Source organism: Rathayibacter sp. VKM Ac-2927 (assembly GCF_022815525.1).
Classification (GTDB): domain Bacteria; phylum Actinomycetota; class Actinomycetes; order Actinomycetales; family Microbacteriaceae; genus Rathayibacter; species Rathayibacter festucae.
The window spans coordinates 168,460-276,351 of the sequence record NZ_JALGRT010000005.1 but is presented as its reverse complement, the minus strand read 5'-3'; the positions used below and the strand labels follow the sequence as shown (position 1 = coordinate 276,351).

Sequence of the window (107,892 nt, the reverse complement as noted above, 5' to 3'; positions counted from 1 at the left end):
GACCAACGGTCAGGATGCCGAGCGGCGCTGACAGGAGTTGCTCGACTCGCTCCCCTCACGCTCACCGTCTCGGCATTTCGTGTCTAAAGTGGCGGTGCGGTTGAGAAGTGGGGACCTTGACGCCGCGCGCGGCAGACCGACGCGGGGTCGTCGGTGTCGCTCTGCTCTCGGCCGCGTCACACAGCGCGGCCGAGAGCACCATCCGCCGACTACTGCTCAGGGCCGTCAACCCTCCTCCCGCGGGCGCAGGCGGCGCCTACGGTCAAACGTGTACGGAGTGCCGTTCGCTCCGGCCCCAGTGCTCCCAGCTCGGATGCGGCTCGGCCCCCGAGCCGGGAGTAGCGGCCTGGCCCCGCGTCGGGGGATGCGACGTCGGGCCGCTTCCCAGGGGAAGGAGCCGCTCGCAAGGGAAACGGCATCAGGCGTAACGTGCGGTGGTTATGCTCCGCGGATGATCGACTTCAGCTCCGCCAAGACGGCGACGGTCAAGTACGTCGGGGACCAGTGGCGCCTCACGATCCTTGACGGGACCGGCACCACTTTGGCCGAGACTGGACTTCCGCTTTTCGGTCCCGAGAACTTCTTCGTTCGCGCCAGCGCTGACCAGCCGGCGGGCCTGGATTACGGCCGTTCTTGAACAAGCGCGGCTTGTACTACACCCAGTGGACCGGTCGCGGTCGAGACCGGTGGAGCACGCAGCTTCACTACTGACGACTGCACGTTGCGCGGGCAGGCGTCCGGGATGATGAGCACATGTCGCGCAACACGGAGCCGTTGGCCGGTTAGATGATGTGGTTCGTTCGCTGGATCCGCGCTCGTCGCTACATTGGCCGCGGCGAGCACGCATCTCTACAGGTCGCACTAGGATCTGGACATGGTCGATCCCATCAGTACCGCCGCAATTGGAGCCGCCGCCCACGTTGCGAGAAGCGCTTCTGACGAAGGGACCAAGGTTGCGGGCGGGCTCATCACTCGCCTTCTCGGTCCGAGCGCGGACATTCTCGGAGCGAACTGGGCCGAACAGCTTCGCGAGAGAAACATGCAGCGCCTCCTGGCGAAGACCGAAAAACGAGCCAGGAAAAAGGAGGAGTCCGGGAAGAACCCGGGCATCGCGAATCCTCGCGTCGCATCCCAGGTCTTCGAGAGTGCGCAGTACGCCGACGGTGAGGTGGTGGCGGAGTACCTGAGTGGCGTCCTCGCGTCCTCTCGTAGTGCAACTGGAGAGGGTGATGCCGGTGTGGCATGGTCCACTGTCGTATCACGCCTATCGTCAGACCAGCTCGCCATGCACTACGTGATTTACGCCAGCGCTCGTCCATTAGTCATTGACCAGCGCTATTCCAGAGCCAATGATGTACACCAACTCGAAGTTATTTTGCCGCTGTTGGAGATGCTTGCTTCGCTGGGTATGGTCGGACCGAACAGTGAGCCGAAGGTTGAGCGATTCTCGGACGCACTGGATGGCCTTATGCGAGAAGGACTTCTAGAAGTGGGCTACCGCTACGGCGAAGTAGTTCACACCTTTGAAAGCGAGCTAGCGAGCGGCAGAACAATAGTGGCACCTTTGACGCACGCAGTTAGGGTTAACCTAAGCATTCACGGCATGCGCCTGTTCGTTTGGGGCAACGGCGCGGGTGAACTGGGCCCAACTGCCTACCTCGATCAGGCCGTAGAACTTCAGGCAGTTGACCCACAAGAAGCACCCACACTGCTCGATGTTTACACCGTAGAGACCGCTACCGCAGCGCCTTCGCCTGCGATGTGAGATCGCAGACTCCGCTGGGTTGGGACAACTGGCCGAAGCGGGAAGCTCATTCGCCATTCATCTCCTGTTTCGCATCAACGCACGAATCTGTCAAGGTGAGGTACACCCCAACTAGACGTCAGACAGGTCCGTCAAACCACGTCCGACTAGGGTCGCTTCTCACCTTGTCTGACACTCGCCTTTGTGTCTCTTCGACTTCAACTGGACAAGTAGGGGTCGGAGGCGGCATGTCGGGTCAGAGGGTCGGGTACGTACGGGTGAGCACGCTGGATCAGAGCACGCTCCGTCAGCTCGAGGGGGTGACGCTGGATCGGGTGTTCGAGGACAAAGCCTCCGGCAAGGACGCGAACCGTCCACAGCTCGAAGCGATGATCGGGTTCGTCCGCGACGGAGACACGGTGCTCGTGCACTCGATGGATCGGCTCGCGAGAAACCTCGAGGACCTGCGCCGGCTCGTGCGTCGGCTGACGGACAAGAAGGTCCGGGTCGAGTTCGTGAAGGAGCAGCTCACCTTCACCGGTGAGGACAGTGCGATGGCGAACCTGCTGCTGAACATGATGGGAGCGTTCGCAGAGTTCGAACGCGAACTTATACGGGAACGCCAACGCGAGGGCATCGCCCTGGCCAAGCAGCGCGGCGCCTACCGCGGCCGCGCTCGCTCCCTCTCCCCCGCCCAGATCGCCGAGCTGCGTGAGCGTGCCAGTGCCGGTGTGCCGAAGACGGTGCTGGCGAAGGAGTACAGCATCAGCCGGGAGACCGTGTACGCCTACCTCCGCACCACCGTCTCGACCGCCGCGGACCGTTAGGCAGCACCACGCCCTGGAACCGATGTTCCGAGACACGATCTGTCACCGCGCCTCGCTGGGGAGGTTCGGCGTGAGTGTCCATGAGCGAAGGAATTGCAAGGTTTAGAGCGGTTTATGCGATCTGGATAAATCGCTCTAAACCTTGCAATCGGGCGGCGACCATCCCAGCGGTGCGTTCCCGAGGGAAAAGCCGAACGTGGCCGAGCTACGCCGACGACGTGTGGACGTGTGTCCGCTAGCGCGTCCGGTCAGCTCTCGGAGCAACCCACGAACGTGTTCTGGGCGGTGCCGCTGGCCTTCGAACCGGTGCCGGCGTAGCCGTCGGGGAGGCTCGCGACGGCGTTCAGCGTGAACTGGGTGCTCGTCGAGAGATTGGTGCGCAGTGCCAGGGTCGTGCCGGCGGGCAGTGCGCTCGTCAGCGTGGCCTGGCGCGCGGTGCCGCTCAAGACGGAGATGAACGCGATCGCGGGAGTCGCTTTGAAGACACCGATGTCGCGGACGCCGGTGCCGTTGATCAGGATCGTCGTGCCAACCGGAAGATCGCCGCTGCCCGCGACCACGCGGAAGCCGGGGCCGAGGATCCCAGGGGTGCCGCACGATCCGGTCACGGTGAAGGCACCCACGTCGACGCTCGATGCCGCCGAGGCAGGACTGGCGAGGGCCACCGCGACGACGGGGACCGTCCAAGCGGCGACGTTGACGGCTCGACGTGAGACTCCGGGAGGTGTGGTTCCGTTTGGGTCGGTCATGGTGGCCCCTCGATCATGTGGCGGACGCCGGAGGTACCGGCTGCACTCAGAGGATCATCTCTGCTTCCCGAAGCGCCCGACGGTAGTCGCTGCCCCCCAATGAGGGCTATACGTCGTCGCCCCCACGTCCGGTATGCCGCCAGCGGCGCTTCAGCAGCTTTGCACTGGCACCCGCAATCGCAGCACCGACGATCGGCGCCAGGACAACCACTGACACCCGATGACCCAGAGACAGGTACCCGAGCAACAGCGTCACAACACCCCGTGTCTCACAACCGATGCTTCGCGCCGGCCGTGCCGGCTGCGGTTACGCGACGTAGTCGCAAGAACTGAGCGCCTGCACGATGCCGCGCCAGACTGAGCGTGTCGATCACCGAGGATGAGACGTCTCGTAACGCTAACGATACGAGACGCAACAGCGCGCCGTGTGCTCGCGTTAGAGCCGCGACGGAAGGACGTTTGTGAAGGTGTTGCTGCGCAGGTCGCCATAGAAGCTCGCCGGGTTCATCACATCAGGTGCGAGAGCCGAAATGACGGGGACCGCCATCACGAGCCATGACGGCAGAGTCGACACCACCGCCACGGCAACGCCCCGGTATAGGCGCGTAGTGCCGGCGCAGGTCTCCGACATCTCCTCGTCACTCCTGAGCAGATCGGCCGCTTCTCCCCCGACGAGGATCGTGAGCCCGACGTCGGGATTGGTCTCACGGGCACGATCGAGGATCGCGTCGGTGAGGCTCCGCACGCGGTCCACTAAGAGGATCGTTCCGGCGCTCACGAGGCGACGCTCTCGGCCGTGCCCGTCGAGGACGCAACGGACGAACTCACCGGCGCCGAGGACGGCGCAGCGCCAGCGATACCCGCAGACACCGAACGTCTTCCTCGTGAGAGAGCAAGGAGAAGGAAAGCCGCCACGCAAGCGATGGTCCCGATGACACCCGGGACGACGACAAGCGCAGAACCAAGCGGCACGAGCCCGGAAGAGAGCGTCGGAAGCTGCGACACCGCCCACAGGAACAACGCCACCACCAGGAAAGCCGCACCGGCCAACCCGAGAACCAACGCAATCGCCCGCACCCGGAACCCGCCCACCACAACTCTCTTCCTCGACACCGACGTCTGACCGTAGCGACCAGCGCGTGACGCGGCGTCATCCGAACGACGGACAACAAGCTTGTACGGTCAGACCACACCGTCCTGCCGCGTCTCGTTTGACGCCCCCTCACCGGACTGTTCATCGGACGGGTCAAACGGAACACCACGACCCCCATAATGGCGCTGCCAAGCCTCTCCACCGCTGGCGACCGGTCAAGGACCCCCTACCGGACGCCCCCAACCGGTGCACGATCCCCATACGGGATGCGCCCGGAACGGCCTAAGCCGCTCACCTCGTGCCATAACCTCGTGCCATGCGCACCCTTGAGCGGCTACCGCTCGCGGCGCTCATCACTGGTGCCTGCGCTCTTGTGGCGATGATCACCCTCCTAGGGTTGGCCTCCCTCGACTTCCCTCGGGACACGATTCCGCCATACGACCCCACCCCATCGATCCACCCGACCGCTCGTCCGATACCTCAGAAGACCGATGGCTGACCGGTCAACGATCCCCATACGGGACGGCCGGTACGCCGGCTCTCCCCGACAGAATCGTGCGACGATCACCGCGTGAACTCACAAGTCAGGGCCTTCGACAAACGCTGGCGAGCCGAGTGGGGCGATGACGTGGCGCCGATCGGATGGCACATGCGCTCGCTCGGCTCCGGGGCCGACCGGTGGAGCAGATTTCACACCCTGCCGAAGTCGAAGCAGTATCCCGAGAGCCTGGAGGAGATGCAGACGGTTCTCGATCGCTACGTCACCTTGCTGGCCGAGGTCGCGGGCGATTCTGCAGCCCCTCTGCTCGTCATCGCGCAGGAATGGGATCGAGACAACCTCGCCCGGACTCCGTGGATCGAAGCTCTTCTTCCCGATGCCGTCCACTGGAGAAGCTCCGTGCACGACGAGGACCTCTACGATCTCCCAGCTCTGAGGATCAGCTTCGGGCCACACCGACCCGAAGAACTCGAGCCACTGTTCCGCGCCGTCTCGAACGAGGAGGCGCACGTCGCCGCCACCGACGCCACCGCGAGCTGGCTCTTCGCCCCCTACGACGGAGGTGCCGACGTCTTCCTCAAGGACAAGCGACAGCAGGAAGACCTGCAAGCGAGATTTTCGGACTGGCTACCGGCGCCAGGACTTCCCGGTTCACCACCCGACAGCAACTGACAACCGGAACAGGTTCCGAGAATCGCAGCGGAGCGATCGGTGAACCTGCCTCTCACGGGACGATGTGCAACGTCACTGCATGCCAGAGTTGAGCCGTGGAGCGCTGGTTGAACGACGACATGCGATTGAGCGTGCCGTGGACGGTCACGGCGGTCGACGACGATCCCGCGCTCCGACCGCTCGTCGAAAGTGGATTCACTCGTTCAGGTGACTCGGTTGTCCTTCGGGCTCACGCCGTCTCTCGCCACCGGACGGCGCCGCCGTCCGATGCTTGGGGAGTGGAGTGGTGGGTGAACAGCATCCACTTGCGCGCGAACCCTCCGGCTACCGACGCGTCGTGGCGGGAGCAGGTGGTCGCACGAGGACTGTTCCTGATCGACGGCCTGCTCCCCCGAATGGTTCGACTCTCCTCGGGCCGTGCTGTTCAAGCCGTCCTGTCGCTTCAGTCGTCGCCAATCTCTGTCGATCCGGAAGCCGACTTCGCATCAGGGTCTGTCCACTTCACGCTTGTCCGCAGCGCAGTGGAAGACGCGCGAGCAGTTCAAGCGCGGTCGATGCAGCCGGTCATGGTTGTCACTCTCGACTCGATCAACACCTCGACCAGCGACAGCGACGCCTCCTGACGCAAGCCAGGGCGGAGTCCTCCGTCTATCGGGCAGGCCGGCCGTGCCCTGTAGAAACCGAAGCACTGAACGATGGTTATACGGGACGGCATATGCCGGTTGCAGTTGTCCGGCATGCGGCGCTCCCGGCAGAAGAGGATCATCCGTGTCGTGCCAGCATTCACAGGGCGGCCCTGGGTGTTCGATGCCCTCGGGTCAAGCTCCGACCTCGATACCGCGATCGACTCGGCAGAGGACGACGGCGGTCTCGTCCGCCTCGACGCGCGGGCGATGCGGACGGCGGACGAACTCTGGGACGTATACGGCCGTCACTTCTCGTTCCCGACCACAGTGGAGAACTGGCCGGCCTTTCACGAGTACATCCGCGACCTGTCCTGGTTCCAGGCCTTCTCCTACTTGACCGTCATCGAGCATGCCGGGTTCATCCTCGCCGACGAGCCGCTGGAACGAGCGACCTTCCGCCGACTGCTGAGCTACGCCGGGCAAGCGTGGGAGAACAGCCCGGTGACAGAGTTCCGCTTCAACTCAGTGTTCCTGTTCGACGTGAGCCCATCGACAGGGTGACGCGAGGCGGGATCCAGTTGCTTGAGGATCCTCTAACGGAGTAGCCAACGGCGTCGCGTGTACCGCTTGGGACCGCGCGCACATGACCGGGCGTCCGCCGGGCGCGGAGGGCGGTCGACGTCGCTGCGTCACCTCGACTCGCGAACGGCTCGGAACCGGTCGGCATGGAGGACACTTCGAGCATGTGGCTGGAAGGCGTGGCGCTTGAGCGTCGGTTGCGCGAGATGGATGACCCTGCGGCTCTCGAGCAGCCGACCGATTTCGACGGACCACGACTGGCCGCGAAGGTGGACGGGTTTGCAGCGCTCCTCGAGAAGAGCTTTCCCGGCGCGGTGTCGGTAGACGATCCTTGGGGTTGGCAGGACTCCGCAACGTTCACTCAGGTGACAGTGGGCGGTGCAGCCACGCGCACGACGGCGAACCTCGTCATTGCCATCAGCCAGCACGGGGACCTCTGCTTCATCGCCCTCGAGGCACCGGGCGCGTACTCGCGGGAGGAGTTTGATGCGCTGGTCGAATCAGAGGACGTCGCTGCGATAGCCTCCGCTCTCGACGCCCTCGATTTCACGGTCGCGCCCGAAGAATTGCTATGGGCGCGATACGACGGGCCTTCGCCCGCCAACCCGCCGGACTGGCAGGAACGTTACTTCGGCTACCCCTAGTTACCGTGCCCGCCGAACTGGAGCCGCCGGTGTGGCCCTGCGCTCGGCCGCTAGGCAGAGCGCGGCCAGGAGGAGCACGCGCGTCGGCTCGGCCGCCCAGTGAGCGATCGTTCACCGGTGCGCTGTGGCGCCCGTCCCGATCGGTCCGACGCATGTGAGCGAGAAACCCTGCTCAGCTGAGAGGCGATCGCCTATTGTTCGATCATGATGTTCCATCGCGGACGTGCGACGCTCGGCGCCGGGGTGGCGGTAGTTCTTCTGGTCACAGGATGCGCTGGAACAAGCGAAGCACGCGTCGACCCTGTCTCCTCGATGTCGCCGTCGGCGCAGATTCCGGCGGAGACAATCGCTACCGCCGCTGACGCCGACCGCGTCGAGAACCTTCCTGCGCTTCAGCCGTACGACGCGTCCGAGCCGCTCGTCCCCGTGGAGTCGCTTCTTGCTCGGGCAAGCGCCGCGAATGGTCTCGATGGCGACGGAGTGGAAGCTGATGCTCCTGTCTATGCCGCGAGCCTCGCGTATGGCGATGTGACTAAGTACTCGCCACGTCTCGGAGAGGACGCGCGGATTGCCGCTGACCGGCCCATGTGGGTTCTCAGCGTGCACGGACGCATGCAGAACTACGGAAGCCTCCCAGGCGCTTCGCCCGTTGTTTGGGACGTCTACACCGCCGTCTTCGACGGACCGACGGGCGCCTTCATGGCATCCGGCCCAGGCGACATCGAAGAGCTCGGTATCCCGGGCACCTACATCCGCTAGACACTGAGTGGGCACCCGTCACCCCGACGAGCGTCTCCAAATCTCACCCAAACGTCCAGACCCCGACCCGTTAGGACCACCGCTAGCTGCACCGTCCGGTCAACGATCCGCTTACGGAACGGTTCCGCGGCGCCCGCGTCGCGTGTGCAGGGGACCTTGAACATCTCAATGCTCACGGTCGTCTGCACGAGTGGCGCGGTGGCCCGACGATTCGTGCAGGCGACCGCAAGGAACGACACACGCCGAGACGCCGTCTTCGGCGGCCAGACGACGACCCCTCATCGGACGCCCGAAGCATCGACGCACTAGCCCTCCGAGGCTCGCGCCGCGCTACCGTCGAATGCGCCCGACCAAGGCACCCCTAATCCAGTAAGGGGGTGTCCTGCCCGCAGCACGGTGAGGGTGGCAGCCCGTTCGAGCCGGGCCGGGTCAGAGGAGCCTCGCGCTGCGGGCGCTAGGCTCCCGCTACACGCGGAGAGCGATCCCTATCCGGGACGCGAGGCGCGGCTGCGATGATCAGTCCATGCATCGAACAGTAGGCAGAGTGGTCAGCCGGTGACACAACCGCAATCAGACGCGAGAACGGTTCGCGCGAGGATCCGTCTCCGTCCAACCAGCGACGGCGGCCGAAAGGCGCCCATCGTTCTCGACGGAAGGTATCGACCTCATGTCGTCGTCGTCGGCGGCGACGGAACGCATCTCGGCGTGATCGTGCGCAGCAGCGAGGCTACTGAAGTCGATCCCGGCGAGACGAGCGAAGTGACCCTTCAGCTTCTGTACGACATCGACTACAGCTCCCTCAGCGCCGGAGCTGCCTTCACTATCGTTGAAGGCCCCAAAGCCATAGGTGACGGACAAGTCCTCTAAAACAGTCGCCTCGGTAGGCCGCCATGCTCTGAAGACACGATCGAGCGCGTCGCCCGCAGAACTGCGCCGTAACGTCCGCTGCGATGCTCGGCCGCACCGCGTGACGACCCGGTGATCGATGGTCTAGCGGGCGTCCGGTAGGGGATCGGCTAACGGGACTCCACCGAGCTGGCGCAGTGTCCGGCGATCTGAAAGACATTTGCAGATCGTTCCGCAGCGCCCTACGATCTGAAAGACCGTTTCAGATCAAGGGAGTCGCCGTGCAGGAACATCGTCCGAACCTTGCTGACCCCGGGGTCCTCGACGCGTTATCTCACCCGGTGCGTCTCGACGTCCTCGGATACCTCGCCTCTTCGGGGCCAGCGACGGCCTCGCAGTGTGCCCGCGCGGTTGGGGACACTCCGTCGAACTGCAGCTACCACCTCCGCGTGTTGGCTTCCCATGGGTTGGTCGAGCCGGATCCCTCGGGCGATGGCCGGTCTCGACCTTGGCGCACGAACATCACCGGGTTCACCACGGACGACGTCGACCCGGCCGACCTAGCTGGCCTCGACCGGATGCTGGCTGCTTCGGTCGAGCTCGACCACCACTTGCTCCGCGAGTACCTCCGCGGCCGCGACGCGGCACCGCCGGAGTGGCGGGCAGTGGACCTGCACGCCTCCTATGGCCTCGTTCTCTCGCCGGCCGAGCTGGCCCAGGTCGTTCAACAGATTGACGCAGTCGTCCGCCCGTACATCCAGGCGACCCGGAACGACGCACCCGCCGAAGCCGAACACGTGCACCTGTCGCTCAGTGCGTTCCCGCGGTTCGAATTCGGACCGGACCGGTGACGACCACGACCACCCGTCCCGGGTTCAGGGCCTCAGCGATGGCCGTACCCGCCTTCCGGCGGCTCTGGCTCGCCGGGCTTGTGTCGGACACCGGCGACTGGTTGATGTTCATCGCTCTGCCGCTGGTCGTCCTCCAACTCACCGGTTCCGCCGTCGGGACGTCGATCGCATTCCTCCTCGAGCTCGCCCCACCGGTGCTACTCGCCCCGGTCGTTGCACGGATCACGGACCGGCTGTCGCACCGTCTCGTGATGGTCGTGGCGATGGTCGGACAGGCGCTGACGCTGCTGCCGTTGCTCCTCGTGCACACCGCGTCGGACCTGCCGGTCATCTACGGGGTCATCGTGGCGCAGGCATCGTTCGGCGCCTTCTTCCTGCCGGCGAAGAACGCGCTCCTGCCGACGCTCGTCGGACTCGAGCGCGCGAACTCGGCGAACGCGCTCGTCGGGCTGAACAACGACCTCGGGCGGATCGTCGGCGGCCCGCTCGGCGGTGTACTCCTCGCGGTCGGCTCGTTGAGCGCCATCGCTCTCATGGACGTGGCCTCCTACGTCGTCGCGGCTGCCCTCGTCCTCAGCCTGCCCCGCGAACGCCGAACCAATCCTGGGGGGTATCCCAGCAAGCACCCCGGCACGCCGAAGCCCAGTGGCGTCCTCCACGCCCTCGCCGACCAGCCAACGCGGCACCTCATCCTGGTGAACACCGTCGCGTCGGTCGCCCAAGGACTCTTCCTCGTCCTGTTCGTCTTCTTCGTGACCGACGTGATCCGCGGGAACGCAGCCGACGTCGGCCTCCTCCGCGGCGTGCAGGCGATCGGAGCAATCGGCGCCGGGCTCGCACTCGGCGTCCTCGGGGCCAAGATCGACGCCTTACGGCTCGCGCTCATCGGCGCGAGCACGTTCACGGTCATCACCGTGCTCTGCTGGAACGCGTCCTTCGTCACCCACGCCGTACCGCTCTACGCGATGCTCTTCGCCACGATCGGGGTTCCCGCGGTCTTCATGGGCGCGGGACTGACCAGCCTCCTGCAACAGGCCACGCACGGTGCACACCGGGGAAGCGCCTTCGCCGCACTCGGCCTCGGCCAGGCGATCGGTCAGGCGATCGGGATCACGGCCGCGGGGCTCCTGCAGGAACCGCTCGGCACACTGCCCCTGCTCGAAATCCAAGCCGGCACCTACGCGCTCACCGCACTGCTGGCCTTCATCCTGCTCCCACACCACGCGACACGTCCGGCCAACCCCCGCCATCACAACCTGCTCCGAGCTCGTCCGGTTGACCATCCTCAAACGGGATGGTTCACCGCTCACCATCGCCCCTCGCTCGATAGCGTCGAGGTCATGAGCGCCCTTTCCGACTACATCGACGCCTGGAAGCAGAACGACCCTGCCGCGATCGTCGCGACGGTCACCCCCGACGTCGTCGTCATCGAGAGCTACGGCCCTGTGTACCGAGGCGCTCCGACGGTCCTCCGCTGGGCCGAGTCCTGGCTGGCGGCCGGCGGACGCGTACTCGGGTGGACCATCACCAACGAATTCACAGCCGGCGACCGCATCGCGGTCGAGTGGCTATTCGAGTGCCACTGGGACGGAGCGGACCACGCCTTCGACGGATCGACGCTCGCGACCGTCCGCGACGGAAAGATCGCAAGGCTCCGCGAATACGCGACCAGCGCTCCCCTCTACGACTGGGAATAACGATGGACCTAGGGGCCGAAGCGCGCTGGAGGCTCTGTCGGATGCCCGGATCGCAGTAGGTGGTTCTACCACCCGGAGGACGATCCCCAAACAGAACACTCCTGAGCGGCGGCCGAGCTAGGACCGGTGGCCGTCACTGCGCCCCTGGCCACACCCGTCGCCGGATGGATGTCAGGACGATTGGGCGATCTTCAGCAGTAGCCGGTTCAACTCGGCGCTCTCGGCGCCTGTGAGCGCGGCGTCGCTGAGGTCATTGGCGGCCAGAGCGATCTCCCACGCCTCCTCGAGGACGTGTTGGCCCTCGGTGGTCATCCTGACGGGGTTGCGATGACCCCGGGCGCGCGTCCCACTCCGGCTGATCAGGCCACGCTCCTCGAGACCGTCGAGGAGCGGAGCGACGCTCTGCGGTCGGAGCAGCACGGCGCGCGCGATCTCGGCCGACGTCATCTCGTCCTCCTGCTCCAGGAAGGCGAGCACGCCGAACTGGATGGGATTGAGGCGGTGTCCGGACAGCCTGTCCGCGAGGCGGTTGCCCACGAACCGGGCCACGCGCACCACGTTCCAGGTCAGGACATCGTCGAGGTCGTTCCCACCCTCGGATACCGCTCGAGGTCCCATCCACTCATCCTTCCATCCGGGCTACCACCGCTGTACCGTTGAGATACAGATTTCTGTTACTCGATGAGGAGACCATCATGACCGACACCGCATCCGCCGACCAGCACCACATCGCCGACCTGGTGAAGCACGCGAAGGTGGCCATGCTCACCACCATGACCGAGGACGGCCGCCACGTCAGCCGTCCCATGGCGCTGCAGGAGACCGAGTTCGACGGCGACCTGTGGTTCTTCGCCTACGACGACTCCGCCAAGGCCGAGCAGATCGCCGCCCACCCGGAGGTGAACGTGTCCTTCTCCGACACCGGCGCCCACTCCTGGACCTCCCTCGCGGGTCGCGCCGAGATCGTCCACGACCGGCAGAAGGCCGAGCAGCTGTGGGCGAAGCCGCTTCAGGCGTGGTTCCCCGACGGCCTGGAGACCACCGGACTCGCGCTCATCAAAGTCTCAGCGGACACCGCCGAGTACTGGGAGGGCCCCTCCAGCACCGTCGCGTACATCGCTCAGACCGTGCGGGCGGCCGTGACCCGCGACCCGGACCGCGACCCGATCGACAACGACACCGTGCAGCTGTGACCGAGGACGCGGCGCCCTCACCGTCCCCTGCGCTCGAGCGCCTACTGGTCCTCGGAGCGAACGGACCGACGGGCCGTCAGGTCGTGCGTCAGGCGCTCGCACGAGGGCACCGCGTCTCCGCACTCACCCGGCACCCGGAGGCCTTCCCGATCCAGCATGCCCGCCTCGAGGTAATCGCCGGAGACGCCACCGACGCGACCGTCATCCAGCACGCCGTCGCCGGAGCCGATGCCGTCATCAGCGTCATCGGCGCCTCCTTCACCAGGAAGCCGGTCGAGGTCTACTCCGCGAGCGCAGCTCTGGTAGTCGCCGCGATGACCGGGCGCAGGAGAGGACGGCTGATCGTCGTGACCTCGGCCGGAGTGCACCCGTCGCACCAGCAGCAGGGGCCGGCCCGGAAGGCAGCGCTCACGCTGATGCGACGCACCCTCGGCCGCACCGTCTACGACGACATGGTCCGCATGGAGGCGATCGTGTCCGCGACCGACCTGGACTGGACGATCGTGCGACCACCCGGACTGACCGACGAACCCGGCCGCGGCTACCAGGTGGCCCGAGACGAGATCCAGGGCCGCCTCTGCGCCCGCGAGGACCTCGCCCGCATGCTCCTCGACCAGCTCACCGACACCCGGTACCACCAGAGCATCGCCGCCGTCACCACGCCGGGCCTCACGGTCGGCGCACTGCGGATGATCCGGCGCGAGGTGCTCAAGCGCTAGAGCCACCCGCACCTCACGAGCACACGACAGGAAGCACATGCGCGCGAGGGAAGCGCCCGGCCAACCATCCCCATACGGGACGCCTGCCGACGGGCGAAGATCAGCACCTTGCGGATCCCAGATGCCGTGCGGCTCAGGGTGCGCTGTCGACGACGAGGGTCGTGACGGCGGTGTACTGCTGCTCGGTCCCCGCCGGGATCGCGCCCTGATCGGAAGAGGTTAGAGTCCGCTCCCCGATGAAGAGTCCTGTCGCGGGGTCGATGACGATCTCGGGGACGTCCATGTCGGTATCAAGGCTGAAGGCAATGCCGGTCCGTCCGTCGAGGACGGCGCTCCCGTCCGCGATACGGATCCCCGGGATCATCGCCAGAGCGCGGTAGAGGGTAGAGCGCTCGGCACCGGTCAGCGTGCCTGACCGGAGTAGCTCCGCCGCGCCCGACATCGCACCCGCGTCGGTCCCATCGCCCCACGGGAGGCGGCGCAGCGCGGCCAGCGCCTCCCCGGGATCGGTCGGCAGCGACTCCTCGGTGACCTCGCCTCCGAGCTCAGCGGCGTGCACAAAGTCTCCCTCGGGATCCTTCGTGATCTGCACGACTCCGCTCTGCACGGTCAAGGCCCAATCGCGCTCGGCGGCCGCGCGCGACACCTCGCCGTAGAACGCCGTGGCCGGCTTGGCGGTGACCCGCTGCACCCAGTCGGTGTCGTCGTCGGCGGGAATGAACACCTCGGTAGTACTCGGTGAGAGGTAGGCGGTGTAGTCACCGTCGGCGTCGACCTCGTAGGCGAGGTAGGCCGCCTCTGTCGTGATCTTGAGGTACTGGCCGGGGCCGACGGCCGGGTCCTCGATGGTGATGGTCGTGTCAGCTGCGGTCCGCAGCACCTCGGCCGCTTCCGCGCTGTCGGCGCCCGGCCCGAGAACGACGACACCGATCACGAGGGCTGCGGCGAGGGGGACGGCGACGAGTCCGGTGAGGAGCGCTCCTCGCGCTCGGGCCGGCCGCGGTGCGGTGCTCTGCTCGACCGTCTCGACGAGGAGGCGGCGAAGAGCTGTGGTCTGGTCGTGTCGGGGAGATGTCATCGTCGTCCACTCGTTTCTGTCGTGCCGGTCAGGAGGGAGGGTGCCAGGAGGCGGGAAGCGAGAGCCTTTTTGGCGCGGTGCAGGCGCGACTTGACCGTCCCCAGGGGCACGCCGAGCGCCTCCCCCGCCTCGGCCTCGCTCAAACCCTCGATCACGCACAGGGTGATCACGTCGCGATGGTGCGGTGCAAGGTCTCGGAGCGCAGCGACGGCGGGGCCCTCGTCGAGCAGCTCCTCCGGGCCGGCGAGTGATTCCGAACGGGGAACCCGCTCGAGGAGGGCGCGGTAGCGGCGGGCCGACCGGGAGACGTTCCGTGAGGAGTGCGTCGCGGTCACCAGCAGCCACGGCAGCAGTGACCCACTCACGAAGCGCACGCTCGCGCGCTTCCGCCACGCCTCGAGGAACGTGATCCCCACCACGTCCTGCGCGTCATCGATACTCGGCACCAGCGCGAGGCTGTGGCGGAAGACGCGGGACTGGTGCCGGTCGAAGACGCGCGCAAAGGCCTCGCCATCTCCAGATCGGGCCGCGCGCCACTCATCGGCGTCGCTTGCGGGGATGCTCATACCTGAAGTGTCCGGGACCGCCACGAAGGTTCCCCTCCATCGAAAGTGACCCACTTAGCGATCCCCATACGGGACGGCACCCGAATCCCTTCGCTTGCCTCCTCACGCTCACATCTGAGTCGAATCTCAGAGACCGCAGCAATCGGATCGTGGGAGTCTTCTCGAGGGGCACGTGGGGAAGGCGCTGATTGGCGTAGGTCCGGACCGCTAGCGCCCTCAGGATGGGGACGGCATGAAGCGAACCGAGCTGGCACTCGGAGCGACGACTCTCCTCGCGAGCGTCATCGCCGCAGGGGCTCTCATGTCCACCGCTCAAGCTCAGCCACGGGCTGCGGCTGAAGTGACCAGCGCATCAACGGCACCAACTGCGTCGACCGAACAGCGCAGCTCCATCGGCGATCCAATGCCGAACGGTGAGTTCGAGGCAATCTGGGGCGGCGAAGCCGCCGCTGACATCCCGGAGCCAGAGACCAGTGCAACCGCCGCCGTTGAAGGGACCGCCGTCGAGTCGGCCGATGCTGCGATCGCCATCGCCCTCAGCGACCAGACCTCCATCAAGGTCGACACGAGCACCCGCGCCATCAAGACCACGTCGGAAGAGGCGTACGGCCCCGAGGGACTGCTAGCCGAAAGCAGCCTCCCTCCAACGCCGAATGGCGTCTCCACAGATGAGCTCTGGCTGGTCGGCGTCACAGGTGACATCACCAACAGCTACGGCCGCGTGGCGCTCTCGCTCGACTGGATGATCTTCGTCATCGACGCCAGGACTGGGTTGGTGGCGAACACCTGGGGCAACACCGGCACGCTGCCAGACATCTTCGGCTGACGCAGGCATACCCAGAACGCGGGTTGCCTGACTCATCGACTGCATCGCATCTTCACGAGGACGTCAGAACGACCGGAGCAGGATCCCCATACGGAACGCGCGCCAGGCCCTCGGGTTCGCGAGACTAGACCGGTGTCGAAGCAGAAGAAGATCCGTGAAGTGCTGCTCTCAGCTTGGGCGGAGAACGAGGCCGTCCGGATCTGGCGCGGCTCGAAGAGGGACGAGACGATTGAAGGGTTCGTCGTCGGAGTCGGTCGCAAATGGACGCTTGTCACACCGATGACGACCGGGGGCTTCTTCGACGGCTATGCCGCGATCCTCCTGACCGACATCAGTCGCGCGCGTCCCTACGACACCTGGGAGCACCGCTTCTCTCGAACACGGCCCGAGTGGCCCCCGCGGCCGCCGACAGGCACGCCGGCGATCGATCTGGACAGCACCTCGGGCATGCTGGCGACCTTCCTCCAACCGGGCGTCCTGCTCTCCATCGAACGCAAGAAGCCGCGGGGCCCGCTCTGGGTGGGCGTCCCGAACGAGCTCACCCGGAAATGGTTCTACCTCTGGGAAGTCGACTCGAACGCCGTCTGGCACCCCGAGCCGCTGGGCTACAAACCTCGAACCATCACACTGGTCAAAACCGGCGACCGCTACCTCCGCGGACTGACCGTCGTTGCGGACCCTCCTCCGTCCGAGGACCTCCCCCACCACTGGACAGCCCGTTCGAAAGCCGGGAAACGTCAGCAGTGACGTGCGGCCCGCTTAGCCAGCCCTGATCGTCAGATGGCGGCGTCGCGCTGGTTGAGGTCCGACCGAGACACACCCTCAGCCAACTTCGACACGGTTACCTAGGAGCCGGCGCAGCCGGGACAGCCGGTTGCGGATCGATCCCACCTGCACGTCGAGCTGCGCGGCCGCGTCGGCGTAGGTCATGTCCTCGACCAAGCAAAGGCGGAAGATCTGCTGGTCGATCTCCGGCAGCCGCGAGACAGCCCGTGTGACGTCCTCGAGGACGGCACGTGCCTCGACCAAGCGCTCCGGGGAAAAGTTGTAGTCGGCGTAGGCGACGGGTTGCTCTCGGGCGACGAGGCGGATGGCGGCGCGCAGCACGTTGTTGCACTCCAGCCGTGTCGCAACGAGTAGCCACGGCAGGGCTGACGTTCCGACGAAGTGCGTGCTCGCGCGCTTCCTCCAGAGAGCGAAGAAGACGCTTTGCAGCACGTCTTCCGCGTCCTCCTCGCTCCGCAGGCGCGCAACGGCGTAGCGGTAGACGGCCAGCGCGTGCCGGCGGTAGAGCACGCCGAACGCGTCGCGGGAGCCTCCCGCGAGCTCGCTCAGCAGAGCGACGTCGTCCGCGGCGGCGCTCTCGCCGGTCATCGGGACTCGAGAGCGTCGAGGCCCAGACGGGCGCACCACTCGGCGTCCGGCTCGTCGCGTGCCGTCGGGAACACGGCGGCGAGGCCGTCAGAGCGGACGCAGACGGCGCTGACGGCCTCGTCAGTCCAACACAACGCCGTCGCCATCGCGACACGTTCAGCCGTGTCCTCGGGCAGCCCTCCAATAATGCTGGAGACAGCGAGGTCGGGCTCATTGATGTCGGCCGTCGTGTAGCAGGCGGCAGCTTCGCGAACCGTCGTCGGTGTGGCGACTTCGAACGTGTTGATACCGGCCCCAACGCCCGCAGCGACGGCCCCGATCCCCACGAGAACACCCAGAGTGCGCCGCCGCCGCGCGACTTTCGTCGCTCTGGTGATCTGCGCGTCGAGGCGCCCCTCAACGCGCGCGAGCACCTCATCGTCCTGAGTGGATGCCATCATCAGTCCCCCTGTCTGAACACTCTCACTCGGTAACGTCCGCAGCGCCGGTTTCGTCTCAACAAATTCCGTACCGTCTCGCCCGCAACGACTCGCGGCAACGCCGACTAGCCGCACGCAGCAGGTCTGCGCGACTCGTTTCTGATTGATCCCCTGCTCGGTAGGCACGAAGCTGAGAGCGTGATTCTCAAGCAAGACGCTCGTGCTCTGAAGACCAAGGCGCTTTCCTCGATGAAGGCGGCGATGGTGGCCTTCAACAGTCCCCAGGACGATGGTCGCGTGACGGAGATTCTGCTGCGGTTGCAGCACTCGTTCGAGATGCTGCTGAAGGCCGCCCTGACTCAGGGCGGCGTCCGGGTCTTCGACATCGAGCTCGGACGGTCCATCGGGTTCGAGGCAGCGGTCCGGCAGAGCCAGCAGCTGGCGAGCCTGATGGTCACGGAGGATGAGGCGGGCACTCTCCGAACGATCGATGCGCTCCGCGATGACGAGCAGCACTGGTTTACGGAGGTGTCGGAGGGGCTGCTGTTCCTGCACACGAGGGCAGCGGTCACGCTGTTCGATGACCTGCTCCACCGTGCATTCGGGGACAGGCTCGCCGATCATCTGCCGCTTCGGGTGTTGCCTATCTCGGTCGAGCCTCCGCAGGACTTCGTGACCCTGGTCGACCGGGAGTACGAGAAGATCGCGGAGCTCCTGCGTCCAGGCCGGCGAGCTCGTTCCGCTGCGCGAGCGCGACTGCGCGCGCTTCTCGCGATGGAGTCGCACGTCGACCCCGACGCGAAAGTGAGTCAGTCGGATGTGAAGCGGGTCGAGAAGGGAATTCGGGAGGGAAAGACCCGCGAGCAGGTGTTCCCGAAGCTTGGAGCGGTCGGAGCAGAGGTCCGCGGAGCCGGCCTTGAGGTCGAGGTCCGGATGGTCAAGCACGGCGGGATGCCGATGACGTACACCAACGACGAGGACGCTGCGGCGATCCGTGAGGTCAATCTGCAGAAGCGTTACTCGATCTCCCGACAGGAGCTGGCCGACAAGCTCAGGCTCTCGACAGCACGCACTGCCGCACTGCGCGCGCACCTGGGCCTGGACTCAGGTGAGCCCTACCACCACGTCTTCGTCTTCGGGTCGGTGAAGCACCCGCAGTACTCGGGCGAAGCGGTCTCCAAGATGCGAGCGGCGATGACGAGATACGACATGGACGCCATTTGGCGCGCGCACAGCACGTCCCGAGCTGCTGACCAGCGGCCTCCCTGCGACCAACCGGACTGCGCCCTCTCAGCGTAGGAGCGTCACATGGACAACCACGATCCCCGGTGGAATGGTGAGCGCATGGCGAAGCCCCGCACCAAGCTCGCTCGCGCAGCGCTCATCTCGAACGGCACGATCTGGTTCGGCGTGTCGCTGACACTCCTCGCGGTCGCCGGCGAGCAGACGTATGCGGCGTTCACAGGCAAGTGGTTCAACGCGCTCGGATGGGCACTGATCGTGACCGTGGCGGCGGGCTTGGCGGTCGTTGGTGTGCTCGAGAACCGGAACATCCGCGCCGGGAAGAAATACCGGACGCGACTGCGACGCCGATGACCGCACGAGCCCGCGCGGCCCTCGTGATCTGGCTTCTTCTGCTGACCGTTCTGTTCGCGCTCCCTGTCCCCGCCACGCTCTTAGCGGCGCGCGACGGGGAGTACACGTGCCTGGTCGATCGGCAGAAGCCACCATCGAACGGCGTCGACTACGAGTGGGCCGTGCGTGCACGGATCACGCTGTTCCCTCTGGGCTTGGAGTGCACGTTCATCCGGGAGTCCGGCGAGGAGGTCGTCATGGGACCCGGCTGGCTGCTTACTGTGTTCGCCGGCATGGCCGGCACCTTCGGCATCGCTTCGGTCGCTGCGATGGTGTGGACGCCTCCGCAGCCAGCGGGGAAGGCACGACCGGTCGCCGCGGAGAGCGAGCGCGAGTGACCAACGGCCGAAGCGCTCTCGGCGCGGAGCTCATGCCCCTTCGCCCCCTCGCTTACTCATCAACTCCTATGAGTAGATGAGTTGGGGGGCGAGGCGATTTTCTGCCTTGCCGTTGGCGGCGGGCCAGGTGAGGTGCGTACGCCCTTCAAAACCGTGTCGGAGAGACGCCTTCGCGGGTCAGCCTTTCATCGGGCCCGGCGGTGAAGCGCGATTCTTGGCAGCTCCTAATGGCACGCGGTTCCTAGTGCGACCGACTCATCGAGGACTAGCCAGCGCTCGCCTCCGCCTAGATGCTGAACTCAGCAGGAGCCTGCGTGCGATCGGGGGAACGATGCAGCGAAGACGTTACGGCGGAGCCAACAGCACCGCCGGGAAGACCGTACGCAGTATGCACCATGCGAGATAAGCGCATTCTCGTCTCAGTCAGTGCCGGAATCCTCGCACTGGTCGCTTTCAGTGGGATTTATTTGTCCTTGACCCCTCGGACGCCACTACCGCAATATTCTATCCACGGCATCGTTATTGACACTAACGGCGACCCTATAAAAAGATGCAGTGTTTGGGGCGTCACCGGCGAGGAGATGGCGATAAATACCGACGACGACGGTCGCTTCACATGGTTCAGACCAGTGCCTCCCGGCTCTTATACCGCTCAAGCCTTATGCGATGGCGGAGCAAAAGGTGAAATTCGAATAGACGTGCCGAGTCGTGCATTCGCTGAGATCGTGGTTCGTTAGCCGCGTTGTCAACGAGGACACGCCCGAGTGCGTCTTCGTAGAGCGCACGGCCGGCGAGGTCGCCGCGCAAGCTGGTTCCGCAGACTGTGAGCGATCACCTGCTAGAACAGAGTGATCGTTCTTTCCCTCTGCTTGGAGAAACCCTGATGGCGCAGAAGCTGACTCTCATCGATGACCTGGACGGCTCTGCGATCGAGGGTGACGGTGGAACCGTCTCCTTCTCGATCGATGGCGCGAACTACGAGATCGACCTGTCGGCGGAGAACGCCGCCGCGTTGCGTGACGTGTTCGGGAAGTACGTCGCCGCCGGCCGCCGTGTGCGCCGGGACGGCAACGCCGGCTCGGCGTCTCCTGCTCGTGGGAAGAGCGACCCGGAGCGGTTGAAGGCGATTCGGGAGTGGGCTGCTGAGAACGGCCACGAGGTCTCGCCTCGCGGCCGCATCTCGGCGGAGGTGGTCGAGGCGTACGACGCCGCGCACTAGCGCGGCGCTACCGTGGACGCTCCAGTGAGCGTCGAGCGGGAGGGGTGCCGGTGAGTGCCGCACGGCAGATGACGGCCCTGTATCGCGGTCCGTGGGGTCGGCTCGGCGGGCTGATCGCCGCGGCGGAGGATGGCAGCGATCGCGAGCGCGTGCGCTCGGCGGTCGCGCGGTCGGTGTTCTCGCGCGGCGGGAAGATGGTCCGCTATTCCCCCGCCGCGGCCGCTTTCGGGGATGGTGATGAGCGGGTCGACCCGTCGACGGAGCTGCTGACGTTCGTCGCGCACCAGTACTCGGTGCCGGAGGGATTCCTCACCGGCGCCGATGACAACGAGCTGCGCGATGCCGCGCTGCATCGGGCGCTGGACGAACGGCACCTGCGCGGCACGCCGGTCCCGGAGTCGTTCACGGTGACGACCCGATGCCCGACGCTCGCGGGCGAGCTGGGCGAGGCTGGCCATGCCGGTGCGGCGCTTCGCGCAGCGGAGCGCCGATCGCAGCTCTCCGCGATCCCGTACGCGCTGGCGAGCTTGGTTCTCCCGGCCTTGCTGACGGTGGCGAGCTTCGCAGCGGCCGTCGAGGGCTGGCAATGGTTCCTCTCGTTCTTCTTCCTCGCCTGCACCCTGGGTAGCGTGTAGCTGTGGACGGTACGGGTGGTGGCCGCGGTGCGCTTCTTCCGCCTGCCGCCGACGGAGGCGCAGGCGTGTGCGGATCTGCTGATGAAAGAGGCGATCGCGACGTACTTCCACGACCTGTACACGGACGGCTACCTCCCGCGGGCGTGGTTCCACGACATCTTCTGCCGGAACCTGCCGATCACCCGGCTGGCGTGGGACCGGCTGGGTACTGGAACGGTGACGCGGGCGATGCTGACGGAGAGCGCGATGCGCCGGTTCCCGGCGCAGTGGCGGGCAGATGATGGTTACCCGCTCAGTTCAGTACGCTTTGCTACTAACTAGCTAGTGAAGCGATAGAAGTAACCACAAACACAAATCCCATAACTAGGAATACAATTGCAACAAAAACAAGTGTCCCTGGTTTTGACGATTTAGCTACAGGCTCCGCCGCCGTCCCCCACAGGGCGCGAATAGATTTAGCGTTCCAACGAGCGTACGCGTCTCTCTTCCAGATTGCTCCTATCCCAAAGATAATGAAAGCTAGTCCACCGACAAGCTTAATGTACTGATCATTCATTTTCTCAGAACCGCCCTATCCCGTAAATGGTCGCGCATCAACCCACTTCGCCTAGCTCCGAACACGCGTGACAGTTCGGAGAGACCGGGGTATCGAGACCTCGTAGACACGTTCAGGTGTCGGTGCCAGGGTGGCCTCATGGCCAAGCCTCGCACCAAGCTCGCGCGCGCCGCACTGGTTTCCAACGGCATGGTCTGGTTCGGGCTGTCGCTGATGCTCTTCGCCATCGCCGGCGAGCAGACGTACGCGGCGTTCACGGGGCAGTGGTTCAACGTCCTCGGCTGGGTCCTCCTCGTCACTGTCGCGACCGGCCTCGCCGTCGTCGGCGTGATCGAGAACCGCAACATCCGGGCGGGCAAGAAGCGCAAGCCGCGCTCTCGCTCCGGAGCCTGACCCTGCTTCATTGCTTCTTCTACTCATTCACTCATTGACTCAAAGAAGTAGATGAGTCGGGGGGGGTCGAGGCCCCCCCCCCCCCCGTGGGCCGGCCCGTTGCGGGTCGGCCCACGCTCATGATCAGAGCATGTAGAAGTGGTAGCCGATCGCGGCGCCGTCGCTGAGCGGGCCGAAGGTGTCGGCGTAAGCCTGGGGTTCGGGGCGGTTGGTGATGAGGTCGAGCGCGACGCGCTCCTCCTCGGACTCGTCGCTCATCTCGTCGGGTTCGTTCTCCCACTCGCGCAGCACCCGGTGTCCGGCGTCGGTGACGCGGTAGAGCGCCCAGAATCCGGAGAACGTGCCTTCGGCTTCGCGCTTGAAGACGAGGCAGGTGGCGGTGGGCCAGGCGTGGCGGGCGGCCGCGGTGAGCAGCGCCCGGACGGCGGCGTGCCGGTCGCGGATCTCCCCGGATGCGGCGGCAGCGTTGACGGCTTCCTCGGCGGCGCGCAGCGCCGAGGTGTGTCCCCACACGTCGACGTCGACGGGGGCCGGGGTGGTGGGTGTGGTGGTCATGGGTTTTCCCCTCTCGTTTTTCTGCCGAAGCGGCGACGTGTCGCCGATCAGGGCGTGAAGTGGTGCGGCAACCCGCAGGGCGCGGGGGGAGAGAATTTCCGCGCGATGGGAGGGAGCGAAGCTCCCGCGTGCGGAAAATCTCGGAGGGAGCGGTCGGCGCAGCCGACTTGCGCTCCACGTAGCGCCCGTAAGATGCCGCAGGTGCTTCGGCAGAAGAACGAGCGCGCAGCGATCGGAGCGCAGCGGGGAATGGGGGCGTGCTCTGCACGCCGGCACCCGCCGCGCCGCGGCGGAGTACGCGGCCGCGCAGCGTCCGCTCGAGCAATTCTGATCGTGCGAGCTCCCGAGTGCCGGCGGATCCGGTTCGGCCGGCGCCGGCTTACGTGGGGGTCGAGGGCGGAGGCGTCCCCCCTCGTGGACCGGCCCGCACTGGGCCGGTCCACTCGACGGCGGCTAGCTCAGCCCGGCAGCCTCAGCCGGGGCGGTGTCGCCGGTGACGGCCTGCTCGACCGGGGAGAGCGCGTAGCCCCAGGCGGCGAGCTGGCGGAAGTGAGCGGCGGCGCGGGCGTCGCCGCGGCGCCAGGACTCCTTGCTCGTGTTCGCCTCCTGCCCTGCGAGGACGATGGCCAGCGCGACCACTCGCGCCTTCGCGGGGTTCGCCTCGACCAGCGGGGCCAGCGCGTCGGCGTGGTAGCCGGAGGGCTGAGTGACGCCGAGGAGGGTGTGCGCGAGCGCGTTGCCGTTGCTCATCCCGCCCGACACCGAGGAGCGGTGCGCGGTCAGCCCCAGGGCGATGACGCGCTCCGCGTCCTTCGGGAGGGTCTTGCGAGACAGGAGCGTCGCGATCCAGTCGCGGCGCACCGTCTCCGCGGCGATCCAGGCGCGGTTGTTCGCGAGGAGGATGCGGCGCTCAGCGGACTTCTCTGCCTTCTGCTCCTCCGTTTCGGGCTCGGCGGGCGCGTTGTAGGCGTAGCTGAATCCGTGGGCCGCGGGGTCCTGGATCGCGTAGGAGACGTGGGTGTTGCCGTCGTAGATGGTGCTCACGAGGACGCCGCGCGGCTCGATGGTCGCGATGTGCTCGGCGGTGACGCGCTTGCCGTCCTCCGTGCGCAGCGGGTCGATGACGGCCCACGGGCTGCCCTCGCCGTCGACCTGCTCGCGGGTGAGGATTACGAATCCCGCGGCCTCCTGGTTGGCTTCCTCCACGAGGACGGCGACGCGGCGGGCGCGCGCCTTGCGGTAGCGCTCCGCGGTGTGGGCGAACTGGCCGGGGTTGGTGGTGGCGACGGTGATCAGGTCGGCGCGGGCGTCCTCGTCGTCCTCGAATTCGAGGATGACCGCGGCCTGGTCCAGGGTCAGCTCGTGCTCGTGCAGCGCGGTCCGCGCGACCGCGGACTCCTCGATCGCGAGTCCGGCTTTCACGGTCGCGGCCTTGCTGCCGGTGCGCTTGGCGATGGTCGCGGCCGACAGGCCCTCGAACGACAGCTGCGCCCACGCGGCGGTGCGGTCGGCGGTAGTGAGTTCGGCGCGCTGGTCGTTCTCGATGATCTGCTGCACGATCCGCTCGGCGGTCTTGTCGTCGCCCTCCACGACGTAGACGGGGATCGTCGCGAGGCCGATTTCACGGCTCGCGAGGGTCCGGCGCTGCCCCGCGCGGACGATCACGTTGCCGTGCTCGTCGCGGCGTCCGAGGACAGGCGACAGGATCCCGCTCTGACGGATGGAGTCGAGGAACTCCTTCGTCAGCGGGGCGCTGGTGCGGACGTTCTGCTCGATCACGAGGGCGGTCGGGTCGAGGTGCTCGATGGTCCCGGTTGCGGTGGTGTTCACGATGGTTTCTCCTCAATCAATGTGCGATCATTGAGGCGACGGGTCCCGTGGTTCTAGTGAAACTACGGGGCTTTTGTCGTCTTACTGATCGTTTTTCTTTGCCTCTCCGGCGGGATGAAATCAATTGAGCGGAGTCGGCGGAGTGACGGCTCTCTCGGACGAAATAAGCCCGGAGGGCGCGTCCGAGAGAGACGGCACGTAGCCGACGGAGCGAGATAGATTGAAACCGCGGAGAGGTGAAGAAAACGGGTAATCCGGCCGCGTAGCGGCTCCTGCCGGCGGTGCTCCGTCACCGCTGCGCTCGCAGAGCGCTCCGCCCCTCTACCCCGATACGAGGTGGCCGGCGCCACGAAGTCCTGTTGGCGTGCCAGAGCTTCCGTACTGCGCTCGACGGGCGGCTGTGTGGCACTGTGTGCACATGATGATGTGGCGTGAGACGGCGTCAGCCGAAGCGCAAGAGGATCTCGATGGCCTGCTCGATCTGACGATGACCCGTGCAGTCGAAGCTCTCGGAAAGCGCGGTGAGCTAGGGCCATTCTCGGCCTCGATCGACACCGACGGGCGCAGCACTCTGAGCATGGTGGAGCCGGAGTCAGGGCGTGGGAGCAACTCGTCTCAGGCAGACCTCGACGAGCTCCGGCGTGCGAGCAGAGAGAATCGGGAGTCGTTGAGGGCGGTTGCGTACGTCAGCGCGGTCACGATCAGCGGGAGCGGTGACGCGATCCGAGTCGAGTCGGAACATCGGGAAGGCATCGCGTTGGTGGTTCTGGTTCCCTACACCCGGCTTCGTCTCCGCAAGCAGCTGAAGCTCGGCGAGATGCGCCTGCAGGCCGGCGTAACCGACGTGTGGGCATCGAAAGATTGAGATCACGTCGTCACCCGTGTAGGTAGCGCGCGCGCCCGTGGAACGGGACTGACCGCATTGTCAGGGAGTCGTCCCTGACGGTCTGACCTCTAACCCGGTAGCCTCACGCTTCGTGAACGCATACTGGTTCGCCGCTTTCGTCCTCGCGTTGATCCCCTTCGCGTTCGTCATGGCGGTGCTGTTCTTCGTCATCCGCGCGGCCGTCCTCTCTGCCCTCCTTCGCGCAGGCGTGTGGACCCGTCCGAGTCGACCACTGACCAAGCACGATCGCGTCTCGCGGGCGGAACTTGACGCCGAGCGTGAGCCCGAGCGGTAGCCGGGCGGCGATGCCGGGTGTGGCCGCGCCACAGGTTTTCACCCGAAAGCTCCTCAGCCCGCCGCGCCGGCCGACAACGTGGAAGGTGCCTCGTCTTCCGCAATCCGCTCTCACTGAGTTCGCGCTCTCCTGGGGGAGTGTGAGGGGGTCGCCCCTCACGGGCCGGCCCGGAAGGCCGGCCCGCACCGCGCGGCTACCGGTCGGCGGGCTCGGAGCAGTTGGCGCAGTCGCACGGCCCGCCGGGGTTCTCCGCCCGCTCGACGGCCGCGATCTGCGCGGCCTGCTCCGCCGGGGAGAGCGCCTGCCACCCCTCATCCGCGCGCCGGTTCGACTCGATGCGCGCCGCACGCTCGTCCAGCGTCTTCGGGGTCGGGGTGAGGAAAGCGGCCAGGGCCGCGCCGGTGTCCTGCTTCTCGGCGGCGGTGAGGAACGCGATCAGCGCGGCGGCGTAGGCGGTGCCGTCGTCGGTGACGGGGAATCCGCCCGGGGCTCCTTCGCCGGGAAGGGTGAGCGTGTTGCGGATGTGGGCGAGGATCTCGGCGTCCGTGGCGGTCGCGTCGTCGTCGGACTCCGCGCGGCGGGTGTCGAGGATGAGTGCGAGCTGTTCGGCCGTGGCGCGGCCGGTGTCGGTGGCGGTCTGCATGGTGTGGGTGCTCCCTCTGGCTGATCGTTTTTCTTTGCCTCTCCGGCGGGAAGAACCGTTTGAGTGGAGGCGGCGTAGTGACGCCCATTCCGGGCGAAATAAGGGAGCGCAGCGACCGCGTCTGGGATGGGTGGCACGGAGCCGGTGGAGCGAAATAGGTTGAGACCGCGGAGAGGTGAAGAAAACGGGTGGAACGGGCCGCGTAGCGGCTTCCCCTCGGCGGTGCTCCGTCACCGCTGCGCGGGCGGAGCTCGCGCCCCCGGAACGGGGATGCCGGGGAGTGTGAGGGGGTCGCCCCTCACGGGCCGGCCCGAAGGCCGGCCCTCGCCCCCTCAGCTCGCCGCGGCCGTCTCCGCGACTGCCTCGCGGGCCGCGTCGAGTTCCGCGGCCGTGCGGTGGCCCTGCACGTCGGCGTAGGCGACGGAGTAAGCGCGCGTTCCGGCGTTCCAGTCCAGGGCGACGGTCACGGTCTTGGGGTTCACGCGGGTCACGAGGCTCCACCCGAACTTGTGCTTGATCGCGTCGCCCTTGGCGATCGTGTCGCGGCTGTGGATCGTGACCTGTCCGGCGGCGGCCTGCGCCTCGCGGACGTCCGACCAGTAGTCGCGCTGGTCCTCGAGCTGCGCCCGCTGGGTGAGCAGCCGCTCCCGGTATGCGCCGGTCGCGGGGGCGGTCGTCTCGATGTAGCCGCCGCCGAAGTTGTGCGAGCTGCCCTCAATCTTCCGCGTGCATCCGCGAATGTCGGTGTCGAGCCGGTCGATCCGGCGGGCGACCATCGCGGGCGCGTAGCGGGATTCGGTGGTGTGGGCGGCGACGTCGGCGCGGACGCGGGCGCGAGTCGCCTCGCGGTCGGCCTCGACGCTGCGGCCCATCGCGTTGTGAGCCTTCTCGATCGCGTTACGGTGCCGCGTCTCGGAGTGGTGGCCGATCTTGATCGGCTCGCCACCCTCCGGGAGCCGGTCGAATGCGCGCCGCGCGGCCGCGTCGGCGGTGTCGGCGTCCGCGCTGCGGCGGTCGGCCTTCGCGTCGAGCGCGTCGACCCGGGCGGCCTGGCGCTCGATGGTCGCCGCCTCCGCCTCCGCGGTCGTGCGGAACGTCTCTTCGGCCTCGATCGTGACCTCGTGTCCCGCGTCGCTCAGGGCGGTCGCGGCGCGATTGATGGTCCACCACTTCGGCAGGCGGTCCCGGGACTGCGGGACGTACCAGGCACTGATGGAGCGGCCCCAGCGCCAGCCGGACGCCTTCAGGATCTCGGCGGTGCCGTCCCCGCGACTGGTGCCCTCGATGATCGTTCCGGCTTCGGGGGTGTGGGTGATGGTGAGCATGTCGGATCTCCTTCTCGGTTCGGGGGGGGGGTCAGTCGTTGGCGCGGTAGTCGGCGGGCATCTCGCTGCGGTCGTGCAGCGCGTACGCGGCCGGGAACAGGTCGAGCGCCCGGGCGACCGCGACCGGCACGACGACGTAGGCGCCGGAAGCCATGTAGCCGATCCGGCCCTCCCCCACGGGCTCCACGGGCTCGAAGTGCTGCAGCGTCACCCCGGCGACCGCTCCGCTGCGGGTGATCAGGTGCACGGCCGGGGCCTGGTCGGTCACCGGGTCGCTACCACCGGCGCCGACGATGACCACCTGACGGGCCGTGCGGCTGATGCCCTCCGTCCCTGGTCCGTAGTACTCTCTCTTGATGACCTCGGTACGGGTGCCGCGCTGCTGGCTCATGGCGTGTCTCCCTCTGGCTGATCGTTTTTCTTTGCCTCTCCGGCGGGAAAAACCGTTTGAGTGGAGGCGGCGCAGTGACGCCGATATCGGGCGAAATAAGCCCGCAGGGCGCGTCCGATATCGGTGGCACGGAGCCGGTGGAGCGAAATAGGTTGAGACCGCGGAGAGGTGAAGAAAACGGGGAAACGGGCCGCGGAGCGGCCTCCCCCTGGCGGTGCTCCGTCGCCGCTGCGCGGGCGGAGCTCGCGCCCCCGGAACGGGAAGGATCGGGGAGTGTGAGGGGGTCGCCCCTCACGGGCTGGCCCGCAGGCCGGCCCGCCGCCACTCAGCCCTCGCCATCCTCGCTCTGGTCGTCGTCGGCGTCGAGGATCGCGGCGATGCGGTGCGCGGTCGTGAGCACCCGCGCCGCGGTTCCGCGGATCACGTCGGCGTCGCAGTTGCTCCACGATGCGACGTAGCCGACGCTGTACGCGCTCGTGTCGAACCCGGCCAGGCCAGCAGTGACGAAGGCGACGGACTCGGCTTCGACCTCCATCACTCCGCGGTGCTGCGCGTACTCCTCCAGGTCGTCAACGTGACCCATCAGCACGTGTGCCGTCTCGTGGATCAGGGTCTTCGCAGCCTGCTCCGGCGCGAGGGTGTCGCAGACGACGACGGTGCAGTCCTCGGGGCGGGCGTAGCCGTGCGTTCCCTCGGGAAGGGTGCCGCGCTCGACCGTCCAACCTTCGGCCTCGAGAGCGCCCGTCAGGGCCACGATGACGCCGTGATCCTCGGCCCCGGTGAGCTTCTGCGCGATGTCGCGGGGATCCTCGGCGCCCTCCGCCAGGTCGGTCTGCTCGATCGCGAACACGGACACGAGCGGGTAGTACGTCTGGACCTTCTGCCCCTTCTCATCGGTGCTGGTCGTCGTGCCCTCCTCCGCCTCCTCGTCGGCGGCGATGTTCCGCTGAGCGAAGCCAAAAATCTTGATCGCCTTCTCTCCCTTGCGCACCTGGCGGCCCTTGGCCTGCCACGCGCGGAATCCGGCGACGGCGGAGGCGTCGGGGCGCTGAGCGAGGATCAGCAGGAGATTGCCCAGGCTGTAGCGGTGGAACGAGGACGCGAACGAGAGGAACCGGCGCCACTGGTCCGAGTCGCGCAACGCCTCGACCTGCTCGGTGATGCTCTCGTGCAGCGCGGCGGCCTGCTCGCGGCGCTCCTCGGGGGTGGTCCGGGGTGCGCGCTTCTTGGCGGCGGTCTTGCGGGTGGTGGTCGTGCTGGTCATGGCGGTTCTCCCTGTGCGAGGATCGACGCGACGGGTCCCGTGGTTCTAGTGAAACTACGGGGCTTTCGTCTTGTCTGATCGTATTTTTGTGCCTCTCCGGCGGGATGAACCGTTTGAGTGGAGGCGGCGGAGTGACGCCTATTCCGAACGAAATAAGGGAGCGCAGCGACCGCGTTCGGAATAGGTGGCACGGAGCCGCTGGAACGAAATAGGTTTGTACCGCGGAGAGGAACAAAAAACCTCAAAGCAGTGCCGCGCAGCGGCTCCCGGTCGCCGCAGGCGATGTGCGCGAAGCACACCCCGCCCCCCACCGGGGAGGGTGAGGGGCCGGCCCCTCACGGGACGGCGACGCCGGCCCTCCCCCGCGACCGACCGCGACGTAGTGACTGGCGAATCTGCCTAGAAGTCAGCACGCGCGGCCGGTATGGGTCACAGGCGCCAGTCCTCGGACCACCCGGAGGGCGGGACGACAGCGTGCGCCTCGCCGGTCCAGTGGAGGTAGTAGAGCGTGCTGCCGTAGTCGTGATCCCCGGCGGTGACGTCCATCTGGCGGTTCTCCATGTCCGGCTCCGCGCTGCTCCACCGGGTCGAGACGTCCACCGCGCGGAGTTCCCCGGAGTCGGTCACGAGCGTCTGGCAGACGGGGCACCGGAGCGCTTCGTACGTCTCGCCGTCGTCGGTCACCGTCTCGATCAGCAGCTCGGGGGCCGCTGCCCACACCTGCTGGTGCAGCTCCTCGATCGTGGCGAGCAGTTCCTCCGCGCGGCTCCCCGGCGTCTCCTGCGTGGTGGTGGCGTCGAGTTCGGTATCGGCGGTCATCGGCGTGGACTGCATGATGTGGCGCTCCCTTGTCTGATCGTTTTTTTGTGCCTCTCCGGCGGGAAGAACCGTTTGAGTGCAGGCGACGGAGTGACGCCGATATCGGGCGAAATAAGCCCGCAGGGCGCGTCCGATATCGGTGGCACGTAGCCGGTGGAGCGAAATAGGTTTGTACCGTGGAAAGGAACAAGAACCTTGAAGCAGTGCCGCGTAGCGGCTCCCAGTCGCCGCAGGCGATGTGCGCGAAGCGCACCCCGCGCCTCGAGCGGAACACCGGGGAGGGTGAGGGGCCGGCCCCTCACGAGACGGCACCGCCGACCCTCCCCCGCCGAACGCCGAGAACCGCTGTCAGCATCAGATGTAACAATGAACAAACAAGGGAATTACCACGCCGGACGCGCGCGGAATCGGCATCAACAGTGATGTCCAGCAGCGCCGCGACGAGCGAGCATCGCGGACGCTGACACGGGCTGGCAGTTCTTCTCCGGAGACGATTCCGAGGAGTACCTCCAGGATTGGAGCAACCTGTTCGTGCACTCGCTCAACCTCGTCGCGAACTGCGACCCCACGATCGTGCCCTACCTCCACCTCCCCCGAGGGACAGAACTCCTGCGCACAGGAGCCACCTTCACCCCCACACCCGCAAGCGCACAGACCGAGCGCGACTTGCTCTCCTGACGTCTGGGCGAAGGACATCAGTGGATGTCGTGAGATGCGGGAAGCGCGGTGAGTCCCTGACCGCGCAGATGTGAACTCAGCAGCGGCCAGGGACTGTGAAGATGGGCATCCTCCCCGTCAGGAAACCAGGTCCGGACGACACGAACCTGGGGATCCCCGCTCGTTAAACAGTCCCGGCATGACACTTACGGCTCCAACGAACGTGCAGCGGGTCCCCGCGCGTCAACAGGGAAGTCCACGGGCTCCCACCTAGGACGCTCCAGAGCCTGGATTGCGATCTCGAGAGCACGCTCCCGCGTCATCCCCGCAGGGCAAATACGCGCGGAGCCAGGCAACCCGAGGCCATCTCACGGGTTTTCGTCTCGACCTGCGATGCGACGGCGTGGTTTCGCTTGGAGGGTTAGCAGTCGTTGGCGGCGAAGCGGAGGTCGGTGAGGGAGATGAAGTGCCAGCCCTGCCGGCCGTCGTGCTGGGTATAGGTGAGGGTGCTTCCGGAGGGGAAGACGCCGAAGTGGAAAGTGTCCGAGCGGGTAGTGGAGGTGGTGTATTCGCTGCCCGTGGCGCGGCGGAACGGGTCGATGTTGGTGCCTGCTCCTTCTCCAACTGCTGACGACGAGCAGCGCAGGAAACATGCGCGCATGACGTGCTGCGACGAGCGTCACCACCCAACCAGAACCGATGACACGGTTACGATCGAAGGAACACCAGCACATGCTCCTCGCAAAGCCGGAACCTCAACGGGGCGCCGTCGTGCAGCGTCAAAGGCTCGTAAGCCTCCGGTACTGCAACAGCAGAGCAGCCATCAACGTCACATCCTTCTAACTCGGCGTCCTGGACCCAGAACTCGTCCGCAACCACCACCATTCGCGAGTTGGAGGACTTGACAGGCAAGATCTCGTTCGCTGGGCTGTCGGCCAATATCTTCCGACTGCGAGCGAACTCTCGGGGTGCCAGCGAAGGGTCGCGTCGTCTCATGCCTTGATTCTCTCGGATCACCCCTGAGGACTTTCCGACTGCCAATGAATCAGTAGCTTTCCGAGCAACGGCAGCAATCGGCTCGTCCGAGCAGCAGGTGCGGCGTCGCCACATGCTCAGCGCACTGGTTCTTCACACTGAGTAGCCTGAATCAATTCACGGACACCCGTTTGCGGGGGTCTTACCGGGCTGAGTGCAGGGCCTGGGAAGGCGTGCGCCATCTAGTCTCTAAGGATTAGCCACCGAACGGGCCGCCGCCGGACCGTTCACCATCCGGAAAAGGTGTCCCATGACCACTGCACGCTCCTCCGCTACCGACCCGACCCGCCGGGCGCTGGTGGTAGCCGCCGCGTGGAGCGCACCCGTCATCGCCGTCGCGATCGCCGCCCCAGGAGCCTCCGCGTCGACCGAGACCGGCACCATCACAGCTGCGCAGGACGCCTATCGCGGGACGCGCAACGGTGATCGTGTCGAATTTCCGGTCGTGACGGGCGTCGTTACAGTCTCGAACGGCCCGATGCCCACCATGGTGCGGATCGAGTTGACCGGCGCAAACGAAGCATCGGACCTTCGACGCGACGCGGGACTCCTCATCCCCATCGACCCCGCGACCGGCACCTACGCAATCGACGGGCTCTACAACGCCCGCACCGGCGGCGACAACCCCTACGGCTTCCTCGTCATCCAGGTCGCCGACAACCTCGACCCCAACGGCGTCGCCGTCGACTTCGGACGAGTCGTCATCCAGCTGATCGGCTGATCATCCACCCGCTACGGCCCCGATCTCGGAAAGCCGAGAAACCGGCCGCCCGCGAGGTCACGTGCCCGACCGGGTAGCCAGCGTCGGGACAAGAGCCATTCGTCGCGTCCGAGGGCAATCGCGGGGGGGGGGAGGTTAGATGTCGAGTCTCTCGTCGCGGTCCGCCGGAGGATCGGGCAGGTCGCGCGTGGCGAGGTCTTCTAACTACAGGGGAAATCGTGACTGCGATCGAGCTGGCCAGGCAACTGATGGAGCAAGCGGCCAGGCCGCTCTCTGACGCCGTCATGCGCAGCATCGGCCACGACGAGATCACTATGAGCTGTGTCAGCGTGCGAACCGACGTCATCCGTCTTGCCGGCCGGCGCCGACGGGAGGTACGAGAGAGCGTCCAAGCGACCGGCGTGAACGTGTGGCTGCTCGATAAGAACACCGCCGTCGGTCTCGCCCGCTCCGGGATTCTGCTGCGCTCTACCGACAAAGTCTTTCTTCCCGCTACCGTCGACGAGCTCACCTCCAGCCGCTCAGAAGCTCAGCTACAGGACTACCTCGCTCTCTCCCACCGGCTCACCACCGGCACGGCACGCGGACACTAGCGACGATGCTGCTGGCGACGCCGAGCCTCAGCGCGGGCGGCCGCAGCGACCGCGGGATCAGAATCCCTCTGTAGCAGGTTGAGCAGGACCGAAGACAGGCGCGCATCGCCGGCCAGGTACCAGCGAGCAAGATTGGTTCCCGCTCGAGCCACCTGTCCCGCGTCGGCTATCGCCCGCGCCGTGGACGCTGTCGAATCGTCTGCCCGTTCTATTCGCAGATGCAAGTTGGCAGGTAGCGGATGAGGGTCAGCAAGATCGACCGGCCGCACGTTCATGGACAGCGCGGCGTGCCGCCCGTTCCATAAGATCCAGTCACTGTGATACCCCAACCTCGGAGATGTCGACCGATCGTGTTGAGGCCATGTCATCCACCGGGGGTCGACCCCCTGGCGACGCAAGCCCCTCGCGCTCAAACGACGGACCACATCCTGAGCCGCTGGATACACGTCCTCCGCACGCCCGAAGAAAAAGAGCGATAGCGCGGGATCGGCACCTACCGACCAGACTTCCCACGCAGCATCAGACGCCCACCGCCACCGGCCGCCCTGCAACCCGCGAACAAACCCTGAGGCCTGAAGCCCTTCCGAGAGCGACTCCACATCCTGCAGCAGCGACCCCTCAGTCGCCGCGACAGCAAGCTCGACCACCCCATCCACCACCGCCCGCGACACCACGCTCCAGTCACGCACCAGCGCACGAACCGGTCAACCCATACAGCGCATCGAGTTCGCGCACAGCGACTCGGAAGTCCGTCCGCCCGATCTGAAGGGCCGTAGCGCCTCTGCGCACCGCATCCGGACATGCCAGTGTGGCCCTCACAATGCCGGCGACCCTCGTCGAGTCAGGTCACACGCACGAGATCGCTATCCACCCGAATCGATGTTCCGGCGAGGCGACGGCCGGCGGTTCCGCGAGTAGCCCCCGGCGGGCCGCGAAACGGAAAAGGCCCACCAGAGGCTACCGGCGATCCCTCTCCGCCCGGGGGCGAGCGGCAGGGCCGCGGCAGCGGAGTCCGAACCAAACCCGAGGTCCAACTCAACGCAGCACGATCAGGCTAGGACGGCCTCCACGCGAGAGATAGCCCCTCCCGCTGGTGGACCCATCACTACCGCGTAACCCGGGCGCTCGGCCCTAGCCACGGTGGAGCGTTGCTAGCCTGCGTTCATACCGAGGCATGAGGAGTTTCCGATGGTGTCACCGACGGAGTTGCGGCTCACCGTCCCACTCGAGCAGGCACGAGCACTGATCGCGGCCGCCCTCGGTGAACAAGGGTTCGCCGCCGTGTCGTCGGCGGGCGGGCTGGACGTGTCGCGGGGAAGCCTGGGAACCACACTCGTTGCCGGGTCTCTCGCCGGCGAGGACATGCACGTCCGCTTCGACATCGACCTCGCCGCTACCGCCACCGGAACTATCGCTCAGGTGCGCCGATCCTCGCTCGGCGGGTTCTTGAAGGGCGGAGCGATCGGTGCCGCGAAAGCGAACGACGTTGTCCAAGACGCCGTGCACCGCCTCGGCACGCGCCTGGCGGAGCAGGGCGTACTCGAGGGCTTCCCCGCGGACCCTTCGTCGAGTGACGCGACGACCGGCATCGCCTTGCCTGCCCGGTCAGGAGGCGCTTCGGTCGTGCCGCCGCCGGTCGACTACGCCGGGCGCAAGAATGTCGTGGCGATCGTGGCCCTCGTCCTCGGGTTCCTCGTCCCGATCGGTGGAATCATTGCCGGCGCGGTCGCCCTCGCGCAGATCAGACGCACGAAGGAGAAGGGACGCGGGCTCGCCATTGCCGGTATCGCGGTCGGCTCCGCACTGATCGTTGTGGCAATCGTCGCAGGCATCCTTCTCGTCGTTTTCGGTGTCACCGCAGCCCAGCAAGCCGAGCAGGCGGGTCCGGTCGTGATGCCGCCGACCGTCACGAGCAGCCCCTTCGCGGATGAGACCACGCCAGCCGCGCAGGACCCGGAATCCGTCGACGTCTTCTCCGTCCAGGTCGGCGACTGCCTGAACGATTCCGGCGTCGACGAGGTCTCCACCGTCGAGATCATCGACTGCGCCGCCCCGCACGACTTCGAAGTGTTCGCTGAGTTCCCCATCCCCGGCGACACCTTCCCCGGCGCCGACCAGGTCGATACGGCCGCGAGCGAGGGATGCCTCGCCGCGTTCCCCGACTTCGTCGGGCTGACCTACGAAGAATCCACTCTCGACTACTCCTACTTCTCCCCCACCCAAGAGTCCTGGCAGAGCAACGGTGACCGCCTCGTCTCCTGCCTCATCATCGACCCCAACACACAAACCATCGGCACCCTCTCCGGCGCCAACCGCTAACCACCGATCCAACTCCTCACCCCGACCCGGCGGGTGCCGGCGGGGTCGACGCGGCGGCACGCAACTTTGGTCTAGCCATCGCGGGCTTCGCCGTCTCCCTCTTGAGGTCATCACCAGGTGCCGTCGCGGCGACACTGTGTGCGCCGACGGTATGAGTCGGCTCGCATACCCCTGACCACCCCGTTTCCCGCCTTTGCTCGCAGCTCACAGCGCGGCCAGCCTGACGGGCGGGAAAGCCGTCCCGACGGGGTGGTGAGGCTCTCTTACTTAGAGGGTGGCGAAGGCGAGAGTGATATTGGGGTAGAGCCCTGTTGGGACTACGGCGGTGAAGTATCGGTCGTCGATGCGGGCGCCGACGGCGACGACGTGCGGGGCGATGTCGACGCGGTACGCCCTGCACACTTCACCGTCAATGAGGAGCGGGACACCGCGGTACACGTCGTAGTTCACCAGCGGTGCTGAGCGCGGACCACGGGAGCGCTCAGGTCGAGGCTGTCCCGGGAACATGGCTCGCAGAACATCGACGATGTGCGCTTCCAGGCGGGACTCCAGCGGGTGAGCACGTTCGGCTGGAATCGGAAGCGAGGTCCGGACGGCCTCGAAAAGAGTTGGGAAACGAGCTCGACGGATCTGATCACGCAACTCCTGCGGCAGGGAAGATTCTTCGGCGCGGGCGATGGCTGTCTTCTGCGCAGGCGTGAGCATTACGAAGTTGCGAGGATCCTCTTGACGCTCGGGGAAGCGGAAGTAGGAGTACGACAGACACATCTTCACGACCCGTCCCGATGCGCGACCGGGAGATGCCGCGAACGCTTCCACTCGAGGTTGCGGAGCGAAGGTGTAGACCGGGCCCACCAACTCCGCCGCCGTCTCCCGCAAGCTAGGCATCGATAGCGCTCGCACAGGCGCTTTCTCGTACATGACGCGACCCTAAACCACCCTGCAGTCCCTCATGTAACAGATGCGCCACTGGTGCCTGCGTGGTAGTCGCCTACCGCTCGTGGTCAAGGCGTGCGAGCGGGGGGGTCGCCAGTTCCCATGAGCGCGCTCTACAGTGGCACACCCCCTGCAGTGAAGTCGGCAACCCGAAACCGTCGACAGCCTGCTCCCCTGACCCACCCTGGAAGCCCATGCCCGCCGACTCGACCCCAAAACCTCCAGACGAAACAAACGACGCCGTCCACGATCTACTCGCCGCGCTCCGCGAACCCGGCGCCATCGACCCCGGCCTCGCCGATTTCCTCACCCAACACCTACAGAAATTCCTAGCCGAGGTCACATCCAGCCTCAGTCAGGAAGAAACATGAACGGTGCCGCCTCATAGCCTTCAACGACCTCGACACGCTAACCGGTGCCGCCGTGAGGTCGGCACTCAAAGGCGCTACTCAGAGCTTGTACGCCGACGATGTGCAGCCCATGCTGCTGCCAGCCGACCATGACGACGGCGACCAAACACCTACGTTTCTCCACTCCTACGCGATCGACAATGCGATCGTGATCGGTCGGTCTAAGGCCACCCGGCGACCTGACGTTGACGCTCGCGGACGACAGACCGCCTAGCAGCAGCGACACTAATCCCGTGGGCGCGCGTCCTCTGCCCACGTTCGTGCGCTACCCCCTCAGCCGACCGCAATGAACAGATGGCTGCCACCGCCTGACAACACGCGGCCAGGTGAGCCCGGCGCTGCCGCAACCCCTCTCACGAACGAGCCCTGCGGTGGAGACTCGAGGCAACTGCCGTCCGGTGGTACCGACACAAGGAAAGAGGACAGCTCATGGTTGATCTGGGAGGCCTCGCCGACAAGGCGAAGAACGCGGCCAACAGCGACAAGGGCGAAGAGCTCACCGACAAGGGCCTCGAGAAAGCGGGCGCTGCGGCCGGCTCCGCCACCGGCGGCAAGTTCGATGAGAAGATCGACGGCGCGCAGAACGCGGCCGACGACCGCGTCGGCAACGAGTAACCGAGCAACTCCCCGCCAGGCGGGGAACCAGCTCACTTCGACGCTCTAATCGCGGCCGATGTTTGAACTGGTCCCCGCTTGGTCCTCTGTGTGCGGCCGCGGCGTCAGTGGCCTCACAGGGGCCTCAACCGGCGGCGAGTACGTCACGCCTCGCAGCTCAGCAGCAGGCACGGCTCCACCAACACCTAAGGTTTGACAGTCGGCGTGCGCAGGCGGGCAGACACAGTTACTTTCTGCGAACGAGGAGCTACTGCGAGAGTTCGCGGTCGAAGCGGTCCAGGAGCGCCTCAAGGGAGACCTCGAATTCCTCGTCGCTGCGGTCCTCGCTGAGCAGAGCGCGCAGCCGCCGGACCTCCGGGGCGCTGTCGAGGGAGACGTTGCCGTCTCCCTCTGGGATGACGGCGTCACCTTCATCAAGGGGTTCTTCCGCGGGACCGGTCTCGGCTCCGTGTACCGCTGACTGCAGGAGCAGCTGACCGAGCAGGAAGCTGCTGAACGCGCGGTAAGCGCCGACAGCCTGCTCATCAGAGAATCCGACTGTGGTCAACGCACTGAGGAACGTGTTGACAACTTCGACGCTGCGCAACGGCGGCCGGAGCCAGGGCGCAGCGGGATGGCGAGTCGCTACGAGAGGGAACGCGCGCGGGTGATCGGTCGCGATTCGGCGTACCTCGTGGGCGACGGTCTGCAGAAACTCCTGCCAGTGCTGCCCCTTTGCCTCGGCGAGCTGCGCGGTGAGACCGGACATCAGCGTCGCGATGACGCCCTCGAGCAGATCCTCCTTGCCATGCACGTAGCGATACAGCGACATGGCCTCCACACCGAGCTCCTGCGCCAGCGTCCTCATCGACAGCCCCGCCGCGCCAAGACGATCGATCTGCTCGAGAGCGGTCGCCACGATCAGCTCGCGACTGAGCCGCGGCCCGGTCAACCGCGCCTTCGTCGCTTTGCTCGATTCCACCATGATCGACGCCCTTCCACCTCAACCCGCTCAAACGCGCTACCAGCGCTGTTACGCGAAAGCAACCATGAGAGGAATCTCTAGCGTACGGGAACTTACGGCGTAATCTTTTTTCGGTAGCTTACGTCGTAAGCAACTTCTGCGGCTGTCACGTCATCGCGTGCGTCGTCCCCGATGAGAGGCAATCATGGCCAACCACAACACGAACGGCTCCGCCACAGCTCGCGCCGTCACTACCGAGAACGACACCGCGAAGGAATCCCTCATCGGCACCGACCGTGGCGGCCGCGACTCGAACATCTCGTGGGGCTCGGTGATCGCCGGCGTCATCACCTTCCTCGCCGTCACCATCCTGCTCTCCCTCGTCACCGCCGGTATTGGCCTCGGCGGCTCCGGCATCGGCGCGGGCATCTGGAGCATCATCGCCCTCGCCCTCGCCCTCATCGCGGGCGGCTTCGTGGCGGGCGCGCTCGCGCTGCGCAGCGGACTTCTCCACGGCTTCCTCACCTGGGCCACCTCCCTCGTCGTCGCGCTCGCCCTCGTCGTGGGCTTGGGCGCCGGTGTCCTCGGTGCAGCTGGCGGCATCGTCGGCGGCGTCGTGTCCTCCGCCTCGCAGGCCGCATCCGGAACGGACCTGAACCAGGTCGCTGATGACGCCGAAGGCGCGGTCAGCGAGGACCAGGTTCAGGACGCCCAGGATCAGGCTGGCGAGGCCCTCGACAACGCTCAGCAGGTTGCTGACGATGCGGCCGAAACTGCGCAGGCCGCGTCTTGGTACGCCTTCGTCGGACTGCTGCTCGGCGCGATCATCGCTGCCTTCGGCGGAACTCTCGGCGTGCGCAGCGTCCTCCGCCGCCGCGACCGCACGACGGTCGCCGCCTCAAACCGCCGCTAGGCAGCCGCGGCGTCTCGCCTTCGTCGGCGAGACGCCACAGATCAACAACTGCCAATTAGTGGTTGGCCATCCCATGGCGCAACCCTTTGATAGCTATTTCACCTAACAATAATTTGAGACCGGTTCACGACGAAAGGGGCGGAACATGCACGATGCAGATCAGCCCACGAGCGTGGACGAACTCGTGCGAGCAGTTGAGGAGCTGCGCATTGCGGAGACCATCGCCTCCCGGCAACAAAGCCGAGACGCCGGACTTCGCGGGCTGGAACGGGCGGCCGTCGTTTACGTCGAGGAGCTCGGACAGGTCGAGCAGCATGCGACGCCGACGGGGCTCGCCCGCTACCTTGGCATCAGCACGGCCGCCGTCACGCACGTCCTCGACCGGCTCACCAAGGCCGGCTTGATCCGGCGCGAACGCTCCGCCACCGACAGGCGCCAGGTATCCATTCATCTCGCCGTGGACCATGGCGATCCGCGCCTGATCGACCCGTTGAGCACGCCACTCCGAGAAGTCGCCGCGTCTCTCGAGGCGGATGAGCGGCGCACCATCCTGCGCTTCCTCACCGACGCTCGCGGCCTCCTCCCCCGGCCTCACTACTGACTTCGTTACTTCTCCTACCGATCACCCATCCGAAGCCGGCCACAAGCCGGATGAAAGAGAGCACCTCATGATTGACAGCACCCTCATCAACGACATCATCGGCGCCGACGTGCGTGGCAGCGACGACGCCAAGATCGGCACCGTCGGCCAGATCTACGTCGCCGACGACTCCCAGACCCCCACCTGGGTCACCATCCGCACCGGACTGTTCGGCTCCTCCGAGTCGTTCGCGCCCCTCCAGGACGCGACCTACGAGGGCGGCGTCCTGCGCCTGCCCTACGAGAAGTCCTTCGTCAAGGACGCCCCGCGCGTCGACGACGACGGCGCGCTGAACGCCGACGAGGAGCGCACCCTCTACTCGTACTACGGTCAGGGTGACAGCTACGCCGCCCCCACCGAGGCGCCCCTCTACGACCAGGATGTCGACCGCAGCGACCGCGCCGGCAACACTGCCGGTACTGAGGGCTACGACACCTCGGGCCCCACGACCGACAACGCGATGACCCGCTCCGAGGAGCAGCTGCGCGTCGGCACCGAGAAGGTCGAGGCCGGCCGGGCTCGCCTGCGCAAGCACATCGTCACCGAGCAGGTCACCAAGACCGTCCCCGTCAGCCACGACGAGGTCACCATCACCCGCGAACCGATCACCGACGCCAACGTCGGCGACGCCCTCTCCGGCCCCGAGCTCAGCGAGGAGGAGCACGAAGTGGTCCTCACCGAGGAGCGAGTCGTCACCGCGAAGGAGACCGTCCCGGTCGAGCGCGTGTCGCTTGGCACGGAGACCGTCACCGAGCAGCAGACGGTGACCGAGGACGTCTCCCACGAGGAGATCGAGGTCCTCGACCCCACCACCACCCGCACCACCACCGACGAGACCATCGTCGACCGCGACAACCGCTCCTAAGCAACACCAGCGGTGGCCGCCTGGCACGATCCGGGCGGCCACCGCCACCCCGCACTACCGCACGACCCTTCGCACCTCCCTGACCCGTCCCCTTGGACCTGCGCCTGAAAGGCACCCCATGGACTTCCCCGCCGCTCTGCAGAACGGACTGGCCGCGGTCATCGCGTTCGTCCCGCTCGCGCTGCTGTTCCTGCTCATCCTCATCGTCGGCCTGATCGTCGCCAAGCTCATCGAGAAGGGCCTCTCGCGCCTGCTCACCAAGGTCGGCTTCGACCGCGCCGTCGAGCGCGGCGGCATCAAGAAGGCCCTCGCCAACTCCAAGCTCGACGCCTCCGACATCGTCTCGAAGATCATCTACTACACGCTCGTGCTCTTCGTTCTCCAGTTCGCCTTCGGGGTCTTCGGCCCCAACCCCGTCAGCGACCTGCTCCAGGGCATCATCGGCTTCCTACCCAAGATCATCGTCGCGATCATCATCATCGTGATCGCCGCCGCCATCGCCGCCGGCGCCAAGGGCCTCATCCAGAACACCCTCGGCGGTCTCTCCTACGGCAAGATCCTCGGCAACATCTTCGCGATCTTCATTCTGTTCCTCGGCGCCACCGCGGCCCTGAACCAGATCGAGGTCGCCACGACCGTCACCACGCCGATCCTCATCGCGGTCCTCGCGATCATCGCGGGCGTCATCATCGTCGGCGCCGGCGGCGGCCTGATCAAGCCCATGCAGGAGCGCTGGGAGGCGATCCTCACCAAGGCTGCCGACGAGGCGCCGAAGATCCAGCAGGAGGCAGCGAACGCCCCGTCCGTGAAGGACCAGGCCAAGCAAGCCGCCGACAAGGCCAAGCAGGCCGCACCGTCGACCACCAGCACTCGCCGCTCCAACTGATCACCCTCACCGATACGGCTGGCCTCGCTCCCTCCGGAGCGGGGCCAGCCGCGTCTCCACCCCCGCCAATCGCCCCCCCTTCACATCGGAGATCTGATGCCCGTTCGTCCGACCACCCTGCACCTCGCATGAGCACGACACCGCTCAATCCCGCCGTCACCGTCATCCGGCACGAGGAACGCCTCACCGTCTCCACTCAGCGACTCGCGACCGAGCGCGTGCGCATCGAGCGCGTCATCGTCACCGAGCAGCGCACCGTCACCGTCGACGTGCGCCGCGAGGAGCTCCGAATCACCAGAGAGCCTCTCCCCGAGGGCAGCCTGATCCCCGCTGGCGCGAGCACGATCGAGACGGAGCCGCTCGTTATGGTTCTGCACGAAGAACAGATCGCGATCGTGAAGACCGTCGTCCCCGTCGAACGCGTCACCGTCACCACAGAACCGGTGGTCGAGGATCAAGAGGTCACTGCGGCCCTGGGACAAGAAGTGGTCGACGTGCTCTCTTCCGATCCGATCGCGCAACTCGATGACGAGTTTGACACTCATGGGCGATGACCGGCTCTGCACCGCAGACGACGCCAGCGAAACCAGCATCAGATCAGCGACCAGGGCCGCCGCCGGCGGCATGAACGGGACGATCACTCGCCGCGGGAGGCGGAACTCGTGAGCGCTTCGGAGGGACAGACGCTACTCAAGATCGGTCATGCGGCGAAGTTCGTGCGCTGGATCCGAGCGCAGGACCGGTCCTTCCCGGAGATCCTGCACGGCCGCTACCTAGGAACCACACCGGAAGGGTGGACCGTCGAAGCGGACGGTGAAGTGCGCTTTCTCGACCACTCGACGTGGGCCGTCTACCGCTGAACGACACCCCACTGCACTCAATTCACTCATCACCGAAAGCAGCTCATGACTGAATCCAACGACACCTCCGACACTGCCCAGGAAACTCGCGGCGCAGCACCGGTGAGCCTCACCGCCACCACCGAGACCAGCTGGGCGGTGACAACCGAGACCGGGAACCTGGTCCTGGGACAGATAGCCCAGGACGGCGACACCTTCACCGCATACGACGCCCAGGAGCTCCGGATCGGCAACTACCCCACTCGCGACGAAGCCCTTAACGCCATCACCACCGGCACCCCCTAACACCCAAAGGAACTCCCATGAGCGACACCACCGACAACCTCGGCACCGACGGCACCATCCCCAACACCCCCGACGGCATCGCCGTCGGCCACGACCCCAACGGATCCCACTTCAACCCCGAAGAAGACGACGCAACCACGCCAGAAGTCACCGCCGCACTTCCGGATGGCTCCGGAACCGACGCGGAAAGCTCGGTAGAGGCGGACGACGACAGCGACACCGCTTCCGGCGGTGACGCCGACTGACCACTCCTTCCACCCCCACCGATACTGAAGCACCAACAGACACCCACCGTCGCTGGTGTCGGGCAATAGGTCAGGGGCAGATCGGCCAGTCCGCCTCTGACAGCTTCTCCGTCGGCGGTTCGCGGGCCCGCTCGTGGACATGACGCCATCCCTCATCCCACAAGCGTCGGGGAGCTGAGGTCGTGAGTGCTGCTCTCGGCCGCGCCGCGCGTTGCGGCCGAGAGCAGCGCGACACCGGTACCACTTACCGGTCTGTCGCTCGCGGCGTCATCGAAGTCCCCACTTCTCAACCGCACCGTCACCGTAGACGCCTCGGCGCTCGGCCGCGCACCCCTTGACGTGGTCGCGTCGCTTACAGTGTCAGGTGATCGGCTCCCGGTCCATCCAATGTGACTTGCGCCGGGGCATCATGTCGCGACGTCCACTGTCCCGGGTGCACGTGAGCACTCCCCCACCCTCGACTCGATAGGACGCCACTCATGGGCAAGCTCCTCTACGGCACACCGCCGACCGAGCACGAGATCGAGGACCGGCTACTCGCTCACGTGCAGGTCGTGATCACGAGCAAGTTCCGCCGTGACGAGTCGTTCGCGTTCGTCCTTCCCGCCAACCCCGCATTGGGATCCGGGCGGCAGACGTTATGGTTGAACCCCTCAATTCCGGTGCAGTTCTCCTTCCACGGCAGCCGCGCTCCGGCCCTCAACCGCGACTGGGTGCAGCAGCTGATGAACGAGGCCAACAGCGGCCGCGGTCTCAGCCTTCTCCCCGAGCCCCCTCAGCGCGAGGCAACGGTACGGACCTTCCCAGCTGCCTGACCGGCCCGGGGTCCGGACGTGACGATGCAGATCGCTGACGTTTAGGTCAGTCCGTAGGCCGCCGCAGCATCACACCCCCAACCCGCACATTAGCGAGATGGAGCTGTCTCGTGGGTGGGGTGCAGCGACGGCATAAGGAGTGCTTGAAGTCTGCGGATCGCGTCGGCTGGCTGGCGGCCGATGAGGTAGCCGGCGAGGTCGGCGGGGTCCAGTTCGCCGGTAGCACGAAGCATGTCGAGGTCGCGGAGAGCGTCGCGTTTGCCGACATGGTCACGCCAGCCGTTGTTGCCGTTCCAGTCGATGCGGTCATAAAGGGCGAGGGCATCGAGGGTGAGGGTGGGGGCGAGCAGCTGCTTGGTGTCGAAATGCACGGCTCGATGGTGGCGGGCCCATCCGCTGAGATCCTCGCTGGCGGACTCGATCACGAAAGCATGCGCCACCCGACGGGGCGGGAACGTTGCCAGGTCGCTGATCGTAGGCCAGAAGTAGATGCTGATACCGCTAGCGACAGGAACAACGTTGGTGCGTCGAGTCACAAACGGTTGGCGCCCCCAGCCAGCCGGTAGGTGGCTCTTCGTGGCGGCGTAACCGGTGATGTGGTGCCCGGTCTGCAGGGCGAGACGGTGAGCAAGAGTTTGGACGCGGGCTACTCGAGCCACGCGGAGCTCGTCGCTGACCCACGGTACGTAGATTGCTTGCGGAAACCGCCGAGGCGTCCCTGAAGGCGTCTTCATGGCGTGAGCGTAGTCCGCTTGCACTAGCGCCGATCGGGCGGCCGCCCGGCCGCGGCAAGTCAATTTGGGCTACACCCAATTCACTACCAACGACACCGTCGGACGCAGCACCCATCCATACCAGGTTGTCTAACCGAGCGCGGGCGTGCCTGACGAGGAGCAGGGGATCAGCGCGAACGCCGAGCCGTCTCGGAAGCGCCCCGCTCCCACGCTTCACTCCCCGGCACTATTACGAGCGCACATCGCCCACCACCACTCATCCCCAAGAACCTGAGGATTTGTCTGGAAAGCAGACCTTATGTCAGGTCGCTGACTTGGCGCGCCTAGCAGTGTCGTACATGAGGCCCTCGTCCCCTACTCCCAAACGTTGGTCTGCATGATCGGCGAGACCGAGGGGTACCGGGCTGGAGAAGAGATGGGCGAGACGGTGAACGGGCGGGACGGTACTGAAACGACCGAGCCGGGGATGGAGCGCCGCGACGTCCGCTACTCCTGGAAACTGCCCAACGGGCTGCCTGATGCCACGTCGGGTGTGAGAGTCCTGGTCGCCGTCTGACGATCGCTCCGCGAGCGCTTCGGGTCGAGCACTGGGTGGCTTGCGACTCACCCGGAGCGTTACACGTGTTCCTTGAGGATGTGTGGGTGCGGGCGGATAGCACCTACCGCGGCGACAATGGCTTCGGGTTCAGCGATGAACCCGACCGGTGGGACGAGTTCGTTCGTCACACCAGCGAACTCTGTCCCATCGACCAACTTCGCGACTCTAAGAACGAGCATCAGCGAATACGGCGCGCTCCCTTGACCGCGAAGAGCAAGGGGTTCGGGTCAAGTCTTCCTTCGCCTGCGCGGGTCTGTCACGCTTGGGCTACGCGCCCCTGAATCGTCGGCGAACCCGCTTCGACGATTGGTCCCTTCATGCGCGTTCTCCACTGCTGTTCCCTCGATACCTGTCGCGGCCCTGCCGGTCACCGGGTTTCGGCGGTCGTGAGGTGACCCGCCGACGAGAGTCGTATCAGGCCGTTGAGCCGGGGTCGGGGTACCGGTTCGCGTTGCACAGTGGGATCTTCGGCTGCCTCGGATCGGTGGCGTTCGTGCTGACGCCGATCCTGCTCGTCGTCTTATCGCGCATAGCTGCTCTTCGCGAGGCCTCCTTCCCGATCGAAGCTCTGGCGGTACCGATCCTCGCGGGATACACCCTCGCAGCGGGGCTTCTCGCTCTCGGTGCGCTCAGCCGATCGAGCGTCTTCACCTGGCTGCTCTCCGGCGCCGCCGTGGTCGCCGCGCTGAGCGTGTCGATCATGCCCGCCTTCACCCAGGCGTAGATGAGGCGATCGCAGAAGACACGAATCTCGCGTCGCCCACCGCAGAACTTCGCCTCCTCTCCGGTGCCGTCGCGGGTGACCGCGATGGCTCTATCGCTGGGAGCGCTAGCCTGCGAGACTCGACACATCTTCCGCCCCTGCACCCGGCGACCACTTCGACGAGGGGCTTCCGCATGGGCTTTCTGCATTACAACGACCGCAGCTTCGAGCTCGACGATCGTCTCCTCCATCATGTGCAGACGGTGACCGCGGTGAAGCTGCGCCGACACGAGTGCTTCTTCCTCGGCTGGATGTCGGGCAGCCCGAGTGGATCCGGGCGGCAATCGGTGTGGATCGGGGTCGGGATTCCGATCCATTTCGAGTACTTCGGCGGGCGGGTGCCTGCCCTGAACCGGGAATGGATCGAGCAGCTGATGACCTCCGCTAATAGCAGCGCCGGCTTGGCTCTTTCCGACGAACGCAACCGGGAACCCTCATCCACCGCCTGACCGGATACCAGCGGCTGTCCCCGCTGGGCCGTCGTCGTCGGAAATCGCTCACCCGTCGATGTGCTGACGGGTCGCGGCTGCTGGGGGCGGCGGCGGGATCGGCGATCCCGCGGCTCGCCCTCACGGGCCGGCCCACCGTATGAGCGTCGACGACGCCGATCCCACCGACGCGGTACACCGTGAGGATCCGGAGGATCTTGCGACGCTACTCGCGTCCTTCATGACGTTGCTTCCCGTCGAGGATGCTGCCGCGTCGCTGCTGGGTGCCCCGTTCGATATCGAGACGCTCGTCGCCAGCAGCACACGCGCGGCGCGTCTTGACGACGCGCAGATCGATCTCGGTGAGGGCCCAGCATGGCACGCCTACCGCAACTACCGCCCGGCCTACCTGCACCTCTCAAACGCGGAGAGCGGTGAGACGTGGCCAATGTTCACTCCGGTCGCGGCCTCCGAGGCCGTGGAAACGGTCGTCTCCCTGCCGCTGCTGGTCGGCACGTCAAGCATCGGCGCCGTCTCCCTGTTCGGCAGCCAACAGTTGCACCTGGACGTGGACGGGCTGCGTCTAGCGACCGGGCTCGCATCCGTGTTGGCGAAGACGATCGTCGCGCGAGCACTCGAGGAAGCGGACCGAGGCGAGTTCCCCCGCGATCCGGTCCTCTCACGCCGAGAAGTGCATCAGGCGACCGGCATGGTCCTCGCTCAGACCAAAACCTCCGCAGCTGATGCGCTTCTGCTGATCCGCGCCTACGCCTTCTCCGCCGGCCTGACCGTCCGGGACGTGGCCGCGCGGATCATCGCGCGGACTCTCGATTTCACCCCTGACCTCGACTTTGACTGACCCGAAAGTAGGATCACCGTATGGCTGCCTCCTCCCGTGAGCAGATGCTCCTGGAAACGCTCCGCGTCGTCGCCGACACCCTCGTCGATGATTTCGACGTCGTCGACTTCCTCCACGACCTCGTCGACCGGTGCGCGACGATCTTCGACGCCGTGGACGTGGGCCTCGTCCTCGCCGACGAGCACGGCGAACTCGTCGTCATGGCCTCCACCAACGAACGGTTGCACCTCATCGAGGTCCTGCAACTCTCCGCCGGAGACGGTCCCTGCATCGACGCCTACCAGTCCGGGACCGTCGTCACCGCGGGATCCCTCGCCGAGATCAGCCGGCGGTGGCCGAAATTCGCTGAAGCCGCCGCCGGATCCGGCTACAACTCAGTCCACGCCGTCCCCCTGCGACTGCGGCAATCGACGATCGGGTCGCTCAACCTCTTCAGCGACAAGCCCGGCGAACTCGCTCCCGCGGATGTTCCCGCGGTCCAAACCATCGCCGACGTCGCCACAATCGGTCTCGTCCAAGAACGCGCCGTCCGAGAAGCGTCCCTCACACGCGATCAGCTTCAACACGCGCTGACGTCGCGCATCATCATCGAACAGGCCAAGGGCGTCATCGCGCACACCCGCGGCATCAACATGGAACAGGCATGGGAGATCTTGCGTCAACGCGCTCGCTCACGGCAGGCGCGCATCAGCGACATTGCCCGCGCCGTCGTCGAAGGACTCATCACCCTCTAACCGGCCACGCCGCCACCCCAACTGCTGACATCACAACGAGAAAGTCGGATCGTCAGGGATGTCAAGCCACAGCAGATCATCGAACAGGTCTAAACCCTGCAGAATCTCCGGCGTGCTGGTGAGCGACCGTCGACGGTCCTCAAGACTGGCGACGAGAGTGCCGTCGTGCAGGCCCTCCGCGGGCCCCTCGGCATCGGTAATCGCGAGAACGCTAGCCGGCCCGAGAATCAAACCGACTCTTGTTCGCTGCCCGCTCTCACCGTCTGCGACCAGGACGACGCTGTCAGATCTCCCCCACCGCACCAATTCCTGCGCGTACTCGAACAACGCATCGGCGAGAGCATCACCGACCCTGAACGTGGCACTCGCGTAATGGATCGTTCGCATCACCCCACCCTCCCCCGTGCCCACAATTTTTCGGGAGGGGGTGGGCAGAACAGCCACCACGTGCAACCACCACCACACCCCGCCGGGCCGACCCGCCACCGTCAGCACCACGGGCCGGCAGCAGTCAGCGCGGCACACCGATCGAAGGCGTTACCCACGGCGAGACGCACGACCGCTCCCGGACTCCTCGACCCCAGACATCATCCGGCTGGGTACACCCCAACGCAACACCAGTGAGACCCGACGACGCGCGTAGAGGTAGGGTCACTTCTCCCCCTTTCACTACACATCTGTGTCAGGGTCTAGAAGTGACGCAACGAACGCAAACTGTCGGCTACGTCCGAGTCAGCACTACTGACCAGAACCTTGATCGACAGATCGAGGCGATCGGCGCCGTTGACCGGATCTTCGAAGAGAAGGTCTCGGGCGCTACCCGCACCGACCGGCCCGCTCTCGCCGACTGCATCCGCTACGTCCGAGACGGCGACCTCGTCCGAGTCGCGTCGATGGATCGCCTCGCGCGCTCGTTGCGAGATCTTCGCGACGTCGTCGACGAGATCGTCGCGAAGGGCGCCTCCGTCGAGTTCATCAAGGAACAGCAGACCTACGGACCCGGCGGCGACGATGCGCTCGGTCAGCTGATGCTGCACCTGCTCGGCGCATTCGCCGAGTTCGAGCGCTCCCTCATCCGGGAGCGGCAAGCCGAGGGCATTCGCATCGCGAAGGCCGCGGGGAAGTACACGGGCCGGCAACGCCGACTCGACGCCGAACAGGTCACTGCAGCTCGAGCGGACATCGCCGCCGGCGTCCCGAAGGCAGCGGTGGCTCGCAAGCCCGGCGTCGACCGCACGACCCTCTACCGAGCGCTGGCACTCCCCCAGCCCGACGAACTCGCCGTGACCGAGATCTAGACCGGCGTCAGAACGCCTGCTTGTCGAACCCCTCCGGAGCTGTGTGCATCGGATCTTCCCATTGGAGGCCGGCGGCGACCGCGCGAGCCAAGCTCTCCAGGCCGGTGCCGAAGTAGCAGTACCCGTGAGTCGTCTCGACCTGCTGGCGCGGCGGCATCACCACGAGGCGCCAGTTGAACAGCATCTTCCACACCTCGACCGTGAAGGTCTCCGTCTCCCGCAGCCGAAAGCCGTTCTCCGTCCGCACGATCCGCTCCCCCGCGACGTCGACCTCGGAACGCAGCTGCTGCTCGAGGTCGTCGAGCGCCTCGGCTCGGGTGCGCAGCATCGCCTTCTGATCCACCACTCCAGTGTCCCGATAGCCGCCCCGTCACCGGGCATTTCATCGGGCGGGTCTAACGGGACACTGCCGCCCGCGCTCGCGCGCGACGCTGTCAGTTCTCGAGGTCCTCTGCACAGATCTTCAAGGTCGTCTGCACAACTATCGGAGCCGTCCTTCGGAGCGTACGCCGACGTCGGCCAGCTGCGGCTAGGTGCTCTTGCGCCCGAGGACGCGGAGGCCGTCTGGTCGCACCTCACCGGTGGGCGAGACGTGGCGGTAGAGCGTCTGGCGGAAGATACCGAGTTCTTTGCAGAGGGCGCCGATGTTCGTTTCCGGCTTGCCCATCGAAGCCATGGCGAGCCGCACCTTGGCGGGCGTCATCGTGAACGGGCGCCCGCCGACCCGACCGCGTGCTCGAGCGGACGCGAGGCTCGCCATCGTTCGTTCGGAGATGAGCTCGCGCTCGAACTCGGCGAGGGCCGCGAAGATCCCGAAGACGAGCTTGCCGGCCGCGGTGGTCGTGTCGATCGCCGCCCCCTGACCCGTGAGCACTTTCAGCCCGATACCGCGCGCGGTGAGGTCATGGACCGTGTTCACGAGGTGGTGAAGGTCGCGTCCGAGCCGGTCGAGCTTCCACACCACGAGCGTGTCGCCCTCGCGCAATGCCTTCAGGCACGACAGCAGACCCGGCCGATCATCCTTGCGGCCGGACGCGAGGTCGAAGTACAGCCGCGCGTCATCGACGCCGGCCGCGAGCAGCGCATCGCGCTGCGGATTTGTCGTCTGCGTTCCATCGGTCTTCGAGACGCGCATGTACCCGACGAGCATCACGGACCCCTGTCACTTATACGGCCGAATACGTGACATCGAGCTGGCAGGATGGCGCGCCGGGTGAAGTAGTCACGTAACGTGTCATTCATTCTAGGTGTCGTGAACAGTTGGAATTTGGTTCTGTGACGACGGGTACCGCTAGGTGGATGGTGTCGGTCTCGATCGGTGGGATCGCGGCAGCGGCTGCTTGAAACAGTTCGCACATCTTGTCTTCGCTGACTTCAAGACGTGGTTCGAGGGGCACTCCTTCACGAGCGTGATGTAACCGAGATCGGCGGTAGCCGCACGACGGATGCGCAACATAGCTCGGCGCTGGTAGACATCAGCCAGATGCGCTGCGGGCCCTTGAACCACGCTTCTTCGTCCTTCTTCTCAGGACCGAGACCGGCGAGGAACCGACACTCGATCAGCCGTGTCTCACCATCCGCCACCATCCGAAAGAGCACAGCGATGACGCCTTCCCTCTCCCGTCCCCTCGTCTCCGGACTCGCAGCGCTGGCGCTGACCGGGAGCCTCTTCGCCGGCGCGGCTCCGGCCTTCGCCGCGACCGCGCCGCTGTCGATCGCCGCCGCAGCCGTCACCGCCGCCGACGGATCGGTCCTCGGCAGCGGGCAGCAGCTCGCCAAGGGGCAGTCGATCGTCTCCCCGAACGGCGTCGTCCGCTTCGTCCTGCAGACCGACGGCAACGCCGTCGTCTACGGCGGTGGCGTCGCGACCTGGAGCTCCGGCACCCAGGGCCTCGGGGAACGCCTGATCATGCAGGCCGACGGCAACGTCGTCATCTACGACGCCACCGGCCGTCCCGTCTGGTTCACCGGCACGAACGACCCCGGCTCCACCCTCCGGGTCCAGGACGACGACAACCTCGTCGTCTACCGCGCCACCGGCACCCCCGCCTGGGCGAGCAGCATCAATGGCCGCATCGCCGCCCCCGACGTCCTCACGCTCGAGTCCGGGCAGACCCTCGCCGCCGGCCAGCAGCTGACCGCCGGGCCGAGCCGCGCGATCATGCAGGCCGACGGCAACTTCGTCGTCTACACGGGCAGCACCCCGCTGTGGTTCACCGGCACCAGCGGCGCCGGCAACCGCCTCGTGATGCAGACCGACGGCAACGCCGTGATCTACGGCGCCGACGGCTCGGTGAAGTGGTCCTCCGGAACCGCGGGCAACCCGGGCGCCACGCTGTTCCTCGGCGGTAACGGGAACCTCACCGTCCAGGCCGGCGATCGTGGCGCGATCTGGAGCAGCACCGGACAGCTCCGCCGCGACACACTGCAGAACAACTACCTCCTGCTGAGCAACGAGCAGCTGACCTCGGCGAACGGCGCCTGGCGGGCCGTGATGCAGCGCGACGGCAACTTCGTCGTCTACGGCGCCCGCGGCGCCGACTGGTCCACCGGCACCTCGATCCCCGGCAGCATCGTCGGCCTGGACATCGGCTACCTCGTCGTCTACGCCCCCGGCTCCGGCGAGGGCCAGGGCTACTGGTCCAACATGCCGAAGCCGAGTGAGACCGGCGAGCCCTACCGCCTCGTCATGCAGAACGACGGCAACCTCGTCGAGTACGACGGACTCGGCGTCGCCGTCTGGGCCAGCCGCGGCGTCTGACACCCGCGCGGCACACCGACGCGACCACGAAGGCCCGCCCCAGGAACTCCAGGGGCGGGCCTTCGCCGTGCTGGAACCCGCCGACGCCCGCTCGACCATCCCCATACGGAACGGTTCAGCGGCGCTCGCGTCGCTTGTGCAAGGGACCTTGAATATCTGAATGCCCACGGTCGTCTGCACGATGGCCGCGGTGGCGCGAAGAGTTGTGTAGGCGACCGCGAGGAATAGCAGATTTTCAGTGTCCGCACTCCTCTGAACGAGCGGGCCGCGCCGCGCGATTGCGCGGATGTCGATCGACGCTTGGCCGTCGACGTCGCGCTCTGCACCTGGTCGACGTCGCGACGTCGGCCGGCGCTGCGCGAGTGTCCGGATAACGACCCCCTAACGGACATCACCCGGAGTAAGGCAGCGTGAATGAGCGACGACTCCTTGGCACGACCACGGACACAGGCTTGGATGAGCACATGCAGACGCTCATCCCCCTGTCAGGCCGCGAGCTGTGGACCACGACTCATGGCGCCGGCACCGATGAAGACACGACGATCGCGATCGATCGCGGATCGGACGTCGCGCACTGCTCGGTTCGCACCATGGTGCGCCCCGGGACTCGCGTCGGACCCCGCGGTCACGTACACGGGATGGTGACCGACCCTGTGACGATCGCCTCCCTCGCCGCCGGCTGTCTCCTCCTCGGCACGCTCCCCACACACTCCCGAAAGCGCGATGGGGTCGCCGTGATCGAGGAAGTCGAAGCTCGTTCGCTCGCTCTCGCCCAAGACCGAGACGGATGGACCGTCTCGATACTCCCTGTCGACGGGATCGACTACGCCCTCTTCTCGCGCACCATCCCGGAGGGCACGATCGCACACGCCGACCTCGGGTGGGCCGTCATCGCCATGTGGAGCACCGGCAGCGTCTACGACGGACCTCTACAGCGAGCGGACATCAATCCGGATGATCACCTGCCCGACCGGTAACCCATCGCGATACGGGACAGGTCGGCTGCGCGCCGACGACTCCCTCAGCTGGATGATGCGCCTGCTGTGGCGAACGCATCACACTCGAGGAATGTCCTCTCGTTGTCGCCCGCGAAGCGGTGCATCTTCGAGCTCGAAGGCCATCTTCGTCACCACTCTGGTCATCTTGGGCGCCGCGATTCTCTCTGGCCTCGTCGTGCTGGCGCAGGGCGCTATTCAATCCGCCGTCCTGGTGGATTCGCTGCCCACGGAGAACACGGTCCGAACACCTGAGCTGGGCGCCGCATGGAACACCATGCTGCTCGGTCTCGGAATCTGCGTTGTCAGCGCGGCGGCCGCCATCGCCCTGGTCCTCAGCTCGCGTCGTCGCGCTGGTTGAGGTCCGATCGCGAGATGGCCCGGGCGACGTTCCCGAGTACGGCCCGGGCTTCGACCAAGCACGGAGAGCGAGATCCACCGTCGACAACGAATATCGTGAGCCTGATGACGTATCGAACGTGGATCCACGTACTAGTAGTTGCGGTGATCATCGCAACAGCGGCGCTCGTGATCGCGAACGTCTACAGCTTCTCCGGCAACAAATTGGCACTGCTCCTCCTTAACGCGATGTGGATCGTCGGACTGGCCGGCACGGTCGCGTCACTGGTTGCGATCATTGTTCTCAGCTACAGGCGTCACCGACGACCGCGGGCCTGAGGTTCGACCCCGCTGATCGCTCCCTTACGGACCGATGCTGGTCGGAACTCAAATGAGTAAATGAGACGATGAGTACCCAGGGCCCCGTCTCTATGTGAACGTCGGATCTGACGCGCTGGACCATCCCCATACGTGACGCGCGCCAGCACTCTGACACCTCGCGCCACGGTGACCGAACGACGTCGGAGCCGGCGAGGATCCGAGGCGTGAAGAACAGCAGTGACGGTGAGCACTACCTCCTCCTCAGGACCGCTCTCTGGGCAGACGCCCCCGACGTCGTTGGAATCTATGGCAGCGAGCAGCGCGCTCGGGAAGCAGCAGGTTCCGCTACTGGACCCGATTGATGGACTCTCGAGAAGTGGAGAGGAGACGTGCGCCGCAGCAGTCTCCAGCTCCAGGCCACTACGCGCTCACGCTGACGCAACGGAGTCGCACAGCTACAGTCACAAAGGAGGGTCGCAATGCCGCGACCGCTGGGGAGGTAGCTGTGGGTGAACCGAATGATGGCCGCTTCAAGAAGCTGCCCGATCGGATCGAGCCGGCTCAGCAGACCGTGAGCGTCCCCGCAAGCGAAGACGACTCCACGACGCCGCCGCAACCGCCGGCCGGCGTTCCTGACCTCGTGATCGCGACTCGCGTGGCGGACGCCGCCACTATGACCGGCCTTCTCCGCCGTACGGCGGGACGCGTTGCACTGACGGTTGTCGTCGTCGCAGCCGGCCTCGTCACCATCCTCGCTGCGCTCAACCTGCGCTTGTAACCAGACCGATCAGCCGTTCGCGAGGACGACCCGTCCGACAGCGGCGCCTCTCGACTCGCCCACCGAACATTCCGGGGATCCCATGCTCAGAGCACTTTCGTCCACTTCCATGTTCTGGATCGGTGTCGCCGGGATTCTCCTGGGCGTCATCTTCGGCACGATCGTGCCGTTCTGGATCGCCCCCTACCAAGCCAACGGATCACCCACCTTCGAACAGATCCTCAGCACCATCCCGGTCGTCACCCGGATCGCGGAGGGCATCGGCTACTCGTTCGTCGCAGGAGCCTTCGTCGTTCGCCACTTCGAGAAGCGCGAACTCGTCGACGCTCGACGGTCCGTGCACTTCGTCGGCCGAGCAGCCCGGAAGGACGAGCAGTAGCCCCTCCGAGCGGTCCGCTGAAAGCGTCCCGCGGATCGCTCCCCATACGGGACGCTGCAACTTGCCGATGGTGCGTAGGCTCCAGTCGTGGACGCTCCGGTTCGACACCATCGACAGGCAGGCATCATCAATCCCGCCTCAACGCTTGACCTGCCCGCATCGATCACCTGCTTCACGTCCTACCGTCCTCGCGCCGGCAGCAACGACGACGCCTTCGCTGATCGGATCGTGATCGAGCGGTGCGACGGCATGTACTTACTCGAAGGCCCTTCGCTGAGTTACCCCAACCTGCAACTAAAAGTCGAGTACTCCGGGGATGCTCCGGAAGGTCACTTCGTCAGCGTCAACGTCTCCGACCTGCGTGGGAACCGGCTGCTGCGAGCGCTGTACCAGTACGCGAACGCGGACGCTCTGCGCAACGACCTCGGAGGCGGGCACGGCTTCACTGGCCTCAACTACTTCTACCGCGACGGCGCGGAACTGCAGTACTGGTGCAGCGTCGAAGCATCAGAGTGACCGGCCGGCCCTCCCCGTACTGGACGACCAGCAGCCTTCGCCTGTCCGCTCTAGTCCGCAGTGATCAGGTTGCCTGCTGCCCCGAGTGCCTCGAGGTCGATGCCCGTTGATGAGACCACCGCGTCGCCAGTGATCCCGTCGTAAACGACGGTATAGACGTCCCACTTCTTGGCCTCGACTCCGAAAGGCGCGTCGTTCACGACAGGGGCGTGCACACTCAGGGCCCACATCGGCGCGTCCAGGGGGATTCGAGCATCGCCGCCGAGTCCCGGGGCGTAGGAGGACAGCTCCCCATACGTCGCTCGCACCGCGTAGATCGGGTACGCCTTCTTCTCCTCAGCGCTGAGTGTCGAGAGGAGGCTTCCAGCGCCGTTGGCCAGGTCTAGCGCATTATTCGTCCGCTGCTGCACGTCGATCATCAGCACATCGGCGCCGATCGTTGACGAGGGCTGCTCAGCGGCCTGAGTCGGAGCGGAAGAAGGGATCTGAGCAGGAGTGACCCTTGTCCCCGCCTGAGTCACCCCAGCGCCAGAGCAGCCGGTCAACACTGTGAGAACAGTGGCAACCCCGGCCACCCATCCGACGCCACGGAGAAACGGTCGACCGACCCTCGAATCACTCATGGCTCACCCTAGGACCGCCACCACGATCAAGCACCGCCATGGCGAGGAAAACCGCCCGCTTGGCGATCCCATACGGGACGGCCCCGGGCCGACGTTCAAGCTTCGCGAAGCATCGACCGAACAGCCTCGAGCGTGAACCCCATCACGACGGCGAGATCATGCTCGTTGGCACCGAGAAAAGCCGCGGTGCGCGCATCAGAAACGACTCTCTCCCACCTACCGGATCCCGAGGGCTGACTGCGAAGAATCGCACTCGCCTCCGACGCGCGCACGAGAGCCGCTTCCGCTTCGCTGCGCAGAAGCCTCGGCGGCTCGTCGAGGTCGATTCGCCACCCACGCGCGGACGGCTCGGCGGGGTCATCCATGTCCCGAAGCTACCCAACGTCGACGTCGAGCACCCGTCGCCCATTCACTCGCGTTCGCTGCCCCACCCGCTGCGGGACCCCACCTGCTCACGCGAGCAGGTCAGAGGAGAGACCGAGGCCCTCTGAGCTGACCCCACCCGAACGAACTTTCCGCGATGAAGTCCTGGAGATCGCTCTGGACCGCGAGTGCGAACTCAGCAAGATCGACGCCGCGCTGCAACCCGCGGGCCGATCCGGCTTCACCGAGGATCTCCCAGTGGACACGCACGTCGCCATCATCCAGACGCTCGCCGTCGCGGACGGAACGCTCTGTGCCATCGATGAACAGGCGTGTGAAGGAGAGGCGTAGCGAGGAGAGTTCGCGCTCGCTGAGCATCTCCTCGAAGACAGGGCTTAGCGTCTGACGAAGCTCAGCGTCGGTGATCACTGGTTCCCTCCACGTCCGGCCTCAGCTTGTCACCGTGACGAACGGATTGCGACGGTCGCGGAACGATCTCTCCGGCCGATCAAGCGTCCGGGACCGGTACGGTGACCGCATGGACGACGACACCGAACGTCAGAGCCTTGTGACAAGTATCGAGATCCTCAACGCCTACATCAGAGCTATCGAGAACCCCGAAAAGCTGTTTCGGGTGTGCGCGAACGTCTCGGGAGGTCGCGACGACGAGAGAGCCGCCGTCGCCGCGGCATTCGAGGTCAACGACGTGGTTGCCAATGCAATTCTCGACATACAGGTGAGGCGCTTCACGCCGAGGTCGATCGAGCAGATGCGGAACGAGCTGGCCCGCTATGCCCGTCGACTCGCGGAACTCGACAGACCGTAGACCGACGTCGCCGCAGCACTCGCCACGTCCGCAAACGGCTGACCACGCGTCCGGATGACCATGGTCCTCCGGACGCTTTCAGGCAGACGGCAGAAGTGAGGTTCTTCGGTTCGAAGCATCGGTCCGTACGTGTTCCTGAATGCCGACACCGTGGAAGGCGATACTCCCGCCGGTGATCGCGAGGGACACCGGCAATGCAAGTGCGCTGCCGATGTGGACGAGGGCTTCGGCGACACTCGTCGGCTGCCCGAGCGACACGAGGATCCAGGCACCGGCGATGGGAGCTGTGGTGGCGGCGCCGATGACCCACTGCGCGGCCGGCTCAAGGATCACGGCGTGCACCGCGGCAATCACTGCCGCGAGTGGAGCCGCCAGAGCGACGGCACTGAGGAGGATAAACGTCACCGGCGTTCGCCCGTCGACGGGTGCAGCGAGAACTGACCAGGCCAGCTGATCGGTCGTCCATGCGGATGCTGCGCCACCGACAGCGATGACAAGCGAGGACCACCGACGACCTCGGTGGAGGGCGGCGATCGCCATGAGTAGCCACGCGAGGGCGACGAGTCCAGCGGTGATTACCGCCGGGCCCTCGTACGAGCGCCCCACCAGGTCCACGAACCCGCCGGTGACGACGGTCACCATCCGTCCACCCACCTCGAGGGTCACCGATCCCAGCCAGGCCGCAGCGAGGAGCAGGATCACGCCGATGGCTGTGGTCACCAGCCTCGACGGACGGAGTGGACCGAGAACGGTCTCGGTAGCTCCCGCGCAAGCCAAGTCGAGCCGGTCCCTGCGGGAGGGGCCGATCGTTCCGGTCGCCTCATCGCGGTCGAGGTATGCGCCGATAACGGCGTCTTCTCGGCTCCGCCGCCATGACGCCGGGTACCAGCGCAGAGCCCGCCGGTAGTCGTCGAGGGAGGAGCGGCTCATGCTGGCGCAATCCGGCCGAGGTGGTGAGCAGCACTGGATGCGGCGCGCTCGAGCTGCGCCAAACGCTCGGCGTCTACCGCGAGGCGGACGGCGCCGGCGTCGGTCAGCCGGAAGTACCGGCGCCGGCGCCCGTTGACCTCTTCGTCGCCGTCCGCGGCGACGAGCCCTTGACGCTCAAGACGCTCCAGGGCGGCGTAGAGGGTCGGGATCTTCATCGTCATCGCACCGTCGGAGAGCTCGCGCACCGCCGACACGATGCCGTAGCCGTGCGCTCGTCCAGCGGCGAGGACCGTCATGATCCACACCCGCGGTTCTCGTATCTCTTCCACGCCCGAACCATACTCTGCGTTACGGAGTATCACCAGCGATCGAATCGGTGGTGGCCGTCCCTTATGGGGATCCCCTTACGGAACGCTGCGGGCGGTGAGTCCGCTGCTACTGGTCGCTTTTCACGATGAGGTCGCCAGGTACACCGAGTGCTTCCAGGTCGACGCCCATCCCCGAGGTGACGAAGTCGCCTGTAACCCCGTCCTGAACAACCGTGTAGACATCCCAGGTCTTGCTTCGAGTACCCGACAGAGCGCCTGCCCCGCTGACGAACGTCTCATGAAACGTCAGCGCCCACATCGGTGCGTCCGGTGCGATTCGGGTGTCCCTATCGAAAGCCGGGGAGTAAGAGGTGAGCTGCGCGTAGCTCGCACGCACCGCGTAGACCGGATACGGCGTCGCCTCCTGCTCCCGCAACATCGACGTCACCTCATCGAGGCCCATCATCGGCACGTCACTGGCGATCGTCGGTATCGGCTGAGAACCAGCCTGCACAGCAGCGACGTCGGAGGAGGGCGCGGGTGTGGTGGCCTCCGCTGATGAAGAGGTCATCGTGGGAGACCCACTTGGCACGGTGGCCGCCACGGTCCCCGCGCTCGAACAACTTGTCAGCGCAATGGCGGCAGCGGTGACGCACACCAACCACCCGGCGCAGCGAGAGCCGGCCCGGACACGGCTCGAAATCCCCATGGTTCACCGTAGGACCACCTGCTCGATACCGCACGAAGTCGGGCAAGGGAAAAAGGCCGATCAGCGGTCCCTCACGCGGAAAGTGTCGCACTGGGCGATCCCCTTTCGGGACGGTCAGCCTGCGCTATTACCGCTTGCTCGCCGAGCCTTAGTAACGGCGTCAGTCGAAGATGTCCGGCAAGGTACCGGTGTTGCCCCACCGGCCGACGAGAGCACCTGTCTTTGCATCGATGACGAAAATCATCCAGTCGAGCGGAACCGCGATGGCGCCGAAGCTGTTGCGAATCTCGCCGGTGACACCGACGAGCCAGAGATCGTCGGAGGAGGGGCCGTCCGACGGCGGAGAGAAGCCAGCGAGCAATCCTTCGCTGCCGTACGCCTCCTCCGGCGTGGTCCTGACGGCATCGGTGCTCGTGGCGACTTTGATGGAGGCTTCGTCGCGGAGCGCGAGAGCGATCGCGGCATCAGCCGATTCCACCGGCGCCCCTTCGGCAGTGGGAGCACCGGGCTCGAGCGACCGCGTTTCAGCCGATGCGGATGATTCCACGCTGTGCAGCGTGCCAGGAACGACCATCGCCTCAACGTCGCTCGGAAGGGTGACCATGCTGGGCGTCGCACTGGGCACCGCATGGGGTGCAGCCAGTGCGATACCCGCGCCGGTGACGGTCGCTCCAAGAAGCACCAACGAGGCCAGAACGAGGACTGCCTGCTTGCGTTGCATGGTTGATCCGATCGTCATCAGCGCATCGCTGGCCCGCGCCTACAGGACACTGCGGACTTGACGCTGTGGCATTCACCCACCAGCGCTCCTCAGTACCCCTCAGTATCGACCCCGGCACCTCGGTAGACCATCCCCATACGGGTCGCGCCTCCGGTCGTGATCGGTGTAACGCTGCGAGGACCTGCGGACACTAGTAGGTGTGGGGATGATCAGAACGGACGAAGCCGCCGCCTGGGCGCGTGCGTCCTCGGGCGACGGTGAAGCGTTCGCATCGATCTTCGATGAGCACCGTGCTCGAGCGTTCCGGCACGCGTATCGACTCCTCGTCGACGCGACCGACGCGGAGGACGCGGTAGCGGTCACGTTCCTCGAGCTGTGGCGCCGGCGCCGCAGCGTCGAGCTCGTCGCCGGATCCGTCCTCCCCTGGCTGCTCGTGACCGTCGCCAACACGGCACGCAACCTCAGCCGCGGGCGCAACCGGTACCGGGCCCTTCTGGCCTCTCTGCCCCGCGGCGAGCATCAGTCCTCCGCGGAAGATGCCGTGCTGTATGACGTGATCGATGACCGGCGGCTCGCTGAAGCGCTCGGACGCCTCTCGCCGGCGGACCTGCGTCTGGTGACGCTCGTGATGATCGAGGGCTACAGCCCCGCCGACGCCGCGCCCCTCCTCGGGCTTACCGCCGGCGCCACCCGGACCAGGCTGCATCGCGCCCGCGCGGCGCTGCGCGATCAGCTCGGGCACCCGACCCTCAGCCTCTACGTCCAGTCGACGCTAGGAGATCCGTCATGACCGCCCCGCAGATGAGCGACGAATTCGCTACCGCCTTCCGGCGCGCGCTGATCGAGCACGTCGAGACCCCGTCCCGCTCCCGCCGACACCGGTGGCTGCTGGGCGGCGGGATCGGCGCGGTCGCGCTGTTCGCCGGTACCGCCACAGCCGCCGCCACCGGCCTACTCCCTCTGCCTGGCGCCGCGGTCGTCACGCCGGTCAGCGTGTCCGCAGCCGGGACCTACACCGGCACCGCGACCCTCCAGCTCGGACCCGCCCCTGACGGCGCGACAGGGCTGACCGTCTCGCTGAACTGCCTCACCCCGGGCACCTTCACGCTCACCGGAGGATCGAGTCTCACCTGCTCCGCCAACGACTTCCTCCGACCAGAGGAGGTGCCGGGCTTCGACTCCTTCTTCACTCCCCTCACCGACGCCCCCGATGGGGAGTTCACTGTCACTGCCTCCGCAGGCAGTGGATGGCGGGCTATCGTTGCGTACGCCACGTCCGAGACGACCGCCTGGGCGGAGAACTCCGCCGGCCAGAGCTACGGCGTCATCAACGAGAACGGTGATCCGGACCTCATCGCCGTCGTCGCGAACAACGGCGCGCAGGGCTACGTGCATCGCGGCGACCTCGAGGACGCCGACGGCACCACCGCTCAGCGCTCCTTCACCACACCCGAGGACGCCCTCGAATGGCAGGAGCAGAACAAGGGCATCACCCACACCATCCCCGTCTATGACTCGGACGGAACGACCCTCCTAGGCGAGTTCGACGTCGGATGATCGCGGCGCCCGGACAACCATCCTCTTACGGAACGCTCGCTGTCTCTAGCCTGTGGACATGCGGCCGCTTCGGAGACGACTGCCCGGCTGGGTGCTCGTGCTCGTGTCGGTCCCTCTCGGTCTCGCCTCGATCGTCGCCCGGTAGACCTTCGACGGGATCGATCCGGTGAACGTTCAGTGCTCGCGAGGACCGTTTCGCGAAATGGGCGGCCCCTTTCCCGAGCCCGTCCGCATCACCGGTGGGCCGACGTTCCTACCCTTGGGGGTCAACTGCACCTACGATGCCGTCGGCGATGACATCGGCCCGCAGACGATTCACCACCACGATTTCCCGGCAACGGTCGGCCTCATAGCGAGCGTCTTCGCGTTCGGGGGCGGGGCCCTCATCCTCGTTCGCGATTGGCGACCATCAGCGCCCGCCCGACTATCGGCTGACGGCTGCGTCAACGGGGCGCCCCTTCGCACCTCGTTGGGGCGTCGTCGCAGATGAGTGGAATCTCGCGCGTCTTGTCGTTCTGGTCGCGAGGTGGAGAGATCGGCCGGGCGGGGAAGCGAGATCGGGTGTTGGATGGCGGGGTTGGGGCTTGGGGAGAGGTCCGTGGCGGTGCCGCGGAGGCGGACGGCGAGGGTGGGGATGGGACCAACGGTGGGAGGTGCGGTGGAGTCGGTGACTCTGGCACTGCACGCCGCGGCTCGGGGTCACCTGTTGAGTGGTGTCGAGTCGTTGGCGGCGGGAGTGGAGAGCGCGGGTTGGATGCGGGCGGTGCAAGGCGGCCGGTGGGTGTTCCCTGATGACGCTGGGTGGGATTTGTGGGCGTCGGGATCTCCGTTGCGTGTGATGGTCGTTTTCCGAGGGTCGCAGGACGCTGCTGTCCTCCGAGCTCAGGCGTTGCTGCGTCGAGTGGAGAAGGCGGGCTTCCGGCGTCACGGCAGTGATCCTGCCTGGGTGGGGTCGCGCGGATCGGCGGCGTCTTCTGACAGCTTCGGGTTTCACACGGACTGGCTGCTGTGGAACGACCCCCGGGCGAGGTTCTCGCTGACGGTGAGACCGGCCGTTGATGCGGCGAGGGCCGGTCTGGCGTCGGTGCAGTTCGTCATCGAGCGTGCCGATGCGGTTGCCGAGGAGCCGACCGCTCGCGCCCTTCGAGCTCACGCGATGGCCCGCGAGGGGTCGGCGGTGGAGCGGTGGTTCGTGGCGGGCGAGCAGACCCTGGCGGGTGTCCTGGTGAACCTGCTGCGCCGAGACCCCGACCGCGCGGTTGTGGCCGCCGCGTACGCGCGACCTAATCGGTAGGCCTGCTCACAGGAAAATGCTGCCGGTTCTGGCATGCTCTGTCCGTGGATGCGTCACCGGTGACCGAAGCCGATACGGGCGTGCTCAATGCTCTGGTCCTTCGAATCGCTCGAGGGGATGCGAAAGCGTTCGAGGCGTTCTACGAGTCCACCGTTCAGGGGGTCCTGCGTATCGCGACGGGGGTCCTGCGTGATCGGGCTCAGGCGCAGGAAGTCGCGCAGGACGTGTACCTCGAACTGTGGCGAAGCGCACCGCGGCTGGACCCCGATCGTCCTGTTGAGCACCTGCTTCGGCAGATGGCGCGGCGCCGCGCGATCGACCGGGTCCGCGCCGTCCAAGCGTCCCGGGAACGCGACCACCATTGTGCCGCCCGCGACCACCGACCCGCATAACGGGACGGCGAAATCCTCCTCCTTGTACGGCACCGCGGATGGCGTCGGTCGCAGCTTCCTATCCGGCGTCGCTGACGAGGTCAATGGCGCAATGCTTGTGAGTAGGGTGGCGTTCACTGCCACCCGCAACATCAGAACGGCCATCAAGATTGGTTGCGGTTCGACGAGCATCATCGGGACGCACGACGCGCCCTCCCTGGAAGACTCGCGTCATGCCTCTTGATCCGGATTCGTACGACGCGCTCTCATCCCGCCCGCAGCAAGACCGTCGCAAGCCGGGTCTCGAGGATGTTGTCGAGTCGGTCCTTCTGCTCCTCGTGCTTGCGGCTTTAGGTGCCGTCTTCTTCTTCCTGCTCCTCGTGGAACAGACAGGAATCGCTGCGTGCAGCGGAAACCTCGATGGATGCGACCTCACGCTCTTGAACGCCACGACGTGGATGATCCCCGGAGTAGTTGCAGTGTTCGTCGTGCTCACTACCGTCGGGCTCATCCGCCGCTCGAAGACTCGGCGTCGCAGCAGATCGATCCCTCTGGTCGGCATGGTGGTTACTTTCATCGCGTTCGTGATCGCATCGGTCCTTGTCTCCATCGCCCTCCAAGGTGCGACGGGCTAGCGCCGTTTCAGTGACTCCTGAATGCAGAACTGCCGACCGGCACCATCGGCCGCACCTCATGGCGGCACTACGGCGGTAGGTGTTGACCGCGATGAACGAAACCCGACGACATGGCGTTCCGTGCCGCTAGCGGAGCGTCCGCGGAACCATGTCGCGCGAAGGGATGGGAGCCACGCGAAGGGTCAGCACGTCACCTCCGTCACGCAAGCTCTCACGCTACGAGAAGAGGCTGTGCCGGGGTCGTCGTTTGGGGGATCTGTGGGGCGGTCTGCACTGTTTCCGTCTCCTCAAAATTGGCCCCGTAGGAGGCGGAAGGTGTGTAAATGCGATCGTCTCGGAACATCGCCCAAATGACGTCGAGGCGACGCCGCGCGAGGGCGAGGATGGCCTGCTTGTGCGACTTCCCCTCGCCACGTTTACGGTCGTAGAAGACTCGCGACTCGGTTTTCTGCTGCACGCTGACCATCGCCGCGAGGTAACAGGCGCGCAGCAGCCGTCGGTCGTACCGGCGTGGCCGGTGGTGATTGCTGCTGATCCGGCCCGAGTCACGCGGCGCCGGAGCGAGGCCGGCAACGCCGGCGAGCCGGTCGGCGCTGACGTAGACGCTGAGGTCAGCGCCGGTCGATGCGAGGAACTCGGCCGCGAGCAGCGGACCGAAGCCCGGTATCGAGCGCAAAAGCTCGGCGGCACGGCTGGAATCGACCCGGGCGGCGATGAGCTGGTCAATCTCCGCGATACGGCTTTCGAGAGCGATGACATCGAGTGCGAGTCGGCGGGCGAGTTCCGCCGCGATCGCCTGGCCCGGGAGCACGCTCTGCTGGCTCTTCGCAGCGGCCACTGCGGTGGCCGCGATCGCGACCGCGATCCGGCAGCCTTGCGCACGAAGCCACCGGGCCAGGCGCGACTCCCCCATCTTCCGAATCGCATCCGGCGTCGCGTAGCCGGTGAGCAAGAGGAGCGAGGCGCGGCTGGCGGAGTAGTTGAAGGCTCGCTCGAGCGCGGGGAAGTACTCGAGCAGGTGCCCGCGAAGCCGGTTGATGGCCCGGGTCCGGTCGCAGACGAGGTCCTTCCGGTGCGCGGTCAGCGCGCGCAGCTCAATCCGGCTTTCATCTGCGACGCTCAGCAGTTGCAGGTCTCGGCGCATCCGCGCCTGGTCGGCGATGATCGCCGCGTCCTTCGCGTCGGTCTTCCCATCACCCCGGTACGCCTTCGCCGCATGATGCACGGCGTGGCCGGGGATGTAGACGACTGGCAGGCTGTGAGCGGCGAGGAGGCCGAGGATCAGTGCCGCTCCCCCACTACTGAGATCGATCGCCCATAGGCATTCCGCGCCGGCCGCGAGGTCCGTGACGGCAGCGATCAGCTCGAGTAGCGCCGCCTCGTCGTTGGCTACACGGGCGGAGTAGAGCTTGACGCCGTCGGCGTCGATAACGACGCAGTGATGGTGTCCCTTCCCCGCGTCGATTCCAGCCCAGATCTGCGGCATGGCCGCTCCCTTCCCAACTTTCAGGTGGTGGTGATGGTCACGCCGACGTTTCCTTACGCAGCGATCTGTTCGCTTCTCTCAATTAGCGGTCGAACCATCGGGTGGACGGCGGGCGGCCATTCTTCACGAGCCGTCTCAGCGGCGAAAACCACAGAGCCATACCTGCCGTCCTCGGACGATCGACACACTACGACTGCACCGAAACCGCCCGAGCAACAAGGTAAGGAAAACAGCAATCCGGCCGCGATAGCGGCTTCCTCGCCGCGGCGCTCCGTCGCCGCTGCGCGAGCGAGCTCGCGCCCCGGAACGGGATGCGGGGAGCGCGAGGGGGGGTCGCCCCTCGCGGCCGGCCCGGAGGCCGGCCGCACCCCCGCTGGGTCAGAGCCAGCTCTCGGACCAGCCCTCGGGTGGGACGACGGCGTGCACCTCGCCGGTCCAGTGGAGGTAGTAGAGGGTGCTGCCGTAGTCGTGATCCCCGGCGCTCACGTCCATCTGACGGTTCTCCATGTCCGGCTCCGCTCTGCTCCACCGGGTCGAGACGTCCACGGCTCGAAGCTCTCCCCCGTCGCTGACGAGTCGGGCGCAGACCGGGCATCGCAGCGACTGGTAGGTCTCGCCGTCACCTGTGACGGTCTCGACCCTGAGCACCGGGGCCGCGGCCCACACCTGCTGGTGCAGGCTCTCGATCGTGGCGAGCATCCCGTCCGCGGCCGGAGAGGGGGTGAGGAACGCGATCAGCGCATCGGCGTGATCGGTGCCGTCCTCCTGGACGGGGAATCCGCCGGGCACCCACACTCCGGGGAGGGTGAGCGTGTTGCGGACTCCCGCGAGGAGCCGTTCGACACTCGCGCTCTTGTTCTCCTCGAAGTAGTTGCGCTCGAACGCGACGATGAGGGCGATCTGCTCGAGCGTCGCGCGGCCGGTGTCGGCGTCGACGACCGGTGCGACGCGGGCAGCGTCCGGGGTGAGGAACGCGATCAGCGCGGCGGCGAGGGCGGAGCCGTCGTCCTCGACGGGCTGCGCGCTGGGCAGGGCGTAGGCGTTGCGGACGGCGGCGAGCATCACGTCGTCGCTGTCGTCGGCGTTCTGGTCCCAGTGGGTGCGCTTGTCGGCAATGACGAGGGCGACCTGCTCGGGGGTCGCGAGGCCGATGTCGGTGTCGGTGCGGTACATGGTCGGTTCCTCTCAGCGGGTCGCGGCCAGCGCGGTGTTGATGTCGACGGTGAGGCCGCGCTCAGCGAGGCGGTCGAGGGTGGCGGGGTCCTTCGCAATCTGCTGCCAGCCCTCGGGCGAGACGACGGCCGCAGGGTCCCCGTCGACGTCGTTGAAGACGACGCAGGTCCGGGAGTCCAAAACCGCCCCGGTGCGCGGGCAGAGGATGTTCTTGCTGACGAGGTAGGTGACCATCTGGTTACGGAGGATCGCTTCGAGGGTGTTCATGTGTGTGCTCCTGACTCCTGGCTGATCGTTTTTCTTTGCCTCTCCGGCGGGAAGAACCGTTTGAGTGGAGGCGGCGCAGTGACGCCAGTTCCGGGCGAAATAAGCCCGAAGGGCGCGTCCGGGATCGGTGGCACGGAGCCGGTGGAACGAAATAGGTTGAGACCGCGGAGAGGTGAAGAAAACAGGTGGAACGGGCCGACTCGCGGCCTCCCATTCGCGGCGCTCCGTCGCCGCTGCGCGGGCGGAGCTCGCGCCCCGGAACGGGGATGCTGGGGAGTGTGAGGGGAACGCCCCTCACGGGCCGGCAGGGCCGGCCCGTGCCGCCTAGCTCGCGGCGGCCGCCTCCTCGGCGGCTGCGACGTCGGCCGCCGTGCGGTGCCCCTGTATGTCGGAGTAGGCGACGAAGTAGGGCCGGGTCCCGCCGTTCCAGTCGAGGTCGACGGTCACTGTCTTAGGGTTCACGCGGGTGACGGTGCTCCATCCGAACTTGTGCTCGATCGCGTCGCCCTTCGCGATGGTGTCGCGGCTGTGGATCACGGTCACACCGGCGGCGGCCTGCGCCTCGCGGACGGCGCTCCAGTAGTCGCGCTCGTTCTCGAGCTGCGCCCGCTCGGTGCGCAGCCGGTCAAGCCGCGCGCCGGTGGCGGGGGCGGTCGTCTCGATGTGGCCGCCGCCGAAGTTGTGCGAGCCGCCCTCGATCCGGCGGGTGAGGAGCCTGACGTCGGTGTCGAGCCGGTCGATGCGGCGGGCGACCGCTCGCGGGAGGTAGCGGGCCTCGGTCGTCCGGGCCGCGACGTGGGCGCGGGCGCGGGTGGCCTCGCGGTCGGCCTCGACGGTGCGGCCGAAGGCGGCGTCGGCCTTGGCGATCGCGTTCCGGTGGCGGTTCTCGGAGTGGTGGCCGATCTTGATCGGCTCGCCGCCCTCAGGCAGGCGGCGCAGGGCGCGGCGCGCGGCCTCGTCCGCGTCGTCCGCCTGCGCGGCGCGGCGGTCAGCCTTGGCGTCGAGCGCGTCGACGCGGGCGGCCTGGCGCTCGATCTTCGCGCCCTCGACCTCGGCGGCGGGCCGGAAGCTGTCGTCGGCGTCGACGGTGACCTCGTGCCCTCCCGCGAGCAGCGCGGCCGCCGCGCGGTTGATGGTCGACCACTTTGGGAGGCGGTCGCGGGACTGCGGGACGTACCAGGCGCCGATGGAGCGGCCCCAGCGCCAGCCGGACGCCTTCAGGATCTCGGCGGTGCCGTCGCCGCGGCTGGTCCCCTCGATGAGGGTTCCGGCTTCGGGGGTGTGGGTGATGGTGAGCATGTCGGTTCTCCTTCTCGGTTCGGGGGTTCAGTCGTTCGCGCGGTAGTCGGCGGGCGTCTCGCTGCGGTCGTGCAGCGCGTACGCGGCGGGGAACAGGTCGAGCGCCCGGGCGACCGCGACCGGCACGACGACGAAGGCACCGGAAGCCATGTAGCCGACCCGGCCCGCGGGCAGCGGCTCGGCGGGCTCGAAGTGATGCAGCGTCATCCCGCCCAGCGACGCGCCGCCCTCGCGGGTGACCAGGTGCACGGCCGGGGTCTGCTCCGTCACGGGGTAACGGCCACCGGCGCCGACGATGACGACCTCTCGCGCGGTCCGGCTGATGCCGTCGACGCCGGGGCTGTGGGGGGGTCGTGGTGATGACCTCGGTACGGGTGCCGCGCTGCTGGCTCATGGTGTGTCTCCCTCTGGCTGATCGTTTTTTTTTGCCTCTCCGGCGGGGAAAACCGTTTGAGTGGAGGCGGCGCAGTGACGCCGATTCCGGGCGAAATAAGCCCGCAGGGCGCGTCCGGAATCGGTGGCACGGAGCCGGTGGAGCGAAATAGGTTGAGACCGCGGAGAGGTGAAGAAAACGGGGGAACCGGGCCGCGCAGCGGCCTCCGACCCGCGGCGCTCCGTCGCCGCTGCGCGAGTGCAGCTCGCGCCCCGGAACGGGAAGACCGGGGAGTGTGAAGGGGTCACCCCTCACGGATGGCGGCGCCGGCCCTCGGGGGCGGTGGCCTTCCGCAGCTTCGCGGACGCCGAGTCCGAGTCGACCCGCTGGTCTCTGCAGTTTCTCGAGGCTCTTTTCGCGCCTCTCGCCACCTCGAAGGAGCGGCAGAGGAGGCGCCGCGTCGCGGCGTCAGCTCGTGGCGTCAGGGGTTACTGGATCGCTGAATCGTGATCTGTGCTGGTGAGGTGTCGGAGGCGCTCGAGCTTGTCGATCGCTGCGGTCGCTTGGGAGCTGGGGTGGGTGATGTCGCGTCGGCCGTGTTCAGCGGCGGCCTCGCCGCTGGGGAACAGCGGCACGTCGCTCGTGTAGGTGAGGCAGGCCGGGTCGAGGCGGTGACGGAGGACACCGAGGCGCACGGCGAGTAGGTTCGCGGGGTTCGCGTGGCCGAGCCACCCTGCGCAGGCGCATCCCTCGTCGAGGTGGCAGAGGAACACCGCGGTCGGCTGGTCGGGGTGTAGGTTGCAGCGCTTTTTGGCGGTGTTTTCGCGACGCTACGTGGCGTCTCTGCGTCGGGTTCGGAGGGCGTCCCCGGACGACCGGTGGTTCTCGGGTACTGGCGGCTACAGCGGTGCAAGTTCTAGCTGGCTGTGATGGCTGCTTGAACTGCGACGAGTTCGTGGTCGATGCGGCGCATCGCGTCTCCCAGCCCCGGCTGGCCGTGAAGTGTGGGTGCTGTCGGTTCGAGCGGCGGTCCGGGTGGGAGGTCATGGTGAGGTGTGCCGGAGAGGGTGGCGCGCAGCCCGCGGGTGCGGGCGAGGGTGGTCTCGAACACGAGTGCGAGCCTGCCCGCATCGACCTCAGTGGGTGTGTAGATCTGGGCGGTGCGGCGTACTTCTCGGGCCAGGAGGTCGCCAGCGGCGATCTGGTCGGCGATGATGCGGTGGCCGCGGGCCAGGGGCCAGCCGCGGCGTGAGGCCCTGGCTTCGGCGCGCAGCGCGTCGAAGCGTGTGTCAACTTCGCGGGCGCCACGGTCGACGACGTCGGTTGGAACCCCGGCTGCCATCTGCTGGATCATGACCTCCAGCGCCGCGAGTGCGTCGTCGCCGCGACGGACCAGGAGGGCACCGGTTCGGGTGGGCAGGATGGTCAGGGCGACGACTGCGCCGATGCCGGCGCCCACCACGGTCAGCAGCAGCCGCGCTTGCAGGGTCCCCGCGAGGTCGGAGCTGGTCTGCCCGAACAGGACCGAGAGCAGAACGGTGAGGAAGAAGATGCTCCACCCGTAGGCGAAGCTGGCGAGGTACTGCTGGGCGAACTGCGCCAGCAGCACCACCATGATCGTCAGAGCCAGGTTCTGGTGTGTGGCAGCCGCCAGCAGCAGGCCGATCGGGAGTCCGGCCGCAGTGCCGAGGACGCGCCTCGACCCTTTGCCGAGGGCGTCGGAGGCGGATGTGGTTCCGAAGAGCATGACCAGTGCGGCGAGTACGCACCAGAACCAGTGGACCGGGTCGATCAGTTGGGAGACGACCAGCGCTAACGCACACGCAGTCAGGAGCTGTACCGCGGTGGACAGGAGACTGCGCCCGCCTCGTGCTGTGGGCGGCTCCTCCTCAGTGGTGCGATCGGGCGTCGCGTCCTGGCCATCGGGTATCGCGCCGCGCGCCGGACTCTCGGTGTGCCCCCCTCTGAGGGGACCAGGGTGAAGTAGAGGGCTTACGGCCAGCTCCTGGATCGCTTCGGTACCGGCCCCTTCCAGCGCGTTGGTGGTGGCTCGATCAATGTCCACCTCCCACTGCGCCAGGGCAGCGCCGGCACCTGGGCGTAGTCCGGCGGGCCAGGACTGGGGATCTGCATCGATCCGCCGACGGCAGGTGCTGACCGAGCGGTTTAGGACGCCGGCCATTCGGGCAACGCGTAGCTGGCCCTGCGGGACCGCCTCGAGCAGCAAGATGCTGGTCGCGCGCAGGCTCTTCAGCATCCGGTTGGCCTCGCGCACGGGGTTCTCCCGCAGTAGCACGGCCAAGACCAGTGCACCCACGATCGAACCGATGACCGTGGACGCCAGGTAGAGGGGGAGGGTCTGCAGGGTGGGGTGGACGAGGGTGGAGGCGTAGAAGGAGGCGATGGCCACCAGGGCAAGCAAGGTACCCGCCGCTCCAGCAATGGTGGCCACCAAGGTGACGACCGCGAGCCCGAAGAAGGTCAGAGCCGTCAGTACCGGCCTGCCCAGCACCAGAGTGCCGAGCGACAAACCTGCTGAGCCGGTCACGGCCATCAACAGCAATGGCACGAGACGTCGCCGAGGCGCCAAGTCCATCCCCAAGCTCATCGTGGCCACCGACACCGCAACTAGCCCGGGCGTGACAAAAGTACCTGGGAGATCCAGTACGAGAACCAGTATCAGCAAGACGGCGACCACGCTGAGCCATGCTCCAGTAGCGCGCGCTGCCGATGTAAGACGCTGTAGCCCGAGGTCCTGACTCCACACCAACCGCAGCACCTTCGACAGACCCTTCTTCATACCCGACCCCTGTCCGCCTCTGCCGTTGTGACTGCGCAGTACTACTGCGCCCCTTCGTGGCGCCTCCTCTACTCCTGCCGTGCTGTAACCCGGGTACGCAGCCAGTCCAGAACGAGGCCCAGCGTCTCATCGGCGCTGGTGTCATCTAGCAGAGCATGCCTGCCGCCTTCGATGGAGACGAAGGTCTTGTCCGTCGAGGCGAGAGCGTCGACGAGGTCGCTACTGCCGCTGGGGTCGGTGCTCCCATCGGCGCTGCCGTGAACGGCCAGCACCGGCACGCCCACGCTCGGGTAGAGGGCGACGTTCGCTCGCGAGACCGTGGCGCCGCCGGCCGCGGTCAACCAACTCACCCCCTCCGTCGTCGCCAGCGGGTCCTCAGAAAACTTCTGCAAGAAGGTCGCGTCGCCGCTCACGGCCTTCGGCTCACCCAGAGGTGCGGGCAGGGTAGGAATAACGAAGGCGCCCACGCGCACCAAGACTCGAATAGCGGTGTTGATGTCGTACTTGACCGCCGGGGCAAGCAGGACCACTCCGGCCAGATCGTCCTGGTCTCGAGCCATGCTGGTAGCGGTGACCAATCCGCCCAAGGAGTGGCCCATCAAGAACACCGGCAAGGGTTGGGAGCGCAGCTTCTGGCGTGCGGCGAGGTGGTCGGTGACGGCCTGTTCGACGTCGACCAGGCCCCGCTGCCCGGGCGAGCGGCCATTGCCCCACATGTCGAAGGCGTAGACGCTGAACCCCTCGGCCAGCAGGTGCGGAATGAGCTGGTCGGCCTGCTGAACCCAACGCTGGGCGTAGTCGCCCCAGCCGTGTTGGAAGAGCACGACACCGCGAGGATTCGGCGCCTGCCAGGAGTAGCCGGTGACACCGGTGCCGACATCCCACGACTCACAACGGATCGATTCCGCCCCCGGAATGAGATCGCTCATCTGGGCGACGGTGGCGGGATCGGCTCGGCAGCTGTCGTCGGCGACCATCGCGCTCGGCAAATCGCGGATACTACTCACCTTGTAGACGCCCCAACCGAGCAGCACGACGATCACCACGGCCATGGCGATCAGCCGCTTGCGGGACCGGAAGGCCCTAAGCGTTGAGGTGGAGACCTTCTGGGATCTGGCTGTCATGACGATGGTCGGCTCTCATCTAAGGGGTGGTAGCGGTCGCGCTTTGGGCAAGCTGGTGAGCTTTCGCGCGGTCGGTGAGGGGTCTACACCGCCGACCTCTCGCGTAGGTGACCGCTGCGGTCAATAGTAGACCAATATGGTCAACACCGCTACGGTGTGAGGATGTCCCTTCACCGATTGAGCAGCAGTCAGATCGACGACGAGATCTTGGACATCACCGCTGGCCTCATTGCAAGGCACGGCCCGAAGCTGACTTCTGCGCAAGCTGTCGCCGACGCCGCCGGCTACTCCAAGGCGGCCATCTTCGCCCGCTTCGGGAACAAGGAACGACTCGTGGTGGCCGCGGTGGAACGGTGCATCGCACTAGCTCACTCGACCTCTTCGACGGTGGCCTCCCTCGCGCCAGGGACCAAGCGCGACACTGCAGCTCTGGAAGCACTGTGGGACGTCGGAACGGCGCACCCCGGCTTCATCGCTCTGGCCCTCGCGTCTCTGACCAACCTTCACGGCACGGACACCCAGAGACGCCTCGGTCCTGTGGAGGAGACGATATTCGCCATGTTCGACGACACCGTCAGCCAGGACAGCGCACGGGAGCAACGCGTCCTGGCGGTGATCGGCGCCTTGAGCGCCCTCGCAGTTCTACTACTGACGTACCCACGCATCACCGGCGACGAACAGCTAGCCCGCCGCACCGCCATCCATGCAGCACGTTCAGCGCTCGCCTAGCAACTCTGATCGGCGCGATGGATCAGGTCCAGAGCCGACCCGCGGGGAAACTGTTCCACCATGAGAGCGGGCCATCGGTGGTGAGCACGCCAATACAGACGCCAACATGGCCACGAGCGCATGCCCCCCTCTCGCTGACGAATACCACCGCCTAGGCCAGGCCGACCATGTGACCCCCAACCTGGGGAGTAAATCGGGTCACATCATTCGTCCGCAGACGGTCGTTCACGAGACGGTCGAGCAGTCCGGCGCCTTAATCGGCGCGCTGTGTTGCACGGCCCGTGTCCGAGAGCTATGACCTGTGACCTACGTTCGCAGTACAGTCGGCGCATGGCTTCCATCGGATACGCGCGCGTCTCGACCCGAGAACAGAACCCGGACGCTCAGACCGACGCGCTCACGGCCGCCGGCTGCGAAAAGGTGTTCGTGGAGCACGCCTCCGGAGTGCTCGCGAAGCGCCCCGCGCTCGAGGACGCTCTCGACTACCTCCGCGAGGGCGACTCCCTCGTCGTGACCAAACTCGACCGCCTCGGCCGGTCCGTGCGGAACCTGAAAGAGGTAGCCGACGGCCTCCAGCAGCGCGGCGTCGGACTGAAGGCTCTCTCCCAGGGTATCGACACCACCACTCCGGGCGGCCGGCTGTTCTTCCACATGCTCGCCGCGATCGCGGAGTTCGAGCACGACCTCATCGTGGAGCGCACCCACGACGGCCTCGCCGCCGCTCGAGCTCGCGGACGCAAGGGCGGCGGGCGCTTCAAGATGACGCCGACGAAGGCGAAGCAGGCGCGCGCGATGTACGACGAGAAGACCAACACGGTTCAGCAGATCGCCGACACATTCGGCGTGTCCCGCGGCACCATCTACCGCCACCTCACCGAAGACCACTGAGAGCCGCCGCGACGAGCGTCGCGGATCACAGACCCAAGCGGACGCCGCCCTCCGGCCGGCGACGGTACTGAGCGCTGCGCGCATTTTTGCCTGGAAGCCTTTGGCAGCGTACGGACCTGCGGCGTCCGCGCAAGCCGCTGCGCGGCCGGCTCCTCCGACGTTCTCGGCACGCGGTCGCTGCGCTCCCTCACATCGCGCCGACGACCTCTCCGCCGTCGCCTTCCGGGTTGCGCTCCCGCCTCCGACCCTGCTCGGCACTACGTGCCTTCCAGGTAAAAAACGCTGGCAGAGAAGGAAGAACGACCGAGCCAGGCCACCCCCCGCTGGCTTGACAAATCTGAATGAAAATCCTTCTCCACACCGACAACCTCCTCACCACCGCCCCGGCCAGCACCGGATGCGGCACCGATTTGTCGGGACAGTCGTGACCGACGAGCACACTGACGACCCGCTCACCCGGCGGGCCTCACCGTGCGCCTACTGCCCCTGCCGCAGCGTTGCGCGCTGCGGATCGTAGGCTCAGTACATGACCGAGCTGGCTCTCCCCGATGACTACGCCGTCGTCCTCATCGGGCTAAAGTTCCAGCCTGACCGTGCGGTAAGGATGAAAGCGAAGGCCGCGCGGCGGCATGGCGGGATGTCCAAGGTCTCGCTCTCCTGCGCAGAGGCGGGTGTCACGCCGGGTGAACGATCACCAATATGTCGACGTGTCGCCGCGCCTCGAACTTTGCGGCTTGACGGGAGCTACTCCCCTTCAGCGGTCATCCCGCCGACGCGCGGAGAATCTAACGCTGACACAGGCCGTCCGAGCGTGGGGGCCGGTGGTGTCCCGCTCCGCGACGCAAGATGGACTGTGCAGCAGCGATAGAAAAGCCTTCTCGCGTCGGTCTTCTTCGGGAAGGATGACGAGGCTGCTCGCGATATTCGTGGAAGCTGCTTCAGCGCCTACCTGCGTGATGTTTCCAGCACCGGTTCGTCACAGCAGGCGTCATTGCTAGCCTCCCAATGGATGGATGTCCCCTGGATCGTGGTGGCCGCAGCCAGTGAGCGGCTCGTTGAGCAACCTGTGCACCCACGGCGGTTGTTTACCGGTGTGCTGGCCCTTGCGATCGTGCTGATCGCCGCCGTCGGATTGGTCGATGTACAGGCCGCGCGATCGCTCGCCGAGTCGGAGGCGGTCTCGGACTCGGCCGATACGGCGGATCTGCTGGCGGAGGTCATTGTTCAGCCGGCGATTACCGATGGTGTTCTCGCGGGGGACCGGGATGCCCTGGTGCTACTCGATCGCGCGGTACGAGAGCACGTGCTCGACGCGTCCCTCGTTCGGGTTAAAGTCTGGGATGCGAGCGGGCGGATTCTTTATTCGGACGAGCCGCGGCTCGTGGGACGCGTCTTCGTTCGCGACGCCGAGGACCTCGAGGGTTTCGAGGTCTCGACGGTTCAGGCGGAAGTGTCGGATCTGCAGGAACCTGAGAACGTCTACGAGCGCGGAAGCGGGCGTCTGCTCGAGGCTTACCGGTCGGTACGGACTCCGTCGGGCGAGACGCTCCTGTTCGAGAGCTACTTCCGCTACGACGAGGTTGTGGATCGCAGCGGTGAGCTGTGGCGCAGCTTCGCGGCGATCTCGCTGGGCAGCCTCGTGGTCCTGGTCCTACTGTTGCTCCCGGTGCTGCGTAGGCTACTGACGCTGATCGAGCGCTCCCGACGCCACCGAGAGGCGCTGCTGCAGCGGGCCCTCGACGCTTCGGCTGACGAGCGCCGCCGGATCGCCGCGACCGTGCACGACGGTGCCGTGCAGGATCTCGCCGCCGCGTCCTTCGCCGTGCACGCGCGCGCTAAGCGGGCTGACGCGGACGGCGACGCGGAGCTCGCGGCTGAGCTGCGCACGGTCGCGGGAACAGTGCACGCCGGCCTCGGTGGCCTGCGATCGCTCCTGGTCGACATCTACCCCCCGAGCCTCGCGCAGTCGGGACTCTCGGCGGCACTCGAGGATCTGGCGACGACTACGCGGGCGCGCGGGGTGCCGGTCGAGGTGGACGTTCCGAGCCGCTCGGGTCTCGACCCGGCGGGCGAGCGTCTCGTATTCCACGTCACGCACGAGGCGCTGGCGAACGTCGTAAAGCACGCGCAGGCCGAAACCGTTCGGGTCCGCCTTCGCCGTTCGCGCAGCCGGATGGGCCGCTCCGTCGTGTTAGATATCGTCGATGACGGTGTGGGGTTTGACGCGGACGCCGTGCTCACCGATCCGAAGCATGGGCACTTCGGATTGCAGATCCTCCGTGACCTGGCCCGTGAGAACGGCGCCGAGCTGAGCTTGCGCACGGCGCCGGGAGCGGGAGCACATTGGCGACTGGAGGGGCCGGCGTGATCCGCGTGCTGATCGTCGACGACCATCCTCTGGTGCGGGCTGGGCTCGCCGGACTCGTCGGCGCGACGGAGGACCTGGTGGTGGTCGGGGAGGCCGCAGGCGGGGAAGAGGCGCTCGTACTCGCGATGACCCTCGCTCCCGAGGTGGTGCTAATGGACCTCTCGATGCCCGGTATCGACGGAGTCGAGGCCACGGCCCGCCTTCGGGCGTTGGTTCCGTCGGCGCGCGTGGTCGTGCTCACCTCATTCGACGACCGCGGTCGGGTGCTGGCCGCGCTGCGGGCGGGAGCGGTCGGGTACCAGTTGAAGGACGCCGACCCGGTGGCGGTTCTGGCGGCTGTGCGCTCGGCGGCGGCAGGCGAGGTTCCGCTGGATCCACGTGCCGCGAGGGCCCTCCTCCCGGCGAGGGACGGCTCGTCGGGGGCGGGGCTCAGTACCCGGGAGGGACAGGTCTTGCGGTTGATCGCCTCCGGTCGCTCGAACAAGGAGATCGCGCGGGAGCTTGGAATCGCCGAGCGCACGGTCAAGGTTCATGTCGGTCACGCTTTCACCCGGATCGGCGTGCGCGACCGCACCAGCGCGGCGCTCTGGGTGCGGGACCACTTCGCGGGGTACTAGTACCAAGGTCTGATCGACGGCATTGTCGTGCGACGACAGAGTGGACTCATCTCCCGCGCACCGGCGACCCGCCGGTCCTTCAGGAAGGCCACTGATGTCCCCCCTCCGCAAAACCGCCCGTACCGTGGCTATCGCCGCGGCCGCGCTGCTCCTCACCGGCCTCGCTGCCTCGCCGGCCCACGCGAAGACCTCCTCGGTCGGCGGCGACTACGCCGTGACCGTCAACGGCACCACTTACAACCCTGCCCAGGGCCGCGACGCGAAACTCGACAACGTCTCGGTCTCGGGCGTGATCGCCGTGCGCGGGGTGAACAACCGCTTCGACATCCGTCCGTCCACGCTGGGCGTCTACGACTACACGCTCACCGGAGCGCCGGACACGCAGCGAATGGTGACCGCACCGACCGTCGTCTTCGCCTCGAAGGTCCCGACGCTGACGGCGGCGCAGCTCGCTGGCTCGCGACTCGAATCGCTGCAGGTGAAGGACGACACGCTCGTTGTCATCCTCCGTACTGCCGGCGGCAAATTCAAGATCCAGGCCAAGGACGGCGCCCAGGGCGGCATCTTCCAGATGGAGCCCGAGTTTGCTGCACCCGTCGAGCTCGTGCACACCCTCGGACCGGATCTGTTCTATTTCGTGAACAGCTACACGGGCAAGATCAACTTCGGCAACGGCGTGGACGCGGTGAGCGCGCAGCAAAGTCCGACCGGCTACCACCAGATGCTGCTCGGCAAGGACAGCCCGCAGGTCGCGACGAAGACCTTCCAGAGCGGCACGGTCACGAAGTGGTCCGTCATCCCCGGTGGCCGCTTGGGAGGCGTGCTCGGCGAGGACGCGATCGAGCTCTCGCAGGGAGCGACGAACTGCACCAGCCAGTGCCAGGCACAGAATCGCATCAACGACTCGTTGCCGGTGCCGCCGGACCCAGTGAACCCGACTCCGATCGGCTGACATCTCTGAGGAGCGCACGACTGAGCGAGCCGCCGGAACCAATCCCGGTGGCTTCCTCCGTCGTGCGTGCACGCATGGGCACAAACCTCAGTATCCAAAGCCTGACCATCCACTTCGTCAAGCAGGACGTGCTGCGGGTGGGCGCATGTCCGACACCCTGTATCGCCCCGAGGCCGATACTGCCCGGCGCGCAACAGCTACGTTCACCGCGGCGTCTATCAGCGGTCCAAGGTCAGGCGGTGACGGTGGAGGGGCATGTTGCACCGGACACCACAAAGGTGCCGTCTTCGACAATGGGGACGGAGTTGGGTCCGGCGAAGCCATCGCTGTAGGTCAGAGACAGCAACGTCGAGTAGGCGCCCGTCAAGCTCGCGGAGACGGTGCCAGTTAGGGCGATGTAGCCCAGGCCGGATGGGTTCGCATACTCGGACGCAGAGAAGGTGATCGTCCTACCGGTGGACGCGGCGACGGATGGCGTCGCGACCGCGACAACCGGCATGGCCCTGGCCGTACCCTTCACGATCTGTCGACGTGTCGCTCCCGAATTGACGTCGGTCGTGACTTCCCCTTCGTGGTTGAGTGAGATCTGTATAGCGTTTGGTACAACCCAGACCGACTCGAAGCCTCAGAGTACGCTGAGTCTGACAGGACGCGGCAATAGGCGCATTCAGTAAGCAGGCTTAGTACGGTTTTCCCGCCACGACCAACGAGGAGCGCGTCGCTTCACGTCGCCCGTCCCCGACCTGCATTTGCATACGCGGGTCGGGGACACTATTGGCTCCACCGCGCCCCTCGTGGAGTCAGCAGTTCGCTTAGAAAGTGCAGCTGTCAGTGATGCGGAAGACGCTGGCGAGTTCTCCAGGAGTTCCGCCGGAAACGAAACCGTCAGCAGAGGCGACGTCGGTGAGGACGACGTTCTCGCGGAAGTAAAGCGTCGATCCGTCAAGCCAATACCGGGCAGCGAGTGCCGTCGCACCACTGGGCACACCCGGATAGGTAAGGTTCACGGTCTGCACCTGATACAGGCGTTCCTCATACGACGCGATGCCGTTCTTGACGTAGGTGACTGCGTCCGCGCCTCCGTCAGCCGAGTTGTGGGCAACGGCGGAGGACACGCCCGAGGACACAAAAGTGTTGTTGTACCAGAGATCACCTCCATCGAGGAAGTAGCCGGCAGCGAGAGCCGTCGCAGTTCGAGGGACGGCCGGGTAGTCGGCGCGGTAGACAGGGTTCTCTTCGGGACCTACCGTGTGGGCGCCGTCGCCGTCGATGAAGTCAACGAACTCCCGCGGCACGAACCCCGGGAAGCCGGACGCGCTCGTCACACCGGTCCCCAGCAGATCAGCGCCGAAGAACAACGACCCGTCCACGAGGAGGAACCGGCCGCCCACGACCACTCCCCCTGCAGCCCCGGAACTCAGGAGCGTCTGCGGTGCACCTGATCCTTCGCGGTAGAACGACTGATCGCCCTTGACGTAGTAGACCGCCGCGCCGGCACTCGCGCCCCGGCGGTACCCCGCAGCGGACGTCACACCGGAATCGATCTGCGCGTCCTCGAAGTACAGATCACCGCCGCTCAGGTAATAGTTCTCACCGATCGACCGTGACCCGGCAGGAACACTCGGGAACGTCGTGACGACAACACCGTCCGTGATCGCTGTCGCCTGACCCGCCGCCGCATCTGACGTCACCTGCACCTCAGCAGAGGCAGTCTGTCCCGACCAACTCCCCCGAACAAGATACGTGCCACCAGCCGTCGGAGCTCGAACCCCAACAATCGCAGCGAACCCCTGAGCATCGGTGACGACAACCCGCGGGCTCGTGGACCCATCACTCCACGTCAGGCCGTTCGCCAGCTCCACCGTCACCGCCGCACCCTCCACGGGCCCTGCCGCGTCAGAAGCCGAGACCGATAGACCCGACACCTCGGAACACCGCTCCACCGAACTCCCGTTCGACATGACCATCAACGTGTTCACTGGCGCGGTCGACGCCGACGCGAAAGGAGCCGATACGGCCACCGCCACCACGGGAACACTCCACGCGCCCGCCTGAGCAACGCTGCGACGCGTCACCCCACCACCAGAACCATCCGAGAACAAACCCACGACAAACCCCCAACATTGAGCCAACCAACCCCGGCGTCATCCATACCGGCCGACGCGAAAGTAGCGCACAAAACCACTCTCCGCGTTTTCAAGTTCGGCGCATGACCCTGTCACCACAGCGATGCCCACCAAAAGGGGGGGCTGCAAGACCGCGGAACGCGCCGCACAGAAACCTTCTACTCATCGTTTTGTGCGCCTAAGAAAGTGTTTCCTCAACCATTTACGAACTACACTTTATCATGGTCGCGATTTGACACCTTCACTACCGTCGCCGAGAACATGCGCACCCACGTCCTCTCCTAGACCCGGCGTCGACGCGATCCTCTATCTGGCACGTCGAGCCGATTGGGGTACGGCGGCGCCTCCTCGGTTAGAAGTCCTTGAAGTACAGGTCCGACGGCAGTCCTTGTTCGACGACAGGGCGCGCGACGGTGTCGCTGTTGCTGGTAGTGCGGGCGCGGAGGTCCTCGAGCCCCTCCGTGATCGCGTGGGCGGCTGCATCGTCGTCAATGATGTGCAAGGTGATGGGCATCGCCACGATCTCGCTGCTGCCTGACGCCATCCCTACAAGCTCGCTCTCCCCAACGACGTCGATCGCGACCGGAGCATTGACGGGCGAAGATCTTCTCGACCGCGAAGGTCGTGAGACCTGGGGGCGCGAGCTGCGCCTGGACGATGGTCCCCCAGCGAAGTCCCTGCGCTGAAAGAACGGCCATATGCAATCTGCGAATTGCGGCGCCACGACTCTGGCAACCTGCGTAACAAGCGTCCAACTTCCTCGGCCAGCGCGCACCCGAGCACACTCGCCCACTCATAAGGCACACGTGAAATCGTCAAGTCGCATGCATAAACACGCACTTGTTGGATAGGTCAGCGGTTGGGCCGCTGCTCAGCATGAGCGGCCCAGAATTACGGGATGGACCTTCTCGCCCCCACTCGAGGGTTCGCGCGCCTCTACGTATGTTGCGCCGTTCTACTCACCGTCACCTACCTCATCGACGTGCTCTTCGCCCACGCCTGGTGGTCCCTCGGCGGCGTCCTCGTCTTCGGCGCCGCCAGTTACCGAACGAGCCACCACCTCACAACGCTCTCCGCACCACGTCACGACCATCAGCTGCCTCCAACGAGCGAGCACAACAAGCCGTAACCGCTTCGATCCTTGACAGCTCCGCAACCAGAGTGACGATCACCCCGACCCGGCCGGACGAAAAGCCAGCGGAGCACTTCAGGGAGGGCCCGTTCGGACACTCTCGCCGTTGAGTCAGGAGGGGGAACCTCATGGGGGAAGGTGCACTCGACCCCTATGCACTCGTGAGACGCTGACACCGCAGCTTCGTCCAACTGGGGTATACCCCAACGCAACACCAGTGAGACCCGATGACGCGCGTAGCGGTAGGGTCACTTCTCCCCCTTTGTGCGGTTCTTTTTGCTATGTGGCGGCGTTCTGTGATCGCTATGTGTCGCTCGTTTGCCGGTCCGTGCCACAAGCCCAAGTGCTCGGAGTCTTTTTCTCTCGTTGAGCCGCCTCGAGGGCGGTTGCACGGCAGGGATCTTTAGGAGGCTGTCTCCAAGCGTCGGAGCACAGGCCTGGCCTGTTGTGACCGTAAGCGGCGAAGGTCGACGATGTGAGCTACGAACTTCTGGGCGGCCAGGCCGATGATCAACGAGCCTGTTTCGTCAGTAAGTGACGATGGATGCTCATTTCACCAACTCTTCGACAGCTCGCCGAACGCAATCCGCCCGAGTGGTGACCGATCCGGTGGGATCGGCTGTGGTCACGACGTCTTCGGGCAGGGTGAGCCACATGCGGGCGATCGCTTGGATCGCGATCAGCAGCCCGGCGGCCGGTAGTCGGGTCGACAGGCGTCCGTCGTCCTGGGCTTGCTGGAGCAGTGCGATCTTGGACTGCGTTGCCGTTGCGAGCGCCTCGCGGGCCGCCCCGTGGGGCGGGCTTTCGAGCTGGTGCCACGAGGCGAACCGTCCGACATCAGGGTTGCTGGCGGCGCTTTCGTAGGCGCGGACCGCGTACCCGGGAAGATCGGACGGGTCGATCGGTGTGCTGTCCATCGCTTGGACGGTGATGTCGTCCATGACGGCATCGAAGAGAGCTTCCTTCGAGCCGAAGTAGGTATAGAGGAGCCCGGCACTGCACCCTGCCGTGTGCGCGATCTGATCGACGCGCGCTCCCGCAAGGCCCCTCGCAGCGAACACCTTTAACGCTGCGTCCAGGAGGTCGCGTTTCTTGCCCTGGGGGTCGCGGCTGGACACGATGATCCCCTTCGTCGTCACGAATCGTTCTGATGCCAGCTCACAGCCTAGATGAGCTATTGTGCACCTACTAGCCAATGAATGAACGTTCAATTGAAAGGAACGCCGTGTCACAGGTATGGATCATTACGGGCAGTTCGCGAGGCCTCGGCCGCGCGATCGCGGAGAACGCCCTTGCCGCAGGCGATCGGGTTGTCGCCACCGCGCGAGACCCAAAGCAACTCGACGACCTCGTCGAGCAGTTCGGCGATGCCGTGCTGCCACTGCAGCTCGACGTCACGGACGCCGCAGCCGCACACGCCGTCGTCGACCGAGCCGTCGAAGAGTTCGGGCGGGTCGACGTCCTGGTGAACAACGCCGGATACGGCGACGTGAGCTCCGTGGAAGACGTCGAACTCGACGACTTCCGTCGTCAGATCGACACGAACTTCTACGGCGTGGTCTACCTGTCCAAGGCGGTCACCCCTATCATGCGGGAGCAGGGATCGGGTCACATCTTCCAGATCTCCTCGATCGGCGGACGTATCTTCGGCCCAGGCCTGACGGCCTACCAGAGCGCCAAATGGGCAGTCAGCGGCTTCTCGTCGGGCTTCGCCCAGGAGGTCGCCCCTCTGGGCATCAAGGTCACGGTTCTGGAACCAGGTGGCATGCGCACCGATTGGGCCGGCTCATCGATGACCATCCCCGAGATCAGCGCCCCTTACCAGGACACCGTCGGCGCGATGGCGAAGGGACTTCGCGCTTCCGGGGGCACGGAACCGTCCGACCCGGCACGAGTCGCCGACCTCATCCAGACCATCCTGACCCTGGACAATCCCCCAGTACGCCTGCTCGTCGGCGAAGACGCCATCAGTCACGTCGGCGCGACGGAAAAGGCGCAAGCAGAATCAGACGAGAAGTGGCTCCACCTCACCCGCTCCGTGTCCTTCACCGACTAGAGAACATCCTCTGATGCACACCCCTCCAGGATTCCCGCTCCCGCGCGAAAGGTGATCATCGAGCATCCGCCAGGCTGAGTGATCGCCACCCGAGGGCGTGGCCCGTACACCCGGCGCCACGCCCTCCCTCATGCCGCAAGGCGTCTTGACGTCGGCTGACCTCAGGCGACCCAGGTCGACGCAGAGTGCGCGTGCAACCGGCCCTCGCCACATCATCCCGCCGAGCCCGACGCGTCGTCAGGAGCACAACTGAATGGTCGCGTCGCGGCTGAAGTATGACGTCGCGGGTGAAGTGTGAGGCCGGCCATGCAACTCAAAGGAAGGCATCAGGGTGCTTCGCACCATCACGTTTCAGCGTGCGGTCGGCCGTCTTGGAAAGCTGTAGCTTTTTGAGACGTGCCTTCCGGCGGTCGCACCACGGTCAACGGATCCGGATTCTCGGGACGTCGGCTGTCTCGGAAAGATGTCTTGACACGTTTCGTCTCAGGACGGGACGCGGAGGGTGTTTCCGAGTCAGAATGAGGTCGTGAGGCTTCTGGGTTATACGCGTGTGAGTACGTCGAGTCAGGACGCGCAGCTGCAGCTCGACGCGCTCGTCGCCGTCGGCGTGCACAAGCGCGACGTCTTCGCGGACGTCACCTCGGGGAGCAAGACCGCGATCGAGCGGACCGGGATGAAAAAGCTCCTCGAGTACGCCGAGGACGGCGACACCGTCGTCGTCTGGCGAGTCGACCGCCTCGGCCGCTCCCTGATCGACGTGCTGAACACGGTGAACCTGCTGCGCGAGCGCGGGGTGCAGGTGCGGTCGATTTCGGACGGCATCGATCCGTCGACGTCAACGGGTCGGCTGATGTTGAACATGCTCGCCACGCTCGCGGAGTACGAGCGGGAACTCATCGTCGAGCGAGTCAACGCCGGCATCGCCGCCGCCCGCGCGAACGGCACCCGGTTCGGCCGGCCTCTGTCGGATCCGGTCGTGATCGCGGACAAGCTCGCGATCGCCGCGGACGCGCGCGCCCGTGGCCGCACCGCTGAGGACGCTGCTCGTCTCGTCGGGTGGAGTCGCGCGACGCTCTACCGCCACCAGCAGGCTCACGCGGCCCGCGAGAGCGCAGCGATGTAGCGACTGATGGACGGCCTCGAGCGGTGGCGGATCCTTCGACTTCACGTCGAAGATCAGGTCCCCCTCGCGGCCATCGCCCGCGAGAGCGGCATCGGCACGCGGACGCTGCAGCGCTGGCATCAGCTCTATAAGAGGGACGGGCTCGCCGGGCTCGACGACACTGCGAGGACGGACAAGGGCGGTCGGCGCACGGATCCGGCGACCGTCGCCGCCATCGAGCGGCTCGCCCTGACCCGGCCTCGACCGTCGATCGCGACGTTGCATCGCCTCACCGTCAAGGAGTGCCTGCGCGACGGCCGGCCAACGCCTAGCTACGCGACCGTCCGCGAGATCGTGCAGGCCCTCGACCCCGCGCTCGTCACTCTCGCGTTGGAGGGTCCTGCTTCCTATCGCGACCGCCACGAGCTGGTGTTCCGCCGTCGCGCGGAACGGCCGAACCAGATCTGGCAGGCCGACCACACCGAACTCGACATCCTCATCGTCGGAGCGAACGGCAAGCCCGACCGCCCTTGGCTGACGACCGTCATGGATGATCACTCCCGCGCGATCTGCGGCTACATGCTCTTCACCGGAGCACCCTCATCACTGAACACCGCCCTCGCGCTGCGCCAGGCGATCTGGCGCAAGACCGACCCCGCGTGGGCGATGTGCGGAATCCCCGACGTGCTGCACGTCGATCACGGCTCCGACTTCACCAGCCACCACCTCGAGCGCACCGCCGTCGAGCTGCACCTCCGGCTCATCTTCTCGACCGTCGGCCGACCCCAGGGGCGCGGCAAGATCGAGCGCTTCTTCGGCACCATCAACACCGAAGTCCTCCCGACCCTCCCCGGCCACCTCGGCCCCGGGAACCGAAGCCCGCAGCCCGTGCTCGATCTCCCGGGCGTGGACCGGGCGATCGGCGCCTTCATCGCCACCTACAACCAGCGCACCCACCAGGAGCTCGGTGTCTCCCCGCGCGACGCGTGGGTCGCGGACGGGTGGATGCCCCGCATGCCCGACACCCTCGACGAGCTCGACGGCCTGCTGCTCACCGTGCCCACGCACCGGACCGTGCAGCGAGACGGAATCCACTTCCAGGGTCAGCGCTACCTCGCGCCCACCCTCGCCCCGTTCGTCGGATACACCGTCACCATCCGCTACGACCCCCGCGACGTCTCCGAGATCCGCGTCTACGACCGAGACACGTTCCTCTGCGTCGCCGTCGACGAAGCCCACCCCAACATCCGCCTCAGCCTCCGCGACATCGAAGCCGCCCGCCGCGCCCGCCGCCACGAACTCCGCCGCGCGATCAACGACCGCATTCCCACCGTCGCCCACCGCGAAGAACCCCACCTCGCGGATCCCACCCCGCGCAAGAAACGACTCCGCACCTACGAGGAGGAGTGATGACCCAGAGCTTCATCGTCACGAAGGAACACCGCCGGTTCGCCGAGTTCGCGAACGCCGTCAAGAAGGAGCGCACCATCGGCATCTGCCACGGCGACGCCGGAGTCGGGAAGACCAACTCCGCCCGCCGCTACGCGAACCGGGACGTTCTCGAGCCCTACGTCACCGCATGGGGCCCGCGCGGCGACGACGACGCGAAACACAACGCTCTCGCCAACCGCTCGCGCACCGTCTTCTACACACCCGAAGTGCTACCTCGTCCCAAGGACCTCATGCGGGAGATCGGTAAGTGGCAGATCGACGTCGGCATCTGCATCGACGAGCACCTCCGCACGATCGGGAACGTCACCGGCGTGCACACCGGCGACGCATCCCGGCGGGTCGAGCTGCTCATCCTCGACGAAGCCGAACGGCTCACCCCGACCGCGCTCGAGTTGCTCCGCGACGAACACGACCGCACCCACCTCGCGATGATCCTGATCGGCATGCCCGGCATCGACCAGCGCTTCCGCCACTACCCCCAGCTATACAGCCGACTCGGCTTCTCCCACCGCTACCGCGCGCTCGGCCGCGACGAACTCCTCTTCGTCCTCGATCGACACTGCAAACATCTCGGCCGCACCCTCAACCCCGACGACTTCACCGACGCCCAAGCTATCGCCGCCATCGAACGCATCACCCGAGGCAACTTCCGCCTCCTCGAGCGCCTGTTCCCCCAGATCAGTCGCGTCCTCAAGATCAACGAGCTCGAGACGATCACCGACGACGTCATCGAAGCCGCCGCCAGCGTCCTCGTCATCGGCAACTGACCTAGCGACACGGAGCGATCACAGAACACCGCCACCGAGCGGGCAACTCCACAGGTCGGGGACGTCGGCGTCGTAGCGAGGGAGCTTCGCGTACTCGCCGGCGTCCCAGATTCCGGAGGGCACGTTGACGCGATAGGGGCAAGAGGCGCAGGGAGTGGAGCGCGGGACGATCGGGGCCTCGCGCGGGAGTTGGTCGGTCATGCCTGTCCTGAGCAGTGTGGGGGTTCCTCGCGGGCGGTGGAGCTCCACGGGGCGGAGTGGGAAGTCGACGAGGGGGTCAGCGATCCGACTTATCGTCGGCAGAGTCGGTGCTGCGGCGTTGCGCCCGCCGCTCGGCGGTCGTGAGGACGGCAGTCGCGCGGGTGAGGTTGGGGCCGACGGCGTCAGCTTCGAGGACACGGCCGGTGCGGCGGCTCTCTCCTTCGCCCCAAGCGACGGTGCGCTCGTAGCCGACGACGATCACGGCGTCTCCTCGGTGGAGAGAGGCGAGTACGTGCTCGCCCAGCTCGAACTTCGCTTCCACGAAGTGCATCGTCGGCGCCTCGTGCGGAGTCCACTCCCCCGCGCGGTACTCGCCGGTGTTCTCGATGACGCGCAGCTTCACGATCTGCACGCGACCCGCCTGCACGGCCTCGGGGTCGGCGGCGAGGTTGCCCGTGATGGTCCTGGTGCTCATTTGCCGTCTCCTGCTCGTGTAGTTCGTTCGTCCCGTCGACGTCGACGGGATCTCTTTCGCGGCGTCAGCCGCGGGTATGTCAGAGGAGACCGGCTCGATTCCCCAAGACGCCAGAGCGTCGCGCCGGGTGACCTCGACTGGCGGCTCTGACAGCGCTCGGCGCTGTTCGAGCTCGGCGCGCGTCGAAGCGTAGGCCGGAAGGCGTCGCTCGTCGCCGTAGGCGGCGCGGTAGAGCCGATCGGCCAGGAAGTCGAGCGCGTCAATCTCTCCCTGCCGATCGGCCTGCCCAGCGAGATACCCCGCCCGGTACTCGTCACTCTCGGCGTCGGGGCCGGTCATGCCGCGTGCTTCTCGATGAGGTCGGGACGAAACCCCGACCAGTGGTCCTGATCGCTTGCGACGACCACGGGGGCGGCGGAGTAGCCCAGCTCCTCCGTGACGTACGCGAGCGCGGCGGGGTTAGTGGTGATATCCACGACGGTGTACTCGATGCCCTTCTTCTCGAGCACCCGGTAGGTCATGGTGCACTGCACGCACGACGGCTTCGAGTAGACAGTCAGCGCCATGAGTCTCACTCTCCTTCCGTGGTGTGGTGGGCATCGCCTTCGTCGTCATCGATCGCGTGCTCTGCGATCCACAGGTCCGCGGCCTCGTCCCGTCCGAATGCTCGCAGAAGTCCGGCCAGCGCGTCGACCTCGACACAGGTCAGCCGCACGGCCAGATCACCGGCCAGGTCTTCGCGTGAGAACACGGTCACGAACTCGGCCAGCGCGTCGGTGAGGGTCGGTGCCTGCGGTTCGGTGGTCGTGGAGTCGTTCATGGTGAGTCCTCTCGTCGTAAGTGCTCTCAGGTCTGGGCGGCGCTCTTGTCCTGCCCTTCCCCCTCGTTTCTTTGCCGGGATTCTCAATCAGATTTGTCAAGCCAGCGGGGGTGGTCTGGCTCGTCTGTTTTTCCCTCTCTCCCAGCGTTTTTTGCCTGGAAGGCACGTAGTGCCGAGCAGGGTCGGAGGCGGGAGCGCAACCCGGAGGGCGGAGGAGGAGAGGTTGTCGGCGCGATGGGAGGGAGCGCAGCGACCGCGTGCCGAGAACCTCGGAGGAGCCGGCCGCGCAGCGGCTTGCGCGGACGCCGCAGGCCCGTACGCTGCCAAAGGCTTCCAGGCAAAAATGCGCGCAGCGCTCAGTACCGTCGCCGGCCGGAGGGCGGCGTCCGCTTGGGTCTGTGATCCGCGACGCTCGTCGCGGCGGCTCTCAGTGGTCTTCGGTGAGGTGGCGGTAGATGGTGCCGCGGGACACGCCGAATGTGTCGGCGATCTGCTGAACCGTGTAGGTCTTCTCGTCGTACATCGCGCGCGCCTGCTTCGCCTTCGTCGGCGTCATCTTGAAGCGCCCGCCACCCTTGCGTCCGCGAGCTCGAGCGGCGGCGAGGCCGTCGTGGGTGCGCTCCACGATGAGGTCATGCTCGAACTCCGCGATCGCGGCGAGCATGTGGAAGAACAGCCGGCCGCCCGGAGTGGTGGTGTCGATACCCTGGGAGAGAGCCTTCAGTCCGACGCCGCGCTGCTGGAGGCCGTCGGCCACCTCTTTCAAATTCCGCACGGACCGGCCGAGGCGGTCGAGCTTGGTCACGACGAGGGAGTCACCCTCGCGGAGGTAGTCGAGAGCGTCCTCGAGCGCGGGACGCTTCGCGAGCACTCCGGAGGCGTGCTCCACGAACACCTTCTTGCAGCCGGCGGCCGTGAGCGCGTCGGTCTGCGCGTCCGGGTTCTGTTCTCGGGTCGAGACGCGCGCGTATCCGATGGAAGCCATGCGCCGACTGTACTGCGAACGTAGGTCACAGGTCATAGCTCTCGGACACGGGCCATGGAACACGGCGCGCCGATCTGGGCGCTGCGTTGCTCGACCGTCTCGTGAACGATCGTTAACGGACCCCCTGCTTCTGCCAGTGGTCTCAGCGAAGACGACAGGCGACATTCTCCGAGGTGTGCCGATCTGCGCAGTCAGCCGACTCGTTAGGCTCGGCGAATGATCGACGCACGCCCTCGTCCTGTGCGTCGTCGATGGCCGGTCGTGGTCGCCGTCGTCGCGGCGGCACTCCTGTACGCGACTGTCGTGCTGACGTACGCAGGCGGCATTCGGGAATCGACCGACGGGTGCGAGACGGTCATCGCGGGCAACGACCCCGTCACCGTGAAGCTGCAGCCGGCGGCAGTGAACGCGGCCCGCCAGAGGCTCGAGTTTCAGATGACCCTGGTGCCTTCCGCGAGCCTGACCTCCGCCGACGGATACACCGCCACCGAGACGATCAGCCTGGTGACCTTCCCGGTCGACGGACCGAGCGTCCTGAGGTACCCGACGGGCGAGGTACTCGAGAGCTCGACGCAATCGGACTACGCCGAGGGAATCGTCGAGGAATGGCCCTTTGACAGCTACCGGGCCGACCTCACGACCTTCGCCTTCACCGGAGAGGACGACCATCAGGATGGCCACGAGCACACCGCTCTCCCCACCCGAGTCTGCCTCGACGATGCCGTGCCGGGATGGCAGCTGCACACCGTGACGATCGACCACCCCGCGAACACCGTGCCCGCGGCTGACGGCATTCGACCGCTGCCCTCCGTGGAGATCACCGCGACCCGCTCGGCAAGCACGGTCGCCTTCGGGATCGTGCTGCTCGGATTGATGGCGGCCACTCCGGTGCTGGTCCTGTTCGTCGCCATCAGCGCCTACACCGGCCGCCGAAAGGTGGAAGCCACCCTCACGAGCTGGATCGGTGCGATGCTCTTCGCGGTCATCCCGCTACGGAACTTCCTCCCGGGCGCGCCACCGGTCGGTTCCTGGATCGACTACCTCGTCGTGCTGTGGGTGATCGCGGGGCTCGTCACCGGACTCGCGATCTACATCCTTGCGTGGAACCGCTGGGGACACGGGGCTACGTCCGGTAAGTCGAGTGTCACCGGGTCAGACGGTCCCTGAGTCGCAGTACCGGCGTGCTGCCGGTCTTCGGGTACCCACTCGGTGACCGTCACCGGATCGATCAGACGAAGCGAACTGCGGTACCTCAGCGGCGACGGAACGCTTTGAAGAGCGCAAAAACGAGAACCCCGCCGCCGATCACTAGCACCGCCCATTGGCGGTTCGCTGGCGGGGTGATCGTGCAAACTGCAGTCCCGTCGACGTAATCGGTGCAGCTGCCCGTCTGAACGGAGATCAGCAACAAGAACACCGCCGCGACGGCGAACAAGGCGACGTTGACCCAACCCCATCGAACCGTGCGCTTTGTCCGCTCGCTCATGAAGCGACAGTAGACGGGCGCACGGCAGCTACCTACAGGGATCTGGACCGGTGACCTATCCCATTCACGGGAAAGATCAGCTGGCTCCGCGGAGGCGGACGCTAGCGGTGAGCCGTCAGGGCGTGCTCTGCGCCCGACGCAGCGTCAGGAACCATGTCGTGTCACGGTTGGCGTCAGTTGTAGCCACGCCGACGAGGTCGATCGGAGCGGTGCCGAGGGAGGCGGGGTCGATGTCAAGCGGACCTTCGCCGCAGCTGACTGTTTGGATCGTGGTCTTGCCCGACGTGGCCGTGCCGGTTGCGGAGTCGGAGTCGAGATGCAGTTCGACTGTGCCGTCCCCGAAGCATTCGAAGGTAATGGCGCCGAGCAGCTGTGGCTGGTCGAAGGCGGCCTCCAGCCGATCGCCCTCCTGTCCAGCACTCGAATCGGACGACAGCACGGCGAGAAAGGGACCACCTGCATCGATGTCGGCCTGACGGTCCGAGCGCCACTGGGTGAGCTGCGCGCGATCGACGGGGTCCGGCGCGCATGCGGTCATGGTGCCCACAACAACCAGCAGGAGTGTGAGTGCAACAGAACGACGCCTCATCCGCCCACCCTAGGTCCGGCCGGGTCGCGGTGACGGCGCCTGCTTGTGAGGCGACGACGATGCAGAGGGTGCCCATCATCAGTGGCACCATGAGGCCGAGCATGATGGACTCGATGACCCAGCCCGCCCGGTATCGTCGGCCCGGAGCCTGCACAAGAGCCGGCTGCAGTGAGCGACACGACGATCAGTAGCAAGATCTGAGCGAGCATCAGCAGTGGCGCCGCGGCAGGTAACCAGTCGGACGCGCCGCCCGCAGGGCCGGCGAGGACGATGCAGTAGTTGATGGATGGCGTCAGCTGCACCAGCAGCACCCCGAAGAGCAGCGCAGGACTGTCTATAGCTCGTGGGAGCGACGAGTTGTAGACTTTCGGCTGCCCGGGACGTTGAGTCTCGGGAAGTGAACCCGAGACCCGTCCGGAATGGACGCGGCGCTCGGGTTTCGCGCATTCAGGGCGTGATGTCGATCACGTCGCTGATCATCGATTGCGCGCGACGCCGCCAGTCGCCGCCACGAGCCCATGCCCACCCCACGGCGTCCGGGATCGCGAGTAGCGGCTCGCTGGCTGCGGATTCATGCCAGTACTCGAGCGTGCCGACACTTCCGGTGCGGCGAGTTGCCTCGATCATGCACTGCTTATCGCGGGCGACCAGCGTCTCGTCGCGCTCGAGGCAGAGACGGCCTCCGGCCGGGCCGATGGTGCCGACGAGTTCTTCCAGGCAGCGACGACGACGAACGACCTCGCTGCCGAGGTCGCGCGGAGCTCGGAAGATCGTCACTGTGGTGTCGAGGGTGGCGAACGTGTCGAGCAGGAGTCGCTTTCGCGACTCGTTCTCCTGCTTCATGTGGAGGCGAGGCTGCCCGGGAAGAAGCAGAGTGCGGACCGCCCGCCGAGACTCCGCGATGTGGCGGGGGACGATCGCCGCCGCGATCAGCAGGTAGTCCTTCGCTTTCGATTCGTCGACGAAGACGGAGGCGGCGCTCACGCCTCGTCCTCGGGAGGCCAGTCGATGTCGAAGTAGCCGGTCCTGTCGCGTCCACTGCCCGCTCCGCCCCACAGCGTGACGATCGACCGTCCGAATTCGTGCGGATCGACGGCGTCCTCGCCGTCGAGGGGCGCCTCGATCGTGAATGTCAGCATGTTGCCCGGCTCGTTGATCATCGGAGGAGGAGCGGTCACTGTCGAGGCGATCGCCCTGCCGGCGATGCGGTAGTCCCGGACGAGCCAGACGAGCCATTCCGTGACTAGCCATCCGTCACCTGAGGGGCCGGCGGAGAAGATGTCGACGTGGCTGTCGGCTGACTTGATGCTCCACCAGAGGGTCCAGACCGGGCGCCCTCGGCGCTCGTCAATCGTTGCCGATGCTCTGATGCCGGGCATCGTGTTGAGAAGCCTGCACGGCCATCGCAGCACCACAGGAGTGTGCGGTTCGTCCTGCTCCGCCTCGTCCGTGACAGTGGGCCGGGACCTCTCCAGGCCCGCCAACTCGCTGAGGTATCGAGCGCGTTCGAAGCCATCGTGGATCTGCCACCAGTGGTCGTCGTCCGAATCGAAATCGGCCGCCTGATACCAGCGGCTGGACAGCTTGGCGATGACATGGGCAAGAACCCCGACAGCGGACGTACTAGCGAGCATCGCCTCCGCGTGGTCGACGTCGGCGTCCCCGGCGCTTCCGGCCTTGGCTGCGAGAACAAGATCACGCAGCATCTCCAGATCTGTACGGCGATACTCCGCCGATGCCTGCGAGACGGTCTTCGCGCTTACTCCCAGCTCGGCCGCGACACTACGTCCCGTCGCTCCCGGCTTGAGTGTCGCCTCGTAGATCGCCCGCCGCCGCACGGCAGCAAGCTGCGAGTGAAGTCCCCGAACCTCTTCTCCCACGCGCACACATTGACTCGCGCGCTCGACCGGATCCGGGATCGCCGATACGGACGCGACGAGCTGACGCATCAGCCCATCTGCATCGCGCTCTTCGGTCTCCGCCACACAATGACACTAGCAACATGTTACCCCTGGGGGGAATATCAGAACCGGCAGGCGTAACTCCCTCGGAGCTCAGTCCTGGACGGGGACGCGGATGATCAGCCCTGCGGCGACGGCGATCCCAATTCCGATCAGGTGCAGCGAGGACCAGATGACCTCGGGGAACGCGAACGGAAGGACCGGGTTCCACAGGGCCACCATCGGGATCAGCCCGATCAGCCACCACCATGCGCGAGCTTGGATCGCGAACCACGACATCACAGCGGCGAGAATGGCGACGGTGTAGAGCACGAAGACGTACTCGTCGGTGCCGACCAACGCGAGGCCCGCGAGCAGGACGATCGCGAGGATGATCCCCGGCGCGAGAGCCATCTTGGCCCTGCTGCGATCGGGGTACCGGGAGGTTTGGGTCCGCGAAGAGTTCTGAGGGGTGCTCGGGCGAGGAGCGGTCGCGTTCTTTGGACGGCGCCGGCGTTTGTTCGGTCGGCTCATCCGGCGATCCTATGTCGGCCGCAACCGCTGCCCTCATCTCGGCCCCCGGAGCGGACCGCTCACATGACAGCGCTTGCTGTATGGTCAGCAGATGCTGACTATTGCTTCGCGTGTGGACGTCATGAACCGGCTGGGTCGCGCGATGGCGGATCCGACCCGTTCTCGGATTCTGCTCTCTCTCATCGAGCAGCCGGGTCATCCGGGCGAGCTGGCCGAGTCTTTAGGGCTGACGCGCTCGAACGTGTCGAATCATCTGACGTGCCTGCGCGGGTGTGGGATTGTCGCGGCGATCCCGGAGGGTCGGAGTACTCGGTACGAGATCGCGGATCCGCATCTCTCGAAGGCGTTGCTGGCGATGCTGGATGTCGTCTTGGCGGTCGAGGACGGCGTCGAGTGCGCGGACGAGAACTGCGATGTTCCGCTGTGCTGCGGGGTGTCCGAGTGAGCGCGGAGTGCTGTGGTGGCGACGAGCCGACCACCCCGCGCCGCCCTCTGGTGATGCGTCCTCGTCGCACCGAGGACGCCTGCTGCGCCGTCGATGATGCGCCGGTCGCCCTGACTCTCGGTGCGCGTCCGACCGAGCAGACCGGGCATCACGAGCATGAGACTGCCGGTCACGGTCACGACGACGAGCACGACCATGGCGGTGAGCCGGAGGAGACGGTGCCGTGGTGGCGGGACCTGAACGTTCTGATCCCGGTCGCGGCCGGTGTGCTGCTGCTCATCGGGTACGTCCTGGAGTGGACGGGATTTGAGCTCGTGGGAACGATCGTGCTCGGCGCGAGCCTGGTCGCGGGAGCGTCGACGTTCGTTCCCGGCGCCGTGCGGCGGCTGCTGCGCGGGAAGCTCGGCGTGGGTCTGCTGATGACGATCGCGGCGGTCGGCGCGGTCCTCCTGGGGCATGTCGGGGAAGCGGCGGCGCTGGCGTTCCTGTTCTCGATCGCGGAAGCGCTCGAGGACCGCGCGATGGACAAGGCCCGCGGCGGCCTGCGCGCGCTCCTGGATCTGATTCCGGACACCGCGATCGTGTCGCGTCTGCACGGCGAGGTCACGATTCCCGCCCGCGAGTTGCGGGAGCTCGACATCCTGGTCGTCCGCCCCGGCGACCGAGTCGCGACAGACGGAGTGGTCGTCTCCGGGCGCAGCAGCGTGGACACGTCCGCGATCACGGGCGAGTCGATCCCCGTCGAGGTCGGTCCCGGTGACGCGGTGCCCGCCGGGGCTATCGACGGCGGCGGAGCCTTGCAGCTGGAGGCCACGGCCGCGGGGACGGATAACTCCCTGACCACGATCGTGCACCTGGTCGAGCAGGCCCACGCCCGCAAGGGCGATCGCGCCCGGCTCGCGGATCGCATCGCCAAGCCCCTCGTCCCGGCCGTGCTCCTGCTCGCCGCCGGAATCGCCCTGTTCGGGGTCCTCATCGGAGACCCGAGCACGTGGACCGAGCGGGCCCTCGTGGTCCTGGTCGCGGCGTCCCCGTGCGCTCTGGCGATCGCGGTGCCGGTGACGGTCATCTCCGCGATCGGCGCAGGCAGCCGCTTCGGGCTGATCATCAAGTCCGGGGAGGCGTTCGAGCGCCTCGGTACGGTGCAGGTCGTCGCGTTCGATAAGACCGGCACCCTGACCGCGGGCCGCCCGAGTGTCACCGACGTCGCGACCGCCCCCGGCGTCGCCCGCGAGGCCGTGCTCGAGGTCGCCGCCGCCCTGGAAGCGCGCAGCACCCACCCGCTCGCCGCGGCGATCCTCGCCGCATCACCGGCACCGGCGCCGATCGAGGACGTCACCGAGCATCCCGGCGACGGCATCACCGGCACCCTTGCGGGGACCCCGGTCCGGATCGGCAGCCCCCGCTGGATTCCCGGCGCGCTGACCGGGCAGAGGGAAACGATGGAGGCCGCGGGAATGACGGCCGTCGTCGTGGAACGCGCCGGCAGTATTCTCGGGGTGATCGGGATCCGGGACGAGCTCAAGCCCGAGGCGGCCGAGACGATCGCGGAGCTCAAGCGCCACCACATCGGCGCGCTCATGCTCACCGGTGACAACACCCGCACCGCGAGTGCCCTCGCCGCTCAAGCGGGGATCTCGGAGGTGCGTGCGGAGCAGAAGCCCGCCGACAAGGCGGCCGCGATCGAGCAGTTCCGCCGGCACCGGCGAGTGGCGATGATCGGGGACGGCATCAACGACGCTCCTGCGCTCGCGAGCGCGGACGTCGGGATCGCGATGGGCGCGACCGGCTCCGCCGCCGCGATCGAGTCCGCGGACGTCGCTTTCACCGGCACCGATCTACGCCTGATCCCCGCCGCGCTCCTGCACGCCCGCCGGGGACGGCGGATCATGACGGCGAACCTGGTCCTCGCGCTCGGCGTGATCATCGTCCTGTTCCCCCTCGCGCTCTTCGGGGTCCTGGGCCTGGCCGGAGTGGTCCTGGTGCACGAGCTCGCAGAGGTCGTCATCATCGCGAACGGAGTCCGAGCCGCCCGCCGCGGCACCCCGCTCGTGTCCGCGAAGGCAGACCAGGACGCGACCAGCCGAGCTCTGAGTTCGAGGTCATGACCGGGACCGTCGAGGCGGCAAGAGACCTTCGGGTGAGGCCAGTACCCTGTGGCGGTAGTGGCAGGGCGCGACTCGGCGGTCCTGCCGCTCCAGCGGACGGGTGATGTGATGACGACGCGCACATCGCGGACCGTCCGCGGCCTCATCGCTGCCCTCGTCGCGACGTTCGTCGCCCTGTTCTCTCACTCCGTCGCCGACGGGTCCGCTCCGAGCCGTGTCGGGGTGCTCCTCGCGCTGGCGTTCGCGGTCCCGGTCTGTGTCGCTCTCGCCGGCCGCCGGCTGTCGCTGGCCCGGCTGAGCGTCTCGGTTCTCTCCAGCCAGTTCGCGTTCCACGCGGCGATGATGCTGGGCAACCCGGACACCATCCCTGCTCCCCGGTCGGGCACGGTCTCGGCGGGGCACCACCAGGACGCGAGCGTGCCCGTCCTGGATCTCGCGACCTCGGTCGCCCACCCGGACCACGACACCGTCATGTGGGGAGCGCACCTGCTCGCCGCGATCGTGACGATCTTCGCGCTTCGCCAGGGTGAGCGGGCGTTCTGGAGCATCCTGGCCCGGCGCCGATTCGAGACGGTCCGGGCGCTCCTGACCGACCCGAGCGAGCCGACACCCCGCCGTGAACTACCGGCATTCAGCTCGTCCGCGCGCACACGCCCGCGGCTGGTGTCCTTGTCCGTGATGCGACATCGGGGTCCGCCGGTCGCTGCTGCCTAAGCGCAGCCACCGCCGCACCTTCTTCTCACCCTTCTCGGGACGCTTCGGCGCGCCCGCATCACGGAAAGCACTCGTCTTGTCGACACGAACCACCCTCACCGCGGTGACCGCGATCACCGCCGGCATCGCCCTGGCGCTGGCGGCGCCGCTCACGGCGTCCGCGCACGTCAGCATCACCCCGAACACGGCCGACCCGGGCGCATCGGAGAACTTCATCTTCAAGGCCGTCAACGAATCCGAGACCGCCGTGACCACAGCGGTCACCGTGTCACTGCCGACCGACACCCCGATCGTGTCAGTGCGCTACCTGCCCACCCCGGGGTGGAGCACGTCCGTCGTGGAAAGCACACTGCCGGAGCCGGTGTCCGTCGGCGGAAACGAGATCACCGAAGCGCCGACCAGCATCGTCTTCACCGCCGAAGCGGGCAGCGAGATCCAGCCCGGTCAGTTCATGCAGTGGACCGTATCGCTGGGTCCGATCCCGGAAACGGGGAGCCTGCTGCTACCGGCCGTGCAGTCATACAGCGACGGGACGAGCGTCGACTGGGTCTCGACCGCGGAAGAAGTCGAAGCCGACGCCTCACTCAAGTCCGCTCCGGTGCTCTACGTCCAGGACGAGCCGGCTGAGGACCACCACGCAGGATCGGCCGCTACCGATCCTGCCGAAACGGACGCCGCCGCGGCGACCACCGCGACGCCGGGCGTGGAAGCGAGCGTGGCTCTCGGGCTGAGTATCACGGCCCTGCTGCTCGGAGTCGTAGGCGCCGCGCTGGGCGCGATCGCACTGTTCGGCCGGAAGCGGGCGCGCGGATGACCCGTCGTCTCGCGGGACGGGCCGCGACCGCGACGGCCGCGATGCTGCTGCTCGGCGTGGCCGCGGCGACCCCCGCGGCCGCCCACGACTCGGTGCTCGAAAGCAGCCCCGCGCCGGACGCATCGGCCGCGGAGGTGACGAGCGTCTCCTTGACCTTCAACGACACGCTGCTGGATCTGGGAGGCACGAACACCGCGTTCGCGATCCAGGTCATCGGCCCGGACGGCCGCTACTACTCCGAGGGGTGCGTCGCCTTCGACGGATCCTCGGTCTCAGTGCCGGCGGCTCTGGGAGCGGCGGGAGAGTACGAGGTCCTGTGGCAGGTGGTGTCCTCCGACGGTCACCCCACCTCCGACAGCTACACCTTCGACTACTCACACGACGCGGCAACCCCCGCCGCCGAGGGAACGGACACGGCACCCCGCTGCGGAAGCGACGGCGAGAGCGACACCACGACCGACGCAGCACCCGCCGCCTCCTCCGGGGACGGGTTCGACGCGACCGGGCTGCTCGCTGGGTTGTCCATCGGAGCCGCAGCGATCGCGGTCGCCACGGCGGTCACGGTCTTCGTGATCGGCCGGATGCGACGGCGCAGCTGACCTGCGGGTCCGCCTCGTCCCGTCGGGGCGGGCCCGCCTTCGCGATCGACCGACAGAGAAGGGCACGCTGATGACGATCCCGCCGATCCTCTCGCGCCTCCCCGACGCGCCCCCCTCGATGGACACCTTCCTCACGGTGTCCGCGAGCGCATTCTGGTTCTGGGGGCTTCTCAGCATCCTGCTGGCCGGCGTCTACGCCCTCGGGGTCGCGCGGCTCCGGCTGACGCGGCGGCGGTGGCGCGCGGGGAGCTTCCTCGCAGGATACGGACTGCTCGTGGCGACGATGGCCAGCGGGCTCGAGGACTACGGACGGGAGATGTTCTCGGTCTTCATGTTCCAGCAGCTGACGCTGATGATGGCCATCCCGCCGCTTCTCGTCCTCGGCTCACCCGGCACGCTTCTGCTGCGGGCGACACCGCACCGATGGCCGGGACAAATGGTGCTCGTGACCGCGTTGGGTCTGCTGCGCTCGCGCGCCGTGCGGGTGCTTCTTCATCCGGGGTTCACGATCCCGCTGTTCCTGCTGCTGTTCTACGGCCTCTACTTCAGCGACCTCGACGATCTCCTGCTGGACAGCGCGGCCGGTCACCTCGCGGTGGAGGTGCTGTTCCTGGCGGCGGGAGTGGTGTTCGCCGTTCCGCTGCTGTCAGCGGATCCGCTGCCGGTGCGGCAGACCCATCTGGGGCGGATGTTCGACCTGTTCGCGGAGATGCCGTTGCATGCGTTCTTCGGCGTCATCGTGATGATGTCCGCGACCGCGTACGTGGGTGCGTTCCAGGCTCCCGCGTCGTGGGGAGTGGACCCGATCGCGGATCAGCAGATCGCCGGCGCTCTCGCCTGGTCGTACGGCGAGCTGCCGAGCCTGCTGATCGTGCTGCTACTCCTGGTGCGGTGGCAACGGGACGACACCCGGGCAGCTCGCGCCGCGGACCGCGCCGGGGATGAGCACGGCACCCCTGACCTGGACGCCTACAACGCCTACCTGCAGGAGTTGAACCGGCGAGGAAGCGACCCTCAGACACCCTCCCCGCGCTGACGCAGGCGCGTGAGAGTCAGGAGAGCCCCGGTCAGCAGTGGTGCAAGCGCGCTGAGTGCGATGGCACCTCCGATGAGGGTGCGCAGAGACATCGCCGGGGTGACGGCAGCGCTCAGAGGCACCGTGTCGGTGAACGCGCCGGGCGTGAACGCGGGGATCCGGGCTCCGGTGGACCCGTCGGGGAGGATCGTCTGGCTCTGCCCGACGGTCGAGACGTTCACGATCGCTCGTCCGGTCTCGATCGCTCGGACGCGGGCGATCGCAAGCTGCTGCGCGGACTCGTCGGTGCGCCCGAAATCGGCGTTGTTGGTCTGCGCGAAGATGACCTGCGCGCCTCCAGCGATCATCTCGTCGAAGAGACGGTCATCGACGATGTCGAAGCACAGCGACACCCCGGCGATGGTGCCTGCGACGGCGACGGCCGGGGAGAGGGCACCGATCTCGTAGTCGCGCTGCACGAGACCGATCAGATCCGGTGCAAAGAGTGACCAGAAGGCGCGATCGGGAACGTACTCCCCGAACGGCACAGGATGCTTCTTGTCGTAGAGACCGTCGGGACCCTCCGGAGTCCACACCAGGGAGCTGTTGTAGTAGCGGTCATCGCGACGGGTGATCGCGCCGACGACCAGGGGCGCGTCGAGGGTCTCGGCGAGCTCGGAGAGCCGGCGCGCTGTCGCCGGGTCGGCGAGCGGGTCTTCGTCCATGCTGTTCTCCGGCCACAGCACGACATCAGCGACCCCCGCCTCCCGCGGGGTCCCGTCGATCTGCGCGGACAGCAGCTCGCCGGGTCCTCGCCGGTCGAAGTAGCCGGCGGGTCCCGCGCCCTGCACAGCGGTGACCCGCAGCTGCCCGGTCGGCGCCGCTTCCCACACCGGCACCGCCACCCATACGAGCGCGATCGCCGTCGCTGTCGCTCCGAGCTCAGCGGGCCGGTCGGGCAGGAACTGTCGCAGCTGCAGCAGGAAGGTGAGGCACGCGACCAGCACGAAACTGAATCCGGACACGCCGACCCAGGCGATCAGCGGAGCGAGCGGGCTCTCGGACTGCGAGTAGGCCAGGCGGCCCCACGCGAAGCCGCCGTACGGCCAGGACCCGGCAATGACCTCCCTCGCCACCCATACGCCCGCGACGCCCGCCGGCAGCAGGAGCAGTCGCCCCACGAGGGTCGGCCAGAACCGCTCGATCGAAGACCACATCAGGGTGATCGTCGCTGCGCCGGCCGCGAAGAACGCCGCCTCGAGAAGCGACAGGGCCAGCCATGGGACAGGGCCGAGGTACTCCGAAGTCCATGAGACGTGGGTGAGGTAGAACACCGTCCCCGTGACAGCGCCGAGCAGAGCGCCGACCCGTACCGTCCGGCCGCGCAGCAGCGCCAGCAGCAGCGCGACGCCGAGGAGAGTCGCCGGCCACAGACTCAGGCCGGGGAATCCGGCATCCATGAGCGCACCGGCGAGAGCCGCCGCGCACAGCACGGCGGCGCCGACTCGGGTCGCCGCCGGCTGCGGACGCCGGCGACCGGTCGGTTGACCGCTCACTCCGAGGTCGGCGGTTCACCGCCGGACCCGGCGGGGCGTGGTGCTGCCCGGCGGACGAGGAAGAGGACGACGACCGCGAGGAGCGCGAAGAACACCAACGCGATCCCGACCAGGACGATCGCGGGGATCGGAGCTTCGTAGGGAGCGAACAGCGACTCCGGCGCTCCCGACGCGGACGTGTCGCCGCCGCAGATAGGAGGCTGGGAGACGCCGGTCTTCGCGACGGCGTCCACGGGCCGGTCGTAGGTGAAGCCGTACTCCGCGGTCGAGACGTGCCCGTCCGCGGTCACGATCTTCGCCGCCACCAGGTAGCGGCCGCTCTCCCCCAGCGCGACACCGGTCGTCACCGATTCGGCGTCGACCTCGGCGCAGCCGTTGGAGTAGAACAGGTCATCCCCTTCGCGCACCACCTGCACGAGCGAGACGTTGTTCGTCGGGTCAGAGCCCACCTCGTGCCCGAACGTCAGAGTCACCTCCGAGGGCGCCACGGTCACCGTCGCGTCCGCGGACGGGCTGCTGGATTGCACGCCGGTGTGAGCTGCTGCGGGGGCGACGGGAAGGATCAGGCCCAGCGTCGCCGCTGCCGCCAGGGCGACGCCGAGCAGGACGGGGCGGTGCAGTCGGGCGGGGAGAGGGAGCGGCATCAGAGTCGTCCTGTTTCATCATCGGGGGCGCCCCCGAGGAGGGAGACGAGGAGACGGGAGCGACTGACGATCCGTCTCGCTGATGATCTTCGAGCCTGAACCTCGTAGCCATCAACAGCTGTTCTTGGTATGCTGCGTCGAAATTTGCCTGCTTACACCGCAGGCTTCTTCGACGCCACCGGGAAGATGCCATCGTGACGAACCTGCAACCAGACGCCTCGCGCGCTGGTGTGCAGCGAACCCTCACGCTGCTCTTCCTCGTCGTCCTCACCGCGCTCGCGCTGCTGCTCGGGCATCCCCTCGAGCGCCTCCACGACGCGGTCCCCGCCGACACCACGGTCGCCGCAGCCGCGACGACGGCGGGGGACGCCGAGGTTCTCACCTCGAGCGTGACAGCGCTCACCGATGCGGCGACGCTCGGTGGTGTCGCTGAGCTGTGCGCGCTGCTGGCGGTCGTCTGCGCGGTCATCGTGATCGTCGTCGCCCTCGCCGCCCACGCACGGCCCGGGCAGGGCTCCATCGCCAGCACGGCACCGCCGGCATCCGCACTGTCGTTCTTCACGACCGCTGCACGAGCACGGCTGAGCCTCTCCGCCAGCTGCGTCCCTCTTCGGCTGTAGGCCGTCGCCGCCGATCTGAGCCCCGTCTCGATCGGCGCGCACGTGCGTGCCCGCGACACGGAGTCAGGTCACGACGACCGACCTCTCGCCGACCCTGGACGTGCAATGCCCCTCTCTTCCTCCGTTCCCCCGCCCACCCCCGGAACCCGCCGCGCCGCCATCGCGCTCGAACACCGAACCCGCCCGCCCCGTCGCCGACCGGCCCGTCCGACGCCGCAGCCCCAACCAATCTCCCGCCGAGTCCTCCCGGCCGCGGCCGCGTTCTCTGCGATCGCGCTCGCCACCGTCATGGCTCTCCCGGGCACGCTGTTGCCCGCCTCCAGTGCGGCCGCCTCGCAGACCCCGGGAGTCGCCGCCGCGGTCAGCGCGCAAGCCTTTGTCGCCTCCGACATGCCTGACAGCATCGTCATCCGCGACAACTTCACTGCCGCCGCTGCACCCGCACGCATCGTCGAGGTCACCACCGAGACGACCGACGCCGTGGGCCCCCTCGACGCAACCGACGACAGTTCGGAAGCAGCAACCGAGACCGGGTCCACGGCGACCGAGCTCTCCAGCGGCTCCGTACGTTGGCCCTTCCCTGTCGGCGTGCGCATCTCCGATGACTACGGCCCTCGAGTGGCGCCGTGCAGCGGCTGCTCCACCTTCCACAAAGGCCTGGACATGACCCCAGGCGCCGGCACACCGATCAGCGCCGTCGCCGACGGCGTGGTCCGCGAGACCGGCGAGACCGACACCGGATTCGGCAACTACGCCGTCATCGACCACGTCGTCAACGGCGAACTCGTGAGCACCCTCTACGCCCACATGGAGTGGGGATCCCTCACCGTCACCGAAGGGCAACCCGTGAAAGCCGGTCAGCGTCTGGGCGCCGTCGGCTCCACCGGCCAGAGCACCGGACCCCACCTGCACCTCGAGGTGTGGCAGGGCGGCACCGACCCCATCGACCCCTACGCCTGGCTCTCGAACAATGCGGAATAGAACCGCACCGCGATCCACCGACAAGTGTAAGACTGTTCATATGTTCATTCATGCAGCTATTGAGGGTGGTGCCCGTGGGATCTGATCACGCTCACGGGTCCGCCGTGTCCGCCGCCGGCAAGCACCGTCGGCCCCTCGTCATCGCGTTCTGCCTCACGGCGGCGTACATGGTGGTCGAGTTCGTCGTCGGGATCTCCGTCAACTCGCTCGCGCTCATCTCCGACGCCGCCCACATGGGCACCGACGTCCTCGGGCTCGGAATGGCGCTGGCGGCGATCACGCTCGCCTCCCGCCCCGCGACCTCACAGCGCACCTACGGCTTCTACCGGCTCGAGGTTCTCGCGGCGTTGGCGAACGGGATCCTGCTGTTCGCGGTAGCCGGATACGTGATCTTCGAGGCCATGCAGCGCTTCTCCGAACCACCCTCGGTCCCGGGAGCACCACTGCTGATCACCGCGGTGATCGGGCTGATCATCAACCTGATCAGCTTCCGGCTGCTAATGGCAGGATCGAAGGAGAGCCTGAACCTCAAGGGCGCCTACCTCGAAGTGATGGGCGACCTACTCGGATCCGTCGGCGTGATCGTCGCCGCGATCATCCTGCTCACCACCGGCTGGCCGTACGCGGACCCGATCATCGGTGTCGGCATCGGACTGTTCATCCTGCCCCGCACCTGGAACCTCACCCGCCAGGCGCTGCGGATCCTGATGGAGTCCGCTCCCGACGACGTCGACATGCCCGCCATTCAGCGCGACGTCCTCGCCGTGCCGGGCGTGGTCGCGCTGCACGATCTGCACGTCTGGACCATCACCTCCGGGATGGACAGCGCGAGCGGGCACATCGTCCTCGAACGCGGCGCCGACTACGAGAAGGTCCTCGCCGGGGTCCTCGTCATCCTCAAGGACACCCACCACATCGAGCACGTCACCATCCAGTGCGAGCCCGAAGAGTTCTCCGAGACCACGAACCTGATCTAGGCACCGATGAACACCGACACCCCCGACTCCCCGCCCGCCGCCTCCCTTCCCGTCGACGCGATGCCCTCCACCGTGATGATCGAGGATCTCGCCGACGTCTTCGGGCTCCTCGGCGATCCCGGACGCCTGCGGATCCTCATCACCCTGCTCCCCGGCCCCCGCACCGTCGGCGAGCTCGCCGAGCACAGCGGTCTCAGCCCCTCCGCGACCTCGCACGCGCTGCGGCTGCTGCGCTCGCACCGCGTCGTCGAGGTGCACCGCGAAGGCCGCACTGCGTCGTACGCGATCGCCGACGAGCACGTGCGCGAGTTCCTCGAACGCGGGCTCGAGCACATCGGTCACACCGTGCTCGTGCACACCCTCCCCCGCAGCTCCCACACCGAGACCGACGAGCGCTCCGCCACGGACTGCTCCCGCGAACCCTGACCCGAGCATCCCCTGCTCCACCGTTTCTGCCGACCTCCGGCCTGACAGAAAGCACTCCATGAAAACCAGCACCAAGGTCAACCTCATCGCGATCGGCGCCGTCGTCCTGATCGTCGCGGTCATCGCGGCGATCACGACGTTCCGCCCGTTCTCGCCCTCACGCGAGGAGGTCGCCGCGTCGACCGCGGTGCTGGAGGAGAACACCCACCGTCTCGACGTCGCCGAGAACGGGGAGGTGACGTTGGTGGAGTTCCTCGACTTCGAATGCGAGGTCTGCGGGCAGGTGTACCCGACTATCGAGGAACTGCGGGAGGAGTACGCCGGCCGGGTCACGTTCGCGACCCGTTACTTCCCGATCCCCTCGCACCGCAATTCGAAGAACGCGGCGATCGCTGTCGAGGCCGCCGCTCAGCAGGACCGGTTCGAGGACATGTACGACCGGATGTTCCAGACGCAGGCCAGCTGGGGCGAGAGCCAGGACTCCAAGGCCGACGTGTTCCGCGGCTTCGCCGAGGAGCTCGGGCTGGACATGGCCCAGTTCGACGCCGACGTCGCCGACCCGGCCACCGCCGAGCGCGTCGATTTTGACTTCCAGGCCGGCCAGGACCTCGGCGTGCAGGGCACCCCCACCATCTTCGTCAACGACGAGGCGATCGACCTTCAACGACTCGACGACATCAAGGCAGCCCTCGACGCCGCGCTCACCTCGTGAACCGTCTCCCGCGACGCACCCTGCTCACCCTGCCGATCGTCGCGGCCGTCGCGCTGGCCACGACCGGCTGCGCCCAGGATGAGCTGTCGGAGCAGTATCGGACCGGGTCGAACAAGAACTACGTCGCCGGCGACGGGACCGTCATCGAGTGGCCGGCCGAGACCCGAGGCGAGCCGGTGGAGTTCACCGGGCTCAGCGAGACGGGCGAGACGATCACGGCCGAGGACTACCGCGGCACGGTCCTGGTCGTGAATTTCTGGTACGCCGCCTGCGCCCCCTGCCGTGCGGAAGCACCCGATCTGCAGGCCCTGCATGAGCAGTACACCGGGCAGGGTGCTGAGTTCCTCGGCGTCAACGTGCGCGACCAGGCCAACACCGCGGCCGCCTTCGCCCAGACGTACGGCATCACCTACCCCTCGATCGTCGACGTCGACGCGGCCGCGCAGCTCGCGTTCTCCGGGAAGTTCGCTGCGAACGCCGTCCCCACCACCATCGTCCTGGACGCGGAGGGGCGTCCCGCGTCCCGCATCCTCGGACGAGTCACCGCCCGCTCCATCCTCGACACCCTCATCGCGGGCACGATCGCGGAGACGGCTCCGTGAAGTGGAGCGAGACCGTCTTCGCCGGCCAGCTGCTGCTCGCCGCGCCCATCGCGATCCTCGCGGGACTAGTGTCCTTCGCGTCTCCGTGCGTGCTCCCCCTCGTTCCCGGCTACCTCGCCTACATCGGCGGGAACCCCGACCTCGCCACCGGCAGCCGCCGCCGGCTGCTGCTCGGGGTGGGACTGTTCATCAGCGGCTTCGCCGTCGTGTTCACCGCCTACGGCGCCGCGTTCGGCGCCCTGGGCACGTGGCTGCTGCAGTGGCAGGACGTGATCACGCGGATCCTCGGAGCGTTCGTGATCCTCATGGGCGTCGTCTTCATCGGACAGATCCGCTTCCTGCAACGCACCATCAAGCCTCGATGGAAGCCCGCGACCGGCCTGCTCGGCGCCCCTCTTCTCGGCGTCGTCTTCGGCCTGGGCTGGACGCCCTGCTTCGGACCCACCCTCGCCGCGATCTCCGCCCTCAGCCTCGACGGCGCCTCCGCCGGCCGCGGCGCCCTTCTCGGGCTGCTCTACTGCCTCGGCTTGGGGATCCCGTTCCTGCTCATCGCCCTCGGCTTCTCCTCGGCGAGCACCGCGACAGCGTTCCTCAAACGCCACATCCGCACCATCAACCTCCTCGGCGGAGCGCTGCTCATCCTCATCGGCATCGCCATGCTTACCGGCCTGTGGACCGAGGGGATCTACCGCCTCCAGAACCTCATCAACGGCTTCGTCACCCCCATCTGACCCCGCACATGACGCACACACCCCGGATCACCCCGAACGACGAGACGAGCCACCCCGCAGTGCCCAGCACACACCCCACCCTCGACGCCGCACCGCAGCGCCCCTCACGGACAACCCGCGTCGCGCTGATCCTCGGCGCGCCCCTTGCAGCCGGCGCCGCACTGCTCGCCCTCGCCGCGACCGGCGCCCTGGACCCCGACCGGCTCCTCATCGACCCAGGCGTCGTCGCCACCCGCGGCCTGCCCCTCGCCCGCGTCCTGCACGACCTCGCCGCAACGCTCACCGTGGGACTGCTCTTCGTCGCCCTTCTCCTGCCCCGCTCGAACCGTCCCGGGGACACGGTCCGGGAGACCGCGATCCGGTGGGCGTCCTGGGCGGCCGCCGCCTGGGTCCTCTCCGCCGCCGCGGTCCTCATCTTCACCGTCGCCAACGCGATCGGAGCCCCCGTCAGCTCCCCCACGTTCCCCGCGCAGCTGTGGTTCTACATCACCCAGCTCGAGCTCGGGCAGGTCCTGCTGCTCTCCCTCGCCGCCGCCGCGGCCGTGCACGTGATCACCCTGCTCACCCCCGACCGGGCGTGGGGCGGTGCTGCGTTCGCGCTCGCCCTGTTCGCGCTGCTCCCGCTTGCGCTGACCGGTCACGCGGCCGGCGCCGACGAGCACATCAACGCCGTGAACAGCCTCGCCGTGCACCTGATCGGCGTGACCCTGTGGGCTGGAGGCCTGCTCGGCGTCGTCCTCCTCGCCCGACACCTCGGCGCGGCCCTGCCCGACGTCGCCGAACGATACTCGCGAGTCGCCGGATTCGCGTTCGCCGCCGTCGCCCTCTCCGGGATCATCAACGCCTCCCTCCGCCTCTCCGACCCCACCGATCTCGCCACCCCCTACGGGACCCTGCTGATCGTCAAGACCACCGCCCTGCTGGCACTCGGCGCTATCGGCGCGTGGCACCGAACCCGCGTGCTGCCCGGCCTGCGAATCGAGGGCCGGCGTCGCCGGGCGTTCCTGCGCCTCGCCGCGGTGGAGCTGGTGATCATGGCCGCCACGATCGGCGTGTCCGTCGCGCTGTCTCTCTCTGAGACCCC

The 107,892-nt window shown here is 66.8% G+C and carries 136 protein-coding genes and 2 pseudogenes (2 of these 138 cut by a window edge); 86 read left to right on the top strand and 52 right to left on the bottom strand.

Translation table 11 applies throughout. The annotated features are described in order from the left end of the window. The 4 genes from MT353_RS16350 to MT353_RS16335 all read left to right on the top strand — a co-directional run. Window positions 1–31, top strand: the end of a protein-coding gene (locus MT353_RS16350) for a hypothetical protein (protein ID WP_243625313.1). Its footprint begins 275 nt before the window's first position; 31 of the gene's 306 nt are visible here — the last part of the coding sequence; the start codon falls outside the window, past its left edge; its stop codon occupies window positions 29–31. 420 nt (window positions 32–451) lie between these two features. Then, window positions 452–637: a hypothetical protein gene (locus MT353_RS16345; protein WP_243625312.1), complete on the top strand. Its 186-nt coding sequence runs from the start codon at window positions 452–454 to the stop codon at window positions 635–637. A gap of 237 nt (window positions 638–874) precedes the next feature. Next, window positions 875–1,765, top strand: coding sequence for a hypothetical protein (locus MT353_RS16340; RefSeq protein ID WP_243625311.1), 891 nt, complete (start codon window positions 875–877; stop codon window positions 1,763–1,765). Between the two features lie 227 nt (window positions 1,766–1,992). After that, on the top strand, window positions 1,993–2,571 hold the full coding sequence (locus MT353_RS16335) for a recombinase family protein (protein ID WP_243625349.1): 579 nt from the start codon (window positions 1,993–1,995) through the stop codon (window positions 2,569–2,571). Between the two features lie 248 nt (window positions 2,572–2,819). On the opposite strand, the gene MT353_RS16330 is transcribed toward MT353_RS16335, so the two are convergent. Together MT353_RS16330 and MT353_RS16325 are read right to left on the bottom strand one after the other, a co-directional pair. Beyond that, window positions 2,820–3,320 (bottom strand): hypothetical protein, encoded by a 501-nt coding sequence (locus tag MT353_RS16330; RefSeq protein ID WP_243625310.1) that lies wholly within the window; start codon window positions 3,318–3,320, stop codon window positions 2,820–2,822. A 436-nt stretch (window positions 3,321–3,756) separates the two neighbouring features. After that, on the bottom strand, window positions 3,757–4,098 hold the full coding sequence (locus tag MT353_RS16325) for a hypothetical protein (RefSeq protein WP_243625309.1): 342 nt from the start codon (window positions 4,096–4,098) through the stop codon (window positions 3,757–3,759). An 18-nt stretch (window positions 4,099–4,116) separates the two neighbouring features. On the opposite strand from MT353_RS16325, the gene MT353_RS16320 reads away from it, so the two are divergent. From MT353_RS16320 to MT353_RS16285, 8 genes are all read left to right on the top strand, one after another. Then, window positions 4,117–4,443 carry a hypothetical protein gene (locus tag MT353_RS16320; protein WP_243625308.1) on the top strand — a complete coding sequence of 109 codons (327 nt, stop codon included), beginning with the start codon at window positions 4,117–4,119 and terminating at the stop codon, window positions 4,441–4,443. 541 nt (window positions 4,444–4,984) lie between these two features. Next, window positions 4,985–5,584, top strand: coding sequence for a hypothetical protein (locus MT353_RS16315; protein ID WP_243625307.1), 600 nt, complete (start codon window positions 4,985–4,987; stop codon window positions 5,582–5,584). A gap of 290 nt (window positions 5,585–5,874) precedes the next feature. After that, entirely contained in the window at window positions 5,875–6,207 is a 333-nt protein-coding gene (locus MT353_RS16310; RefSeq protein ID WP_243625306.1) for a hypothetical protein, read from the top strand. 72 nt (window positions 6,208–6,279) lie between these two features. Then, window positions 6,280–6,771, top strand: coding sequence for a barstar family protein (locus MT353_RS16305; protein WP_243625305.1), 492 nt, complete (start codon window positions 6,280–6,282; stop codon window positions 6,769–6,771). 182 nt (window positions 6,772–6,953) lie between these two features. Then, complete coding sequence (locus tag MT353_RS16300; protein ID WP_243625304.1) at window positions 6,954–7,433, top strand: hypothetical protein; 480 nt, start codon at window positions 6,954–6,956, stop codon at window positions 7,431–7,433. 204 nt (window positions 7,434–7,637) lie between these two features. Further along, window positions 7,638–8,192 carry a hypothetical protein gene (locus MT353_RS16295; protein ID WP_243625303.1) on the top strand — a complete coding sequence of 185 codons (555 nt, stop codon included), beginning with the start codon at window positions 7,638–7,640 and terminating at the stop codon, window positions 8,190–8,192. A gap of 1,043 nt (window positions 8,193–9,235) precedes the next feature. After that, complete coding sequence (locus MT353_RS21680) at window positions 9,236–9,889, top strand: helix-turn-helix domain-containing protein (protein WP_308197532.1); 654 nt, start codon at window positions 9,236–9,238, stop codon at window positions 9,887–9,889. Then, a complete protein-coding gene (locus tag MT353_RS16285) occupies window positions 9,886–11,586 on the top strand; it encodes an MFS transporter (protein WP_243625301.1) in 1,701 nt (566 codons plus the stop codon). The genes MT353_RS21680 and MT353_RS16285 overlap by 4 nt, the downstream gene beginning before the upstream one ends. A 171-nt stretch (window positions 11,587–11,757) precedes the next feature. Here the strand turns inward: MT353_RS16285 and MT353_RS16280 are convergent, their stop codons facing one another. Next, window positions 11,758–12,204, bottom strand: a complete 447-nt coding sequence (locus MT353_RS16280; RefSeq protein WP_243625300.1) for a MarR family winged helix-turn-helix transcriptional regulator — start codon at window positions 12,202–12,204, stop codon at window positions 11,758–11,760. A 77-nt stretch (window positions 12,205–12,281) separates the two neighbouring features. Here MT353_RS16280 and MT353_RS16275 point away from each other — a divergent pair, with 77 nt between their 5' ends. Both MT353_RS16275 and MT353_RS16270 read left to right on the top strand, forming a co-directional pair. Beyond that, window positions 12,282–12,779 carry a pyridoxamine 5'-phosphate oxidase family protein gene (locus MT353_RS16275; RefSeq protein WP_243625299.1) on the top strand — a complete coding sequence of 166 codons (498 nt, stop codon included), beginning with the start codon at window positions 12,282–12,284 and terminating at the stop codon, window positions 12,777–12,779. Beyond that, window positions 12,776–13,498, top strand: coding sequence for an NAD(P)-dependent oxidoreductase (locus tag MT353_RS16270; RefSeq protein WP_243625298.1), 723 nt, complete (start codon window positions 12,776–12,778; stop codon window positions 13,496–13,498). The genes MT353_RS16275 and MT353_RS16270 overlap by 4 nt, the downstream gene beginning before the upstream one ends. Window positions 13,499–13,631: 133 nt before the next feature. Here MT353_RS16270 and MT353_RS16265 read toward each other — a convergent pair whose 3' ends face one another. Next, window positions 13,632–14,576 carry a CU044_5270 family protein gene (locus MT353_RS16265; RefSeq protein ID WP_243625297.1) on the bottom strand — a complete coding sequence of 315 codons (945 nt, stop codon included), beginning with the start codon at window positions 14,574–14,576 and terminating at the stop codon, window positions 13,632–13,634. Continuing rightward, window positions 14,573–15,166 (bottom strand): RNA polymerase sigma factor, encoded by a 594-nt coding sequence (locus MT353_RS16260; RefSeq protein WP_243625296.1) that lies wholly within the window; start codon window positions 15,164–15,166, stop codon window positions 14,573–14,575. Before MT353_RS16260 ends, MT353_RS16265 begins: the two co-directional genes overlap by 4 nt. A gap of 208 nt (window positions 15,167–15,374) precedes the next feature. Between MT353_RS16260 and MT353_RS16255 the strand changes: the two genes are divergently transcribed. Both MT353_RS16255 and MT353_RS16250 read left to right on the top strand, forming a co-directional pair. Next, complete coding sequence (locus tag MT353_RS16255) at window positions 15,375–15,968, top strand: hypothetical protein (RefSeq protein ID WP_243625295.1); 594 nt, start codon at window positions 15,375–15,377, stop codon at window positions 15,966–15,968. A 132-nt stretch (window positions 15,969–16,100) separates the two neighbouring features. Next, a complete protein-coding gene (locus tag MT353_RS16250; RefSeq protein ID WP_243625294.1) occupies window positions 16,101–16,715 on the top strand; it encodes a hypothetical protein in 615 nt (204 codons plus the stop codon). 75 nt (window positions 16,716–16,790) lie between these two features. On the opposite strand, the gene MT353_RS16245 is transcribed toward MT353_RS16250, so the two are convergent. Both MT353_RS16245 and MT353_RS16240 read right to left on the bottom strand, forming a co-directional pair. Further along, on the bottom strand, window positions 16,791–17,342 hold the full coding sequence (locus MT353_RS16245; RefSeq protein WP_243625293.1) for an RNA polymerase sigma factor: 552 nt from the start codon (window positions 17,340–17,342) through the stop codon (window positions 16,791–16,793). Further along, window positions 17,339–17,782 carry a hypothetical protein gene (locus tag MT353_RS16240; protein ID WP_243625292.1) on the bottom strand — a complete coding sequence of 148 codons (444 nt, stop codon included), beginning with the start codon at window positions 17,780–17,782 and terminating at the stop codon, window positions 17,339–17,341. The genes MT353_RS16245 and MT353_RS16240 overlap by 4 nt, the downstream gene beginning before the upstream one ends. Before the next feature lie 177 nt (window positions 17,783–17,959). Between MT353_RS16240 and MT353_RS16235 the strand changes: the two genes are divergently transcribed. The 8 genes from MT353_RS16235 to MT353_RS16205 all read left to right on the top strand — a co-directional run bounded on the left by MT353_RS16235 (window position 17,960) and on the right by MT353_RS16205 (window position 22,537). After that, window positions 17,960–19,060: a hypothetical protein gene (locus MT353_RS16235; protein ID WP_243625291.1), complete on the top strand. Its 1,101-nt coding sequence runs from the start codon at window positions 17,960–17,962 to the stop codon at window positions 19,058–19,060. Between the two features lie 9 nt (window positions 19,061–19,069). Continuing rightward, complete coding sequence (locus MT353_RS16230) at window positions 19,070–19,357, top strand: hypothetical protein (RefSeq protein ID WP_243625290.1); 288 nt, start codon at window positions 19,070–19,072, stop codon at window positions 19,355–19,357. Continuing rightward, entirely contained in the window at window positions 19,354–19,734 is a 381-nt protein-coding gene (locus MT353_RS16225; protein ID WP_243625289.1) for a hypothetical protein, read from the top strand. Before MT353_RS16230 ends, MT353_RS16225 begins: the two co-directional genes overlap by 4 nt. A gap of 290 nt (window positions 19,735–20,024) precedes the next feature. After that, window positions 20,025–20,471, top strand: a complete 447-nt coding sequence (locus tag MT353_RS22155) for a carboxypeptidase-like regulatory domain-containing protein (RefSeq protein ID WP_374204717.1) — start codon at window positions 20,025–20,027, stop codon at window positions 20,469–20,471. Between the two features lie 146 nt (window positions 20,472–20,617). Next, the gene (locus MT353_RS16220; RefSeq protein WP_243625288.1) at window positions 20,618–20,953 is read left to right on the top strand and encodes an Lsr2 family protein; all 336 of its coding nucleotides are present in this window, start codon (window positions 20,618–20,620) and stop codon (window positions 20,951–20,953) included. 50 nt (window positions 20,954–21,003) lie between these two features. After that, window positions 21,004–21,588: a hypothetical protein gene (locus MT353_RS16215; protein WP_243625287.1), complete on the top strand. Its 585-nt coding sequence runs from the start codon at window positions 21,004–21,006 to the stop codon at window positions 21,586–21,588. 18 nt (window positions 21,589–21,606) lie between these two features. After that, on the top strand, window positions 21,607–21,909 hold the full coding sequence (locus MT353_RS16210) for a hypothetical protein (RefSeq protein WP_243625286.1): 303 nt from the start codon (window positions 21,607–21,609) through the stop codon (window positions 21,907–21,909). A 373-nt stretch (window positions 21,910–22,282) separates the two neighbouring features. Then, window positions 22,283–22,537, top strand: a complete 255-nt coding sequence (locus MT353_RS16205; RefSeq protein WP_243625285.1) for a hypothetical protein — start codon at window positions 22,283–22,285, stop codon at window positions 22,535–22,537. A gap of 123 nt (window positions 22,538–22,660) precedes the next feature. Here MT353_RS16205 and MT353_RS16200 read toward each other — a convergent pair whose 3' ends face one another. Then, the gene (locus MT353_RS16200; protein WP_243625284.1) at window positions 22,661–23,092 is read right to left on the bottom strand and encodes a hypothetical protein; all 432 of its coding nucleotides are present in this window, start codon (window positions 23,090–23,092) and stop codon (window positions 22,661–22,663) included. Window positions 23,093–23,545: 453 nt separating this feature from the next. After that, window positions 23,546–24,922: a ParB/RepB/Spo0J family partition protein gene (locus tag MT353_RS16195; RefSeq protein ID WP_243625283.1), complete on the bottom strand. Its 1,377-nt coding sequence runs from the start codon at window positions 24,920–24,922 to the stop codon at window positions 23,546–23,548. A gap of 418 nt (window positions 24,923–25,340) precedes the next feature. Here MT353_RS16195 and MT353_RS16190 point away from each other — a divergent pair, with 418 nt between their 5' ends. After that, window positions 25,341–25,787, top strand: coding sequence for a hypothetical protein (locus MT353_RS16190; RefSeq protein ID WP_243625282.1), 447 nt, complete (start codon window positions 25,341–25,343; stop codon window positions 25,785–25,787). 112 nt (window positions 25,788–25,899) lie between these two features. Next, on the top strand, window positions 25,900–26,103 hold the full coding sequence (locus MT353_RS16185; RefSeq protein WP_243625281.1) for a hypothetical protein: 204 nt from the start codon (window positions 25,900–25,902) through the stop codon (window positions 26,101–26,103). A gap of 193 nt (window positions 26,104–26,296) precedes the next feature. On the opposite strand, the gene MT353_RS16180 is transcribed toward MT353_RS16185, so the two are convergent. From MT353_RS16180 to MT353_RS16160, 5 genes are all read right to left on the bottom strand, one after another. Beyond that, complete coding sequence (locus tag MT353_RS16180) at window positions 26,297–26,746, bottom strand: hypothetical protein (protein WP_243625280.1); 450 nt, start codon at window positions 26,744–26,746, stop codon at window positions 26,297–26,299. 332 nt (window positions 26,747–27,078) lie between these two features. Beyond that, the gene (locus tag MT353_RS16175) at window positions 27,079–28,071 is read right to left on the bottom strand and encodes a DUF3560 domain-containing protein (protein ID WP_243625279.1); all 993 of its coding nucleotides are present in this window, start codon (window positions 28,069–28,071) and stop codon (window positions 27,079–27,081) included. 31 nt (window positions 28,072–28,102) lie between these two features. Next, on the bottom strand, window positions 28,103–28,462 hold the full coding sequence (locus MT353_RS16170; protein ID WP_243625278.1) for a hypothetical protein: 360 nt from the start codon (window positions 28,460–28,462) through the stop codon (window positions 28,103–28,105). A gap of 325 nt (window positions 28,463–28,787) precedes the next feature. Further along, on the bottom strand, window positions 28,788–29,726 hold the full coding sequence (locus MT353_RS16165) for an ArdC-like ssDNA-binding domain-containing protein (protein WP_243625277.1): 939 nt from the start codon (window positions 29,724–29,726) through the stop codon (window positions 28,788–28,790). Between the two features lie 429 nt (window positions 29,727–30,155). Continuing rightward, complete coding sequence (locus MT353_RS16160; protein WP_243625276.1) at window positions 30,156–30,545, bottom strand: hypothetical protein; 390 nt, start codon at window positions 30,543–30,545, stop codon at window positions 30,156–30,158. 450 nt (window positions 30,546–30,995) lie between these two features. On the opposite strand from MT353_RS16160, the gene MT353_RS22150 reads away from it, so the two are divergent. Next, on the top strand, window positions 30,996–31,223 hold the full coding sequence (locus MT353_RS22150; RefSeq protein ID WP_374204718.1) for a DUF2185 domain-containing protein: 228 nt from the start codon (window positions 30,996–30,998) through the stop codon (window positions 31,221–31,223). 400 nt (window positions 31,224–31,623) lie between these two features. Here the strand turns inward: MT353_RS22150 and MT353_RS16155 are convergent, their stop codons facing one another. Further along, window positions 31,624–31,863 carry a hypothetical protein gene (locus MT353_RS16155; RefSeq protein ID WP_243625275.1) on the bottom strand — a complete coding sequence of 80 codons (240 nt, stop codon included), beginning with the start codon at window positions 31,861–31,863 and terminating at the stop codon, window positions 31,624–31,626. Between the two features lie 624 nt (window positions 31,864–32,487). On the opposite strand from MT353_RS16155, the gene MT353_RS16150 reads away from it, so the two are divergent. From MT353_RS16150 to MT353_RS16140, 3 genes are all read left to right on the top strand, one after another. Beyond that, window positions 32,488–32,958: a hypothetical protein gene (locus MT353_RS16150; RefSeq protein WP_243625274.1), complete on the top strand. Its 471-nt coding sequence runs from the start codon at window positions 32,488–32,490 to the stop codon at window positions 32,956–32,958. A 218-nt stretch (window positions 32,959–33,176) separates the two neighbouring features. Then, on the top strand, window positions 33,177–33,551 hold the full coding sequence (locus tag MT353_RS16145) for a hypothetical protein (protein ID WP_243625273.1): 375 nt from the start codon (window positions 33,177–33,179) through the stop codon (window positions 33,549–33,551). A gap of 1,188 nt (window positions 33,552–34,739) precedes the next feature. Continuing rightward, the gene (locus tag MT353_RS16140; protein WP_243625272.1) at window positions 34,740–35,870 is read left to right on the top strand and encodes a DUF4190 domain-containing protein; all 1,131 of its coding nucleotides are present in this window, start codon (window positions 34,740–34,742) and stop codon (window positions 35,868–35,870) included. A gap of 267 nt (window positions 35,871–36,137) precedes the next feature. Here MT353_RS16140 and MT353_RS16135 read toward each other — a convergent pair whose 3' ends face one another. Continuing rightward, window positions 36,138–36,791, bottom strand: coding sequence for a hypothetical protein (locus MT353_RS16135; RefSeq protein WP_243625271.1), 654 nt, complete (start codon window positions 36,789–36,791; stop codon window positions 36,138–36,140). A gap of 209 nt (window positions 36,792–37,000) precedes the next feature. Here MT353_RS16135 and MT353_RS16130 point away from each other — a divergent pair, with 209 nt between their 5' ends. Both MT353_RS16130 and MT353_RS16125 read left to right on the top strand, forming a co-directional pair. Continuing rightward, window positions 37,001–37,177, top strand: a complete 177-nt coding sequence (locus tag MT353_RS16130) for a hypothetical protein (protein WP_243625270.1) — start codon at window positions 37,001–37,003, stop codon at window positions 37,175–37,177. A gap of 468 nt (window positions 37,178–37,645) precedes the next feature. Further along, complete coding sequence (locus MT353_RS16125; protein WP_243625269.1) at window positions 37,646–37,831, top strand: Rv0909 family putative TA system antitoxin; 186 nt, start codon at window positions 37,646–37,648, stop codon at window positions 37,829–37,831. Window positions 37,832–38,078: 247 nt separating this feature from the next. Here MT353_RS16125 and MT353_RS16120 read toward each other — a convergent pair whose 3' ends face one another. Continuing rightward, a complete protein-coding gene (locus tag MT353_RS16120) occupies window positions 38,079–38,795 on the bottom strand; it encodes a TetR/AcrR family transcriptional regulator C-terminal domain-containing protein (protein WP_243625268.1) in 717 nt (238 codons plus the stop codon). A gap of 184 nt (window positions 38,796–38,979) precedes the next feature. Here MT353_RS16120 and MT353_RS16115 point away from each other — a divergent pair, with 184 nt between their 5' ends. The 9 genes from MT353_RS16115 (at window position 38,980) to MT353_RS16075 (ending at window position 44,283) form a co-directional block, all read left to right on the top strand. Further along, window positions 38,980–39,687, top strand: coding sequence for a hypothetical protein (locus MT353_RS16115; RefSeq protein WP_243625267.1), 708 nt, complete (start codon window positions 38,980–38,982; stop codon window positions 39,685–39,687). Window positions 39,688–39,832: 145 nt separating this feature from the next. Then, window positions 39,833–40,288, top strand: a complete 456-nt coding sequence (locus tag MT353_RS16110; protein ID WP_243625266.1) for a MarR family transcriptional regulator — start codon at window positions 39,833–39,835, stop codon at window positions 40,286–40,288. Window positions 40,289–40,355: 67 nt separating this feature from the next. Next, window positions 40,356–41,192, top strand: a complete 837-nt coding sequence (locus MT353_RS16105) for a DUF2382 domain-containing protein (protein ID WP_243625265.1) — start codon at window positions 40,356–40,358, stop codon at window positions 41,190–41,192. Between the two features lie 118 nt (window positions 41,193–41,310). After that, window positions 41,311–42,078, top strand: a complete 768-nt coding sequence (locus MT353_RS16100; protein ID WP_243625264.1) for a hypothetical protein — start codon at window positions 41,311–41,313, stop codon at window positions 42,076–42,078. Between the two features lie 128 nt (window positions 42,079–42,206). After that, window positions 42,207–42,632 carry a YsnF/AvaK domain-containing protein gene (locus MT353_RS16095; protein WP_243625263.1) on the top strand — a complete coding sequence of 142 codons (426 nt, stop codon included), beginning with the start codon at window positions 42,207–42,209 and terminating at the stop codon, window positions 42,630–42,632. A gap of 108 nt (window positions 42,633–42,740) precedes the next feature. After that, window positions 42,741–42,938, top strand: coding sequence for a hypothetical protein (locus tag MT353_RS16090; protein ID WP_243625262.1), 198 nt, complete (start codon window positions 42,741–42,743; stop codon window positions 42,936–42,938). 45 nt (window positions 42,939–42,983) lie between these two features. Next, window positions 42,984–43,223: a hypothetical protein gene (locus MT353_RS16085; protein WP_243625261.1), complete on the top strand. Its 240-nt coding sequence runs from the start codon at window positions 42,984–42,986 to the stop codon at window positions 43,221–43,223. Between the two features lie 17 nt (window positions 43,224–43,240). Beyond that, window positions 43,241–43,468, top strand: a complete 228-nt coding sequence (locus MT353_RS16080; RefSeq protein WP_243625260.1) for a hypothetical protein — start codon at window positions 43,241–43,243, stop codon at window positions 43,466–43,468. A 479-nt stretch (window positions 43,469–43,947) separates the two neighbouring features. Continuing rightward, on the top strand, window positions 43,948–44,283 hold the full coding sequence (locus MT353_RS16075; RefSeq protein ID WP_243625259.1) for an ATP-dependent DNA ligase: 336 nt from the start codon (window positions 43,948–43,950) through the stop codon (window positions 44,281–44,283). Between the two features lie 89 nt (window positions 44,284–44,372). Here MT353_RS16075 and MT353_RS16070 read toward each other — a convergent pair whose 3' ends face one another. After that, the gene (locus tag MT353_RS16070) at window positions 44,373–44,708 is read right to left on the bottom strand and encodes a hypothetical protein (RefSeq protein ID WP_243625258.1); all 336 of its coding nucleotides are present in this window, start codon (window positions 44,706–44,708) and stop codon (window positions 44,373–44,375) included. A 685-nt stretch (window positions 44,709–45,393) separates the two neighbouring features. Between MT353_RS16070 and MT353_RS16065 the strand changes: the two genes are divergently transcribed. The 5 genes from MT353_RS16065 (at window position 45,394) to MT353_RS16045 (ending at window position 48,399) form a co-directional block, all read left to right on the top strand. Then, window positions 45,394–45,573, top strand: a complete 180-nt coding sequence (locus MT353_RS16065) for a hypothetical protein (protein WP_243625257.1) — start codon at window positions 45,394–45,396, stop codon at window positions 45,571–45,573. A gap of 526 nt (window positions 45,574–46,099) precedes the next feature. Beyond that, entirely contained in the window at window positions 46,100–46,339 is a 240-nt protein-coding gene (locus MT353_RS16060) for a hypothetical protein (protein WP_243625256.1), read from the top strand. A gap of 173 nt (window positions 46,340–46,512) precedes the next feature. Further along, a complete protein-coding gene (locus MT353_RS16055) occupies window positions 46,513–46,827 on the top strand; it encodes a hypothetical protein (protein ID WP_243625255.1) in 315 nt (104 codons plus the stop codon). 139 nt (window positions 46,828–46,966) lie between these two features. Further along, complete coding sequence (locus MT353_RS16050) at window positions 46,967–47,665, top strand: GAF and ANTAR domain-containing protein (protein ID WP_243625254.1); 699 nt, start codon at window positions 46,967–46,969, stop codon at window positions 47,663–47,665. Between the two features lie 20 nt (window positions 47,666–47,685). After that, window positions 47,686–48,399 (top strand): GAF and ANTAR domain-containing protein, encoded by a 714-nt coding sequence (locus tag MT353_RS16045; RefSeq protein WP_243625253.1) that lies wholly within the window; start codon window positions 47,686–47,688, stop codon window positions 48,397–48,399. Window positions 48,400–48,429: 30 nt separating this feature from the next. Here MT353_RS16045 and MT353_RS16040 read toward each other — a convergent pair whose 3' ends face one another. Continuing rightward, window positions 48,430–48,789 (bottom strand): hypothetical protein, encoded by a 360-nt coding sequence (locus MT353_RS16040; RefSeq protein WP_243625252.1) that lies wholly within the window; start codon window positions 48,787–48,789, stop codon window positions 48,430–48,432. A 230-nt stretch (window positions 48,790–49,019) separates the two neighbouring features. On the opposite strand from MT353_RS16040, the gene MT353_RS16035 reads away from it, so the two are divergent. Beyond that, window positions 49,020–49,697, top strand: coding sequence for a recombinase family protein (locus tag MT353_RS16035; RefSeq protein WP_374204716.1), 678 nt, complete (start codon window positions 49,020–49,022; stop codon window positions 49,695–49,697). A 7-nt stretch (window positions 49,698–49,704) separates the two neighbouring features. Here MT353_RS16035 and MT353_RS16030 read toward each other — a convergent pair whose 3' ends face one another. Next, on the bottom strand, window positions 49,705–50,040 hold the full coding sequence (locus MT353_RS16030; protein WP_243625251.1) for a hypothetical protein: 336 nt from the start codon (window positions 50,038–50,040) through the stop codon (window positions 49,705–49,707). Between the two features lie 186 nt (window positions 50,041–50,226). After that, window positions 50,227–50,847, bottom strand: coding sequence for a recombinase family protein (locus MT353_RS16025; RefSeq protein ID WP_243625250.1), 621 nt, complete (start codon window positions 50,845–50,847; stop codon window positions 50,227–50,229). A 453-nt stretch (window positions 50,848–51,300) separates the two neighbouring features. Between MT353_RS16025 and MT353_RS16020 the strand changes: the two genes are divergently transcribed. The 7 genes from MT353_RS16020 to MT353_RS15990 all read left to right on the top strand — a co-directional run bounded on the left by MT353_RS16020 (window position 51,301) and on the right by MT353_RS15990 (window position 55,786). Next, on the top strand, window positions 51,301–52,458 hold the full coding sequence (locus MT353_RS16020; protein WP_243625249.1) for a hypothetical protein: 1,158 nt from the start codon (window positions 51,301–51,303) through the stop codon (window positions 52,456–52,458). Window positions 52,459–52,922: 464 nt separating this feature from the next. Further along, window positions 52,923–53,435, top strand: coding sequence for a hypothetical protein (locus MT353_RS16015; protein ID WP_243625248.1), 513 nt, complete (start codon window positions 52,923–52,925; stop codon window positions 53,433–53,435). 52 nt (window positions 53,436–53,487) lie between these two features. Continuing rightward, window positions 53,488–53,814, top strand: a complete 327-nt coding sequence (locus MT353_RS16010) for a hypothetical protein (RefSeq protein ID WP_243625247.1) — start codon at window positions 53,488–53,490, stop codon at window positions 53,812–53,814. 104 nt (window positions 53,815–53,918) lie between these two features. Continuing rightward, complete coding sequence (locus MT353_RS16005; RefSeq protein ID WP_243625246.1) at window positions 53,919–54,131, top strand: hypothetical protein; 213 nt, start codon at window positions 53,919–53,921, stop codon at window positions 54,129–54,131. Between the two features lie 487 nt (window positions 54,132–54,618). Next, window positions 54,619–54,891: a hypothetical protein gene (locus MT353_RS16000; protein WP_243625245.1), complete on the top strand. Its 273-nt coding sequence runs from the start codon at window positions 54,619–54,621 to the stop codon at window positions 54,889–54,891. 109 nt (window positions 54,892–55,000) lie between these two features. Then, entirely contained in the window at window positions 55,001–55,270 is a 270-nt protein-coding gene (locus tag MT353_RS15995) for a hypothetical protein (RefSeq protein WP_243625244.1), read from the top strand. 87 nt (window positions 55,271–55,357) lie between these two features. Beyond that, entirely contained in the window at window positions 55,358–55,786 is a 429-nt protein-coding gene (locus tag MT353_RS15990; protein ID WP_243625243.1) for a hypothetical protein, read from the top strand. A 50-nt stretch (window positions 55,787–55,836) separates the two neighbouring features. Here the strand turns inward: MT353_RS15990 and MT353_RS15985 are convergent, their stop codons facing one another. From MT353_RS15985 to MT353_RS15975, 3 genes are all read right to left on the bottom strand, one after another. Further along, on the bottom strand, window positions 55,837–56,205 hold the full coding sequence (locus MT353_RS15985) for a hypothetical protein (RefSeq protein ID WP_243625242.1): 369 nt from the start codon (window positions 56,203–56,205) through the stop codon (window positions 55,837–55,839). 299 nt (window positions 56,206–56,504) lie between these two features. Beyond that, entirely contained in the window at window positions 56,505–56,774 is a 270-nt protein-coding gene (locus tag MT353_RS15980; RefSeq protein ID WP_243625241.1) for a hypothetical protein, read from the bottom strand. A 100-nt stretch (window positions 56,775–56,874) separates the two neighbouring features. After that, window positions 56,875–57,201, bottom strand: coding sequence for a hypothetical protein (locus tag MT353_RS15975; protein ID WP_243625240.1), 327 nt, complete (start codon window positions 57,199–57,201; stop codon window positions 56,875–56,877). 109 nt (window positions 57,202–57,310) lie between these two features. Between MT353_RS15975 and MT353_RS15970 the strand changes: the two genes are divergently transcribed. Next, a complete protein-coding gene (locus MT353_RS15970) occupies window positions 57,311–57,598 on the top strand; it encodes a hypothetical protein (RefSeq protein ID WP_243625239.1) in 288 nt (95 codons plus the stop codon). Window positions 57,599–57,676: 78 nt separating this feature from the next. On the opposite strand, the gene MT353_RS15965 is transcribed toward MT353_RS15970, so the two are convergent. From MT353_RS15965 to MT353_RS15950, 4 genes are all read right to left on the bottom strand, one after another. Then, the gene (locus MT353_RS15965; protein ID WP_243625238.1) at window positions 57,677–58,318 is read right to left on the bottom strand and encodes a hypothetical protein; all 642 of its coding nucleotides are present in this window, start codon (window positions 58,316–58,318) and stop codon (window positions 57,677–57,679) included. Between the two features lie 206 nt (window positions 58,319–58,524). Beyond that, on the bottom strand, window positions 58,525–58,857 hold the full coding sequence (locus MT353_RS15960) for a PadR family transcriptional regulator (protein WP_243625237.1): 333 nt from the start codon (window positions 58,855–58,857) through the stop codon (window positions 58,525–58,527). A gap of 106 nt (window positions 58,858–58,963) precedes the next feature. Beyond that, a complete protein-coding gene (locus MT353_RS15955; RefSeq protein WP_243625236.1) occupies window positions 58,964–59,407 on the bottom strand; it encodes a hypothetical protein in 444 nt (147 codons plus the stop codon). Window positions 59,408–59,705: 298 nt separating this feature from the next. Next, the gene (locus MT353_RS15950) at window positions 59,706–60,266 is read right to left on the bottom strand and encodes a hypothetical protein (protein ID WP_243625235.1); all 561 of its coding nucleotides are present in this window, start codon (window positions 60,264–60,266) and stop codon (window positions 59,706–59,708) included. Between the two features lie 205 nt (window positions 60,267–60,471). Between MT353_RS15950 and MT353_RS15945 the strand changes: the two genes are divergently transcribed. From MT353_RS15945 to MT353_RS15925, 5 genes are all read left to right on the top strand, one after another. Beyond that, the gene (locus MT353_RS15945) at window positions 60,472–61,056 is read left to right on the top strand and encodes an RNA polymerase sigma factor (RefSeq protein WP_243625234.1); all 585 of its coding nucleotides are present in this window, start codon (window positions 60,472–60,474) and stop codon (window positions 61,054–61,056) included. Beyond that, window positions 61,053–61,823: a peptidase M56 family protein gene (locus MT353_RS15940; RefSeq protein WP_243625233.1), complete on the top strand. Its 771-nt coding sequence runs from the start codon at window positions 61,053–61,055 to the stop codon at window positions 61,821–61,823. The genes MT353_RS15945 and MT353_RS15940 overlap by 4 nt, the downstream gene beginning before the upstream one ends. A 901-nt stretch (window positions 61,824–62,724) precedes the next feature. Then, on the top strand, window positions 62,725–63,117 hold the full coding sequence (locus MT353_RS15935; RefSeq protein ID WP_243625232.1) for a hypothetical protein: 393 nt from the start codon (window positions 62,725–62,727) through the stop codon (window positions 63,115–63,117). A 44-nt stretch (window positions 63,118–63,161) separates the two neighbouring features. Next, window positions 63,162–63,509 carry a sigma factor gene (locus tag MT353_RS22145; protein ID WP_374204715.1) on the top strand — a complete coding sequence of 116 codons (348 nt, stop codon included), beginning with the start codon at window positions 63,162–63,164 and terminating at the stop codon, window positions 63,507–63,509. 212 nt (window positions 63,510–63,721) lie between these two features. Further along, window positions 63,722–64,123, top strand: a complete 402-nt coding sequence (locus tag MT353_RS15925; protein ID WP_243625230.1) for a hypothetical protein — start codon at window positions 63,722–63,724, stop codon at window positions 64,121–64,123. Between the two features lie 295 nt (window positions 64,124–64,418). On the opposite strand, the pseudogene MT353_RS15920 reads toward MT353_RS15925, so the two are convergent. The 8 genes and pseudogenes from MT353_RS15920 to MT353_RS15885 all read right to left on the bottom strand — a co-directional run. After that, window positions 64,419–65,609 (bottom strand): annotated as a pseudogene (locus MT353_RS15920) (IS110 family transposase); the annotation flags it as partial. Window positions 65,610–65,987: 378 nt separating this feature from the next. Beyond that, window positions 65,988–66,782, bottom strand: a complete 795-nt coding sequence (locus MT353_RS15915) for a hypothetical protein (RefSeq protein ID WP_243625229.1) — start codon at window positions 66,780–66,782, stop codon at window positions 65,988–65,990. Window positions 66,783–66,794: 12 nt separating this feature from the next. Beyond that, a complete protein-coding gene (locus MT353_RS15910; RefSeq protein WP_243625228.1) occupies window positions 66,795–67,049 on the bottom strand; it encodes a hypothetical protein in 255 nt (84 codons plus the stop codon). Between the two features lie 324 nt (window positions 67,050–67,373). Continuing rightward, window positions 67,374–68,348 carry a DUF3560 domain-containing protein gene (locus MT353_RS15905; protein ID WP_243625227.1) on the bottom strand — a complete coding sequence of 325 codons (975 nt, stop codon included), beginning with the start codon at window positions 68,346–68,348 and terminating at the stop codon, window positions 67,374–67,376. A 27-nt stretch (window positions 68,349–68,375) separates the two neighbouring features. Continuing rightward, window positions 68,376–68,618: a hypothetical protein gene (locus tag MT353_RS15900; RefSeq protein WP_243625226.1), complete on the bottom strand. Its 243-nt coding sequence runs from the start codon at window positions 68,616–68,618 to the stop codon at window positions 68,376–68,378. A 591-nt stretch (window positions 68,619–69,209) separates the two neighbouring features. Continuing rightward, window positions 69,210–69,503, bottom strand: a pseudogene (locus MT353_RS15895) (DUF6283 family protein); the annotation flags it as partial. A 134-nt stretch (window positions 69,504–69,637) separates the two neighbouring features. Then, window positions 69,638–71,521 carry an FUSC family protein gene (locus MT353_RS15890; RefSeq protein WP_243625224.1) on the bottom strand — a complete coding sequence of 628 codons (1,884 nt, stop codon included), beginning with the start codon at window positions 71,519–71,521 and terminating at the stop codon, window positions 69,638–69,640. A 68-nt stretch (window positions 71,522–71,589) separates the two neighbouring features. After that, on the bottom strand, window positions 71,590–72,645 hold the full coding sequence (locus MT353_RS15885) for an alpha/beta fold hydrolase (RefSeq protein WP_243625223.1): 1,056 nt from the start codon (window positions 72,643–72,645) through the stop codon (window positions 71,590–71,592). A gap of 162 nt (window positions 72,646–72,807) precedes the next feature. Between MT353_RS15885 and MT353_RS15880 the strand changes: the two genes are divergently transcribed. From MT353_RS15880 to MT353_RS15860, 5 genes are all read left to right on the top strand, one after another. Next, entirely contained in the window at window positions 72,808–73,374 is a 567-nt protein-coding gene (locus MT353_RS15880) for a TetR/AcrR family transcriptional regulator (protein WP_243625222.1), read from the top strand. A 330-nt stretch (window positions 73,375–73,704) separates the two neighbouring features. After that, window positions 73,705–74,262, top strand: a complete 558-nt coding sequence (locus MT353_RS15875) for a recombinase family protein (protein WP_243625221.1) — start codon at window positions 73,705–73,707, stop codon at window positions 74,260–74,262. Window positions 74,263–75,271: 1,009 nt separating this feature from the next. Next, the gene (locus MT353_RS15870; protein ID WP_243625220.1) at window positions 75,272–76,630 is read left to right on the top strand and encodes a sensor histidine kinase; all 1,359 of its coding nucleotides are present in this window, start codon (window positions 75,272–75,274) and stop codon (window positions 76,628–76,630) included. Next, entirely contained in the window at window positions 76,627–77,247 is a 621-nt protein-coding gene (locus MT353_RS15865) for a response regulator transcription factor (RefSeq protein WP_243625219.1), read from the top strand. Before MT353_RS15870 ends, MT353_RS15865 begins: the two co-directional genes overlap by 4 nt. 94 nt (window positions 77,248–77,341) lie before the next feature. Further along, complete coding sequence (locus MT353_RS15860) at window positions 77,342–78,199, top strand: hypothetical protein (protein WP_243625218.1); 858 nt, start codon at window positions 77,342–77,344, stop codon at window positions 78,197–78,199. Between the two features lie 232 nt (window positions 78,200–78,431). Here MT353_RS15860 and MT353_RS15855 read toward each other — a convergent pair whose 3' ends face one another. From MT353_RS15855 to MT353_RS15845, 3 genes are all read right to left on the bottom strand, one after another. After that, on the bottom strand, window positions 78,432–78,698 hold the full coding sequence (locus MT353_RS15855) for a hypothetical protein (RefSeq protein ID WP_243625217.1): 267 nt from the start codon (window positions 78,696–78,698) through the stop codon (window positions 78,432–78,434). A 313-nt stretch (window positions 78,699–79,011) separates the two neighbouring features. After that, entirely contained in the window at window positions 79,012–80,067 is a 1,056-nt protein-coding gene (locus MT353_RS15850) for a hypothetical protein (RefSeq protein WP_243625216.1), read from the bottom strand. Between the two features lie 610 nt (window positions 80,068–80,677). Further along, window positions 80,678–80,839: a hypothetical protein gene (locus MT353_RS15845; RefSeq protein WP_243625215.1), complete on the bottom strand. Its 162-nt coding sequence runs from the start codon at window positions 80,837–80,839 to the stop codon at window positions 80,678–80,680. On the opposite strand from MT353_RS15845, the gene MT353_RS15840 reads away from it, so the two are divergent. Both MT353_RS15840 and MT353_RS15835 read left to right on the top strand, forming a co-directional pair. Beyond that, window positions 80,829–81,011 carry a hypothetical protein gene (locus MT353_RS15840; RefSeq protein ID WP_243625214.1) on the top strand — a complete coding sequence of 61 codons (183 nt, stop codon included), beginning with the start codon at window positions 80,829–80,831 and terminating at the stop codon, window positions 81,009–81,011. The genes MT353_RS15845 and MT353_RS15840 overlap by 11 nt on opposite strands. A gap of 212 nt (window positions 81,012–81,223) precedes the next feature. Continuing rightward, complete coding sequence (locus tag MT353_RS15835; protein ID WP_243625213.1) at window positions 81,224–81,454, top strand: hypothetical protein; 231 nt, start codon at window positions 81,224–81,226, stop codon at window positions 81,452–81,454. 551 nt (window positions 81,455–82,005) lie between these two features. Here MT353_RS15835 and MT353_RS15830 read toward each other — a convergent pair. Next, on the bottom strand, window positions 82,006–82,575 hold the full coding sequence (locus tag MT353_RS15830; RefSeq protein ID WP_243625212.1) for a TetR family transcriptional regulator: 570 nt from the start codon (window positions 82,573–82,575) through the stop codon (window positions 82,006–82,008). Window positions 82,576–82,682: 107 nt separating this feature from the next. Between MT353_RS15830 and MT353_RS15825 the strand changes: the two genes are divergently transcribed. From MT353_RS15825 to MT353_RS15810, 4 genes are all read left to right on the top strand, one after another. After that, window positions 82,683–83,513 carry an SDR family NAD(P)-dependent oxidoreductase gene (locus MT353_RS15825; protein ID WP_243625211.1) on the top strand — a complete coding sequence of 277 codons (831 nt, stop codon included), beginning with the start codon at window positions 82,683–82,685 and terminating at the stop codon, window positions 83,511–83,513. A gap of 526 nt (window positions 83,514–84,039) precedes the next feature. Beyond that, window positions 84,040–84,636, top strand: a complete 597-nt coding sequence (locus MT353_RS15820; RefSeq protein ID WP_243625210.1) for a recombinase family protein — start codon at window positions 84,040–84,042, stop codon at window positions 84,634–84,636. Between the two features lie 6 nt (window positions 84,637–84,642). Then, the gene (locus MT353_RS15815; RefSeq protein WP_243625209.1) at window positions 84,643–86,025 is read left to right on the top strand and encodes a Mu transposase C-terminal domain-containing protein; all 1,383 of its coding nucleotides are present in this window, start codon (window positions 84,643–84,645) and stop codon (window positions 86,023–86,025) included. Next, window positions 86,025–86,834, top strand: a complete 810-nt coding sequence (locus tag MT353_RS15810; RefSeq protein ID WP_243625208.1) for an AAA family ATPase — start codon at window positions 86,025–86,027, stop codon at window positions 86,832–86,834. The genes MT353_RS15815 and MT353_RS15810 overlap by 1 nt, the downstream gene beginning before the upstream one ends. Window positions 86,835–86,852: 18 nt before the next feature. Here MT353_RS15810 and MT353_RS15805 read toward each other — a convergent pair whose 3' ends face one another. From MT353_RS15805 to MT353_RS15785, 5 genes are all read right to left on the bottom strand, one after another. Further along, window positions 86,853–87,035: a DUF6283 family protein gene (locus tag MT353_RS15805; protein ID WP_243625207.1), complete on the bottom strand. Its 183-nt coding sequence runs from the start codon at window positions 87,033–87,035 to the stop codon at window positions 86,853–86,855. A 76-nt stretch (window positions 87,036–87,111) separates the two neighbouring features. Continuing rightward, a complete protein-coding gene (locus MT353_RS15800) occupies window positions 87,112–87,849 on the bottom strand; it encodes a hypothetical protein (RefSeq protein ID WP_243625206.1) in 738 nt (245 codons plus the stop codon). After that, window positions 87,846–88,076 (bottom strand): glutaredoxin-like protein NrdH, encoded by a 231-nt coding sequence (gene nrdH, locus MT353_RS15795; RefSeq protein WP_123737472.1) that lies wholly within the window; start codon window positions 88,074–88,076, stop codon window positions 87,846–87,848. The genes MT353_RS15800 and nrdH overlap by 4 nt, the downstream gene beginning before the upstream one ends. A 5-nt stretch (window positions 88,077–88,081) precedes the next feature. Next, window positions 88,082–88,330, bottom strand: a complete 249-nt coding sequence (locus MT353_RS15790) for a hypothetical protein (protein ID WP_243625205.1) — start codon at window positions 88,328–88,330, stop codon at window positions 88,082–88,084. A 427-nt stretch (window positions 88,331–88,757) separates the two neighbouring features. Then, complete coding sequence (locus MT353_RS15785) at window positions 88,758–89,315, bottom strand: recombinase family protein (protein ID WP_243625204.1); 558 nt, start codon at window positions 89,313–89,315, stop codon at window positions 88,758–88,760. 216 nt (window positions 89,316–89,531) lie between these two features. Between MT353_RS15785 and MT353_RS15780 the strand changes: the two genes are divergently transcribed. Continuing rightward, window positions 89,532–90,482: a DUF4436 family protein gene (locus MT353_RS15780; protein ID WP_243625203.1), complete on the top strand. Its 951-nt coding sequence runs from the start codon at window positions 89,532–89,534 to the stop codon at window positions 90,480–90,482. Window positions 90,483–90,567: 85 nt separating this feature from the next. Here the strand turns inward: MT353_RS15780 and MT353_RS15775 are convergent, their stop codons facing one another. The 5 genes from MT353_RS15775 to MT353_RS15750 all read right to left on the bottom strand — a co-directional run bounded on the left by MT353_RS15775 (window position 90,568) and on the right by MT353_RS15750 (window position 93,744). After that, window positions 90,568–90,801 (bottom strand): hypothetical protein, encoded by a 234-nt coding sequence (locus MT353_RS15775; protein WP_159983196.1) that lies wholly within the window; start codon window positions 90,799–90,801, stop codon window positions 90,568–90,570. A gap of 115 nt (window positions 90,802–90,916) precedes the next feature. After that, on the bottom strand, window positions 90,917–91,390 hold the full coding sequence (locus MT353_RS15770) for a hypothetical protein (protein ID WP_243625202.1): 474 nt from the start codon (window positions 91,388–91,390) through the stop codon (window positions 90,917–90,919). 447 nt (window positions 91,391–91,837) lie between these two features. Beyond that, window positions 91,838–92,374: a hypothetical protein gene (locus MT353_RS15760; RefSeq protein WP_243625201.1), complete on the bottom strand. Its 537-nt coding sequence runs from the start codon at window positions 92,372–92,374 to the stop codon at window positions 91,838–91,840. After that, on the bottom strand, window positions 92,371–93,375 hold the full coding sequence (locus MT353_RS15755; protein ID WP_243625200.1) for a hypothetical protein: 1,005 nt from the start codon (window positions 93,373–93,375) through the stop codon (window positions 92,371–92,373). Before MT353_RS15755 ends, MT353_RS15760 begins: the two co-directional genes overlap by 4 nt. Before the next feature lie 69 nt (window positions 93,376–93,444). Next, on the bottom strand, window positions 93,445–93,744 hold the full coding sequence (locus MT353_RS15750) for a DUF6804 family protein (protein WP_243625199.1): 300 nt from the start codon (window positions 93,742–93,744) through the stop codon (window positions 93,445–93,447). 211 nt (window positions 93,745–93,955) lie between these two features. Between MT353_RS15750 and MT353_RS15745 the strand changes: the two genes are divergently transcribed. The 6 genes from MT353_RS15745 to MT353_RS15720 all read left to right on the top strand — a co-directional run bounded on the left by MT353_RS15745 (window position 93,956) and on the right by MT353_RS15720 (window position 99,580). Next, window positions 93,956–94,309 (top strand): helix-turn-helix transcriptional regulator, encoded by a 354-nt coding sequence (locus MT353_RS15745; RefSeq protein WP_243588129.1) that lies wholly within the window; start codon window positions 93,956–93,958, stop codon window positions 94,307–94,309. A gap of 218 nt (window positions 94,310–94,527) precedes the next feature. After that, on the top strand, window positions 94,528–96,417 hold the full coding sequence (locus MT353_RS15740; RefSeq protein ID WP_243625198.1) for a cation-translocating P-type ATPase: 1,890 nt from the start codon (window positions 94,528–94,530) through the stop codon (window positions 96,415–96,417). A gap of 108 nt (window positions 96,418–96,525) precedes the next feature. Next, window positions 96,526–97,131: a hypothetical protein gene (locus MT353_RS15735; RefSeq protein WP_243625197.1), complete on the top strand. Its 606-nt coding sequence runs from the start codon at window positions 96,526–96,528 to the stop codon at window positions 97,129–97,131. Window positions 97,132–97,234: 103 nt separating this feature from the next. Further along, window positions 97,235–97,945: a YcnI family protein gene (locus tag MT353_RS15730; RefSeq protein ID WP_243625196.1), complete on the top strand. Its 711-nt coding sequence runs from the start codon at window positions 97,235–97,237 to the stop codon at window positions 97,943–97,945. Beyond that, window positions 97,942–98,544 (top strand): copper resistance CopC family protein, encoded by a 603-nt coding sequence (locus MT353_RS15725; protein ID WP_243625195.1) that lies wholly within the window; start codon window positions 97,942–97,944, stop codon window positions 98,542–98,544. Before MT353_RS15730 ends, MT353_RS15725 begins: the two co-directional genes overlap by 4 nt. 118 nt (window positions 98,545–98,662) lie before the next feature. Further along, the gene (locus tag MT353_RS15720) at window positions 98,663–99,580 is read left to right on the top strand and encodes a cytochrome c oxidase assembly protein (protein WP_243625194.1); all 918 of its coding nucleotides are present in this window, start codon (window positions 98,663–98,665) and stop codon (window positions 99,578–99,580) included. Here MT353_RS15720 and lnt read toward each other — a convergent pair. Together lnt and MT353_RS15710 are read right to left on the bottom strand one after the other, a co-directional pair. After that, window positions 99,559–101,019, bottom strand: a complete 1,461-nt coding sequence (gene lnt, locus MT353_RS15715; RefSeq protein WP_243625193.1) for an apolipoprotein N-acyltransferase — start codon at window positions 101,017–101,019, stop codon at window positions 99,559–99,561. The genes MT353_RS15720 and lnt overlap by 22 nt on opposite strands. A 92-nt stretch (window positions 101,020–101,111) precedes the next feature. Next, a complete protein-coding gene (locus MT353_RS15710; RefSeq protein WP_243625192.1) occupies window positions 101,112–101,759 on the bottom strand; it encodes a copper resistance CopC family protein in 648 nt (215 codons plus the stop codon). Between the two features lie 230 nt (window positions 101,760–101,989). On the opposite strand from MT353_RS15710, the gene MT353_RS15705 reads away from it, so the two are divergent. The 8 genes from MT353_RS15705 to MT353_RS15670 form a co-directional block, all read left to right on the top strand. Then, window positions 101,990–102,379 (top strand): hypothetical protein, encoded by a 390-nt coding sequence (locus tag MT353_RS15705; protein ID WP_243625191.1) that lies wholly within the window; start codon window positions 101,990–101,992, stop codon window positions 102,377–102,379. A gap of 288 nt (window positions 102,380–102,667) precedes the next feature. Beyond that, complete coding sequence (locus MT353_RS15700; protein WP_243625190.1) at window positions 102,668–103,360, top strand: M23 family metallopeptidase; 693 nt, start codon at window positions 102,668–102,670, stop codon at window positions 103,358–103,360. Window positions 103,361–103,434: 74 nt separating this feature from the next. Beyond that, complete coding sequence (locus MT353_RS15695; RefSeq protein ID WP_243625189.1) at window positions 103,435–104,337, top strand: cation diffusion facilitator family transporter; 903 nt, start codon at window positions 103,435–103,437, stop codon at window positions 104,335–104,337. Window positions 104,338–104,343: 6 nt separating this feature from the next. After that, window positions 104,344–104,763 (top strand): helix-turn-helix transcriptional regulator, encoded by a 420-nt coding sequence (locus MT353_RS15690; protein WP_243625188.1) that lies wholly within the window; start codon window positions 104,344–104,346, stop codon window positions 104,761–104,763. Between the two features lie 58 nt (window positions 104,764–104,821). Next, window positions 104,822–105,475: a thioredoxin domain-containing protein gene (locus MT353_RS15685; RefSeq protein WP_243625187.1), complete on the top strand. Its 654-nt coding sequence runs from the start codon at window positions 104,822–104,824 to the stop codon at window positions 105,473–105,475. Next, the gene (locus tag MT353_RS15680) at window positions 105,472–106,077 is read left to right on the top strand and encodes a TlpA disulfide reductase family protein (RefSeq protein ID WP_243625186.1); all 606 of its coding nucleotides are present in this window, start codon (window positions 105,472–105,474) and stop codon (window positions 106,075–106,077) included. Before MT353_RS15685 ends, MT353_RS15680 begins: the two co-directional genes overlap by 4 nt. Continuing rightward, window positions 106,074–106,808, top strand: a complete 735-nt coding sequence (locus MT353_RS15675) for a cytochrome c biogenesis CcdA family protein (RefSeq protein WP_243625185.1) — start codon at window positions 106,074–106,076, stop codon at window positions 106,806–106,808. The genes MT353_RS15680 and MT353_RS15675 overlap by 4 nt, the downstream gene beginning before the upstream one ends. Window positions 106,809–106,816: 8 nt before the next feature. Beyond that, window positions 106,817–107,892, top strand: the 5' portion of a protein-coding gene (locus MT353_RS15670) for a cytochrome c oxidase assembly protein (RefSeq protein WP_243625184.1). 877 nt of this gene lie beyond the right edge of the window; only the first 1,076 of its 1,953 coding nucleotides appear in the window; it begins with the start codon at window positions 106,817–106,819; its stop codon lies beyond the right edge, outside the window.

Coding starts and splice junctions, on each gene's coding strand:
- MT353_RS16345 (WP_243625312.1), top strand. CDS start 452: ATGATCGACTTCAGCTCCGCCAAGACGGCGACGGTCAAGTACGTCGGG.
- MT353_RS16340 (WP_243625311.1), top strand. CDS start 875: ATGGTCGATCCCATCAGTACCGCCGCAATTGGAGCCGCCGCCCACGTT.
- MT353_RS16335 (WP_243625349.1), top strand. CDS start 1,993: ATGTCGGGTCAGAGGGTCGGGTACGTACGGGTGAGCACGCTGGATCAG.
- MT353_RS16330 (WP_243625310.1), bottom strand. CDS start 3,320: ATGACCGACCCAAACGGAACCACACCTCCCGGAGTCTCACGTCGAGCC.
- MT353_RS16305 (WP_243625305.1), top strand. CDS start 6,280: ATGGTTATACGGGACGGCATATGCCGGTTGCAGTTGTCCGGCATGCGG.
- MT353_RS16300 (WP_243625304.1), top strand. CDS start 6,954: ATGTGGCTGGAAGGCGTGGCGCTTGAGCGTCGGTTGCGCGAGATGGAT.
- MT353_RS16295 (WP_243625303.1), top strand. CDS start 7,638: ATGATGTTCCATCGCGGACGTGCGACGCTCGGCGCCGGGGTGGCGGTA.
- MT353_RS16280 (WP_243625300.1), bottom strand. CDS start 12,204: ATGGGACCTCGAGCGGTATCCGAGGGTGGGAACGACCTCGACGATGTC.
- MT353_RS16275 (WP_243625299.1), top strand. CDS start 12,282: ATGACCGACACCGCATCCGCCGACCAGCACCACATCGCCGACCTGGTG.
- MT353_RS16265 (WP_243625297.1), bottom strand. CDS start 14,576: ATGACATCTCCCCGACACGACCAGACCACAGCTCTTCGCCGCCTCCTC.
- MT353_RS16255 (WP_243625295.1), top strand. CDS start 15,375: ATGAAGCGAACCGAGCTGGCACTCGGAGCGACGACTCTCCTCGCGAGC.
- MT353_RS16245 (WP_243625293.1), bottom strand. CDS start 17,342: ATGACCGGCGAGAGCGCCGCCGCGGACGACGTCGCTCTGCTGAGCGAG.
- MT353_RS16240 (WP_243625292.1), bottom strand. CDS start 17,782: ATGATGGCATCCACTCAGGACGATGAGGTGCTCGCGCGCGTTGAGGGG.
- MT353_RS16230 (WP_243625290.1), top strand. CDS start 19,070: ATGGACAACCACGATCCCCGGTGGAATGGTGAGCGCATGGCGAAGCCC.
- MT353_RS16225 (WP_243625289.1), top strand. CDS start 19,354: ATGACCGCACGAGCCCGCGCGGCCCTCGTGATCTGGCTTCTTCTGCTG.
- MT353_RS22155 (WP_374204717.1), top strand. CDS start 20,025: ATGCTGAACTCAGCAGGAGCCTGCGTGCGATCGGGGGAACGATGCAGC.
- MT353_RS16220 (WP_243625288.1), top strand. CDS start 20,618: ATGGCGCAGAAGCTGACTCTCATCGATGACCTGGACGGCTCTGCGATC.
- MT353_RS16205 (WP_243625285.1), top strand. CDS start 22,283: ATGGCCAAGCCTCGCACCAAGCTCGCGCGCGCCGCACTGGTTTCCAAC.
- MT353_RS16200 (WP_243625284.1), bottom strand. CDS start 23,092: ATGACCACCACACCCACCACCCCGGCCCCCGTCGACGTCGACGTGTGG.
- MT353_RS16190 (WP_243625282.1), top strand. CDS start 25,341: ATGATGATGTGGCGTGAGACGGCGTCAGCCGAAGCGCAAGAGGATCTC.
- MT353_RS16180 (WP_243625280.1), bottom strand. CDS start 26,746: ATGCAGACCGCCACCGACACCGGCCGCGCCACGGCCGAACAGCTCGCA.
- MT353_RS16175 (WP_243625279.1), bottom strand. CDS start 28,071: ATGCTCACCATCACCCACACCCCCGAAGCCGGAACGATCATCGAGGGC.
- MT353_RS16170 (WP_243625278.1), bottom strand. CDS start 28,462: ATGAGCCAGCAGCGCGGCACCCGTACCGAGGTCATCAAGAGAGAGTAC.
- MT353_RS16165 (WP_243625277.1), bottom strand. CDS start 29,726: ATGACCAGCACGACCACCACCCGCAAGACCGCCGCCAAGAAGCGCGCA.
- MT353_RS16160 (WP_243625276.1), bottom strand. CDS start 30,545: ATGACCGCCGATACCGAACTCGACGCCACCACCACGCAGGAGACGCCG.
- MT353_RS16155 (WP_243625275.1), bottom strand. CDS start 31,863: ATGCGCGCATGTTTCCTGCGCTGCTCGTCGTCAGCAGTTGGAGAAGGA.
- MT353_RS16150 (WP_243625274.1), top strand. CDS start 32,488: ATGACCACTGCACGCTCCTCCGCTACCGACCCGACCCGCCGGGCGCTG.
- MT353_RS16140 (WP_243625272.1), top strand. CDS start 34,740: ATGGTGTCACCGACGGAGTTGCGGCTCACCGTCCCACTCGAGCAGGCA.
- MT353_RS16135 (WP_243625271.1), bottom strand. CDS start 36,791: ATGTACGAGAAAGCGCCTGTGCGAGCGCTATCGATGCCTAGCTTGCGG.
- MT353_RS16130 (WP_243625270.1), top strand. CDS start 37,001: ATGCCCGCCGACTCGACCCCAAAACCTCCAGACGAAACAAACGACGCC.
- MT353_RS16125 (WP_243625269.1), top strand. CDS start 37,646: ATGGTTGATCTGGGAGGCCTCGCCGACAAGGCGAAGAACGCGGCCAAC.
- MT353_RS16120 (WP_243625268.1), bottom strand. CDS start 38,795: ATGGTGGAATCGAGCAAAGCGACGAAGGCGCGGTTGACCGGGCCGCGG.
- MT353_RS16115 (WP_243625267.1), top strand. CDS start 38,980: ATGGCCAACCACAACACGAACGGCTCCGCCACAGCTCGCGCCGTCACT.
- MT353_RS16110 (WP_243625266.1), top strand. CDS start 39,833: ATGCACGATGCAGATCAGCCCACGAGCGTGGACGAACTCGTGCGAGCA.
- MT353_RS16105 (WP_243625265.1), top strand. CDS start 40,356: ATGATTGACAGCACCCTCATCAACGACATCATCGGCGCCGACGTGCGT.
- MT353_RS16100 (WP_243625264.1), top strand. CDS start 41,311: ATGGACTTCCCCGCCGCTCTGCAGAACGGACTGGCCGCGGTCATCGCG.
- MT353_RS16095 (WP_243625263.1), top strand. CDS start 42,207: ATGAGCACGACACCGCTCAATCCCGCCGTCACCGTCATCCGGCACGAG.
- MT353_RS16085 (WP_243625261.1), top strand. CDS start 42,984: ATGACTGAATCCAACGACACCTCCGACACTGCCCAGGAAACTCGCGGC.
- MT353_RS16080 (WP_243625260.1), top strand. CDS start 43,241: ATGAGCGACACCACCGACAACCTCGGCACCGACGGCACCATCCCCAAC.
- MT353_RS16075 (WP_243625259.1), top strand. CDS start 43,948: ATGGGCAAGCTCCTCTACGGCACACCGCCGACCGAGCACGAGATCGAG.
- MT353_RS16065 (WP_243625257.1), top strand. CDS start 45,394: ATGATCGGCGAGACCGAGGGGTACCGGGCTGGAGAAGAGATGGGCGAG.
- MT353_RS16055 (WP_243625255.1), top strand. CDS start 46,513: ATGGGCTTTCTGCATTACAACGACCGCAGCTTCGAGCTCGACGATCGT.
- MT353_RS16050 (WP_243625254.1), top strand. CDS start 46,967: ATGAGCGTCGACGACGCCGATCCCACCGACGCGGTACACCGTGAGGAT.
- MT353_RS16045 (WP_243625253.1), top strand. CDS start 47,686: ATGGCTGCCTCCTCCCGTGAGCAGATGCTCCTGGAAACGCTCCGCGTC.
- MT353_RS16025 (WP_243625250.1), bottom strand. CDS start 50,847: ATGCTCGTCGGGTACATGCGCGTCTCGAAGACCGATGGAACGCAGACG.
- MT353_RS16020 (WP_243625249.1), top strand. CDS start 51,301: ATGACGCCTTCCCTCTCCCGTCCCCTCGTCTCCGGACTCGCAGCGCTG.
- MT353_RS16015 (WP_243625248.1), top strand. CDS start 52,923: ATGCAGACGCTCATCCCCCTGTCAGGCCGCGAGCTGTGGACCACGACT.
- MT353_RS16010 (WP_243625247.1), top strand. CDS start 53,488: ATGATGCGCCTGCTGTGGCGAACGCATCACACTCGAGGAATGTCCTCT.
- MT353_RS16005 (WP_243625246.1), top strand. CDS start 53,919: ATGACGTATCGAACGTGGATCCACGTACTAGTAGTTGCGGTGATCATC.
- MT353_RS15995 (WP_243625244.1), top strand. CDS start 55,001: ATGTTCTGGATCGGTGTCGCCGGGATTCTCCTGGGCGTCATCTTCGGC.
- MT353_RS15985 (WP_243625242.1), bottom strand. CDS start 56,205: ATGATCGACGTGCAGCAGCGGACGAATAATGCGCTAGACCTGGCCAAC.
- MT353_RS15980 (WP_243625241.1), bottom strand. CDS start 56,774: ATGGATGACCCCGCCGAGCCGTCCGCGCGTGGGTGGCGAATCGACCTC.
- MT353_RS15970 (WP_243625239.1), top strand. CDS start 57,311: ATGGACGACGACACCGAACGTCAGAGCCTTGTGACAAGTATCGAGATC.
- MT353_RS15955 (WP_243625236.1), bottom strand. CDS start 59,407: ATGACCTCTTCATCAGCGGAGGCCACCACACCCGCGCCCTCCTCCGAC.
- MT353_RS15950 (WP_243625235.1), bottom strand. CDS start 60,266: ATGCAACGCAAGCAGGCAGTCCTCGTTCTGGCCTCGTTGGTGCTTCTT.
- MT353_RS15945 (WP_243625234.1), top strand. CDS start 60,472: ATGATCAGAACGGACGAAGCCGCCGCCTGGGCGCGTGCGTCCTCGGGC.
- MT353_RS15940 (WP_243625233.1), top strand. CDS start 61,053: ATGACCGCCCCGCAGATGAGCGACGAATTCGCTACCGCCTTCCGGCGC.
- MT353_RS15925 (WP_243625230.1), top strand. CDS start 63,722: ATGCCTCTTGATCCGGATTCGTACGACGCGCTCTCATCCCGCCCGCAG.
- MT353_RS15915 (WP_243625229.1), bottom strand. CDS start 66,782: ATGTACCGCACCGACACCGACATCGGCCTCGCGACCCCCGAGCAGGTC.
- MT353_RS15910 (WP_243625228.1), bottom strand. CDS start 67,049: ATGAACACCCTCGAAGCGATCCTCCGTAACCAGATGGTCACCTACCTC.
- MT353_RS15905 (WP_243625227.1), bottom strand. CDS start 68,348: ATGCTCACCATCACCCACACCCCCGAAGCCGGAACCCTCATCGAGGGG.
- MT353_RS15890 (WP_243625224.1), bottom strand. CDS start 71,521: ATGAAGAAGGGTCTGTCGAAGGTGCTGCGGTTGGTGTGGAGTCAGGAC.
- MT353_RS15885 (WP_243625223.1), bottom strand. CDS start 72,645: ATGACAGCCAGATCCCAGAAGGTCTCCACCTCAACGCTTAGGGCCTTC.
- MT353_RS15880 (WP_243625222.1), top strand. CDS start 72,808: ATGTCCCTTCACCGATTGAGCAGCAGTCAGATCGACGACGAGATCTTG.
- MT353_RS15875 (WP_243625221.1), top strand. CDS start 73,705: ATGGCTTCCATCGGATACGCGCGCGTCTCGACCCGAGAACAGAACCCG.
- MT353_RS15870 (WP_243625220.1), top strand. CDS start 75,272: ATGGATGTCCCCTGGATCGTGGTGGCCGCAGCCAGTGAGCGGCTCGTT.
- MT353_RS15860 (WP_243625218.1), top strand. CDS start 77,342: ATGTCCCCCCTCCGCAAAACCGCCCGTACCGTGGCTATCGCCGCGGCC.
- MT353_RS15855 (WP_243625217.1), bottom strand. CDS start 78,698: ATGCCGGTTGTCGCGGTCGCGACGCCATCCGTCGCCGCGTCCACCGGT.
- MT353_RS15845 (WP_243625215.1), bottom strand. CDS start 80,839: ATGCCCATCACCTTGCACATCATTGACGACGATGCAGCCGCCCACGCG.
- MT353_RS15835 (WP_243625213.1), top strand. CDS start 81,224: ATGGACCTTCTCGCCCCCACTCGAGGGTTCGCGCGCCTCTACGTATGT.
- MT353_RS15815 (WP_243625209.1), top strand. CDS start 84,643: ATGGACGGCCTCGAGCGGTGGCGGATCCTTCGACTTCACGTCGAAGAT.
- MT353_RS15810 (WP_243625208.1), top strand. CDS start 86,025: ATGACCCAGAGCTTCATCGTCACGAAGGAACACCGCCGGTTCGCCGAG.
- MT353_RS15805 (WP_243625207.1), bottom strand. CDS start 87,035: ATGACCGACCAACTCCCGCGCGAGGCCCCGATCGTCCCGCGCTCCACT.
- MT353_RS15800 (WP_243625206.1), bottom strand. CDS start 87,849: ATGACCGGCCCCGACGCCGAGAGTGACGAGTACCGGGCGGGGTATCTC.
- nrdH (WP_123737472.1), bottom strand. CDS start 88,076: ATGGCGCTGACTGTCTACTCGAAGCCGTCGTGCGTGCAGTGCACCATG.
- MT353_RS15790 (WP_243625205.1), bottom strand. CDS start 88,330: ATGAACGACTCCACGACCACCGAACCGCAGGCACCGACCCTCACCGAC.
- MT353_RS15785 (WP_243625204.1), bottom strand. CDS start 89,315: ATGGCTTCCATCGGATACGCGCGCGTCTCGACCCGAGAACAGAACCCG.
- MT353_RS15780 (WP_243625203.1), top strand. CDS start 89,532: ATGATCGACGCACGCCCTCGTCCTGTGCGTCGTCGATGGCCGGTCGTG.
- MT353_RS15775 (WP_159983196.1), bottom strand. CDS start 90,801: ATGAGCGAGCGGACAAAGCGCACGGTTCGATGGGGTTGGGTCAACGTC.
- MT353_RS15770 (WP_243625202.1), bottom strand. CDS start 91,390: ATGAGGCGTCGTTCTGTTGCACTCACACTCCTGCTGGTTGTTGTGGGC.
- MT353_RS15750 (WP_243625199.1), bottom strand. CDS start 93,744: ATGGCTCTCGCGCCGGGGATCATCCTCGCGATCGTCCTGCTCGCGGGC.
- MT353_RS15745 (WP_243588129.1), top strand. CDS start 93,956: ATGCTGACTATTGCTTCGCGTGTGGACGTCATGAACCGGCTGGGTCGC.
- MT353_RS15735 (WP_243625197.1), top strand. CDS start 96,526: ATGACGACGCGCACATCGCGGACCGTCCGCGGCCTCATCGCTGCCCTC.
- MT353_RS15725 (WP_243625195.1), top strand. CDS start 97,942: ATGACCCGTCGTCTCGCGGGACGGGCCGCGACCGCGACGGCCGCGATG.
- MT353_RS15720 (WP_243625194.1), top strand. CDS start 98,663: ATGGACACCTTCCTCACGGTGTCCGCGAGCGCATTCTGGTTCTGGGGG.
- lnt (WP_243625193.1), bottom strand. CDS start 101,019: ATGGATGCCGGATTCCCCGGCCTGAGTCTGTGGCCGGCGACTCTCCTC.
- MT353_RS15710 (WP_243625192.1), bottom strand. CDS start 101,759: ATGCCGCTCCCTCTCCCCGCCCGACTGCACCGCCCCGTCCTGCTCGGC.
- MT353_RS15700 (WP_243625190.1), top strand. CDS start 102,668: ATGGCTCTCCCGGGCACGCTGTTGCCCGCCTCCAGTGCGGCCGCCTCG.
- MT353_RS15690 (WP_243625188.1), top strand. CDS start 104,344: ATGAACACCGACACCCCCGACTCCCCGCCCGCCGCCTCCCTTCCCGTC.
- MT353_RS15685 (WP_243625187.1), top strand. CDS start 104,822: ATGAAAACCAGCACCAAGGTCAACCTCATCGCGATCGGCGCCGTCGTC.